This window comes from Corallococcus sp. CA049B (assembly GCF_003611685.1).
Classification (GTDB): Bacteria; Myxococcota; Myxococcia; order Myxococcales; family Myxococcaceae; genus Corallococcus; species Corallococcus coralloides.
Genome location: NZ_RAWC01000013.1, coordinates 1 through 82,697 on the forward strand (window position 1 = coordinate 1; position 82,697 = coordinate 82,697).

The window sequence follows — 82,697 nt, forward strand, 5'->3', positions numbered from 1 at the left end:
GGCCAGGGCCCGGGGGCCGCTCGCGACGGCGGCGGGGCGGTACCCTCCCGGTGAAGGGGGAGGTGCGTAGCTTAGGGATGTGAAAACGTCCAACCGCGCCAACTTCTTCGTCGCTCCGTTCACGGCCGTGGTGCTGGCGCTGGGGGGAGCGTTGTTCCTTCCCGCGTTCGGGATCCCCGGCGCCATCGCCGCCTCCGACAAGGCGGAAGGGAACAAAGAGAAGCCCTGCGTCACCGAGAAGGGCAGCGACCCCAAGGCCTGCTCGGAGCTGGTGGAGCTGGAAGTGAAGGACGTGGTGCCCCTGATGGAGGCGCAGACGCACGCCGTCGTGCTGACCACCAAGGACGGGGAGACGGTGCTGCCCCTCTTCGTGGACGAGGGCGCGGCGGTCTCCATCGCCTTCCGGCTCGCGGAGCGTCCGCCCCCGCAGCCGCTGTCCCAGGACCTGCTGGACGACGTGGTGAACAAGCTGGGCGGCAAGGTCACCGAGGTCCGCATCGACGACCTGCGCGACAACGTCTACTCCGGCCGCGTCTTCCTCCAGCAGGGCAAGAAGGAGCTGGCGCTGGACGCGCGGCCTTCGGACTCCATCGCCATGGCCATGCACAGCCAGGCCCGCATCCGCGTGACGCGCAAGGTGCTGACCCTGGCGGGCATCAGCCGCGCGGAGATTGAGGCCCTCCAGAAGCAGCAGGACCTGGGCGTGGGCGGCAGCGGCGGCCTGGGTGAGGAGGACATGGGTCCCCTGCCCCCGCCGCCTCCCATGGGCCCCAGCGCCGGCCACCCGAAGCCTCCCTCGGAGGACATCGGCATGGACCACGCCATGCAGCCGCTGAGGGAGCCCCTGGGCAAGGGCCAGGAGATCGACCTCTAGCCGTCCGCGAAGAAGCCGCCCTGGAACGATGAAAGCCCGGCCCCCCCTCCCAGGGTAGCCGGGCTTTCTTCGTCTCAAGCGCCTGAGAGAGCCACGAATGGCGTGCGCCGGCTCGCGGTAACTTTCCGCCCAGCGCGTGAGGCGAAGAGTTAGTCCTTCGGGCGCAAGCCTGTCAAGACGCCCACCCCGTTGGCGCTAGGATGGGCGGTTCTATGCGCAAGGCGAAGATCATCTGCACGCTGGGTCCGGCTTCGGACTCCAAGGAAGTCATCGAGGGCCTGGTGAAGGCGGGCATGAACGTGGCCCGGCTCAACTTCTCCCACGGGACGCATGACGAGCACCGCCAGCGCGTCCAGCGCATCCGCGCGGTGTCGAAGAAGCTGGGCGTGCCGGTGGCCATCCTCCAGGACGTGCAGGGCCCCAAGGTGCGCCTGGGGCGCTTCGAAGGCGGCCAGTTGATGGTGATGGCCGGCGACACGGTGACGGTGACGACGCGCGCGGTGCAGGGCCAGGGGAAGATCATCCCCACCCCGGTGCGCACGCTGCCCCGGGACGTGGAGAAGGGCCACGAGGTGCTCCTGGACGACGGCCGCGTCCGCCTGCGAGTGCTGAAGGTGAGCGGCCAGGACGTGTCCTGCCGCGTGGAGGTGGGCGGGCTGCTCAAGGATCACAAGGGGCTCAACCTGCCCGGCACGGCCATGTCGGTGCCCACGCTGACGGACAAGGACAAGGTGGACCTGGCGTTCGGCCAGGAGGTGGGCGTGGACTACGTGGCGCTGTCCTTCGTGCGCTCCGCCCAGGACGTGCGCCAGGCGCGCGCGCTGGTGGCGCAGCGCAAGACGCCCATCATCTCCAAGATTGAGAAGCCCCAGGCGGTGGAGAACCTGGACGCCATCGCCAGGGAGTCGGACGGGGTGATGGTGGCCCGCGGCGATCTGGGCGTGGAGATGCCGCTGGAGCAGCTGCCCGCCATCCAGAAGCGCGCCGTGCGGGAGGTCAACCGCATGGGCGGCATCGTCATCGTCGCCACGGAGATGCTGGAGAGCATGGTGCTCAACGCCCGGCCCACCCGCGCGGAGGTGTCGGACGTGGCCAACGCCATCCTCGACGGCGCAGACGCGGTGATGCTCTCCGGCGAGACGGCCGCGGGCCGCTACCCCGTGGACGCGGTGGCCACCATGGCGCGCATCGTGGAGGAGACGGAGCGCACCGGCCTCATCACCCTGCCCCACTCCCCCTTCGAGCGCTCCGAGGACCTGGGCACCGGCGTCGCCGCGGCGGCCGTGGCCGCGTCCCGGCAGCTCAACATCAAGACCATCATCGCGTACACGGAGAGCGGCCACTCCGCGCGGCTCATCTCCGAGTTCCGGCCCGGCGGACGCATCCTCGGCCTGACGCCCAACGCGGACACGGTGAACCGGATGGCGCTCTACTGGGGCGTGTCGGGCCACCGGGTGAAGCGCGTCAGCAGCACGGAGGCCATGCTCAAGCAGGTGCGCCGGCTCTGTCAGGAGCTGCGCTTCTGCGAACCCGGCGAGCCCTTCATCCTGGTGGCCGGCGTGCCGCTCAACGTGCCGGGCAACACCAACATGATGAGCATCCACCGCATCTGAGAGCAGCCCGCGGTGGAGGCTCGGGGGGCAGAAGGCCTACAGGACCTTCTGCTCGAAGTCGTAGAGCTTCTCCACGGACAGCTGGCGGTAGCGCTCCACGTTGAGGGCCCGGCGGGCGCACTCCCACACCAGGTCCTTGGCGGGGCGCTCCGGCTCCTTCTTCTTGCGGCGCTTCACCTCGGCCTTGATGGCCTTGAGCGCCATGGCCGGGTGGTAGCAGAAGGCGGAGGAGAACAGCAGGTGGCCGCCGAAGGGCACCAGCCGCGCCTCCAGCACGTCCCCCGTCTCCAGGCCCGCGATGTGGCGGCGCTCCGTCACGTCGAAGTCCTTGCCGGAGAAGAGCTCGCGCAGGCGCACCATGCCCTTGCCCAGCTTGCGCACCTCGAAGAGGCCGTGGACCGTCTCCGTGAAGCTGCGGAAGGCGTTGGCCTCCTCCGGCGGCGCGGACTGCAGGCGCTGCTCGTACAGCTCCGCGGCCGGCGTCTTGCCGGTGAGCGGCGAGACGCGGTCGTAGAGGTAGTAGTCCAGGAACGACGCCATCCGCAGCTCGAAGTTCTTGTCGTCCTCGAAGACTTCGCCGGTGAGGCGGAAGTACTCCGCCTTCGCCTCCAGCAAGTCCGGCTTGCGCGCCTCCGAGCTGCCGAAGGCGATGAGCTGGTCCAGGTACGGCTGGTACGACAACGGGGTCAGCGCGGTGTCCATGGCCGTTGCGAGCTTTCTTCCTACGAACCCGCCATCAGCGTCGCGAAGCGGCTGAACAGGTAGCGCGCGTCGTGAGGGCCGGGCGAAGCCTCGGGGTGGTACTGCACGCTGAAGGCCCGCGCGTCCGGAACGGCCAGGCCCTCCACCGTGCCGTCATTCAGGTTGATGTGCGTGACGACGGCCTTGCCCTTGAGGCTGGCGTCGTCCACCGCGAAGCCGTGGTTCTGCGCGGTGATCTCCACCTTGCCCGTGGTGAGGTCCTTCACGGGCTGGTTGCCGCCGCGGTGGCCGAACTTCATCTTGTACGTCCGGCCGCCCAGGGCCAGCGCCATGATTTGATGCCCCAGGCAGATGCCGAACACCGGCACCTTGCCCAACAGCGCCGCCACCGTGCGGTCCGCGCCCTTCACCGCGGCCGGGTCGCCCGGGCCGTTGGCCAGGAAGACGCCGTGGGGCTTCTTCGCCAGCACCTGCTCCGCCGTGAAGTGGGACGGCACCACCGTCACGCGGCAGCCCACGTCCACCAGGTACTGGAGCATGGAGCGCTTGAGGCCGTAGTCGTACGCGACGACGTCGTACTTCAGCTCCGGCTCCGGGCGCTTGTCACCAGGGGCCAGGAACACGTCCGGCGACGGCGTGGTGAAGACGTAGGGCTCCTTGCAGGACACGCCCGTGGCCAGGTCCAGGCCCTCCATGCCCACGGCGGTGCGCGCGCGCTCGGAGAGGGCCGCGGCGGACACGTTCTCCGTGGAGATGATGCCCGTCTGCGCGCCGTGCGTGCGCAGGTGGCGCACCAGCCGGCGGGTGTCCACGCCTTCGATGCCCACGCGGCCGTGGCGCGCGAGGTACGCGTCCAGCGTCTCCTGCGAGCGCCAGTTGGAGGGCGTCTTCGTCAGCGAGCGCACCACCATGCCCACCGCGTGCGGCAGCCCCGCCTCCTCGTCCGCCGCGTTCGCCCCGATGTTGCCCATCTCCGGGTACGCCATGGTGACGATCTGCCCCACGTACGAGGGATCCGTGAGGATCTCCTGGTAGCCGTACATGGACGTGTTGAAGACCACCTCGCCCACCGTCTCGCCGGAAGCGCCAAAGGCGCGTCCCTCGAACGTGGTGCCATCCGCCAGCGCGAGTACCGCCCGCTTCGTCATCACCGCGACTCCTTGAGCTGACCGTCCTCGAACACACACCGGCCGCCCACCCACGTCTGCGTCACGCGGCCCTTCAGCGTGCGCCCGTGGAAGGGCGTGTTGCGACTGCGGGAATAGAACCGGTGGGCATCCACCGTCCACTCCTCCGAAGGGGACACCAGCGTGATGTCCGCCGGGGCACCAGGCGCCAGGTGACCGCCCGGCAGGCCGAATACCCTCGCCGGCCCGTCCGACAGGAGCTCCACCGCCCGGCGCGGGGTGAGCACGCCCTCGTGCACCAGCGCCAGCGTGAGCCCCAGGGCCGTCTCCAGCCCGACGATGCCGTTGATGCCCTTCTCGAACTCCACCAGCTTGTCGGACACGCCGTGCGGCGCGTGGTCCGTGGCAATGGCGTCCACCGTGCCGTCCACCAGCGCCTCGCGCAGCGCCTTCACGTCCACGTCACTCCGGAGCGGCGGCGCCATCTTCGCGTGGGTGTCGTAGTCCCCCACCGCCCGGTCATCCAGGGTGAAGTGGTGCGGCGCCACCTCGCAGGTGACGCGCAGGCCGCGCTGCTTCGCCTCGCGGATGAGCCGCACGCTGCCCTCGCAGGACACGTGCGCCACGTGCAGCCGCCCCTTCGTCTCCTCCAGGAGCACCAGGTCGCGCGCCACCATGGCCACCTCCGCGGAGGACGGAATGCCGCGCAGGCCCAGCCGCGTGGACGTGGCGCCCTCGTGCATGGCGCCGCCGGCGGAGAGCGTCAGGTCCTCCTCGTGCACCATCACCGGCACGTCGAACTGGGTGGCGTACTGGAGCACCCGGCGCATCAGGCCCGCGTTCATCACCGGGCGGCCGTCGTCCGTGAGGGCTACGCAGCCGGCGCCAATCAGCTCGCCTGCCTCCGACAGCTCCTCGCCCTTGAGCCCCTTGGTGATGGCGCCGGCCGGGTACACGTGGCACAGGGCCGCGTCCCGAGCGCGCGACAGCACCAGCTCCGTGACGAGCGCGCTGTCGTTCACCACCTTGGTGTTGGGCATGGCGACCACGCCGGTGAAGCCGCCCGCCACCGCCGCGCGGCAGCCGGTGAGGACCGTCTCCTTGCCCTCTTCCCCTGGCTCGCGCAGGTGCACGTGCAGGTCGATGAAGCCCGGCACCAGCCACGTGTCGGTGGCGTCCACCACCCGCGCGTCCCTGGGCGCGGGCAGCGGGGCGTCCGACACCTGGGCCACCCGGCCGTCCATCACGAGGACGTCACGAACGCCGTCCACGCCATTGCGCGGGTCGATGACGCGCGCCCGCTGGAAGAGCACTGGGGTCATGATGCGCAAGCCTCCAGGATGGCCCGGCGCACCGCGACGCCGTTGGCCACCTGCTCCAGGATGACGCTGCGAGGCCCGTCCGCCACCACCGGCGACAACTCCACGCCGCGGTTGATGGGGCCCGGGTGCAGCACGACGGCCTCCGGCTTCATCCGCTCCGCGCGGGCGGGCGTGATACCGAACAGCCGCGAGTACTCCCGCTGGGACGGCAGGAAGGCTTCCGACATGCGCTCCGTCTGCAGCCTCAGGCACATCACCGCGTCCGCCTGGGGCAGCACGGCGTCCAGCTGGTGCGTCACCTCTCCGCCCATCTCCTCCAGCCCTGGCGGCAGGAGGGTGGGCGGTCCGCAGAGCACGACCCGGGCCCCCAGCGCCTTCAGGCACAGGAGATTGGAGCGCGCCACGCGGCTGTGCAGCACGTCGCCGACGATCAGCACCGTGCGCCCGTCCAGGCGGCCCCAGCGCTGGCGCAGGGTGAAGGCGTCCAGCAGGGCCTGGGACGGGTGCTCATGCGCGCCGTCGCCCGCGTTCACCACCGCGCACCTCACATGCCGGGCCACGAGCCCCGGCGCGCCGGAGGAGCGGTGGCGGATGACGATGACCGCCGGCCCCATGGCTTCGATGTTGCGCGCGGTGTCCAGGAGCGTCTCGCCCTTGGACACGGAGGAGCCCGCGTAGCTCCAGTTGAGGACGTCCGCGCCCAGCTTCCGCGCGGCCACCTCGAAGGAGGAGCGCGTCCGGGTGGAGTCCTCGAAGAAGAGGTTCGCCACGACGCGGCCCCGCAGCACGTGCGAGGCATCCGGTCCGCCGGGCAGGTGTGCCTGGGCGCGGTCGAGCAGTGCTTCCAGCTCGTCCCGCCGCCAGCCTGCGATTCCGAGAAGATGTCTCATGGGCCGGGGCCGCCGCGTACCGCGCGCCGCACGTTGCGTCAAGCACGGCGCGTGGTGGCCGCCCGGTCAGCGTCCGTCAGCGCACCGGCTCGAAGAAACGGTCGACCCTCAGGCCCGTGCCGCCAAACAGGTTGCCCAGCAGGCCGCCCCAGCCGAGCGATAGCCAGACGACCATGGCCTTGCCCTTGATGTGGCCGTACGGCACGTAGGCGACCTCGGCGCCGCCCGGGCCGCCCAGGTTGTAGCGGCTGTCCGCGCTGTTATCCCGGTTGTCGCCCATCACGAAGACGCTGTTGGCGGGCACCGTGTAGGGGCCCTCGTGCTCGCGGCCCGGCAGGCGCATGGGGTGCTGGAGCGACGCGTGCACCACGTCGCCCAGGCTCTCCCGGTAGAGCACCTCTTCCTGGTCGAACCAGCGGCCCGTCAGGTCGTCCTGGTTGTGCACCACGTAGTCCGGCGTCACCAGCGTGCGCGGCTGCGGCTCGCCGTTGATGCGCACCACCCCGTCGACGATCTCCACCGTGTCGCCGGGGATGCCGATGACGCGCTTGATGAAGTCCTTGGACTCGTCCACCGGGTTGTTGAAGACGATGACGTCCCCGCGCTTGGGCTCCCGCACGATGCGGAACGGGACGAAGTTCGTGTACGGGATGCGCACCCCGTAGATGAACTTGTTCACGAAGACCTGATCGCCAATCTGCAGCGTGGGCAGCATGGAGCCGGACGGGATGCGGTACGGCTCGATGAGCACCGTGCGGATGACCACCGCGATGAGCAGCGCCTTGCCGAAGCCGCCCAGGAAGTCCCACACGGACTGCTTGCGGTACGCGCCCAGGTGCTCCTGGGTGAGCTTCTCCAGCGCCTGGGTCTCCGCGCGCAGCGCTTCCGCGTTGCCCGCCACGGACGCGGACTCCACCCGCAGGGCCTGCTCGGTGATGCGCTCGCCCACGGCCGGGGGAACCTTCGTCCCCAGGCGCGCGAGGATGCGCTCGTCCTCGGAGATGAGCTCGTGCGCCTCATGGCGCAGCGTGCGCAAGAGCGACTCCTTCCGGGAGGCGTTGCGCCACACCAGCAGCCCGAAGAACGCCACCACCATCAGCAGGCCGAAGCCCTTCATCAGGGGCTGGGCCCAGGACGCGGTGCCGGGCGCCATCTCAATCAGCGTCACGTACGGGATGAACGCCAGGCCCACGCCGCACAGCGGGGCCCAGAGGCTGGTGAGCAGCTCGCGCCACATCAGCTGGCGGCGGGCCTTGAGCTGCTCGGGGGTGCGGCGCGCGGCCATGGCCGCTCCCAGCTTCATGGAAGGACTGGCCGTGCTCATGGGGCTTACTGCTCCGTCTTGAGGACCGCGAGGAAGGCTTCCTGCGGAATCTCCACCGTGCCCACCTGCTTCATGCGCTTCTTGCCCTCCTTCTGCTTCTCCAGGAGCTTGCGCTTGCGGCTGATGTCGCCGCCGTAGCACTTGGCAAGGACGTTCTTGCGCATGGCGGAGATCGTCTCGCGGGAGATGATCTTCGCGCCGATGGCGGCCTGGATGGCCACCTCGTACATCTGCTTGGGAATCACTTCCTTGAGCTTCTCGCAGACCTCGCGGCCGCGCAGGTACGCGCGCTCGCGGTGGACGATGACGGAGAGCGCGTCCACCGGCTCCCCGTTGATGAGGATGTCCAGCTTGGCCAGGTCCGCCTCCGCGTAGGCGGACAGCTCGTAGTCCAGGCTCGCGTAGCCGCGCGACACGCTCTTCAGCCGGTCGAAGAAGTCGAACACGACCTCCGCCATGGGCATCTCGTACGTCACCTGCACGCGGGTGCCGCTGGAGCCCAGGTACTTCATGTCCTTCTGCACGCCACGCCGGTCCTGGCACAGCTTCAGGATGGCGCCCAGGTGCTCGTTGGGCACGTGGATGTGACAGGTGAGGATGGGCTCCTCGAACTTCTCGATGTTCTGCGTGGGCGGCAGCTTCGCCGGGTTGTCCACCAGCAGCGTCTCACCCTTGCTGGTGGTGATCCGGTAGACCACCGACGGCGCCGTGGTGATCAGGTTGAGGTTGTACTCGCGCTCCAGGCGCTCCTGGACGATCTCCATGTGGAGCAGGCCCAGGTAGCCGCAGCGGAAGCCGAACCCCAGCGCCGTGGACGACTCCGGCTCGTAGGTGAAGGCGGAGTCGTTGAGCGTGAGCTTCGCCAGCGCGTCGCGCAGGTTCTCGTAGTCCGCGGAGTCCACCGGGAAGATGCCGGAGAACACCATCGGCTTCACTTCCTTGAAGCCCGGGAAGGGCGCCTCCGTGGGGCGCGCCTCCTCCGTCACGGTGTCGCCGACCTTCGCGTCCTGCAGCTCCTTCACGTTGGCGACGAGCACGCCCACCTCGCCCGCCATCAGCTGCTGCACCGGGCGCGAGAACGGGCTGAACACGCCCAGCTCCTGCACCTCGAAGACCTTGTTGTTGCTGAACATCTTGATCTTCTGCTTCAGCTTCAGCGTGCCTTCCAGCACGCGCACCAGCGTCACCACGCCCCGGTAGTTGTCGTACCAGGAGTCGAAGACGAGCGCCTTGAGCGGCGCGGACGGCGAACCCGTGGGCGGCGGCACGCGCTTCACCACCGACTCCAGGATGTCGTGGATGCCCAAGCCCTCCTTCGCGGAGGCCGGCACCGCGACGGACGCGTCGATGCCGATGACGTCCTCAATCTCCCCGCGCGTGCGGTCCACGTCCGCGGAGGGCAGGTCGATCTTGTTGATGACCGGGATGATCTCCAGGTTGTGGTCCAACGCCATGTAGACGTTGGCCAGCGTCTGGGCCTCCACGCCCTGCGTCGCGTCCACGACGAGCAGCGCGCCCTCGCACGCGGCGAGGCTGCGGCTCACCTCGTAGGCGAAGTCCACGTGTCCCGGCGTGTCGATGAGGTTGAGGACGTAGTTCTGGCCGTCCTTGGCGGTGTACGTCATCCGCACGGACTGGGCCTTGATGGTGATGCCCCGCTCTCGCTCGATGTCCATGTTGTCGAGGAACTGGGCCTGCGCCTCACGCTTGGTCAGCGTGCCTGTCTTCTCCAGGAGGCGGTCGGCCAGCGTCGACTTTCCATGGTCGATGTGGGCGATGATGCAGAAGTTGCGGATGTGCGCGTTTTCAGCCGGCATGGTCAGGGCGCTCGTCGGTCGCGAAGCGGGCGTAGGTAACACCGAACCGCCTGAAAATCCACGACCGGCGCACACCTGCCCGCCGGGCACTCCACCCGCCTGACGCACCGTGTTCCCCCCGGCATCCAGGCCGGAGGGACACGGCGGTGCAACGGTCCGGACCTAGCCCCGGGCGCGGACGGGCCCGGCTGCCTGGTCCCGGAAGAACTGGATCGTGTGGCGCAGGCCTTCCGCCAGTTGCACGGACGGCTCCCAGCCCAGCACCTTCTTCGCGTGCGCCGCGTCGATGCACGAGCGCAGCTGCTCGCCCGGCTTGCCCGGCGCGTGCGCGGCCTTCAGCGAGCTGCCGCCGGCCTGCGCGATGAGCTCGTAGAGCCGGTTGATGTCCGTCTCCACGCCGGTGCCGATGTTCGCGGCGCCCACGTAGTCGCTCTGGAAGGCCAGGTAGTTGGCGCGGGCCACGTCCGGACCGAAGACGAAGTCACGCGTCTGCTTGCCCTCGCCGTAGATGGTGCAGCCCTGCCCCGCGATGACGCGCTGACTGAAGATGGCCACCACGCCCGCCTCGCCGTGCGGGTTCTGTCGCGGGCCGTACACGTTGGCGTACCGCAGGGCCACGTACGGCAGGCCGTACTGCGCCCGGTAGTAGCCCAGGTACAGCTCGCCCGCCGCCTTGGAGACGCCGTAGGGGGACACCGGCCGCTGGGGGTGGTCCTCCCGGGCGGGGAAGTAATCCTGCTCGCCGTAGATGGCGCCGCCGGTGGAGCTGAAGATGACCTTCTTCACGCCGGACTGGCGCGCGGCCTCCAGCAGGTTCGTCATGCCGCGGATGTTCACGTCCGCGTCGAAGCCGGGGTCCTCCACGCTCTTGCGCACGTCCATCTGGGCGGCCAGGTGACAGAGCACCTGGGGCTTCTCCGTGCGGATGAGCTCCGCGGCTTCCGGGCTCCGGATGTCGTGCACGGCCAGCCGCACGCGCGGATCCAGGTTCTCCTTCTTGCCGCTCGACAGGTTGTCCAGCGCGATGACCTCATGGCCATTGCGCAGGAACTCATCGCACACGTGCGAGCCGATGAAGCCCGCGCCGCCCGTTACCAGGACTTTCACGCCGTTCTCCCCAGGCCCGGCCGCCACGGGCCCGGGCCGTCTACCTCGCGTTCACTCGCGCGCGGCCAACCTAAGTCCCAGAGGGGCGAGCGGCAACTTCACGGAAGTAGGCGATGGTGTCCCGCAGACCATCCTCCAGCTTCACCTTGGGCTCCCACCCCAGCAGCGTGCGCGCGCGGGTGATGTCCGGCTGGCGCTGCTTCGGATCATCCTTGGGCAGCGGGTGGTAGACGATCTGCCTACCCCCACCGGCTGCCTCGCGCACGGCCTCCGCGAACTGCTTGATGGTCATCTCGCGCGGGTTGCCGATGTTCACCGGGCCCCGGACGTCCGACAGCACCAGCCGCACCAGGCCGTCCACCAGGTCCTTCACGTAGCAGAACGAGCGCGTCTGGCTGCCGTCCCCGAAGACGCTGAAGTCCTCGCCCTTGAGCGCCTGGCCCACGAAGGCGGGCACCACGCGGCCGTCGTTCAGGCGCATGCGCGGGCCGTAGGTGTTGAAGATGCGCACGATGCGGACGTTCACGCCCCGGCTGCGCTCGTACGCGGCGCTGATGGCCTCCGAGTAGCGCTTGGCCTCGTCGTACACCGAGCGCGGCCCGATGGGATTCACGTTGCCCCAGTAATCCTCCTTCTGGGGGTGCACCAGCGGGTCGCCGTACACTTCCGACGTGGAGGCCATGAGGAACACGGCCTTCTTCTTCTCCGCCAGCTTCAGCGCGTTCTCCGTGCCGATGGAGCCCACGCGCAGCGTCTCGATGGGGAGGTTCGCGTAGTCGATGGGCGACGCGGGCGAGGCCAGGTTGAGGACGAAGTCCACGGGGCCGTCCACCTCCAGCCCCTCCGTGATGTCCTGGTTCACGAACTGGAAGCCCGCGCGCGGCTTGAGCGTGCGCACGTTCGCTTCGTTCCCGGTGATGAGGTTGTCCACCGCGAGGACGGACTCCGCGCCGTCGTCCAGCAGCCGCTCACACAGGTGCGAGCCCACGAATCCGGCCCCACCCAGCACCACCGCCCGCTTGCCACGCATGCTCGTCACGTCACGCCTCGTTCGTCAGGAGAGTTCGTCGAAGGTCGCCTGGCCCGGCAGCTGCGCTTTGTATTTCTCCAGCACCAGGTCGATGCCCTGCCGGATGTATTCGGCCACGGGCACCTTCGTCTTCTGGTTCAGCGCCTTGAGCAGTTCGTTCTGCTCCGGAGTGATGTAGATGGTGGTGCTGACTTTCTTTCGGGCCATGGCGATACGTGAAAATATATGGAATGACGTGGCCTGCGAAAGCACGGAAGTGAAGCGGCGCGAACATGGCGCCCCACCTGCTCGGGAGGCACCTTGGCTTCTAGCAACCGTTTGATTTTCCTGGGCTTCCTGGCGGTGGGCGCGCTCGCGGGCTGCGCCTCCCAGAAGGCCGCGGAGACTCCCGACGCAGTGCGCAAGCGCCCCGAGGCGGAGGGGGTCCGGGGGAAGCAGGGCCCGGGGGAGACCGTCACGGAGCTGGACGCCAACGGCGATGGCCGCACGGACGTCTGGGAGTACCGGCTCAAGGAAGTGCTGGTGCGCAAGGAGCTGGACCTGAACTGGGACGGCCGCGTGGACGTCACCCAGTACCTGGATCCGCAGGGCGCGAAGGTCCGCGAGGTGATGGACCTGGACTACGACGGCAAGGTGGACGCCACGTACCACTACGCCGAGGGCAAGCGCACGAAGGGCGAGCGCGACCTGAACGGCGATGGCCGCACGGACTCGTGGCTGTACTACGAGAACGACACGCTCGTGCGGAAGGAGCGCGACGCGAACCACGACGGCCGGGTGGACTACTGGGAGTACTGGGAGAACGGCCAGGTGGATCGCATTGGCGAGGACCTGGATGGCGACGGCACCGTGGACCAGTGGACCCGCAATCCGAACGCGGCGGCGAAGTCCAAGGAGTGACGCCGGAGGCCCGGCGGGCGCACCGTGAAGGCGCGCCAGCGGGCTTCACCGCGGGGACTACGGGGCGCTGGTGCCCGTGCGCCCGTAGGAGTCCTCCAGGCGCACCACGTCATTCAGCTCGGGGGTGCTGACCTCGAGGATGTCGCAGTCGGTGATGGCGACCATGCGGTGCTTGGTCAGCGGCTTGATGTGGTAGCTCTCACCGGGGTTCATCTCCTTCTCGATGAGGCCCTGGCCCTCGTCCACGACGAAGAGGAGCTTGCCGCTCTGGACGTGGATGGTCTCGTCCTTCACGTTGTGGAACTGGAGGCTCAGCTTGTGGCCGGCCTTCACGTGCAGGAGCTTGCCCACGTAGCGCTCCGTGTGGGCCCAGATGAGCTCGTGGCCCCAGGGCTTCTCCACCCGCTTCGTCGTCGTCATTTGCTTCGTCTCTTCCTTGCCCAGCAGCGCTAGTTCGTGCCGGCCACGTACGCGTCGAGCTGGGTCTCGCGCTTGAAGTCCGTCAGGTACCGACCCGCGGCTTCCTTGCTGGCGAAGCTGCCCATCCGGACGCGGTACCAGGTGCCCTTTCCAGGCACCTCCGCCGCCAGGATATAGGGGGCATAGCCCTTGTCGCGCAACCGCGCGGCGAAACGGTCGGCGTCCTGGCGGCTCTGGAAGGCGGAGAGCTGGAGCGTGAACGCCCCACCCTTCACGGCCTCCGACGGACGCGGCGGCTCCGCGGGCAGCGCCTGGGCCCGGGCGATGGCCTCCTTCATGCCCCCGTCACGCGCGGCGGTGCGGGTGGCGACCGGCGTCTCCTCCACCTTTCCCTTCACCGGCTCCACGGCCTTGGCGGGCTCCGGCTTCGCGGCGGCGACCTTGGCCTCGGGCTTCACGAGCGGCTTGCCGTTGGCGATGGCGTCCTCCTCGGCGGCGTCCATCGCGGGCAGCTCGCCCGTGTCGGGGTCCGGCGTGGGGGCCAGGGCAGGCTTCGCGGCGACCTTGGCGGGCTCCGCGGGCTTGGGCTCCGGCCTGGCTTCCGGCTTCACCTCGGGCTTCGCGGCGACCTTGGGGGCCTCCGGCTTCGCGGCGGCCTTGGGCAGCGGCGGCAGGGGCTCCGAGCCCGTCTTGCGGGTGAGCTCGTCCGGGAAGGTGAGCGGCGGATCCTGGCGCGCGTCGTTGAGGACCTGCGCGTTGGCGTCCAGCGCGGAGAGCAGGTCCGGGGCTTCGGCCGTCTGCGCGTCGCCCGCGAGCTTCTTGCCCACCACCACGCCCAGCACGAACACGGCGCCCATCACGACGATGCCGGCGATCAACAGGCTGACGATCTGCCGGTTGTCCAGCGAGACGTCGAACTTCTCCTTCATCCGGTGGGCGTCACGCATGGCGGGGCAGACCTCGATCGCGCGCTCACGGCCCGTGTAACGGCCTGTAGCGACAGCGTGCGCGCAAGCTACGCCCCACCCCCAGGCGGGTCAAATTCGCGGAGGCAGCGAAAGTCCCAGTGCGCGCGAGGCCGGAAGTCCGGCGCGGGACACGCCAGGACGGATCAGACGATCCACCCGCCGCCGAGCACGCGATCCCTGTCGTAGACGACCGCGGCCTGGCCCGGCGTGACGGCGCGCGCGGGCTCGTCGAGCTTCACGGACACCAGCCCGTGCTGCGAGATGTGGATCCGCCCCGGGGCGCCCGCGTGGCGGTGACGGATGCGGACCTCCACGGCCTGTTCGGGCGGGGGCGGCCCGTCCACCCAGTGCGGCTGGAGCAGGCCGAACTGCGCGCGGCCGGTGCCCTCCGCGGGGCCCACGACGACGCGGTTCGACTCCGGCTCCAGGCGCTGCACGTAGCGCACCTCACCACCGCCCAGGTTGAGCCCCTTGCGCTGCCCCACGGTGAAGCGGTGGATGCCGTTGTGCGTGCCCAGCACCTTGCCGTCCGGATCCACGACCTCGCCGGACGGCTGGGGACCGGCGACCTTCTCCACGAACCCGGCGTAGTCGCCGTCGGGCACGAAGCAGATCTCCATGCTCTCCGGCTTGTGGGTGGTGGGCAGGCGGTGGCGCTCGGCGACGGCGCGCACCTCCGGCTTGGTGAGGTGGCCCACGGGGAAGAGCACGTCCTTCAGCTCCTCCTGGCCCAGGGTGAAGAGGAAGTAGCTCTGGTCCTTGGCGGCGTCCACGGCGCGGCGCAGGTGGAAGCGGCCGTCCACCTCCTCCACCTGGGCGTAGTGGCCCGTGGCCAGCCGGGCGCCCAGGGCGCGCGCGCGCTTGAGGAGGAAGTTGAACTTCACGTCGCGGTTGCAGCTCACGCAGGGGATGGGCGTCTTGCCGCCCAGGTACGACTGGACGAACGGGTTGACGACCCGGTCCTGGAAGATCTCCTCGGCGTTGGCCACGTAGAACGGGATGCCCAGGGTCTGGGCCACCGCGCGGGCGTCGTCGATGTCGTCCGGACTGCAGCAGCTGCCGCACTTCGCGGCGCCCTCGTAGGACCAGACGCGCAGGGTGATGCCGATGACCTCGTGGCCCTGCTCCTTGAGCAGGGCGGCGGCGGCCGAGGAATCCACTCCGCCACTCATCGCAACGACGACTCGCATGGGGCTCCTTCCTACACGCCCCCAGGCCGCGACGCACGGCCGGAGGCGCTCAGGCCCCCTCCCCTGCCCTCCGGCCGGGAAGAGGCCCCCGTGTCATGAACCGCGCGCCGCCCAGGCCGTGAGCAGGGAGCGGAGCGCGTCCGCGGTATTCAGCGACGGGTCGTCGAGCACGGATTCGACAAGGTACCGGGTCGCCTCGCCCACCTTCGGCGAGGGGCCGATGCCCAGCGTCTTCATGATGTCGCCCCCGGTGAGCGCCAGCTCCTTCGCGGACAGGGGGGGCTTCGCGGCGGCCAGCGCCTCCAGCCTTCCGGCCAGCGCCTCCACCGCGGGCAGCCGCTCCGGGGCCCGGACCTGGATGCGGGCCTTCGCCACGGAGAGGAGCGCGGGCAGGTTCGAAAGGCCCACGCGGGCGAGCAGCCGGCGCAGCGCGGGGTCCGCGTCGTCCACGCGCGTCTCCAGCTTCGCGTGCTCGACGAGCAGGCCGATGAGGTCCGCCGACTTGTTGGGGAACTTCAACCGCAGACACAGCTCGCGGGCCTGCGTCGCGGTGTCGATGTCCGCGAGCAGCGTGGCCACGCGCAGGTCCGCGTCCAGCGGCGCGGCCTGCACGGCGGCGCGGGCGAGCCGGACGGTCTCCGCATCCGCGTGGGCCACCTCCGGCAGGAACACCGCCATCAACCCCGTGTCCGCCAGCAGGTGCAGCCCCATCTCCGCGCGCGGGGACAGGAGCAGCTTGAGCAGCTCCTCGCGCACGCGCTCCAGCGCGACCTTGCGGAAGACGGCCAGGGTCGCGGGGATGGCGTCGCGGGTGTCGGGGTCCAGCGTGAAGCCCAGCACGGCGGCGAAGCGCACGGCGCGCAGGGGGCGCAGGCCGTCCTCGGAGAAGCGCTCCTGCGCGGAGCCCACGCAGCGGATCAGCTGCGCGGGCAGGTCCACCTGGCCTCCGAACGGATCCACCAGCTCGCGGTCCAGCGGGTTGTACGCCATGGCGTTGATGGTGAAGTCGCGCCGCGACAGGTCCTTCACGATGTCGCGCTCGAAGGACACGGAGCTGGGGCGCCGGCCGTCCAGATAGTCCCCCTCCGAACGGAACGTCGTCACCTCCACGTGGTTGCCACCGGTGACGACGGTGACGGTGCCGTGCTGGATGCCGGTGGGGATGACCTTGCGGAAGGCGCGCTGGACCTCTTCCGGCAGCGCGCTGGTGGCCACGTCGAAGTCCTTCGGGTGGACCTTGCGGACCATGTCCCGCACGCAGCCGCCCACCAGGTAGGTGGGGTGGCCCAGCTCGCGCAGGCGGGTGATGACTTCGAGCACGGGCTTCGGAATGTCGGCGTCGTGGAGGTTGGCGATCATGTCCGCGGGGGTGGGAGGAGGCGGGCGCGTACGTTGCCGTCTTCCGGCGGGCCTTGCCACTGCGATGGCCCCCGCGAAGGCCGGTATACGACAAATGACGTATACGTGGGCAAATGAAAGTCCACAGGAAACTCCAGCCCACATACCCCGACAATCATTTCAAACGCATCACCTACCGCGGGCGGGGCCAACGGGCCGCCAACCCGAGCGAGGCAAACCATGTTCAAGGTCACCAGCAACCACACGTTCAAGAACCCCTCCCGCCTCCAGATTGATCAGACGACGCAGGGCAAGAAGAGCGACTACAGCCACGCGGTCAGCGGCGTGAACCAGATGCTCGACAAGGGCAACTTCGGCATCTCCGACCGTTCCAGGAACAGCGTCATCGACAACGTCAAGAAGGTGGAGACGGGCGCGCGCAGCGAGGTCAACGCGCACCAGCGCGAGGCGCTGAACTTCGGTCGCGACGCCTTCGTGAGCATCAGCAAGGGCCAGTTCAAGCAGGGCGCGGTGGAGGCCCTCGGCTCCGGGCTCAACGCCGCGGCTTCGGGGTTCAAGTCCACGTACACGCCGACCCCGCACGAGAAGCAGGGCATCGCCCCCTGGTGACCCCTGCCTGCTGACAGGCCAGGCGTCACGCGCGGCGACTGGCGGGTGCATCTGTTAACGATGCACCCGCCATGTCCGAACCCCGAACCACCGCGGTGCACGTCCACGACAACTGCGAGGTGTACGTAGGCCGTGCCTTCCGTGTCTGGGCAAAGCCCGGGCCGCTCAACCCGGTGCCGGGCCGCTTCGGCAACCCGTTCAAGCCCGGGGGCGTGAAGACCTGGAAGGCGATGATCCGCACGTACTTCGAGCCGTGGCTGGCGAAGCTGCCCGCGGACGAAGCCGAGCGGATCCGCGACGAGGCCCAGCGGCGCATGGCGCCCGGCCCGGACGCGTTCGAATCCTTCCGCTGGTACCTGGAGCTGCGGACGAAGCACGACCCGGACTTCCTGCGCGACGTAAGGACATTGCGCGGCAAGCGATTGGGCTGCTGGTGCAAGCCAGGCCCGTGCCACGCGGACGTGCTGGCCGCGTGGCTGGACGCCAGTCCTGGTCAGTGACGCGCGCTCTCCCGCTCGCGGACCTGCGCGGGTTGGGACGTGAGCCCCGCCTCCGCCTGCCTCCGCATGCCCAGGGCTTCCGACAGCGTCAGGCAGGCCTGGGTGATGGCATTGCGCGCGGCGAGTGAGTCCGCCAGCGGATCCAGCATCACGAAGTCGTGGATCATCCCCTCGTACTGGAGGGCCAGCGCGGGGACTCCCGCGTCCACGAGCCTGCGCGCGTAGGCCTGGCCTTCGTCGCGGAGCACGTCGCATTCTCCGTTGAGGATCAGCGCGGGCGGCAGGCCTCGCAGCTGCACGTCGGTCGCGCGCAGGGGGCTGACGGTGGGCTCCGCGCGGACGGTGGAGTCCGGGGCGTAGTTGTCCCAGAACCACTGCATGCCGCTGCGGGTGAGGAAGTAGCCGTCCGCGTAGCGCGCGTAGGACCCCGTGTCGAAGCGGGCATCCGTGACGGGATAGGGCCCCATGTTCGGCCGGGGCCAGGCCTTCTCGCTCCAGCTTCAGGCTGACTGATTCGATGGTGGCGGAGCTGCTAGGACGGGCCCCATGGGACTTGATGCGAGCTACCAGGCCCTTCCCGGCGGTTCCCCGCTGTTGGAGCTGGCGCGACGGAACACCGGCGTGGGCGGATGGCTGATGTCCGTCACCCGGTTGCTCCGGGACCCGCGCGAGGAGACCCTGGCACCGGGCGGTCCGGACTCCGATGAACTCCTGCTCCTGGACGCCGTGCGAGACATGCTGCGCACCCGCCCCGACCTGGCGACGCAACAGGTGGACCTTGGCCGGAGGTGGGACCACCTGCTCTTCGTTCTTTCCGACCGCCGCCGGAACGCGCCGGGAACGGAGGACGACTCGCTGGCCAGCATCGCGATCCACGGCGAGTCGGAGATCGCCCCGCACGTGGTGGCGCCTCAGGGCGTGCCCCTGCGCTACACGCGGCCGGAGACAGTGGAGCGGATCGCCCGGATGCTGGAGGCCGTGCGGTTCGACTCCCTTCGCGAGCACTTCACCTTCAAGAGCCTGAGCGACGCAGCCGTCTACAAGTGCCCGCTCGAGGAGGGCATCGAAGAGGCCTGGCAGTGGCTCAGCGAGCGCTTCGACCGCTTCCGCGCCTTCTACGTCACAGCCGCGAAACACGGAGACGGCGTCCTCGTCTGCGTGGACTGACTGACTCCAGCTCAGGACCCGTTTTTCCCGCCTCCTGAGACAGGTCCGGGTGTCTTGAGACACCATATTTGTGTTCATGTTTCATGAAAGGAATCCAGACACCGCGTGCCATGGTCGCGGGCCCTTTTCCCGGGAGCCCACATGCGTACCTCTTCTTGGATGTCCTTGGCCGTCATTCCCCTGCTGTTGTGTCTCGCGTGCAGTCCCGAGAGCGAGTTACCCGGGGAGGACCTCGTGTCCGCCCAGTCGTCCGAGCTCGTCGTGTCCGGTGGTTCGATGCTGTCCGCGCGCTACCAGCACACCGCCACGCTGCTCGCCAACGGCAAGGTGCTGGTCGCGGGCGGAGGGACGCCGTCTGGCTCGTACGCCACCACGGAGCTGTATGACCCGGCGACGGCCACCTCCGTCAGCGGTCCATCGATGATCACCGCGCGCCGCTATCACACCGCCACGCGGTTGCAGGACGGCACCGTGCTGGTCGTGGGCGGCATCAACTCGAGCGTGCTCTCGTCCGCCGAGCGCTACGACCCCGTCACGAACACCTGGAGCGCCGCCGCTCCCCTGCCCCGCATCAGCTACGACCACAGCGCCACGCTGCTCGCGGACGGGCGCGTCCTGGTGGTGGGCGGCGTGAGCTACGTCACCTCCACGTATGTCTATACGCCGTCCACGAACACCTGGGCGGCCACGGGCTCGCTCAACGCCGGGATGATGGGCCAGGCCGCGGTGCGGCTCGCGGACGGTCGCGTGCTCGTGGCGGGCGGTGGAAACTTCACGACGTCCTCCAGCAACCACGCGGAGATCTGGGACCCCACCACGGGGACGTGGACCACCGTCGCGTCGATGAACACGGGCCGCAATGGCCACACCCTGCAGCTGCTCTCCAGCGGCAAGGCGCTGGTGACCGGCTACTCCACGGCGGCGGAGTTGTATGACCCGGCCACCAACACCTGGACGAACACCGGCGCCACGGCCGTCCAGCACTTCTCCGCGCCTTCGGTGACGCGGCCGGATGGCACCATCCTGATGGCCGGTGGCTCCTACAACACGATGCAGGTGGAGCTGTTCTCTCCCACCACCAGCACCTGGAGCACGGTGGGAACGCTGACGCAGTCCCGCGTGGCCCACCCCACGGTCGCGCTGCCGAACGGCCGCGTCCTGTTCCTCGGAGGGACGACCTACAACGCCCAGGGCAACATGCAGGCGCTGGCGAGCATTGAGGTCTTCGACACCTCCGCCACCTGCACCCCGACGACGTGCGCGGCCCAGGGCAAGACCTGCGGAACCCTCTCCGACGGCTGTGGTGGCACCCTCACCTGCGGCACCTGTGGCGCCGGACAGGTCTGCTCCAGCAACAACGTCTGCACCGCCGCTGCCTGCACCCACAACGTCTGTACGGCGGGCTCGTCGCTGAACAAGGACTGCAACTCCTGCACGTATTCGGTGTGCAACCGCGACCCGTACTGCTGCACCACGGCCTGGGACAGCATCTGCGTCAGCGAGGCCAACTCCTGGTGTGTCATCGCGCAGCCGGGCTGCGTCGTGAGTCAGTAGCAGTCACTTCCGGGTTGGCCTTCGCCACGTGGAGGCCAACCCGGGTTTCCCGACAGGGAAGCGGCTACGCTGCGCCGCGCATGAAGTACACGTTCGTCTTCACCACCGCGGCGACGCTCCTCACCTTCCTGGCGCAGCGGCTCCAGGGCTTCGGCTGGTTGCTGCTGTGGCCCGCGATGAGCTTCGCGGTCGTGGCGCTCGCCTACGCCGGAGCGGGCGCGGCGGCCTTCGGGAAGCAGCCGGATGGGCGCATGCGGCCATGGGCCGTGTTCGCGCTCCTGCCCTACCTGCTGCTCACGTGGGGCACCTGGCATCTGGCGCGGCGCTTCTCGCGGGAGCGCGCCTTTGACGAAGTGGTGCCGGGGGTCCTGGTGGGACGCCGGCTGCTTCCCGGCGAGCTGCCTGCGGGTGTCACGGCCGTACTGGACCTGACCTCCGAGTTCATCGAGCCGGAAGGCATCCGCGCCGCGGGCCGGTATGTGTCCCTGCCCATCCTGGACGCGTTGACGTTGCCCGTGGAGCACGTGGTCCCGGTCCTTCGTGAGCTGGCCGCCCTCCCCGGGTCTATCTACGTTCACTGCGCGCAGGGACATGGGCGCACCGGGATGATCGCCGCGGCGCTCCTCGTGGCGCGAGGGGATGCTCCGGACGCGAAGGCCGCACTCGCTCGGGTGCGTCAGGCGCGGCCCGGGGTGCGGCTCTCCGCCTTGCAGGAGCGTGCGCTCGACACATTGTCGGCGGCGCTCCGCTCCGCAGGCGTCTGAACCGCGAGGCCTGGACACGACAGGCCCCGCGGGTGATCAGGACCGCTCAGCTCTCGACGGCCGGCCCCTGCTCCGTCTCCGGATGGGCGGCGTCGCAGACCGGCGCGGCGTCCTGGGACTGCTCCGTGGAGACGGCAACGGTCTGCGCGGAAGGCGCGGACGCGGAGCACCATCCCGCCGCCTCACAGCTGGTGCGGTAGGTCCCCTCGTAACAAGTGTCGAGGCAGTATTCGAAGCAGACCTCATCGCACTGCGGCGGATAGGCAAACGCGGCGGCGGGGGCCACGGTGAGGACGGCGGACACGGCCATCAGGGACTTCCTCAGCGCGTTCATCGGCATTCCTGTTGTGAGGGAAATGTGCCCGCGCGAAAGGCAGGCACGCCCGTCAGCAGATGCCAGCCACGGAAGCCCCTGACAGACATCCACGCCAGCGCTGTCTCTGACTGAACATCCACGTCATCCCCAAGGGCGTGCCTGGAAGAGTCAATCGTGGCAAGCCCCGATTCGGCGCCTCCATTTTCAAGCTGCGTTTAACAGCCTGTTGGTCTCCCCGGGTCTAGTTCCGAGCGGCGCCGGGCCGTATCTCTCCGCACGACGAAAGCACACGGGAGAGAACACGATGCAGAAGCGCAGACTCGGAAACAGCAACCTGGAGGTCTCGACCATCGGGCTCGGTTGCATGGGCATGAGCCATGGCTACGGCCCGCCCGCGGACAAGACGGAGATGATGGCCCTCATCCGGTCGGCCGTGGACCAGGGCGTCACCTTCTTCGACACCGCCGAGGTCTACGGCCCCTGGACGAACGAGGCGCTCGTCGGTGAAGCGCTCGCTCCGGTTCGCGGGCAGGTGGTCATCGCCACGAAGTTCGGCTTCAAGCTGAGCGCCGACGGCAAGCAGGAGGGCCTCGACAGCCGGCCCGAACACATCAAGCAGGTCGCCGAGGCCTCCCTCAAGCGGCTCAAGACCGACGTGATCGACCTGTTCTACCAGCACCGCGTGGACCCGGACGTGCCCATCGAGGACGTCGCGGGAGCGGTGAAGGAGCTCATCCAGGCAGGCAAGGTCCGGCACTTCGGCCTGTCCGAAGCGGGCGCGAAGACGATCCGCCGCGCGCACGCGGTCCAGCCCGTCACCGCCCTGCAGAGCGAATACTCCCTGTGGTGGCGTGAACCGGAGAAGGAGATCCTCCCGACCCTCGAAGAGCTGGGCATCGGGTTCGTTCCGTTCAGCCCCCTGGGAAAGGGCTTCCTGACGGGCAAGCTGCCCGACGCCTCCCAGCTCGACAAGAACGACTTCCGCAACATCCTCCCGCGCTTCACGCCGGAGGCGCGCACGGCGAATCAGGTCTTCGTCGAGCTGCTGGGCAGCGTCGCGGCCCGGAAGAAGGTGACGCCGGCGCAGCTCGCGCTCGCCTGGGTGCTGGCACGCAAGCCGTGGATGGTCCCCATCCCGGGAACCACGAAGCCGCACCGGCTGGAGGAGAACCTGGGCGCGGCCCGGGTAGAGCTGACGGCGGACGAGGTCCGCGACCTCACGGATGCCGCCGCGAAGCTCACGGCGCAGGGCGCCCGCTACCCCGAGGCCTTGGAGAAGCTGACCGGCCGCTGATTTGCTTTCACAAGGCCTTCAGCGCCAGCTCGCGCGCCGCCTCGACGAAGAGTCGCAGCGGCGCGGAGCGCTGCGCACGGCTGGGATAGTAGAGGAAGAAGCCGGGCACGGTGGGCGCGTAGGCCTCCAGCACCCGCACTAGCTTCCCGGTGCGCAGCCGCTCCTCCACGGCCGGCTCGAAGGCGTACGCCAGCCCCACGCCGTGCTCCGCCAGGGTCGCGGGCAGATGTATGTCATTGGTGACGACGCCGCCGCGCACCGGCACCCGCCAGTTCTTGCGTCCGCGCTCCAACTCCCACGGGTAGAGCGTTCCGGTCGTCTGCGAACGGAAGGTGATGCACTCGTGCTTCAGCAGGTCCTCGGGGCGCTGGGGCGTACCGTGGCGCGCTAGGTAGCCGGGCGCCCCCACCACCACGAAGCGGAAGGCCTCCGTGAGGCGCACCTGCACCATGTCGCGCTGGATGGCTTCGCTCAGCCGCACGCCCGCGTCGTAGCCCTCCTCGACGATGTCCACGAGGCGGTCCTCGATGACGACCTCCACCTCCACGCGCGGGTGCCGTGCACGGAAGGTGGGGACCACCGGGGTGATGACGTAGGGCACCGCCGCCGTCAACACCGTCAGCCGGACCCGGCCCACGGCCTCTCCCGGTTGCGCGGACACCTCGCGGAGCGTGGCCAGCGTCTGCCCCACCGCCGGGCCTGCTCCCTCCACGAGCCGCCGGCCTACGTCCGTCAGCGCCACGCTGCGCGTGGTCCGCGTGAGCAGCACCACCCGCAGCTGCTCCTCCAGCTGCCGCACCGCCTGGCTCACCGCGGCCGTGGAGACGCCCAGCTCGCGCGCCGCGCCGCTGAAGCTGCGAAGCCGGGCCACGGCGAGGAAGACCTGTAGCTGCGTGAAGGGCGCCGTATTCATTCGCGAGGACCGTACCCGAAGGCACTGTTAAGCACCCGTTAAGAGCCTATTGGCTCCTCGCGCGTAGTCATCCACGGGGCTGGCGCGTATCTCTCTTCCCACGTGAACGGGGCTCACCGGCCCCACTGCTCCTGGAAAGAAGACACATGCCTACCGCCAACGCCTACGCTGCCACCTCCGCGAAGTCACCGCTCGGTCCCCTGGCCATCCAGCGCCGGGAGCTGGGCCCGCGCGACGTGCTCATCGAGATCAAGTACTGCGGCATCTGCCACTCCGACATCCACACCGTCCGCGGCGAATGGGGCGAGACGACCTACCCCATCGTTCCCGGCCATGAGATCGCCGGCATCGTCACCGGCGTCGGCGCCCAGGTGAAGAAGCACGCCGTCGGCGACCGCGTCGGCGTGGGCTGCATGGTGGACTCCTGCGGCGACTGCGCGTCCTGCCGCAAGGGCGAGGAGCAGCACTGCCTCAAGGGGATGGTCGGGACGTACGGCGCCACCGGGCGGGACGGCCAGCTCACGCAGGGCGGCTACTCCACCCACATCGTCGTGACCGAGGACTTCGTCCTCAAGATTCCGGAAGGCATCTCGCTCGACGCCGCCGCGCCGCTCCTGTGCGCGGGCATCACGACGTACTCACCGCTGCGCCGCTGGGGCGCGGGCCCCGGCAAGAAGGTGGCCATCGTGGGCCTGGGCGGCCTGGGCCACATGGGCGTGAAGTTCGCTCGCGCGATGGGCGCGGAGGTGACCGTCCTGTCGCAGTCGCTGAGCAAGAAGGAGGACGGCCTGCGGCTGGGCGCTCACCACTACTTCGCCACGAAGGACCCGGAGACGTTCAAGAAGCTCGCGGGCACCTTCGACCTCATCGTGAACACGGTGAGCGCGAAGATCGACGTGGACGCCTACCTGTCCCTGCTGGCCCTGGACGGCGCCCTGGTCAACGTGGGCGCCCCCGCGGAGCCGCTCTCCCTCAACGTGTTCTCGCTGATCATGCCCCGCCGGGTGTTCACCGGGTCGCTCATCGGCGGCATCCCGCAGACGCAGGAGATGTTGGACTTCTGCGCGAAGCACCACATCGGCGCGGACATCGAGGTCATCCCCGCCAGCAAGATCAACGACGCCTACGAGCGGGTGCTCGCCTCCGACGTCCGGTACCGCTTCGTCATCGACACGTCGACACTGAAGTAGCCCTTCGGCAAAGGCCCCACGTCATGCCGCGCTCCCGTCGGTTCGTCCTGGGGCCCACGCCGCCCTGGGCTCGCTCCCGGCCCTGGGGCAGGTGAAGGGAAAGAAGAAGGCCATGCGAATCGGCGTCATCGGCGCGGGATCGCTGGGCGGCACCACGGGCCAGATCTGGGTCCGGGATGGGCAAGGCCTGGGCACCTCTGCCCACGAGCGCGGGCACCAAGGGCCCACGCCTCAATGCCTGGGCGCGCATGCGTCTCAACCGGCACCTGGGCCTGTCGCAGTGCTACTATTTCGCAGAGGCCTCGCGGACGGCAAGGTGGCCTTCTACGTTGCTCATGCTTGGCGCGAGTTCTCGCTGGCATCGATGGTGCGCGCAGCGGGCTGACGGTGGGCCGTGGAGAAGGACTCCGAATCCGCCAAGAACGAGGTGGACCTCGCCGACTATGAGGTGCGCACCTGGACGGCCTTGCATCGGCACATGACGTTGTGCTTGGTGGGCCGCGTCTTTCCCGCCGCCGCGCGTGCCGTGGCCAATCTGCAACGCCGGGACGGCCTGCCCCCAAAGCGCTCGGCCTGCCGAGGCGCAGAAACCCCATGCGCGCGCTTCTCGCCCGGCGCGGCCTTAACTGGCGGCCTTCGTCCGCCGCTCCTCCAGGAAGTGCGAGCGCTTCAGGTAGCGCATCTGCGGCGCGTGGCGGCTCCGATTGCACATGCCGTGGCGAGGAGTCGCTGGCGACGCCACCATCAAGCCGTGGCTATGCAGTGCCACGACCGGGCCCGAAAGGCGCGGTTCAAACCGCAACTGCAGGACCAAGTGATCTCCCTTATTTAGAGAGATCACCACTCCACCGCTCAGTCTTGCCCTCTCAGCACAGCTACGCCCGCTACTTCACTGGATGGTGCAGCAACGCGCCTGTGCAGTCACCAAACCAGAGCTTGCAGCCGATAGATAGCAACCATACGCGTACTCTTGCAGCGTTGACTGTATTAGACCAGTACTCCCTGTCTTCTGACGGCATGCCCCACCCATAGCAATCGCGCCCCCCGTACAGCGCGCAAGACTCCACTCTGCAGCTAAGGGCGGGCCCTCAACAATTGTGCACTGGACGATTGAGTTGGAACCAGTCGGTCCAATGGGGCCTTGAGGACCAATCGGTCCAATGGGGCCTTGGGGACCAACGGCGCCCGTGAGGCCAGTGTCGCCCTTGAGGCCCTTGTCGCCCGTCAGGCCCTTATCGCCCGTCAGGCCCTTGTCGCCCTTCTCTCCCCTGGCACCCGTCAATCCAGTTTCGCCCTGGGGCCCCTGCGCCCCTGTCGAGCCGGTATCGCCCTTCTCGCCCTGGGGGCCCGTCAAGCCAGTGTCGCCCTTGTCGCCCTTCGGCCCCTGGGGGCCCACCGTGATGTCCATGACCCCATTCTGTTCCGGAGCTAGCCCTGTTGAGACGCTGAGCAGGTAGGTCCCGGGCGTCAGCAGGAGGTTGTAGGGAACGGTGATGATGATCGCCGTATCTCCGTAGGCCTGGATTTTGTTGGGCTGGACGGCGATGCCTCCGAACTCAATCGTCCCCTTCACGTACCCGAAGTTCTCGCCGTAAATGTAAAGCGTGTTTGGCAGCTCAGCTTCCGTCGAAGTGATGAGCAATTGGCCAGCTGCATGGGCTGAAGTTGTTGAGCCCAGGAGCGCCATCACACCCAGCACGTACGTCCAGCCACGAATCCGTTCCACGACCGTCATTTCGGCTCCTCTAAAGGCAGAAAGAGCCGCAAGTTGAACTCCATAATTAATCTGAAGTCCATGCCTTATACGTAAATCGAGATCGTCATGAATTACCCGCCTGAGTCATCTCTGTCCTGCCGCCGTCCGCTGCCGCGCGCTCAGGACTTCACGACGCCGTCGAAGACGCCGTAGCCGCCGGGGATGAAGAAGTCCTTCCCCGGCTCCAGGCCGAAGGCGCTCATCACCGTCGCCGCGATGTCCTGCGAACGTGGCGCGCGCGACACGTGGCTCCCGTCCTCCTCCACCAGCGACACCGGCGCGCCCATGGGCGATCCGTTCATCGTCTCGTCGTAGCCGCCGAGCATCTGGTTGCCCTGGATGCCTCCGCCCACGAGCAGCGCGCAGGTCGCCGGGTGGTGGTCGCTCCCCTGCTTCGGGAACGTCCGCCCGAAGTCGCTGTAGACGTACACGAGCGTCTCATCCAGCAACGACCGGGACGGGTCTGACTTGCTGGGGGTAAGGCTCATCTCGATGCACAGCCGCCCCACCATCTCCAGCGCGATGCGCAGGTGGTTGGTGTGCATCTGCACGCCGTTCGCGCTGTGGGTGTCGAACGAGTTGTTGGAGAAGCTGGTGGCCCGCAGGTTCACCGACGTCACCAGGTCGGACTTCAACAGCCGCAAGGCGAGGTCATAGGACCCCATCGACGGACCCGTGCCGCAGGCGTCCGCGTAGCCGATGCACGCCGTCCAATCCACCGGGTAGCTCGGGTCCGCCTTGAGCTTCTCCCACGCCAGGGTGTTGCCCAGCACGGAGAGGATGTCGCGGCGGATCGTCCGGCTCGCGCCCTTGTAGGTGTCATAGAGCTGCTCGAACATCGCGTCCGTGCCGCTCGTGGACACGCCCCGCTCCGCGCGCAGCGCCTTCATGAGCGCCGCATCCACAGGCGTGACAGGCACCGTCCCCGGAAGCGCCGAGCCGTCAAAGGCCATGTCCGGCACGTCGCTGCGGGCGCGCAGCCCCTTCCAGGCGCTGTCGCGCTTGTCGGACAGCGTCGGCTCCACCGACACCGCGGAGCGCAGCACCGTCGGGTTCGCCAATGCGGGCAGTCCCAACGCGCTCGGGAGTTGACCGCCCAGGCTGACGTTGGGGATGGGCCGGTCCGGGAAGCGCTGGGCCATGGCGTTCGCGATGACGGCTTGCACCGCCGGGGCTCGGAAGCTCGCGCCCGCCACGCCGCACATGCTGGCGACAATGCCGCTCGTGTGCGCGGCCGTGTTCTGATCCGCGCCCACGAGCAGCGCGGCCTTCTCATAGAGCTTGTACGTGGGGTCCGCCCACGCATAGCCCCACGGCCGGTAGATCTGCTGGTTGTTCACGACAGGGTTCGTGCCCCGCGCGTCGGCGGGGTTCGCCCAGTTCCAGTAGATGGGCCCGCGCAGCCTGCGCACCGGCCCGGGCGCATCCAGGTCCACCGGCGAACGGTCGAAGTTCTCCACCTGCTCCGGCAGGTAGCCCACGGGAATGACGCCGCCCTGCGCGGGGGGAATGAACTTGTTGATGCCGGCGCGGGTCAGCGGGGAGAAGAAGCTCTCCCAGTGCAGACCTCCGTCCAGCCAGATGCCCAGCAGCTTGGTGGGGCGTCCCGGCACTGGCGCGGCCGAGGCCGTGGACAGCCCGAAGCGCGCCATGAGTCCCAGTTGCGTGGCCCCGAGGGCCAGCTCGAACAGCTTGCGGCGAGAGAGCTTCATGGGGTGCCCCTTCAGTAGAAGATCCAGTGCGGGTGACGGATGAAGTACGAGCACACGCCCACCCAGGCGGGCTCGGTGTCCGTCGGTGTCGACAGCGGCACGAAGACATCCGCGTAGAGCGCGTCCACCTGCGCGTCGGAGAAGCGCTCGCCCAGGAAGTGCAGGGACCAGCGGCGCAGCGTGGCCTTCACCTCCACGGGGTCCGCGGTGCGCTGCGTGCCCGCGGGGAAGAGCGCCACGTTGCCCGTCTTGGCCAACGCCAGACGGCACCACCGCTGGGACACCTGCGTCAGCGTGAGCGCGAACGTGGGGGATGCGCTCCGGTCCGGCGAGGTCTGGTTCATCACCGAGCCTCCGCCCAGCCCATGGAAGCGCTCGGCGGGGGGCTGCTGCCGCGGAGCCGGCACGGCGTCCGGCGGCTGCAACGGGTAGAGGTCGTCACTGCGCTGCTCCGCCATCGGGATGCCGAACTCCGTCGCGGAGGTGAAGAAGTCGTCGTGGCCGAGCCCCAGCTGCTGGTACAGCGCCCGCTGCACCTGGGTCGCGTTCATGCGGGTGATGCGCGACGCATCGGGGTCGGGGCGCTCATCGCGCTGCTGCGCACCGAGCCCCTGCACCCACGCGCGGACCTCCGCCACGGTCAGCGTCGCCGTGCCCTCCGAGACGAGCTGGGCGTAGGACTTCTCCCCAATGGGCATCTGCTTGAAGGCGGCATTGCCCCGGCCTTCCAGCAGGCGGATCAGCTCGCTGTCATCCGGGCTGCCCGCCTTCACGAGCCGGGCGTCGGAGACCAGGAGGCTCTGGAACGCGTCCGTGGAAGCGAAGTACCCGCGCGCGCCCTGCGCGTGGCAGCCCTCACAGTGCGGCTTGAGGCCCTGCATGATGCGCACGGTTTCGGAGCTGGCCGGGGTGCCGCAGGCGCTCTGGGCCTGGGTGGTGGGATTGGACGCGGTGCCGTCCTTGCCGCACGCGAGCGCCACGGGAAGCACGAGCAGGAGGAGTGCGAAGCGGTTCATGTCAGCGCCCCCGCTGGAAGAGGTTGGACTGCGTGAGGGATTTGACGAACGGGCGGACCTTGCGGCCTTGCGCGACGAAGCGCGCCACCTGCGCGTCCAGGTAGCCCGCCTCCCGTGCCGGGTCGATGTCCCGCCCCAGCACCTGCGCATGGAGGTGCCGCACCACGCAGCGATCGAACGCCCCCGCCGCGACAATGAGCTTGGCGAAGCCGAGCGGGCCCACCGTCCCGTCCCCCACCTGCCCCAGCAGCGTCTGCTCCGGAGGGAGGAAGTCGAGGAAGACGGCCTCGGGGTTCACCTGCTCCTGGGCCTCGGTGATGGGCGTGAGCAGCGTGTCGGCCGTGTACCACCGGTTCCAGTGGCTGAACGGATCCCCGCCGTAGGGGTACACGCCCCGGCGCCACTGGATGGGCCAATGCCATGCTGCCCCCACGCCCGGCATCAGGTACTTCGCGCCATAGCCCTCTGACGCCGAGCCCTGCTTCGCGAAGCGCTTGAAGTGGATGGCTGCGGGGTCGAGCCGGCGGTGGCAGTGCTGGCAGGGCCCTTCCGTGCCCGGATCGCGGCGGTACTCGTTGAACTTCTGCCCCAGGGGCGGCGAGAGGACCTCGCACGCCAGCGTCTCCAGGGCCCGCGCACCGCGCACGCGCTCACGCGGATAGCCCGCGAGGAACCCCATGCTGGTGAGCATGCCCGCGGCCGGAATGCCCCGCGAGGGATCCACCTGGATGCGCGGGTCGTAGCGGTAGTCGCGCTCGGCGAGGAGGAAGGGATTGCGCGCGGGGACCTGATACTCGCGCCAGGCGAGCGGATCCCCCGGCGCGTGCTCCGGATCCACCGGCGCCCCCAGGAAGCGCGACGGCCGCCACCAGGAGTCGTCGTCGAGCAGCCCGGTCGCGCCGCCCTCCAGGCCCTGCATCACGTACGCGGCCTGGAGCCGGGTGGGCGCGACGGAGTACGTGCCGAGGATGAGGTCCGTCACCGGCCGGTCGTGCCACGCGAGGTGGGCGAAGAGGCGCGCGGGCTCCTCGGACACGAGCCGCCGCTGGCCCTGCTCGGCGTAGTGCAGGTAGTCCTCCCAGCCGGCGTACTGCTGGAAGTCGGCGTGGCAGCGCACGGCGTTGGGGCCGCAGCCGCAGGTGCCCACCGGACCGGCGGTGGCGCAGGTGAGGGGCACGGGGGTGCCGTTGACGGATCCGGTGCCCGTGGCGGAGGTGTTGGCCGCGGCCCCCACCAGCGTCACCGTGGTGCCCGGCGCCCACCACGGCTCCACGGTGAGCTCCTCCACGGGTGTGCCATCCGCCTTCACCCCGTTGCAGGCGGTGTCTTCGCCCCGGAAGTACTTCCAGGCACCGGCCTTCGCGGTGCCCGCGGGGCAGCGCTGGATGGACCGCTGCTGTTGCACGCCGTACTCCGGCGCGTCGGCGGTGCGCGGTACGAGCGGGATGTTGAACCAGTCGCGCGCCTGCTCGAACATCGTCCGGTAGAACGCGGGCTGCCCGAGCGTCGTGTCGACGAAGTGATCCACGAAGGCCCGCTGCGCGGCGTCGTCTCCCGCGGCTTCGAGCGCGGTGAACTCCTCGTCCGTCGGGGGCGTCCCGCGCAGCGCGAGCGAGGCCCGCCGCAGCAGCCGGCTGGGGGCGAGCATGTCGTTCTTCTCGCCCGCGTCGGGGTCACCGGAAGGCGTGGGCTCCTCACACCCTGCGTCCGTCGAGCCTGACGGATCCACGTCATGCTCAGCCGGCCCGCCCACAACGCCGGTGCAGGCTGTCAACACGAGGAGAATCAGGGCCCACCCGACGGAGCGTCGCCAGGTGCCAGGAGCCATCGCGTCGCGCGAAATCATGCGCCGCCGCAAAGGCAATGCTTGTGCCAGATACCCGACAGCGGAGAGGGCCTCGCTCCTTCGGGAAGAGCGCACGCCGCCGCGGTCACAGTCAGGGATGGGTGACGGCTCCCCCCCACACAGTGAGGGCCGCTCCCCTCATCCGGGCGTGGCGCTCCACGTCACCCTTGGGCGCCTCATGCTGTCGCACTCCGGGCTGCGCGCTGACACCCCTGGGCGGGAAGCCCGTAGCGGCACCGTGAATAGCCTCTCCGCCGGTGGCCGGACGTCTCCGGCCCGGGGAGGCAGCATGAAGCAGACGCGTGGATTCGCCGTGGCCATGGTTGTGACCACCATCCTCACGGGAGCGCCGGACGTCCAGGCCCGTGACACGACTCCTTCCGATGGGGACGCCGAGGTGACGTTCACCCCCACCGGCCACGGCGTCCGGTGCGGTGACACCCTCACCACGAACACGCTCCTCACGCATGACCTCCAGTGCCCCAGCTCGGCGCCCTTCGCGCTTCAGGTCGATGGCGACGGCATCGTCCTGGACCTGGGCGGCCACACCATCCGCCGCACCGGCCCGGAGAACTACGAGTCACAAGGCGTCGTGATCGCGAATGGCCGGATGGTGCGAAACGGCACCGTCCAGGGATTCGGCAAGGGCATCACCACCACCTACAACGCGGAGCATCTGAACGTGCGGCTGCATCAGCTCGCGATCCTCGACAACGAGGAAGGCGTCCACAACCTGGCGCTTGGTGCGAATTTCCTCGTCACGAACTCACGCCTGAGCGGGAACGGCACCGGACTGAGCGGCGAATTCGATGCGTCCACCGGGAGCTTCGACGTGAGGTCGTCGGTGTTCTCCAACAATGGGACCGCGATGTTCGCGGACGCGCATGGCATCGACGTGCTCGACTCCACGTTCACGTCCAACGGGAGAGCCTTCTTCTGCTGGGATGGGCTCATCCGTTTCAGGTCCAGCACGATCGCGTGGAATGACACCGTGGGCACGATCCCCAACGACGGAGACGGCTACCGCATCTGCTCCGAGATCCGCTTCGAGAACACGCTCATCGCGAACAACGCCGCGTTCGCGCAAACCACGATCCCGGTGTGGCAGCCGCACAAGCTGTCGATGATCGATTCGCTGGTCGTCCACAACGGCACCGGGCTTCAGGCCTACACCCTGACCGTCTACATCGACGGCAACATCTTCCATGACAACGCGAGCGGCCTGACACTGTCCGATCGCGAAGGGTTCTCCACCGTCCCGCTCACGGGCATCGTCCGCGGCAACCAGTTCCTGGCCAACGACGGGGATGGACTCCGGGTGCAGCCGCCCAGCACCCCCACGGTGATCGACAACCTGGCCCTGAACAACACGGGCTTCGGCATCTACGCGCCCACCGCCTTTGACGGCGGCGGAAACGTCGCGCGCAACAACACCGCGGGCAACTGCGTGGGCATCGTCTGTTCGCCCTTCTGATCCCCCCCGTGTCACCGTCCAGGCGGAGGGCTGCCACCCCTGGACGGGATGATGCGGGGAGCGCTTCCTCTAGGCTCTGCGCTGCTGACCGGACGTCTCCGGTCCAGGGGGAGGCAGCATGAAGCAGACACGCGGATTCGCCATGGTGATGGCCGTGGGCACCTTGCTCACGGGAGCGCCCGACGTCCTGGCCCGTGACACGGCTCCATCCGATGTGGCACCCAAGGTGAGCTTGAAGTCCGGTCACGCCGTCCGGTGCGGTGACACCCTCACCGAAAGCACGATCCTCACGCATGACCTCAACTGTCCGGGTTCGGCGCCCTATGCACTCCAGCTCGATGGCGCGGACGTCCTCCTGGACCTGGGCGGATACACCATCCGCCGCACCGGCCCGGAGGTCCCGGGCACATTCGGCATCGTGGTCACCCACGCCAGGATGATCCGCAATGGCACCGTGCAGGGCTTTGGGTACGGCATCGACGTCAGCTTCAGCTCAACCACGGCGAACCTGCGACTGCACGAACTCTCGCTCCTCGACAATGGTTACGGCGTCTACAGCGAGTCCCAGACGAACTTCCTCATCACCCACTGTCGTCTGAGCGGGAATGGCCGGGGACTGGGCAGCACATTCGATGCGTCCACGGGAGTGTTCGACGTGCGCTCATCGATCTTCACCCACAACGGGATCGCGATGGTGGCGGACTACCATCACATCGACTTGTTCGACTCCACCTTCACGTCCAATGGGTTGGTCAGCGACTGCTTCGGTGGTTCCCTCCGCTTCAGGGCAAGCACGATCGCGTGGAACGACGCAGTGGGGAGGATGCTGGTCGACCAGGGCCCCCACACCTGCGGAGAGATGCGGTTCGAGAACTCGCTCATCGCGAACAACGCCGCGTTCGCGCCCGCCGACCGGCCGGTCTGGGTCACGAACAGGCTCGCGATGATCAACACGATGGCTGTCAGCAATGGCCTGGGTCTCCAGGCCTCCGCCCTGACGGTCTACGTGGATGGCAACACCTTCCACGACAACGGCGGCGGGCTGACCCTGTCCGACCTCCCGGCGCCGGTCCCCGTCCCGCTCACGGGCATCGTCCGCGGCAACCAGTTCCTGGCCAACGACGGGGATGGACTCCGGGTGCAGCCGCCCAGCACCCCCACGGTGATCGACAACCTGGCCCTGAACAACACGGGCTTCGGCATCTACGCACCGACGGCTTTCGACGGCGGCGGAAACGTCGCGCGCAACAACACCGCGGGCAACTGCGTGGGCATCGTCTGCGCCATGGACTGACGTCCCAGCCAGCGGCGGAGCGCTTCGGCTGCCCTGGCTGAAACAATCCACCTCCAGATACCTGCACACACCCGGGTCGCCTTGAGGCGCACCCGGGGCATTTCACTAGCGTGGCCTCCGTCCATTCCACCCTGGAGGTCGCGACATGGAAGAGGAACGCGGAAGGGCCTGGGTGCCCTGGCTGGTGACGGCGCTGGTGGCGGTGCTCGCGGGTCTGGTGCTCTATCTGTCGCATCGCAGCACGACCCGCGCGGACGCGGAGGCCGCGGCGGCCACTGCCCGGGCCAGCGAAGCGGAGGCCGCGAAGGAGCAGCTGGCGGCGAAGCTGGCCGCGCTGGAGGCGGAGCACGCGAAGCTGACCACGGAGAAGGATCAGCTCAACACGGAGAAGGAACAGCTCAGTCAGACGGTGCAGGAGCAGGAGGCGGAGCTCACCCGCCTCAAGGCCACCTACGAGGACCTCCAGGACAAGCTGAAGAAGGAGATCGCCGAGGGCGCCATCCGCCTGTCTCAGGACGGCGGCCGCCTCCAGGTGGACCTGGTCGACAAGGTCCTCTTCGATTCAGGCGACGCCAGCATCAGCACGCGCGGCCAGGAGGTCCTCACCCGCCTGGGCGGCGTGCTGTCCAAGGTGGAGGACAAGCTCATCCAGGTGTCGGGCCACACGGACGACTCGCCGCCCACGCAGAAGCTCCAGGCCACCTTCCCCACCAACTGGGAGCTGTCCGTCGCGCGCGCCGTCAACGTGGTGCGCTTCCTCCAGGAGAAGGGCGGCGTGCCCGCGAAGCGCATGCTCGCGGCCGGCTACGGCGACACGCGGCCCCTGGGAGCCAATGCCTCGCCGCAGGGCCGTGCGCGCAACCGCCGCATCGAGCTGCTGTTGATCCCGGAGCTGGCCGCGAAGCGGAACCCCGCCATCGCGAAGGCTGCCCCCGCGAAGGCGACCCCTGTGAAGGGGGCTCCCGCGAAGGCCGCCGCCGTGAAGCCCGCCGTCGGGAAGAAGGCGGGCCGGTAGTCAAACTCAGTCTTGCGTCAGCGTCCGGAACACGGCGGGCAACTCCTGCTCACCCAGCCCCGCGCCGAGGGCTCGCCGGTAGTTCTCCAGCAGCTCCCGCGGGAAGCGGGCGCTGATGCGGGCGTCCGTGCTCAGCCGGACGATGTGCTCGATGGCCGCGACGTGGGTGTTGAGGCTGCACTGCTGGCCGGTGAAGTCGTTGCGCGCGATCATGTCCTGCGCGGCGTCCGCGGTGACGGAGATCAAGCCCAGGAAGGAGTTCTTCTGGGCGAAGAAGGCCTTCGGGTCCAGCCCCTCGGCCTGGCACATCGCCGCGGCGTGGAGGACCGCCAGGGAGCCTCCGTAGTAGGCCTCGAGGATCGCGCAGTCGAGCGTGGCGGCGGAGCCGATCTTCTCGTCGACGTAGACGGAGTTCCTGGCGATGGCCTGGAGGGTCTCCTGGTGCCGGTCGAACACCGCTCGCGACCCGGCGTAGTAGACCGTCGCGTAGTCGGTGGCCACGAACGCGGGATAGGCGAGGATCGCCGCGTCCAGGTAGTCCACGCCGTGCGCCCTCGCCCACTCCAGGCCTCCGCGCGCGTCCGCCGGTGAGCCGCTGGTGAGCTGGACCAGCGTCGTTCCGGACAGCGCCGACGCGACGGCCTGCGAGGCGACGAGCTCCGACCACGCCGCGTAGTTGGACAGCGAGACGACCACGAGCGCCCGCCCGGTGACGGCCTCCACCAGGTTCTCGAACGCGACGGTGCCGCCGCCCACGGCCCTGGCCTTGCCCGGCGTCCGGTTCCACACCGCGACGTCATGCCCCGCCGCCGCGAAGGCTCGCGCCAGCGCGCTGCCCATGAGACCACTGCCAATCACCGCGAGCTTCGTCGAACGGCTGGAAGTCATCGTCACGCTCCTGTTGTGAGGCATCCAGCCTCGGAGCGCGCGCACTCCACGTCAACCCGGACGCTTGTTGAGCGACCCGGAGGACGGGGCCTGTCCTCCCTGCCCGCTCACCGGCCTGGCGTCCTCCTACACTCCAGGTGCGCCCACACCGCGTCATCCCCATCCCTCCCCCCGAGGAGACGCCATGGCCAGGAAGATGAAAGCGGCGCAGGTGCAGAAGGCGGGCGGCACGCTCGAAGTGGTCGAGCGCGAGGTCCCCGAGCCCGGTCCCGGGCAGGTCCGGATCGCGGTGGAGGCGTGTGGCGTCTGCCACAGCGACGCCATCACCAAGGAAGGCTGGATGCCCATCCAGTACCCACGGGTGCCGGGTCACGAAGTCGTGGGCCGCATCGAACAGGTGGGCCCCGGCGTGACGGCCTGGAAGGAAGGACAGCACGTCGGGGTGGGCTGGCACGGAGGCCATTGCGGCCAGTGTGTCGCGTGCCGCAGCGGCGACTTCGTCACCTGTGAGAAGCAGCAGATCTGCGGCATCAGCTATGACGGCGGCTATGCGGAGTACCTGGTCGCGCCCCAGGAGGCGCTGGCCCGGGTGCCGGAGGGGATGAGCTCCGAGGACGCCGCGCCGCTGCTCTGCGCGGGCGTCACCACGTACAACTCCCTGCGCAACATGGGCGCGCGGCCGGGGGACCTGGTCGCGGTGCAAGGCATTGGCGGCCTGGGACACCTGGCCATCCAGTACGCCAGCAAGTTCGGCTACCGCACCGCCGCCATCTCGCGTGGCGCGGACAAGAAGGCCCTGGCGATGGAGCTGGGCGCGCACGAGTACATCGACACGGAGCAGGGCAAACCGGCGGAGGCCCTCCAGAAGCTCGGGGGCGCGCGCGTCATCATGATGACCGCGTCGAGCAGCAGCCTCGCGGGCGAGCTCATCGGAGGCCTGGGACGCAACGGCACCCTGCTGCTGCTGGGCGCGGGCTCGGAGCCCATCCCCGTGAGCAGCATGTCCATGATTGGAAAGCGCACGCGCATCCAGGGCTGGCCCAGCGGCGTGCCCCAGGACTCGCAGGAGGCCATGGCCTTCAGCGCGCTCGCGGGCGTGCGCTCGCGCAACGAGGTGTTCCCCCTGGACCGCGCGGCGGAGGCCTACGAGCGGATGATGAGCAACAAGGCCCGCTTCCGGGTGGTGCTCAAGATGCGCTGACTTGCCGGGGAGTGGCCGGGGTGGGGATGCTTGCGCCATGTCCCCCTCCCGTCCGCTCCTCCGCCTCGCGGCGCTGTCCCTCACGCTGGCCCTCCCGGCTCCCTCCAGGGCCGAGGAGGCCCCGCCGCCCGTGCGTGAGCGCGAAGCCGCGCTGCTCATGGGGAGCGTGCTGGGCGCAACGCCCATGATTGAAGACCTGCGCTCGCTGGTGGACGAAGTGGGCGGGAGGGCCACGGGCTCCGAAGCCAACCAGCGCTCCGTGTCCTGGGCGCTGGAGCGCTTCCGCGCCGCGGGCGTGACGGCGCGCGCGGAGCCCTTCCCCATGCCGGCGCTGTGGCTGGAGCGCGCCGCCACCGCGTCCGTGAAGGGCCTGGACGTGAGCTTCGCCCCGCGAGTGGCCGCGATGCCCTTCTCCACCGCCACGCCCAAGGGAGGCCTCACCGCGCCAATGCGGGACGCGGGCCGGGGCACCGAGGCGGACTTCCAGCGCCTGGGCACGAAGGCGCGCGGCGCGTACCTGCTGGTGGAGACGGACGAACTCAAGGACGTCGACGGGCTCTTCCGCGAGTACGACGAGGCGGCGACCATCGAGTCCCGTGCGTTCGCCGCGGGCGTGGCCGGCGTCGTCTACATGGGCAGCCGGCCCGGCAATCAGCTCTACCGGCACAGCGTCTCCGTGGGCCCCAGGAACACCCGCCCCATGCTGGTGATGGAGCGCGACGGCGCGAAGCGCGCGCTGCGGCTCTTGCGCTCCGGCAAGGCGCTGAACCTCACCGCGGCGTTGGAGCTGCGAACGGGCGGCCCCTACGAGTCACGCAACGTCATTGGCGAGATTCGCGGCACCACCCACCCCGACGAGGTCGTCGTGCTGGGGGCGCACCTGGACAGCTGGGACCTGGGCGGCGGCGCGCTGGACAATGGCGCCAACGTCGCGATGCTGCTCGACCTCGCACGGCAGATGCAGCGCCTGGGCCTGAAGCCCGCGCGCACCCTGCGCTTCGCGCTGTGGAACGGCGAGGAGCAGGGCATGTACGGCTCGGCCGGCTATGCGCGCACGCACGCGGCGGAGCTGGACCGGCACACCCTGGCGCTGTCGGTGGACATCGGCTGCGGGCGCATCACCGGCTTCTATACGAACGGCCGGCCCGCGCTGGTGCCGCTGGTGGACAAGGCCCTGAAGCCGGTGACGGGCCTGGGCCCCTTCACGCAGGTGGACGTGCCGGTGGTGGGCACCGACAACTTCGACTTCATGATGCACGGCGTGGCCAACCTCATCGCCAACCAGGAGCCGGCCACGTACGGGCCCAACTACCACGCGCGCTCGGATGAATTCGAACAGTGCGACGCGCGCACGCTGCGCGCCAACGCGGCCGTGGTGGGCGCGCTCGCGTGGGGCTTCGCGACGATGGAAGAGAAGCTGCCCCGGCAGAGCCGCGCGGAGGTGGAAGCACTCGTGCGCGACACCGACCTGGGCCAGCAGATGAAGTCGTTCAACGTCTGGGAGGAGTGGACCGCGGGCACCCGGGGGCACCCGCTCGAAGGGAAGCCCGTCCAGGCACCGCGATGAAGCGAGCGGCCCTCCAGGCCCCAGGTCTCTTGACTGGGGTCCGTGACCGGCGGCATCAGAGCGCCGCTGGCTGCTCCGGGTGCATCCGGGCCTCCACCTGGCGCTGGATGACCCCCAGCTGGTCGAGCCTGCGCTTCAGCTCCTCACGCAGCTCGAGCTTGTCGGTGCGGACGATCTCGTCCCGCAGCGCATCGGCGCTTTCGGCCAGCACGGCGTGGAGCAGGTGGATCTGCTGCTGGGAGAACTCCAGGACCATGTGACACCTCATCGTCAGGAGAACAGCGAGCGGCACACACCATGAAGTGTAAGCACGCGCTCGCCCACTGCCCCTGACGCGGCCGGCGTTGCCTGGCCGGGTGTCTGGTCTCCTACACCCAGGGTGCGGCGCCCCGAAGCCGGGTGGCCGCACCCCAGGGACGGCTCAGCGCAGCGCGATGAGCGAGGCCACGAGCAGCGACACGACGCTCATGACCTTGATGAGGATGGCCACGCCCGGACCGGACGTGTCCTTGAAGGGGTCGCCCACCATGTCGCCCACGACGGCGGCCTTGTGGACGGCCGAGCCCTTGGCGTGACCCGGCAGCTTGCCCTTCTCAATGAACTTCTTGGCGTTGTCCCACGCGCCACCCGCGTTGGCCATGTAGAGGGCCATGGTGGCGCCGACGACGAGCGAGCCGGCCAGGAGGCCCGCCAGGGCGAGGGGCCCGAGCACCCAGCCCACCAGCGGCGGGGCGACGATGGCGATGAGGCCCGGGAAGATCATCTCGCGCAGCGCGCTCTTGGTGGAGATGTCGACGATCTTCTTCGGGTCCGGCTCGGCCTTGAGCTCCATCAGGCCGGGGATCTCACGGAACTGACGGCCAATCTCCTCCACGATGGCGCCGGCGGCGCGGCCCACCGCGAGCATGGTGGAGGCGCCCACCAGGAACGGGAGGATGGAGCCCAGGAGCAGGCCCACGATGACGTTCGGGTTGGTCAGCTCCAGGCTCATCTCCGCCAGGCCGTTGGCGACGCGAGTGTGGTTGACCTCCAGGTTGAACGCGGAGAACAGCGCGATGACCGTGAGGGTCGCGGAGCCGATGGCGAAGCCCTTGCCGATGGCGGCCGTGGTGTTGCCCACCGCGTCCAGCTCGTCGGTGATGGCGCGCACTTCCGGGCCCAGGCCGGACATCTCGGAGATGCCGCCCGCGTTGTCGGAGATGGGGCCGTACGCGTCCACCGTCATGACGACGGCCGTACCGCCCAGCATGCCCACCGCCGACAGCGCGATGCCGTACAGGCCGAGCGCGCGGTCCGCGATGTAGGCCACCAGGGCGATGGTGGCCATGGAGATGCCCACGCTCTCCATGCCGACGGCGAGGCCGCGGATGAGGTTGGTGCCCGCACCCGTGATGGAGGACTCCGCGATGCGCTGCACCGGCGTGGACGACGTGTAGTAGTCCGTGACGAGACCGATGATGGCGCCGCCGAAGGCGCCCGCCGCCAGCGCGATGGTGATGTTCTGGGACAGGCCGAACACGTTCATCAGCACGAACGACAGGCCCACCAGGATGACGGGGGGCATGATGAGCGCGCTGCGCAGCACCTGCGCGGGGTTCATGTGCTTGAGCGCGCGGGCGATGAAGATGCTCAGCAGGCTGACCACCAGGCCGATGGCGGACAGCACCAGCGGGAGGATGACGCCGGCCAGCTTCGCGTTGCCGGTCGCGTTCGTGTCCACCACGAGGCGGGAGAGCTCCGTCGCGTTGGCGGTCAGCGCGATGGCCATGGCGGCGACGATGGCGGCCACCATGGACTCGTAGATGTCCGCGCCCATGCCGGCCACGTCGCCCACGTTGTCACCCACGTTGTCGGCGATGACGCCGGGGTTGCGCGGGTCGTCCTCGGGGATGTTCTCGATGACCTTGCCGGCGATGTCGGAGCCCACGTCCGCGGCCTTGGTGTAGATGCCGCCGCCCACGCGCGCGAAGAGCGCGATGGAGCTGGCGCCCACGGCGAACGAGTGGAGGATGGGGGACAGCTCCGGGCTGGAGCGGAACACGTAGTAGACGACGCCCATGCCGATGAGGCCCAGGCCGGCGACGGCGAGGCCCATCACGGCGCCGCCATCCAGGGCGACGAGCAGCGCGTTCGGCTTGGAGCCGGTGCGCGCGGCCTGCGCGGTGCGCACGTTCGCGAACGTCGCGGCCTTCATGCCGATGTAGCCCGCGAGCAGCGACAGGAACGCGCCCGCCACGAAGCTCCCGCTCGCGACCGGGCCCAGCGCCAGGCCGATGATGATGGCGACGACCACGCAGTAGACCGCGAGCACCTTGTACTCGCGGACGAGGAACGCCATCGCGCCTTCGCGGATGTAGCCCGCGATGCGGTTCATCGTCGCGTCACCGTCCGGGAGACTCTTGACGCGGAAGTAGAAGAACGCAGCGAAGAGCAGACCGACGGCGCCGATGACGCTCGGTGCGATCGCCCAGAATTCAGATTCGAGACTCGACAACTCCATCCGTTCCTCCAGAGCAGTCCCGGGGGCCCCTGACCGCTCACCCTGCGGATCGCTCGCGTGCCGCGCGAAATGTGCGGAGGGCCTATACGTGATTTCAGGGCAAGCGGGGAGCCTCCTCGGAGCGGTCGGCCCCACCGGGGTCCTTGACGCAGTAGGAGTTCAAAGGGATCCGGCGGGGCCTGAAGAGGCCATTGAGTGGATTGAAGTGCCCGGATTCACTGGTAATTCAGCGCGGAACAGGGGGAGGTTTCACCGCCACCCCGGGGTTGGAGCGCCACCGCAAGTTCCAGCCACAGCGGCATGCCGGTTCGCGGGAGGGCGTACCCCCGGCACCTGGACATGCCAGCATGACGCCCCAAGGAGATGGAATGCCCGCTTCTCTCTTCCTCGAGCAACTCACGTTCAGCGGCGGCGAGCGCATCCCGCTCGAACCCGACTCCATCGTCGTCATCGTCGGGCCCAACAACGCCGGCAAGAGCGTGGCCCTCCGGGAGCTCCTCGGCCAATCCGGTGCTCATCGGTCCGAGACGAGTTATCAGGTCGTCCACGGAGACGTGGGCCGCATTGGGACAGCCGATGAGTTCCTGGAGCGGCTGGCTCCGTATCGTCTGCCCGAAAGCGGGTACTACCAACTCCAGTCACTGCAAGGCACGAGCTATTCGAAGATCGTCAACAGACTCATGGGCTTCACGCCTGAAAACGCTCATGAGGATTGGCTCCGGAATGCGTGGGGAGGAAAAGGCCTGGGCATTCTCACCAGGCTCTTCTTCGACCTGATGGACCACTCTACCCGCATCACGGCCACCGACCCCGCGGACGTCTTCAACCTTACGAGCGACATCCCATACCACCCCATCCAGAAGATGTGCGTCGATCCGGCCCTGGCGGAGCGGCTCAGCCGCTACTTCCGACGAGCCTTCGGACAAGCGCTCATCGTCAACCGTACCGCGGGCACCAGGATGCCCCTCCACTGTGGCACGGCGCCACTCCTGGATCCCGGCGAAGATCGGGTCTCCCCCAGCTACGCCAGGAAGCTCCAGGCGCTTCCCCTGCTCCAAGCCCAGGGTGACGGAATGCGCAGCTTCGCGGGCTGCCTCCTTGAGGTCACGGCCGCCGACAAGCATGTCGTCATGATTGACGAACCCGAGGCGTTCCTGCACCCGCCCCAGGCGCGCTTCCTCGGGACGCTATTGGCGAAGGAGAAGCCCGCCGGGCGCCAGCTCGTCATCGCGACCCACAGCGGAGATCTGCTCCGGGGCCTGCTGGATGCCAGCCCGGCCTCACTCCAGATCATCCGCCTCACGCGCGAGGGAAACCTCAACCACGCGCGGACACTGGACAAAGACCGGATCCGCACGCTCTGGAATGAGCCCATCCTCCGTTTCTCCAACACCCTGGACAGCCTCTTCCACGAGCAGGTCGTGCTCTGCGAGGCGGACGGAGATTGCCGCTTCTATGCCTCACTCCTGGAAGCGACCCGGTCCGAGGACACGGACGCCCGGATGCCCGACGTCATGTTCACGAGCACGGGAGGCAAACACAAAATCCCGACCATCGCCAAGGCCCTCGCCAGCATCGGCATCCCCACGCGCGCAGTCGTGGACTTCGACATCCTGAACAGCGAATCCCCTCTCAAGGAGGCCGTCGAGGCCCTCGGAGGCAACTGGGACGACTTCCAACCTCGATGGAAGCAGGTCAAGGCAGGCATCGAGCAACGCAAGCCGGAGCTAGAGACCGCCCACGTCCAGAAGGAGATCCAGAAGCTCCTGAACCAGGTCACCACCGCGACCTTCCCCATGGACGTGGCCACGAGCATCCGGGACGTGCTCAGGCGCGCCTCGCCCTGGGATGAAGCGAAGCTGCTCGGCGTGAACGCGGTCCCCAAGGGAGAGCTTCGCCAGGTGGCCGAGACGCTCCTCGCGGACCTGAAGCACCTGGGGCTCTTCGTCGTGGAATGTGGAGAGATGGAGAGCTTCGTCCCCACCGTCGGAGGACATGGAAACGCCTGGCTCGCGGAGGTGCTGCGCATGAACCTCCGGCAGGATCCCCACCTCGAACACGCCAGAAGGTTCGTCCAGGGGCTCTTCTCACCCCAGCCCAACGCCAAAGCCTGACTCGCGGCATCTGTCGCGCGTCCGCAAGGTATGGCAGAAGCCCCGGCCATGAGATTGCGTTTGGGGCTCCTGGGATTGGCGTTGGCGTTGTTTTCGGGCTGCACGGCGAGCCGGGCCCTGTGTCCGGCCGAGGGTGGGCGGCCCTGGCGCGAGGTGCGCAGCTCGCACTTCCGCGTGCGCACGAACCTGGAGGAACAGGCGGCGGCGAGGAGCGCGCTGGAGCTGGAGGAGTTCCGGCGGGCGCTGCTGCTGGCCTGGGGCCCGGGCTTCGACCCGCCGGGCACGGTGGACGTCATCGTGCTCAGCAACCCCCGCGACCTGGAGGAGTTCACCGACGCGCGCTACGCGGGCTTCGCCGGACAGACGCCCGACGGCCCGCGGATGGTGATGACGGGGGGCGGCGGCTACCTGCTGGCGGACACGACGGGTGACAAGGAGACCCAGGCCCACGAGCTGGCGCACTACCTGAGCGCCTTCGCCCTGCCCCGCCAGCCGCGCTGGATCTCGGAAGGCCTGGCGTCCTACCTGCAGACCGTCACCATCCGCCCCAGCGACCGCAACGTGGTGCTGGGCCGGGCCAGCCCGGCGCTGCTCCAGTACGTGCGCGCGCACGGCTGGCTCACGCTGGACGAGCTGTGGCAGTGGGACGGCAAGACGAACCAGAGCACCGCGGAGCTCCAGCGCCACTACGCCTCGTCGTGGCTGTGGGTGCACTACCTCATCAACGAGCACGGCAGGCGCTTCGACGCCTTCCAGAACCAGCTGGCCCGGGGAGAGGAGCCCCGGCGCGCCTTCGCGGTGGCCTTCCAGGGAGACGGCTCCTACCAGGCCGCCCTCGCGAACTACGTGCAGCTCGGGCGCTACGCCATCTCCACCCAGCCCCTGCCTCCGGTGCCCACGCAAACCCAGACACGCGTCCTGGAGCCCGCGGACGTGCACGTCATCCGCTCCATCCTCTTCACGCAGGCGCCGGGCGACGTGCCGCCGGCCGAACGCCAGCGAAAGGCGGACCTGGAGCTGAGCCAGGCGCTGAAGGAGGACCCGACCCACGTGGAGACCCTCCGGCTGCGGGCCGAGACGCTGGACAAGGCCGAGCGGCTGAAGCTCGCGCGGGAGCTGGTGGAGAAGCATCCGGACGATGGGCGCGCGTGGGACCTGCTCGCCAACGCGCTGGAGGCCAACGCGGACACGTCCGCCCCCCAGGAGCAGGCCCGCCAGCGCGCCGCGGAGCTGCTGCCGGACAGCCCCTCCGCCCAGAACAGCCTGGCCTGGTACTACGTGACCACGGACCAGCCCCAGAAGGGGCTCGCCCCGGCCCAGCGCGCGGTGCGGTTGATGCCGGGCAACTCGGCCATCCTCAACACGCAGGCAGCGCTGTACTTCCAGACCGGACGGTGCCGGGAGGCCGTGTCCATGGGACGCCGTGCGCTCGACATGCTCCACGAAGGGGTCCCGGATGCGGCGCGCCAGGAGTTCAAGCGGATCGTCACCGTCTTCGAGACGAAGTGCGTCCCCTCCCCGACCGCGTCCCCGGTGATGGCGCAATAGCCTCCCGCCTCAACGCGCGAGCAGGAGGTTCCGCAGCCGTTCCGTCTGGTCCGCGCTCCAGCCTTCCGGCCGCAGGAGCGCGGCCCAGCCGTCCACGTGCTCGGCGGTGTAGACGTGGCCGTGGCCCGCGGGCACCTCCATGCCCAGGGGCAGGTCCGCCGTCACCTGCCAGAACGTGACGAAGGGGATCCACACCATCTGGCCCAGGACGTCATCGCCGCGCGGCTCGCGCAGCCAGTCCGGCCGCTGCACCAGGAGCCGGGGGCTCCACCAGATGATGGGGTCGGAGGGATGCAGCAGGTACAGCACGCGCGAGTCTCCCCACGGCGCGGACGCGGGCGGGATGTCCGTCCCCGGCCTGCGGCTGAAGCGGACGATGCGGCCCTGCCGGTAGATGGGCTCCACCTCGGGGCTGCCCGCGTCCCGGTGGTCGGTGAAGGCGCGATACAGGGTGTTGAAGTTCGGCGGCCCCACGAAGAGCACTCCGTCGGTGCGTTGGGCCATGTCCCGCTCGCCGCTGAACGCGGTCTCTCCGCCGTAGGAGCCCAGGCTCTCACCGAACACCAGCAGCTTCGGTCGCTGGCCGGGAGGAAGCCGCGACCAGCGTTCGTAGACTTCATCGAAGAGCGCCCGGCCGGACTCCCGGGCCCGCTTCTGATCCACCAGGACGGAGAGCCACGACCACAGATGCGAGTACTGCATGGCGACGATCGCGGAGTCGCCGCCGGTCATGTACTCGAAGGCGTCCACGGCCTCCGGCACCACCCAGCCACTGCCCGTGGTCGTCACCACCAGCAGGTACGCGCGGTCGAAGCCGCCGGCCCGCTCCAGGTCGTCGACCGCGAGCGCGGCGCGGGCCTCCGCATCCGGCGCGGAGGCATAGCCCGCATACGCGCGAATGGGCTCCTTCACCGCCGTGCCATGGAAGCGCGAGAGCTCCTCGACCGAAGGCCCGCGTCCAATGAAGTTGCGCCCTTCCCGCCCCAGGGACTCCCACGGGATGCGTGAGCCCGCGCCGCCGGAGCGCAACGCCGTGCGCGGTGGGACCACGCCCTCGTCGGTCAGCGCGTCCTGCACCTCCAGGGTGCGGTCCGCCGCGGCGATGAGCCCGTCCCATAGCAGGCCGCTGGCCACCAGCGCGGTGAGCACCACGACGGCCAGTCCGCTCGTCGCCCGGGCCGCGCGAGGACCAATGTGCCTTGAGAGCAGCGTGGCCAACGCGCGGGACACGGCACGCAGGCCACGGCCCACGGCGATGATCACGAAGAAGAACACCGCCGCGACGAAGGGAGCGAGCAGGTAGCCCGCGCGGCCCGGCGAGGGCATGCCCATGAGCTCCCTCAGGCGCTGTTGCCAATGCCAGCCGAGCAGCAGCGCGCCCGTCAGCGCCACGGCGGCCGTGATGAAGAAGCCCTGCCATGCGCGACGACGGGGCGTCCTCGCGGGGCGGTCCGCGAACTCCCGCCAGAGCCAGGCACCCAGGCACCCGAGCCCATAGCCGATGGCCGCGCTGAGGCCGCTGACGAAGCCCTGGAACGGACCGCTGCGCGGCAGCAGGGACGGCGTGAAAGCCAGACAGGCGAAGAGGAGCGCCACCCAGGCCCCCGGCAAGGTGTAGCGGAGCCAGCGAGGCCAGGTCCGGCTGGCACGCCGGGTGTGGCGCACCTCGGCGGGTTGCTCGGCGTGGGTAAGGAAGTGCTCCATGCGAACTCCCCGCGAGTGCGCAAGCTCTCCGGAGCGCACTCCAGAGGGTAGGCCCCAAGGCCACTCCCCAGCAGCGTGCGCCCGCCGTGTCTGGCTCCGCGACTGCCAATGGGGCCGGCCGCCAGGTGGGCCACTCGCACTCACAGCGAAGTGCCTGATAGCCTTGCCGGATGCTTCGCCGCGCCCTTGCTCCCATCCTGTTCGGTGCCCCGGTCCTCTGGCCGCTGCGTGCGCTCGCCTGCATCAACTCGATGGACTACGCCCCCAAGGACTTCAGCCAGTCCTACTGGGCGGACCTGGTCTTCTGGTCCGTGGGCGCGGTGTTCATGAACCGCGTCATCCTGCGCAACGTCTGGGGCCCGGCCGTGAAGGGGCAGCCGGCGGCAGCGCGCCGGGGCTTCTTCCTGATCGTCGGCGTCGCGCTCCTCCTGCTGCTGGAAGCGGTCTCGGTGGGAGGGCCGCTGCTCAACTTCAGCGCGAGCGACTTCTCCACGTGCGTGATGAGCATCCCCAACCTGGTGGTGCTGGTGGCCAGTCCCGTGGTGCTCTTCCTCATGCAGGCGGCGTTCTTCCACGGGCCGGGCAAACGGAGGTTCGGCGACACGGGAACCCGGCCGCTCGTGGCCCTGGTCGTCACCTCCGTGGTGCTGGTGTTGGGATTGGGAGTGATCCGGGAGAACATCATCCTCCCGTATCTCTGCGACAACCCGTCGCTCGGGTTCGTGGACCTCCACGGCTACTGATTCATCCCCCGTGGCCGTGCGCTCGTTTCCCTTTGCCTCGCTCGCGGGCCTCGCCCTCGTGGGGGCCGTGGCCGGTGGTGGCTACGTGTTCATCCGTGACGCGGACGTGCTGGCGCTGCGCCTGCCGACGCGGGTGCTCGCCCCCACGAAGCCCTCACCGGCGACGCCACGGGAGGCCGTGGAGCATTTCCAGTGCAATCGCTGTCACGTCGTCCCCGGGCTCGAACCGGTGTCCGCGCGCCTGAGCGAGAACTGCGTCACGTGCCATCAGGCCATCGCCGCGGGGAGGTTGGACCTCTGGTACAAGCAGGCGGAGGTCGCGCGGTGGAAGAGACACATCACCCACCTGGTGAGGACTCCGGACCTCGGCTCGCTGAACCAGCGGGTCAAGCGCGAGTGGCTCGTCTCCTGGCTCCAGGCGCCGCATGTGGTGAGGCCGCTCTACGGCGCCACCATGCCCCGGATGAAGGTGGGCCCGAAGGACGCGGAGCTCCTCGCGGACTACTTCGCGGTGACCGAACAGGAGTCGGCGGAACCCACGCGAGGAGATGTGGAGGCGGGCCGGGCGCTCTACGCGGAGCACGCCTGCGCGAGCTGTCACTACCGGGGGGACTTCCCGCTCGAGTCCCTGCGCTATGGCGCGCCGGAGTTCAACAGCCCCTCGGCCCGGAGGCGGGCCCCGGACCTGCGCCACGTGCGTGACCGCATGTCCCTGGCGCAGCTGCGGAGCTGGCTGACGGATCCGCACCGCATCCTCCTCGACACGGAGATGCCCACCTTCGCGTTCACCCCGAAGCAGGTCGAGGATCTGACGGCCTTCCTGCGCGCCCCCCTGCCCCAGGTGGCGGCAGCGCCACGCCCCCGCTACCAACCCAAGAGGCTGGAGCGCGAGGTCCACTATCCGGAGGTGGCGCAAAAGCTCTCACGGCACCTCTGCTTCCACTGTCACTCCGACCTGCGGCGGCCCGGAGATCAGGGGCCGGGGAACACGGGCGGGTTCGGCTACGACGGCGCCTCGCTCGACCTGGCCACGCGGGCCGGCTTCCTCCGAGGCGTCAGGCGTGACGGCCAGTTCCGCGGGCTCCCGGACCAGATGGAGGATGGGACGCCCCGGCTGGTGGCCGCGCTGCTCGCACGGCAAGGAGAGCTGGACGGGCACTTCCAACCGGGAGTGCTGGGCATGCCCCTGGGCCTGCCCCCCATTCCCGAAGAGGAGATCGATCTCGTCTTCACGTGGATCGAACAGGGCGCGCCCGAATAGCTCGAAAGCGGATTCGCACCCCACCCCTGAGTATTCCCCCTTGGCGCGCTTTCCATGGTCTACCCTGGCCATGGGGATGAACCCGGGGGAGAGACACGGCGCGTGAGCATTCGGAATGTCATCGTCATCGGAGGCACGGGCGACATCGGGCGCGCCGTCGTCCACAAGCTGCGCGCGGAAGGGCTGCGCGTGGTGTGCGCCGCGAGTGACGTGACGACGGAGACAGCGGACTGCCTGCACGTGGATGTCACGCGCGAGGACTCCGTGAGGGCGCTGTTCCAGCGGGCGGAGGCGGAGACGGGACCTGTCGAGGTCCTGGTCAACTGCGCGGGCGTCGGAGTCTTCACGCCGCTCCACGAGACATCCCTCGAGGACTGGAACCGGACCCTGGACGTGAACCTCACGGGCACGTTCCTGTGCGCGCGCGAGGCCTTCCGGTGGATGAAGCCCCGAGGCGGCGGGCGGATCATCCACATCGGGTCCGTGAGCGACCACCTCACGCTGCCCCTGAACGGGGCCTACGCGGCGACGAAGCATGGCGTCCGGGGACTGACCGGCGTCCTGAACGAGGAGGGCAAGGCGTTCGGCATCCGCGCCACCCTGCTGTCGCTCGGTGCCGTCTACACCGCCTTCTGGAAGTCGCGGCCGGAGTTCAGCCCGGCCGACATGCTCGCCGTGGAGGACGTGGCCCAGTGCATCTGGGAGATCGCCATCAAGCCCCCGAACGTGCGGATCGACGAGCTGCGCCTCGTCCCGCCGCAGGGGGTGCTCTGATGAAGACGCAGCCGAAGGCACCTGTCGCCGTCGTCACCGGGGCCAGCCGGGGCATTGGAGCGGCCATCGCCACCCAGCTGTCCCGCAACGGGTTCGAGGTGGTCCTGGTGTCCCGCGATGTCGCCGCGCTGGAGCAACTCCAGAAACAGTTGTTCGACGTCGGGGGCCGCGCCTGGCCGCTGGCCTGTGACGTCGCGAACAGGGACGAGGTGGAGTCAGCGCTCGGCCGGCTCGAAGCGAAGGTGGGCGTGCCCCAGGTGCTCGTGAACAACGCGGGCCTGGGTGGGCCGTTTCATCGCGCGGACGAGGTGAGCGTCGCCGAGTGGGATCTGCTGTTCGGCGTGAACGTGGAGGGCGTGCGCAACCTGTGTCAGTGGGCGCTGCCGCGAATGAAGACGGAAGGCCATGGGCGCATCGTGAACGTCGCGTCCATCATGGGCCTCTTCGGCGGCGCCCAGTCGTCCACCTACGCGGCCACCAAGCACGCGCTCGTGGGCTACTCGAAGGCCATCGCCGCGGAGTGGGGAGCCTACGGCATCACCTGCAACGCGGTCTGTCCCGGCTACATCGAGACGGACATGCTGGCGAAGGCCCCCTCCGCCTCACGCCTGCGCTTGCAGGAGCGAATCCCCGTGAAGCGCTTCGGAACACCAGAAGAGGTGGCGGGCCTGGTGGCGTTCCTCGTGGGACCCGCTGGCGGCTACGTCAACGGGAGCGCCCTGGTGATGGACGGTGGGCTGTCCTCCCATCTGGCGTCAGACCTGCCGTCGTTCTGAGTCGGAAAGCAGCACCTGCTCCAGCAGCACGCGCAGCTCCTGCTCCAGCCCCGGCACCGAGGCGCCGCGCAGGTTCCCACCGCCCCGGAAGAGGGACAGGCCTTCGAAGAGGGCGACCAGCAGGGCCGCTCTCCGCTCCCTGTGTGCCGGGGTGAGGCCGGGGGACAGCTCCCGCAGCAGCTCCACGACGCCCGCGCGATAGCCGGCGTAGAAGACCGCGAGCGCGTCGGCGACCATGGCGTCCCTCGCGGCCATCGCCCACAGCTCCGCGAAGAACTGGCAGGCGCGCGGTGAGTCCTGGTCCTCCAGGATGGCGTCCACGGCCAGCCGGAGCCGCTGCGCCGGTTCGCTTCCGCCACCCGCCATCCGCTCGCGGACCCGCTGGAGGGCCTGCTCCAGGTAGCGCGACAGCAGTGCCCGCACCACGTCCTGCTTGGTGGGGAAGTAGTACTGGAGGTTCCCCAGGCTCACCCCCGCGCGCTGGGCCACGACGCGCAGGCTGAGGCCCGCGTAGCCGTCACCGGCCAGGACCTCCAGGGTCGCGTCGAGGATGCGCTCCACGCGCTCGGTGCCCTTGGCATGCACCGCGGTCCCCTTCCGGGGGCTCGCCGAGGGAAGTGTCCCGGGGTCCTTCTTGCTCGTGCGGCGGACCCTCACGCCGCCTCGCGCGCCAGACGCTCGTCGATCCGGACCGTGACGCCGCAGGCACGCAGCGTGGCCAGCGTCTGCTCGGGCCGGGACTCATGCTCCGGGAACCACACGCCCGGGGGCGGCGGCGGCGCGCCATCCAGTCCCAGGAGCCGCTCGGCGCCCAGCAACGCTCCGACGGCGGTGAGGTGGGCCTGTCCCAGGGGATCCACGACTTCGATGCGGACCTGCCCCCGCTCGCCCTCGACGTCCGCCACCCACGCGGCTTCGCCCCCGGTGTTGCTGCCTGTGAGCAATGTCCGGCGCAGGGGCGTCCAGCGGGGATGCTGGAGCACCCGGAGGATCCCCAGCCGCTGGAGCGCGACGAGCGTCCAGGTCGCGAAGCCCGAGTCGAAGCCAAGCCGCGTCGTCACCGTCCGCGCGCCCAGCACGCGGGGCAGCGTCGCCTGTTCGGGCGTGTCGAGCCGGAAGACCCGGGTGTGGCGTCCGTCGGAGAACCTCACCCGCCGGCCGTCCGTCAGCGGCAGCACCTGCCGCTCCTGCCCGTCCTCCATCACCTCGAAGGACAGGCCCAGCCGGTCCATGTACTCCAACGAGTCCGGCCCGGCCTGATCCGCGAGCGCGAAGCGGATGGCCACCTCCACCCGCTCCAGGCGCCCCACCTGCCCCGCGGCCATCGCCACGAGGCGAGGCACCAGCCCCGCCATCCACGCGGATCCGAGCAACACCGGCGCGCCCGGCGTCGCCCCGGAGAGCCGCAGCACCGTGGCCTTCAACCGGGACGTCCACCGGGTGATGTCCAGCACGGGCACCCCGGCGCGCGACGCCGCCAGCAGCAGCGTGTCCTCCGGATCATTGACCAGGGACAGCACGGCCCGGGGCTTGCCACCCAGCGCCGCCAACGCCTGGGGCGAGCGGACATCCAGCGCGACGCCCTCCGCCCGCCCCAGACGCGCGGCCAGCTCCCGAGCGGGCGCGTCCCGGCGCCCCGCGATGAGCAGCGGCAGGTCCGGGTGACGCTCCCGCAGCAAAGAGGCGAGCTGCGCCCCCACCACCCCATAGCCCCCTACAAGCACGACGCAACCCTCGGACTCCATGGCGACTCCCGTTCAAGACCCACCGTGGATATAGGTCGTTCGACCTATTTTTTCACGACATTCGACCGGGGCGCTCTTTCTGGGCACTGAATAAAAAATTCGCGCCCACGTCAGGCGGCCCATTCCCCACCGAAAGGCCGCTCCATGCGCAGGAAGCTCGCCGCCCTCCTCCCGCTGTGCCTGTTGGCTTTCGGCTGTGAGAACTCACAGCACGCGCGACGGCTGGAGCGGCGCGAAGCCATCCGTGAGGCCCATCTGCGGAATCTCCGCGGCGCCGCGACCGGCTTCGAGGACACCCGCTGGAGCATGAGCCCCGACGAGGTTCGGGCACGCTACCCCGCGGCGGTCGCCGTGGATGGCGGCGGGCTCGAACTCCAATCGGAGCGCTGGGACATGCCCGCGACGATCCGCTTCTCCTTCGACCAGGAGAAGCTCGCTGCGGTGACCCTCTTCCTCGGCGCCCCTGGAGATCTCCGCGAGGCCCACCGCGGCGTCGCGAGCGTCATCCAAACGAAGTACGGCGAGCCGGATGAAACCCAGGACTCAGCGGAGGAGGCCGCCCGTCAGCGAGCCGTGTTGAATGCGCTCGCCGGTCTCGCGTTCGCCGCCGAAACCATCCAGGCGGTGCAGGAGCGGCGGCCCGTGGATGCCGCATCCCTGGAGGAGATGAACGAGCGGGCACGGATGGATTCCGAGGACGCGTACTGGGATACCCAGGAGTACACCCTGCGCAGCAAGTGGAACACCTCCGCGACGGAGGTCCATCTCCTCGGGACGCGCGTGGGTGGCCAGCAGGGCCTGGCACTCTCTTACGTGAGCACGGTGCTGCGGCTCGAGGCTCCGCGGAATCCAGGATCGCGGTCAACGCTTCGCGGTCGGCCGCATGCCTTCGAAGAGCAGGGTGAGCGCGCGCTGGCGGAATGATGCGCTCCACTCATCCGTGAGCGCTTCCTGGCAGATGGCCGCGAGCAGGGCGATCAGCTCGGTGGGGCGCAGGTCTTCGCGGACGGTGCCCGCCTTCTGGGCGCGTTCGAGCAGCAGATCGATGCCGGGCCGGAGGCGGGCCAACGCGTCGCCGACGCGGACCCGGACCCCGGTTTCGGCGAGTCGGGCGAACACGGCCCTGTTTCGGGCGCTGATCGCCATGACGCGGGCGCAGAACTCGAACAGGGCGGTGACTGCGTCCTGATTGTCGACCATCGCGTCGACTTCCGTGATGAGTCGCTCCATCAGGTGCATCACCACGGCCTGGAGCAGCTCGGGTTTGGTTGGGAAGTGCCGGAACACGGTGCCAATCGCGACGCCGGCATGCGCGGCCACGGCCTCGGTCGAGGCCGATGCACCCTGCTCGGCGAACACGGCCTCGGCCGCATCCAGGATGCGCGCGCGGTTTCGGCGGGCATCCGCACGAACGGGTCGCTCACCCGCACCGCCGCCCGCGGGCGGCCTACCCTCTCGCGCCATCCGTCGGCCCTCCTTGCAAAAGTGAGTGCGACTCACTATTAATCCTGAGTCGCACTCATCTTATCTCGGGAGGCACGACCATGTCACAGTCGGCGACGGGAGCCGCGGGTCCGCTCACCATCTACCGGTGCATGCAGGAAGCACTCCTCGGAGAAGGCGCGACGCTCCTGCCAGCGGAGCTGTTGGCCGAGGATGTCGTGGTCGAGACCCCGTTCTCTCCTCCAGGCATGCGACGTCATGAGGGCCGCGAGGCGTGGCTGGCGTTCTACCGAGCCAGAAGCGCGGTCCTGCCGATACGTTTCGAGCAGTTCCGCGAGCTGGCGACGCATCAGACCCGCGACCCCGAGGTCATCGTCGTCGAATACGAGCTGGCTGGGACGGTCACCACCACCGGCCTGCGCGCCTCGGCGACCCTCATTGGCGTGCTGCGGGTCCGCGACGGCCTGATCCAGCACTGGCGCGAGTACCAAGATGTCCTGGCGATCAGCGAGGCGCTGAAGCTCACGCCCGAGGTCCTCGGCGGAGCTGGCACGCCCTCTCTGTAGCGCCCGGCTGTGCTCAGTCGCCGCGTCCTACAGCGCCCGGGGGCCCCAGTAGAACCCGGTCCCATCCTGGGTGGCGCTCCACAGCTCGTCCGACGACAGCCCTTCGAGGGTCGTGAAGCCCTGGGTGCCGAAGCGGAAGTCCTGCCACGCCACTCCGTCGAAGCGGACGAGGTCGTCCGTGTCCAGGTGCGCGAAGACAGCGCCCTGGCCGAAGGCCACCACGCCCAGCAGATCAGGCGCGACGCCGCCATCCACGTAGATGGGCTACGGCGGCTTCGTGCTCCAGGTGCCCGCTGAACGCTCCAGGAGCAGCCCCTGAGCTCCACCCGGCGCTGTCCCCGGAGTGCCACGCGGCGCCATTTTGACACCACAACATGTTTGCCATTGCCACTGGAATCAATGCCACCCGCCGGCCCTCTCGTGTCAATCAGGCGCCAGACTGGAAACAAGAATTCAAAGTCAAAACAGCTTAACCAGCAAGCGTGATAGAGTGGCCAGGCCGGCTTGATGCCGGACCTTGAACTCCAAAGGAAGAGTATGTCCAAGCTCCAGAAGACCTTGCTGACGGCGTCCGTGGCCCTGCTGGGATTGAACGGGTGTGGTGGCGATGAAGGCGTGGACGGGCCGGCGGAGGCGGTCGTGGCCCAGGGCGTCGTCGCGCAGGCGGCGCCCGGGTGTCTGGCCTCTGATGTGGACACCGACGGCGACGGCGTCTGCGACAAGGTGGAGGCGCAGTACGGCACCAACCCGCAGAGCACCGACACGGACGGCGACCGCCTGAGCGACTATGCGGAGTTGTTCGGTTCCGGTGGCGTGAACCTGCCGGCGCTGGGCGCCAACGCGCGCCGCAAGGACATCTTCATCGAGGCGGACTACTACGCCAACCGCAAGCCCACGCAGGGGGCGCTCAACCGGATCATCACCGCGTTCGCCAACGCGCCGGTGTCCAACCCGGACGGCAGCACGGGCATCAACCTGCACATCCTGCTGGACCAGCAGATCGCCACGGCGGACGCGGATCCGGATCTGAACCCGGTGTGGACGGACTTCGACATCATCAAGGCGAAGTACTTCGCCGCCGCCCGCGCCCCGTTCTTCCACTACATGCTGTTCGCCAACACCTACAGCGGGGGCACCTCCAGCGGCATCTCGCGCGGCATCCCCGCCCATGACTTCATCGTGACGCTGGGCGGCTGGTCCACCCCAGGCGGCACGGAGGCGCAGCAGGCAGGGACGCTCATGCACGAGTTGGGGCACAACATCGGCCTGCGCCACGGTGGAACCGACAATGCCAACTACAAGCCCAACTACCTGAGCATCATGAACTACGAGTATCAGGTGTATGGCTTCACCATCGGCGGCGCGGCGAACGTGTTCGACTATTCGCGCGTACGCGTCGCGTCCTTCAGCGAAGCGGCCATCAACGAGGTCGCGGCCTTCACGCCCGTGGCCCCCACCACGGAGGCGGACCTGGCGAAGATTGGCGGGCTGCGCTTCGTCAACGTCCAGGTCGCCGGCAACGCGAGCGCCAACCTGGACATGAACGCCAACGGCAGTATCCAGACGGCCTCGTACGCCCGGGACCTCAACCGCGACGGCAGCAGCGCCACGGTGTTCCCCGCGTCGCAGAACGACTGGGCGGTCATGGTGTTCGACGGAGGCGGCTCCATTGGCGACAGCGCGCTGGGCGCCTCCCGCACGCTGGACCGGGCAGAGCCCTTCCTCGTCACGCCGGAGAAGCTTGAGCCCTGCCTCACCGAGGACCAGTTCCTCGCCCGGTAGTCCCGTCGTCCCCAGCGCCGGGCCCCCATTACGGGGGCCCGGATCAAGGCTGCGGGACGTTTCAGATGCGAAGGAGCCGGTTCAGGCTCTTCAGCGTGCCTCCACATTCCTCAAGCACCTTCTGGACAAAGGAGTCTTCGGACGGCGCGTCCTCGTCGAGGCTCACCGGAGGCACGCCACCGAGCAGCAGGTCGAAGCGCTGGAGACGCATGTCCATGATTTCCACGGCGCGAGCGTCCCGGGTGCCATTGAAGCTCGGGTACGCATATTCGATGGGCTGACTCGTCAGCCCCGCCCAGCCACCAACGCGCCTCACGCGTCCATTGCGCTGAAGCGTGCGGATGGGGCTGGGGTCCAGCTCATAATGCACCAGCAACCTGCAGCATCGGTGCAGGTCGACACCTTCGGAGAGCCGGTCCGTGGCCACGAGGACGTCTGGCCCGAAAGGGCTGTTGAAGAGGCTCAGCACCACATCCGGTTCGCCCTGGAAGAGGATGCGCGGCACATCTTCCCCCTCCGCGGAATGCTGCCAGGCGCCCAGCACGCGGTGCCCCTCCGCCAGGTTCCCGGGCAGCTCGGAATCTCCCCAGTACGCGGCTCGCAGCAAGCCGAGCGTCGAGCGCGAGCGCGCATCCGTGAGGTTGCGAAAGAGCGCGTCCGCCGCGTCCAGCACCCTGGGCACCCCCCGCTCTTTCCGACCGCGCACGCGCGTTGTCGAGAGCAGCTCTCGCAAGCGTCCACCGCTGAGGGGCTGCTCCGGGAGCCAGGAGAGCACTTGGCGGCACAGCCCCGGCCCACAGAGCCAGTCGAGGAAGGCCTCGAACAACGCCTCCTGGTCCTTGTGCTCATCCGTCAGCGGTTTCTCCTCCAGCCGCTTCAACAGGAGGCCATTCCATTCCGCCCTCCACACCTCCAGCGGCGGTTGTATCGACGCGTCTTCTGGAAGGCGGAGCTCTGCGTCCAACACCTGAAGCAGTTCCAGCGCGGTCGCCCGGTGATGGCAGAAGACGAGCACCTTCTCCTGTCCTTCCACCCGCCTGGCGACGGCTCTCGCGACTGCGGCCATCTTCGGGTGTGGAAATTGGTGCGCGCACTCGTGCAGTAAATGGCACGTCTTCTTGAGTTGGTGCCTGACCACGAGCGGAACTTCGCCCTGGGCCAGGCCGGTCACCCTGTCGACCTCCTTGCGAAGATGCCCCCACCCCACGTGGAAGCGCGGATCATTCGTGCGCTCCCGGCCCTTCTCGCGTGTCAGCCGCAGGAGCCGATCCGCGCGAAGCAGCAACTCCAGGGAGGCCTCATCCGCCGCTGGAACCTCGACGGACCACGTCTCGCCCACGTCGCCGAAATGCTGGCGCTCGGACCCCGAGAGGTCATTGATTCCATGTCGGATGACATACGGAGCAATGGCGTTGATGGCGGCCCTGCCCGCAGCCTCCAGCTTCCGGGCCGTCTTCACCGGGTCCCGCCCCTGGGCAGGCCCGTGCAGTTGCGCGAGGCTCAGGGCATAGCGCGACACAGGCTCTTCGACATCCTCCGCGCCACAGAACCGCAGCAACTGGATGAGCTCCTTCACGTCGATGCTGAAGGGCGTCGCGGTGAGGATGAGCCTGGCTGCGGCGTGTTCCCCCTGCACCTCCAGCGACTGGCGAAAGGCGCTCTCATCTCCCTTCGCCCGGTGCGCTTCGTCGACGATGAGCAGGCTGCAACGGGTGATCCGGCCCTCCCTCCGGGCCTCGATCAACTGGTGATGCGTGCCCACCTGGATGCGGTTCTCATGCAGCCGGGCGGTCTCCCATCCCTTGATGTTGCTGGCGGCTACCGCCAGGCTCCGCGCACACGCCTGAAGCAAGGGCACGTGGGCCTTGAGTTCCTCCTCCCAGCGCCGCCGCAGCACCGCGTTGGGCGCGAGAATGCGAACCGTCCCGCCCTGCCCCGCGACCACCCAGGCCACCAGCGCGGCCACGGTGGTCTTGCCAAGCCCCACGTCGTCCGCGAGGAGCACGCCACCGACCTGCCGCCCATCGCTACCGGAAAGCCTGGAGAGGATCGCCGCCGCAGTGGCGAACTGCCGGCGCGTGGGTTCAATCGCCAGGGGACGCGTCGAACGCGCCGATGCTTCGCAATAGCTCTCAGGGTACTGAAGGAACTTCCAACAACGCCCGTCCACGTCCAAGCCCTTGCCGTTCATGTCTTGGCCTCCTCCAGCCTCCAGCGAAGTTCCTCGGCGACCAGGAGCGCGGGCAGCCGGGCCCCGGCCTTCGTCTGCTTCTGCGCCCTGCGGTGGAACAACTCCGCCAGCCGCGTACCGTCGGCCAGCAGCCGTTGCTTCCCTTCGGAGTCTCCGCACGCCTCCGCGATCTGAAGCCGCTGGGCCCAGGCCTCCACGACGAGAAAGAGGCTTCGGGCATCCGTGAAGGCTTCCACTGAGTAGTTCTCAGCCAGTCCGCCCCCAGAGGACAACAGGACGGAGGCATCACCGTGCGACAACGTCGGGAGGTCCTCCGGTTCGAGCGTCAGCGCCCCATAGGATTCCAACAACAGCGCGTCCTGAAGGGCCTGGGCGGACTCAGGGTCGATCTCGGGCAAGGGGGTTTGGGCAAAGGCCTCCGCGGACCGCATGTCCAGGACAGGCACTTCGAGCATCGCCTCATCGCAAGCGATGATGACGGTGTGCGGAGGGTGCTTCCCGTCCTCCCAGGGGACCGTTCCAGTCCACTGACGAGAGTCCTTCGGGTCAGCCGTGAGTTGGATCTCAGCACCGGTCAAAGGCCCCGCCCCCGACACCCGGGCATGCGGCGTTTCCGCGTCGGCTCGCCCCCGGCATGCAACCGTCACGGTTCCGCCATCCCAGAGCGCCTGGCCCCAGCTCAATATCGCCTCAGCGGCTTGCACCACGGTGTCCGTGGTGTGCACCTCATGCCCCTCGCCGAAGGCTTCTTCGTCGGGTTGGATGGGCCAAGCGCTGTCCAGCAGCACCCCGAGTTCGAAGTTGCGCGGACCCGCGTCACCCGTGCCCCACGCGGAGGCGCTGAAGTTCGCGGACGTCACCAGCAGGCGGCGAACCCTTCCACGCCTCAACAGGTACAACTTCGCGTGGCTCCAGCGACGGTCCGCGAGGCCATGGCTGTCATGGAAGGCGCTGGCGGGCCCCTCCGCTTCGTAACCCAATCGCCGCAGCACCAGGCCTTCGGAGCGGAAGACGTCAAGTGTGCGACGCGACATGCACCAGCCCCCTCCGGCGCCAGGCTCCGCCCAGGGATGCAGGGAAACAATCCAGGACAGGGCGATGTCCGCCAGGTCCGCGCCCAGGCATTCACTCCATTGCCGCAACGCCGTGCCCTGCCATTCGCCTACAAATGGGGTACATATATGGACCCGCAGGGGGCCCCTTCCCTCCGGCGCCATCTTCCCGAGGGCGAGCACCCCCCAGCGGGACTTCTCGTCTGAACGCTGAAAGGCCTTCGGGATGCTCGCGACAAACTGAACCTCTTCCGGACAAGCGCACCGGCCCAAGAGGCTCACGAAGGCTTGCGTGCGCGCTGCGGCGTCTTCCCCCGCGGACTCCCCGAGCGCCTCAAGAAAACGCGGTAGCGGCCCCCAGGTGGAAAGATTCGCGCGCGTGCCGCGAGGGCCCAAGGTCAGCAAACTTCGCCAGCCTGCCTGCAGTTGCTGCTTCAGCGAAGCCAGCGTGAGGTTGGCGGAGGAGACGACGATTTCCAGCAACGCGTCGTCTCCATCCTCTGAGCCGTCCACCGAAACCCAATGCAGCATCCACAGCTTGGCGTGCTGGATGGCCGCGCCCCGGGCGCCGGTGAAGAACGGAGCGACGTAGCGCCACAACCACGGGTACGCGGCGCCCGTGGCAGCATCCGGGTCCCGCTCCCGCGCGACGGAGGCAGGTGAGGAGATGACCGTGAGCCGCCCCCGGAGCCGCTGGAGGGCGAGCCCCAGCTCTCCGAAGTACAGCGACCGCGCGGCAGGCTCTGACTCGAACCCTCGGTGGAGGGAGAGAATCGAAGGCAGCAGATGTTCGACGAGCAGCTCGGGCTGTGCCGGCTCGAACGTAGTGAAGAGCGCCGCTTCCAGCCGGTAGCCCTGGGGAATCGTGGGAAGCGCTTCCCGCCAGTCAGGTTCCAGGCTCACGCCTCACCTCCTTCGTCCGGTGCGTCGTCGTCACGGCTCAACGCCGCTTCCAATGCCATCCGGGTGTCCGCGGCTCCGCACTGTCTGGCCAGTCGCGCCAGGGGCCAGAGCCGAAACCGGTAGGGGCTCGCGGCCGCGCCGTTCTGGGGCAACAGCGGTTCGACACGGCCTCGTCGCAAGCGGAACCAACGCAGCCCTCCGCCATGGAGCTCGTGGTGCCGGGAAAGGGCACGAAGTTGCTCGCCGACTGTACGTGCACCAGCCATCGCGCCCGCCAGGAGCACCGCGGTTTCGCCAGCCCGCAGGGTCGCGGTGTCTTGCCGCGCGTTCCATGCCCGGGAGGACTCGACGAGCCTGCTCAACGGCTGCTGGATGGCGGGAACGCTGGCCAGGTCCGCGACCTCGGGGCCTCCTGCCTGGTTCGCGGCACCAATCGCCCCCCACAGTGCGCGCATTGCATCCATGCCCGCATCTGCGAGCCGCGTGAATGCAGGCAGCGTGGCGAGAAGCGGACCTGAGCCAGAGGCTTGCAGCACCGGATCCCGCGCGAGGAGATCGCACAGGTCCACATGCCGTGAGCCTGGCTCAACACCCCTGAGCGCTCGCGCCACCACCAGCCTGCGGTGGTTCTTGGGGAACAGGCAGCTCCTGAGCAGTTCGCGTTCCTCTTCCGGCAGAGGCTTTGAAATCCCTGCTTCGGTGGGGAGCAGTTCCTCCAGCCCCCCGACCTCCAGGTCCCAGCCCGCCCTCATCCACCAGCGCTCCTCGCGCTCCCGCCAGCGCCCCCAATACGTGCCACCTTCCAGGTCCTCGTCGCGGAAGCGGACGTGCTTTGGGAGCCGCCTGTTGACGTAGTCAAAGAGGTCGTTGACGACGGTGGAGGGGGTCCAGCCGTCGGGGCCTCGCTCCCCCAACGTCAGGCCGGGAACCCGTCGCATGAGGGTACGGTACGCCCCGTACATGCCCGTCTGGCGGTAGCGACGGAACTGTTCTGGAGGCATGCCAAAGCGCTCGCCGCGCGCCCCGCCCGCCAGCCATCTGCGCACCGTGCGCTGGCCGCGAAGCTGCCGGCCATTGGGCTCACCCGCCTGGAGGGTCCAGGTTACCCACAGCAGTTCGAGCGGGCGCAGCCAGGCGTAGCGACGCTGCTGGGCCGCCCGGGAGCCAAGTCCGGACTCCCCTTCCGCCTTCGCCCAGACGTCATGCGAAGCCTTGAGGCACCACGACAGGAGCGTGATCCACCGGGCATCCACCGTTCCATTGCTGAGGTCCGGTGCGAGCGCATCCGCGTATTGGTCCGCGATCCCCCGCAGGCCCAATGCATCCCCGCGCCGCCGAACGAGTGGCTCCCATGGCGACGTGAAGAACCATCCGTGCCCGTACTCCACCGCTGTCTTTTGAGCCAATGCGCTACCTGTCCCTGACCGCACAGCGCGCAATGGGTTGGCGACGCGCGCGGCCTGCTGGAGTTCTCGTGGTTCACGACCGACTGGAGTGGAGACGAAGTCTAGCGCACGTCTTTCACGACAGACCAAGGGTCATGGACAACCACGCCCGGGTCCAGCACAACATGCGCGTTCATGTGATTGCGGAGACGCTTTGGGGCGTCGCCGTGAAGCCGCATGAACGCGGGGAGCGACGGACACATGGTGAAGACCTGGAGGCGCGGGTTGTTGGGCGCGATGCTGCTGACGGCTGCGGGCGCAAGCGCGGAACCGCCGCCCAGCAACAGCGCGCAGGGCACGCAACTGCACGGCACTGGGCGCTTCGAATCCATCAACATCCCGCTGGCGACCGTGGAGGAGCCATCACCGCCCACGGCGGGGTGCAGGCCGGACAACCTCTATGCGGGCAAGGCGCCCTGGGAGTACCGCGTGACGGCGTCACTGGCGGGCGTCTTCGCCACGTCCACCCAGGCCCCGGCCGGGTTCGTCCACGTCCGGGACCTGGGCTACCTGCCCGCGGTGGGACAGCTGCCGGGCCGCGACCTCTGAGCCGGGGCTCCTGACTGGCGAGGGACCCCTTCACGGGCTCCGTGGCCAGGACGGTGTCGGCCGCGAAGCCCAGTGGGGCAGCCAGCGCAGTGAACTCGGGCGGGATGGCTGAGGAGGGAGCCCGGTGTCGCAGCGGGCAGGACGCGAGCGCGCCCTCCTCAACGGCCCCTTCGCCCATCCCCGCCTGCGCGAGGCTCCAGCGGAAGGAGGAAAGGGAATGCGCGCGCGATGCGTGACAGGAAACCGTCGAATCAGGGGCATGGACGCTCCGGGAGCAGGTGCGCAGGGAATTAGTCCCGGAGGCGTGACCGGAGCGTGACGGCCCTTCAACGCCTCCCCGTACCCGAGAGGCGCTCAAGGACCTGCGCAACCCGCGCGGCTCCGGACCCGTGGACGGAGAGGATCTCCACTCCGAGTTCATGGGGGTCGTCGAGCAACAGCCAGGCGAGCTTCTCGTCCACCTCCCTGCGCTGCTGGGAATCTTCGTGCGCGGGGAGGCGGATGCGATCGCGCTCCTCGATGGGGACGAAGACGACGAGGTCCAGGGTCTTCAGGGCGGAACGGAGCCGGGGCAGCCACTCCTCGACGTCGAACGCATCGGAGTCCTCGTGCGTCAGGAGGTACCCGAGAAAGTCGAGGGGGCAGCGATCAAACAGGACGTTTCGCGCGTCCTCTTCGTCGAGCAGCTCCAGGGAGCGGCGGAGCTGTTCGAGGAAATCCTCCAGGCTCGGTGGAGACGCGAACTCGTACCCCTCCTCTTCGAGCAGGTGGTACGGCTCGTCGACGACCCGATACTCCGGGAGCGCTTCCCCCAGGTCTTCAATAAGCGTCGATTTGCCCACGCGGTGCGTGCCACTCATTGCGATGCGCATGCGTGCCGCACTCCTTGTCCTCCGTTGACGGGGAGGAGGCGCTCGGCCCCCTCCCCTTCACGGCCCCGCGCTGCTACCGGCTCAGACCGCGCTGGCGGTTGAGGAAGGCGTCGCCGCGGGCGGCATCATAGTCGGTGCGCAGGTCCGGGTTGGCGATCTGCTCACCGAAGGTGCGGTGGAACGGGATGGCCTGCGAGGGCTGCTGGGCCCGCTCCTGGAGGCTGGACGTCACCCAGCGCTGGATCTGATCGAGGGTCAGATCCTTGAGCTTGCCCGCGCCGGGGATGGGCAGGTTGGGCAGCAGCGACCTGGCGGAGAAGAGTAGATCCACCATGCCCTTCACGGCCTCGTTGCGCTTGCCCAGCTCGTCCAGGGACACCTGGAAGCCGCCCTCCAGCGCGCCCACCACGCTGCCCATGAGTCGCGCGCCGCGCTTCGCCTCCTGCGAGGGCGGGTTCTCGTTGGCGTGCCGCGCGAGCCCGGCGTTCATCGTCTCCAGGCGCTGCATCACGTTCTGGCGGAACGCGTCGCTGCCCGCGAAGTCCTGCGGCGGAGAGAAGAGCGTCCGGGCGAAGAACTCGGACATCTTCTTCTGGCCATCCAGCCCCAGCGAACCCGAGCTGTCCTGCAGCGACGACAGCACCGCGTCACCATGCTGGGTGAAGAAGCGGGCCGCGGCGGCGCGCGACTCGCGGTTCTCCCCCAGCCTGTCGATGGAGTTCGTGAACACCTGCACCGACTCCGCCGTGGGCGGGTTGATCCGGCCGGCGGCGTCCAGCAGCTGCCCCAGCGCCGGGGAGTAGGTCGCGTCCGGGCCGGAGGCGTTGATGTTCTTGATGACATCCGCCATGCCCTCCCGGTTCGCCGCCAGGAACGACTGGAGCCGGTCCGGCGGCATGCCCGCCAGCGCCGTGGCGACCGCCGCGCTGCGCTGCGGATCATTCCCGCCGCTCGCGCGGGCGATGCCCATCTCGGCCGTCGCATACGTCGCGATGAGGTCCGGGTTGCCCGTGCCGGCGATGATGCCCGCCATCCCCTCGTGCGTCGCTCCGGGCTGCGCACCGCGGCCGGACGAGGCCACCGCCGCCGACAGCTCCTGGGGAGACACCGCGCCGGAGCGATAGGCATTGTCCAGCGCCTGGGACAGCCGCGTGCGGTCCGCCTCCGGCAGCCGCTGCACGCTGTCCAGGATGCCGCCCGCCACGGGGCCGTAGTGGAACATCATGTCCATGAACGCCGCCTGCTTGGCCGGGTCCGGGTTGTTCCTCAGCCAATCCGACACGGCGGTGGCGTCCCGGCCGTCGCTGGCGTTCGCGATGGCCTGCTGCGCCGAGCGCAGCTCCGTGGGCGACAGCGCCGCGGGCGCCACCGGGGTCGCGCTCGTCGTCCGCACCTCCTCCGCTCCCGCGGGCGTCGCACCCAGGCGGTTCGCCGTCTGCGTCTCCGCGGTCCCCGCCACCGTCTGGAACCCGTCCGCCCCCGTTCCGGGACGCACCGCTTCATTCCGGGCGGGGGGCTGCGCCACGGGGCGCTCCGCGGGCTTCGTCTCGATGGGTCGGGGTGCGTTGCGCTGGATGGGCGTCGTCATGGAGGTTCCCCCTCGTCCCCGGCTCGGGGCGGCTGGTTGGCGAGGCAAGATCCGCCTCGTTTTCCGCGATTATCGCCTGCATGGCGCCCCAGTTGCGGCGCCTGTGGCAGGGGCCCCCCGGCCGGACATCCACCCACAAGAACCTACGGCTTTCGCGCTGCTTCACCCAACCAGCGCCGGACCTCGTCCAGGTACTCGCGCGGCAGCGCGTGCCCGCTGTCGAAGGCCCGGCGCGTCTTGCGCTTGGAGGGCGCGGCGTCGAACAGCTGCTGGGTGTCCTCCTCGGTGGAGAAGACATCGCGGTTCGCGGTCAACAGCAGCCAGGCCTGATGAACCTGGCCCATCCGGTTCACCGGTGCGGCGTCGCCCAGCACGGGGTCGACATGGGGAGGCACCATCGTCACCAGATGGGTGATCCGAGGCTCGCGCGAGGCCAGCAGGAGGCCCACCTGCGCGCCCATGCTGTAGCCAGCGACGAGCACCCTCGGCGGCTTCTTGCCGTTGGCGAGCACCTGGGTGAGGAGCGCCTGCGCATCACTCACGGTGTCGACAATCATCGCTTGATAGGGACCGGGCTCGCCCGCGTGCGCTCGCTTCGCGAGGGCTCCGGGCCGCGCGTCAGGGGTCGCTCGCGCGCCGTGCCGTCTCGCGTCCATGAGGTAGACGCGATAGCCAGCACTCCGCAGCTGCTCCGTCAGCGCGCCCCCGAAGGTCGGCTCCGCATCCGACAGCCAGTCGTCCTTGCTCCGGGTGAGGCCGTGCAGCAGGACGGCCACGGGCGGATTCGTCCCCTTCCCTTCCGGCTCCAGCACCCACGCGGGAATCCGCTCCCCATCCGCCGCGCGGACCTCCAGGGGGACAGCAGGGCTCGCGGCATGGGCCACGGAGGTGGCCAGGAACATCAGAGCCAGGAACAGCGAACGCATCATCACGGGACTCCTCGAGTGAGAGAGGCCGTGAAGGGTGCGGGAGCGGCGGTCAGCCAGGCGTCACTCACGCGCTGACATTCGTTTGACGCGGACGCGGGTAGCATCCGGGTCACTTCCATGCGCGTGCTCGTCATCGAGGACAACCGCGACCTCCAGGCCAACATCGCGCGGTTCCTGGAGCCGGACTTCCAGTTGGACTTCGCGAGCACCGGGCCCGAGGGGCTCGCGCTCGCGCTGGGCCACCCGTACGACGTCATCGTGCTGGACGTGATGCTGCCCGGCATGAGCGGCCTGGAGGTCTGCGAGCGATACCGGCAGGTCGCGCCCCGGCTCGTGCCCATCCTGATGCTGACCGCCAGGGACACGCTCGATGACAAGGAAGCGGGCTTCCAGGCGGGCGCGGACGACTACCTCGTCAAGCCGTTCTCGCTCCGCGAGCTGCGCTGGCGCCTGGAAGCGCTGGCGCGCCGGCCCGTGCCTCCGAGCGGGCGGAAGCTGTCACGGGGAGGGCTCACGCTGGAACCGGACAGCGGGCACACGCAATGGGGTGGGCGTTCCGTCCGGCTCAACCGCACCGAGGCACTGTTGCTGAGGTGGTTGATGGAGGCCGCGCCCGAAGCCGTCCCCGCGACCACGCTGGCGCAGCGGCTCTGGGGGGACGAAGCCCCCGAGTCCAGCGCGCTGCGCACGCACGTCTATGCCCTGCGCAAGGCGTTGGCCGGGCTGGGGCTCGACGATGCCATCACCACCCTGCGCAACGAGGGGTACCGCCTGGATGCGCGCTAGGTCCAGCAGGCCGGTGCGCGCCGTACTCCAGAGCGCCATGGCACTGTCCGCCGCGTTCGCGCTGGTGCTGATGGGAGGGATCTTCACGCTCTTCAGCTACGACCTCGAGGACGTCATCTTCAGCCGCATCGTGGCCGAGGAGGCGGACCGGAGCGAGCCAGGTCACGTCCCCGGAATCACGCGGTATGACGGCCACGGCGCGCTGCCGCCCTGGCTCGCGGAGCGCCTGGGTCCGGACGCGCCTCCGAGAGAGTACGAGGTGGCCGCCGGGAGCCACGGACACTTCCACGTCGCGGTGCGCCCAGGTGATGGAGGAGGCCGCCGGTACTTCGCGTTCGACGTGACGCGCCTGACGAGCACGACAGCTCAATTGAAGCGAACTGCTGGACTGCTCCTCAGCAGTGCGCTGCTGGCGTTGCTGGCCGCCGCGCTCCTCGCCCGCCTCGTGGCCCGCCGGCTCGGTCGGCCGCTGGAGCGGATGGTGGAGTGGCTCCGGGCCGAAGGGGCACCGCCACCCGAGGATGACGGCGCAGTGGCCGAGGTCCGGACGCTTCGGGACGCGCTGCTCGCACGGGACGCGCGCATCCAGGAGCAGTTGGAGCGTGAGCAGCGGTTCAACCGCGACGCCAGTCACGAGCTGCGCACCCCCCTGGCCGTGGCCCAGGGCGCGGTGGAGATATTGGAGCTCGCTCCGCCCAAGGACATGGAGACGTTCGACCGGCTGCGCCGGGCCGTGAGCCAGATGGGCCTGCTGACGGAGGGCATCCTCTGGCTGGCCCGCGAGCGCCGCGCCGAGGAGCGCTGCGACCTGCACCGAGTCTCGCGAGAGCTGCTCGCGCTGTACGGGCACCTGCGGCGCAGTGACGGCGTCGAGCTCACGATTGAATCCGCGGGCGAAGTCCACGCGCCCGTCCCTGCATCCGTCGCCAGGGTGATGATGGGCAACCTCCTCAAGAACGCTCTCGCCTACACGAACGAAGGGCGCATCGTGATCACCATCGAGCCTTCGGCATGGACCCTGACCGACACAGGGGTTGGCTTTGGCCGCGCCGAGCCTGGGAGCGAGAGCCACGGCATCGGCCTGTCACTGGTGGAACGGTTGGCCCAGCGCTTCGGGTGGGCGTTGTCCATCCACGCACTGGAACCCCGAGGCACGCGCGTGCGGTTGAGCTGGCGCGGAGAGGGCGACACGCCAGCCATGAGTTGAAGCGAGCGTTTGGCCTGGCAGCCGTGGCTGTGCTGTCATCGACTGCCATGACAGCTGCCTTCGCCATCCGCGGCATCATGAGCGCAGCCGCTCTCCTCGCCCTTGGCGGGTGCGGCTCGGCCACCGTCGGCGGTGGAGGAAGCCCTGCGCGCGCGAAGTGGGTCGGGTCAGTCGTCAGGACTCCGGATGGCGGCCAGCTCCGGACGACCATCTATTACGGCCCCTGGCAGTGCAGCGCCGCGTTATTGTCCCGCTGCGAGTCAAAGTGCGCGGCGCTGCATGTGGCTGGCCGACATCAAGGCCGACTGGCAGGGGCGCTACCTCTTCATGCCCGCGGAGGCCGGTGGTCGCATGGCCATCACCCACTGCTGCTGCGACTACCCGTCCGTGCCCGACGGGGAGGCACAGCGGAAAATCTGGGAGCGCGGTCGCACAGCCTTCCGGCGTGACTGGAGTACAGAGTTCGGCGACTGGCCGAAGACGGGCAAGACGAGTTGGCCCGGCCACCACATCTACGACCTGCTGCATGGAGGTCCTCCGCTAGCTCCTGGCAACATTCTTCCTGTCCCGCCCGACGTACACCTCGAGTTCAACAGCGCCTACCCCGCCTGCTATGCACCCGGGGGAAAGTGGCTGGCACCAGGCCCCGAGCGGCCCTACGTGGACTGAGGGCACCACCATGTCCATGGACAGACTGCTGAAGGAGTTCTCCCGCCTCCACTTCCCCCGTCCACCAGCGACTCCGTCGGAGGTCGCAGCCTTCGAGGCTCGCATCGGATGGAAGCTGGATGCGGACCTGCGCGCCTTCTACCTGCATTCCGATGGCGGAACGCTTTTCGAGGAAGAGCCCGACGCGAGCTACCGCATTCTCTCGCTCGCGGAGATCCGCCGGGCCCGCGTTGCCATCATGGGGCGAGACACCAACGAGTATGGGGCGCCCTCCCAGTACACGTTGGTAGACATGCAGGACACCAACTACGTCATCCTGGACGTGGCCCAGCAGGCCGGCGGCTCGTATCCGCTCTTCGATGCGTGGCATGAGACGTATCCAGTAGCGAAGCGCATCGCCTCCTCGTTCGCGGAGTTCCTGGATCGTGCGATGCGTAGCGACGGCTTCTCGTACTGGCTCGACGGGTGAACACCGTTCCCAGCATCAGCACGGAAGGGTGGCGGCGCAGGCGCCCTTGCCGAGGACGCTCACGCCTCGCCAGCGCCCTCCATCAGAAAGTCGATGACGGCGCGCACGGCGGGAAGCTGGCCCCTGCGGTGTGGCGTCAGGATCGTCGTCGTCACCGTGCCCGCGGTCCAGGCGGGAAGCACACGCACCAGCCGCCCGGCCTCCACGTCCACGCGGGTGAACGTCTCCGGTAGACAGACGACGCCCAGTCCGGCCGTGGCAGCCTTCAATAGCACCAGCGACTCATCGGCGGTCATGCGCGCCCGCGGCATCACGGTGACCGTCTCCCCCGCCCTCCCGCGCAACCGCCATTGCGCGGCCGTGGCACTGGTCAGGAGGCCGTCGTGTTCACTCAAATCCTCGGGCCTGCGAATCCTGCCGCGGCTGGACAGGTAGCCGGGCGACGCCACCAGGATGGTGGACTCCACCGCGAGCCGGCGCTGCACCAGGCCTGATGCGGGCAAGGGCGAAAAGTGACTGCGCACCGCGATGTCGAACCCCTCCTGCACCAGGTCCACGAAGCGGTCCGTCGCGTGGAGCTCGACGCGCACCTTGGGATGCGCCAGCGCCAGCAGTGGCAGACGGTCCGCGAGCCGGAACTGCGCCGTGGGGACCGACGTGGTGATCCGCACCACGCCACTCGGCTCCGCCTGCCTGCGGCGCACCACGTTCTCCGCGGCCTCCGCCTCCATCACGGCGGCGCGGGCATGGTCGAGGAAGTCCCGCCCCACCTCCGTCAGCGTGAAGCTCCGCGACGTGCGCTGGATGAGCCGGGCGCCCAGCGCGTCCTCCAATTCGGCCACGCGCTTGCTCACCGTGGACTTGGGAATGCCCAGCCGCCGCGCCGCCGCGGCGAAGCCACCGCTCTCCACAGCCTGGACGAAGAGCTGGAGGTCATTGAGATTCAAGGGCCGCGCCTCATCGTCCACGGGTGTGGACCTTGCGTTCGCGTTCCGCTGTCTACACGGCGCGCATCGTCACGGCCATCTTGTCCGCATCGAAGGCATCACGCCTTCGCCTTCGGACAGGAGCTTCACCATGGCACTGCCTACCCTCTTCTACGGTGTCCCCTCTGGCTGCTCGTTCGGCTCCATCGTCGCGCTGGAGTGGCTGGGCCGGCCCTACCAGCTGTGCCGCATCGCCATGCCGGAGGACGTCACCAGCGCGGACTACCGCCGGATCAACCCCATCGCGGAGACGCCCACCCTGATGACGGAGACGGGCGCGCGCATCAGCGAAAGCATGGCCATCCTCAATCACCTGGGCGCGCGCGGAGTGGACACCGGCCTGTCGTTCGCCCAGGGCACCGAGGACTTCGACCGGTTGAACCAGATGCTCGCGTACCTGAACACCACCTTCTTCAGCGCCTTCTCGCCGCTCTGGTACGCGATCGAGCACGCCGAACTGCCGGAGTCCGAAAAGCAGGCGCTGCGCAACCTGGGGGCCCGCAAGGTGATCTCCGCGCACGCGAACCTGTAGGCACTGATGGGCGACACGCCGTGGCTTCTGGGCGACCACCGCACGCTGGCGGACGCCTACTTCATCGGCATCGCCCGGTGGACCCGGTACCACGAGGTGCTGGACCGCCGCGACTACCCGAAGCTCCAGGGCCTCTTCGAGCGGCTGGAGGCGGACGCTGGCGTGCGCTTCGCCCATGCCATTGAAAAGGGCGAGACGCCTCAGAGCAGCGGAGCATTCCAGGGGCACATCCGCCTCGCGGAGGCCCTGCGACGGCTGCCCGCGTGAACTGGGGAGCCCCGTCCGCCCGCTCTCCCAGGAACGGGCGGCGAAGCCATCGACGTCAAGGGTTCAGGGCGCGGAACACCGCGTCCACCACCTCCTGCTCGGTGGGGAACGCCAGGCCAGTCTTCTTGATGACGACCTTCCCATCCACCGCCACTTCAAAAACCCCCGACCCGCCCTTCTTCAGTTCCGCATCCAACTCCAGTTCGTCCTTCAGTGCGGCCGCCGCACGGGCGGCCCGGGGCAGGTATCCTCAAGCGGTACAGTAGGTGATGGAAACCTTCGCGTCGGCCATGGTGCGCCTCCTGACGGAATGGGACACCGCGCGAGGATGCGCGGCACCTGCACCATCGTGGCGCCCAGCCCCGCCCCGCGCCAGCCCTCCGGAGGCGCAGCGGACGGCCCTGTGTCTCGCGCAGAGCGTTGGACGTCATACAGGCCGTACAAGCTCCAGCCAGCGGGCCAGCGTCAGGTCGGTATAGGGGCCTTGTCCCAAGCCATAGGCGCCCAGCGAAAAACCATCGTTCCACTCGACGATGGCGGTTTGACCGGACTCGAGCACGCCGAAGTCGACCGCATATCCTGCTGTACCCTCTCCAGATTCCTCCAGCAGTTGGACGGCCCGCCTGACCTGCTCTTCATCAATTCGATGTGCAGGGTCGCCTCCATAGTGGCGAATCCCCACAACGGTCCCCTGCACGACGAAGACCCGGAACTCGCTCTGCCATCGGACCACTTCCGAGCAGAGGATCTCCGTGCTCGCCGATGCGCGCTCCAGATAGAGCAGATCTTCCACTGACGCGAAGACGTGTCCCGTGAATCGTTTACGGCGCCCATGGGGTTTGGCGAAAACCGGAGGGCCTGCTTCTTGGAGTATGGCCGCCTTCAGGTCTCTCACGGTGCTCCGCTAGACACGCCGGTGGAGAAAGGAACTCAGGCTCGGCGGATAATCGTGGGTCTCGGGTGCAGGGATTCCGAGTTGTTTCAGCGCTCCCAGCACAGTTGGTACGTCACCCGCCACCAGGACGTCCCGAGCAAACGATACCTGGGGCCCTGGAGAGCTGCTTCGCGGTAAATGTCTCGACGGCAATCTGGAGAGCGTGAGCAGGGAGTCCCCCACGTGTTCTACGACCCGCTCACGTTGGCGCCTCCGAACGTGAACGGGATGAGCGCCTCGAGTTGGATGGAGCGACGAAGGTCGACGCGAGCCGCGATGTCGCCGCGCTCAATTACGAGCAACTCCGCGCTGACACCGATGAGTTCCGCGGGTTCGTAGAACCCATCAGCGATGCGCGCCGAGAGTTCTTCAAGTCGCGTGCAGGGAAGACGCGCGGCGCCAATCGCAATGGCATACCAGCTGACGTCGATGTGGCGAGTCCAGCCCTTCTTCGCGCCGAAGAAGCGGACGACCTCCTTGATGCACTGACCCACCCCATCGAGCACGTCGTGGCTCCAGGGGGCACCGGCGAAGCGCGAACGCGCGGCGCGATACGATGCGAGGATCCGATCTGTGCTTCACGCTGCGGCACGATTGCGACGCACTCCGCGCCGCGCAGGGAGATGCCGATCCACTTCAAGAAGCCAGGCTTCACACGGTTCAGGGCGCCGAGGCAGGCTGTGCGTATCGGTGCTGTTGCCCGGAAACATGAAACGCGCGATGCAGGGCAAGATTCGCCCGGATCGCCTGCCGCGCGGGCTCGGGGAGATGATCCCAACGCAGGCGGAGTCCGGGCTTGACACCAAAATGGAGCGCTGTCTCGCGCTGCAACTGGTCCGATTCCAGAAGGTTGCCGTCGGCTGCGAATGAGATCAGGCCCTGGTCGAAAAGAGCATCCAGCGGGCTCGAGAGCAACAAACCGTTGTTCACATCGCCTCGCAAGGACTCATCCAGCCGCCACGCCACGATATGGGACGCGCGAAGCTGTCCATTGCAGGGAACGCCGTGCACTGAGCACGAACCAGACCAGCGGCGCAGAAGTTCACGCCGAAACGCAGCATGCTGCGGACCGCGAACCCAGATTTCACGCAGGATTTCGGACGCGGGAAGGTTCGGACTTTCTTCCGGAGACGAGGGCGGCAGAGCGGTCGCCGCAGAAACAAGAGAATTCCACGCTTCGGACGCGATGAACTGTCCGCGCAGGGCATCGAGGATGCGCACCACGCCCTTTGAAGGGTTGCCCCATTGAGCTACCGCATAGGCCACATACCCCTGGAGGGAGGTCATCAGTCCCGGAATGGACTCCGCGCCGAAGCGATCCACGATGCTATCCACGAAATACTGCGTCGCCTCCGCACTCATTGGGGAACTGAACCCCTGCCCCAGTCGCAAACACCGATAGTTATTAAGCAGCACTTCAGCACTGCCGGCATTCATCGCCTGCTCTTCAACCAACGCAGCGATCGCCTCCGCACGTGTCTTATGTCCGTCAACCACTTGCTCCGCCCATTCACAAGCGGCCGCGAACTGTTCCGGCTTGTGCTTCGCGGACCTCGTCCTGCCCGTTACCGACTCCGCAAGGGCTTCGTCCGTCACCTCTTCACCTCCATCATGAGGCGTCGCCGAATCCACCACCTCATTCTCAACCTGGTATTCCGTGGACGCGGCTGCCTCACCCAAAAATTCCCGGTAGCGACGAACTGCAACTGCCACATCGTCTACGACCTTGAGCGGAATACGCTGGCGCAGCTCCGCATCCGTGCTCAACAAGTTTAGAAAGCTGTCGAGCTCGTCACCGGATGCGTTCTCGACATCTCGGCCCGTAAGGAGGGACAGCTTCCGCAGACGAGAGACATAATCTCCCGCAGCGGCGCGACTCAGCGGCCGCCCCGTCGTTTCCGAGGTATATCTCGTCTGGAGCCAAGCACGGAAGTCATCAAAAGGCATGCGACTATCTTGGCTGAGTTTCAGCCATCTGTCTCCTGGGTCTTGGGCTCGCCGGAGGCACTCGCGCGATGCGATTGACGCCACGAGGACCGAGGCTCGAACCAGCGTCGACATCCTGGTGAACGTGGACGTCAGTCGATATTCGGCCAGGTCAGGATGCCCTGCGAAGCGGGGATGCGCTCAAGACTGGCGAACCCGTTCTCAGGCTGCGGCGGAACCTCTACGTACACCCGCCCATCCAGTACGCCCATCTGAAGCGACATGGCTCAAGCGCCGTACCCAAGATCCTTCCAGACGCAGCAACTCAGGAGAGCGGCTGGAGCCCCGAGCCTCAGCCACATCCATCCCCATGCGCTCGTCCAGGGCAGGAGCCCAGTTCCTCACGAATTCGCGGATTCGCCGCATCTGTGCTCCAGTGGGCTCCCCTCCCCCTTTCATCCATGACCACCGGAACCCCTTCGTCTCCTCATGAGCCGGGCATGCGGCGCGCGGTATCGCGCTGGGAAATCGTCGGCTTCTCCATCAACGACGTCATCGGCAGCGGTGTCTACCTGCTGCCGGCGGCGGCCGCCGCGAACCTGGGCTCGGCCAGCACTGGCGCCGTCGTGCTCGCGGGGCTGGCGGTGCTGCTGCTCGTGCTCTGCTTCGCGGAGGCGGCCAGCTACTTCGACAAGCCCGGCAGCGCCTATCTCTACACGCGTGAGGCCTTTGGAGAACGGGTGGGGTTCCAGGTCGGCTGGATGACGTGGCTGGCGCGCGTCTCGTCCGTGGCCTCGTTGTCCGTCGGCTTCTCCCGCGCGCTGGGCTTCCTTTGGCCCGCTGCGAACTCAGGCGTGGGCCAGGGACTGGCCATCGCCGTGCCCCTGCTCGCGCTCACCGCCATCAACGTCGTGGGCGTGAAGGGCGGCGCTCGCACCGCGGTGTTCCTCGCCGTCACCAAGACGGTGCCCCTGCTGGTGTTCATCGCCGTGGGGCTCTTCTCCGTGTCCGTGCCGCTGGCGACGTCGGTGGCTCCCAGGGAGGGAGGCAACCTGGGGGCCGCGGTGCTGCTGCTGCTGTTCGCCTATGCCGGCTTCGAGAACACGGCGGCTCCGGCCGGTGAGTTCAAGAACCCACGCCGCGATGTGCCCTTCGCGCTCATCGTGCAGATTGGCGTGGTCACGCTCATCTACACGGCGGTGCAGTGGGTGGCCCTGGGCACGTTGCCCGGAGTCGCGGACGCGCAGACGCCGCTCGCCAACGCCGCCGCGCGGTTCCTCGGGGGGTGGGGTGGGCTCCTCATGACGGTGGGCGGGGTGCTGTCCATCCTGGGGACCAACAGCAACACCGTGCTCGCCGGGCCGCGCTACCTGTACGCGCTGGCGCAGGACGGCTTTGGCCCCGCCGCGCTCGCCACGCTGCACCCGCGCTACCGCACGCCGACGGTCGCCATCCTCACGCAGACGGCCATCGCGCTGCCCCTGGCGTTCTCCGGCTCGTTCGAGGTGCTCGCCACGCTCTCCGTAGTGGCCCGGCTCGCCACGTACTTCGGCACGGCCCTGGCGGTGCCCGTGCTGCGCCGCAAGCTCCAGGCGCCCCCGAACGCGTTCCGCATCCCCGGTGGGCCCGTGATTCCCCTCGCCGCCGCCGCGCTGTGCGTCGTCTTCGCGCTGAGCGCGGAGAAAGAGAACCTCGTCGCCGGGGCCATCGCACTCGCGGTGGGCTTCGTGCTCTACAGGTTCCAGCGCAAGCCGGACGGGAAGGCGGCGCTCGGATAGCGCCCCGCCCCCCGCGGCCCCTTCGCCGCGTTCGCGGAAATGAACGGCGCTACGGCTTGCGCTTCGGGGGAGGGACGGCGGCAGCGGCGGCTTCGCGCAGCTTGTCCTTCTTGCTCTTGCGCCGGCCCTTCACGCCGCCGTTCGCATCCAGCGGCGGTGCGGCGGACACGGCGGTCTGCGTCGGTTCGAAGCCCGCCACCTGCTCTCGCGCGACGGACAGGTGGTTGCGCTTCTCGATGAGACGGAAGTGGGCTTCGGTGTCCGCGCTGACGAAGCTGATCGCCACGCCCTGGTCGCCCGCCCGCCCCGTGCGGCCAATGCGGTGCACGTAGTCCACGGTCGAACGCGGCAGGTCGTAGTTCACGACCGCGGGCAGGCCCGCGATGTCCAGCCCGCGCGCGGCGACGTCGGTGGCGACGAGGACTCGCACGCGCTTCGCCTTGAAGTCCGCGAGCGCCCGCGTGCGGGCCCCCTGGCTGAGGTCTCCGTGCAGCGACGTCGCGGGGATGCCGGCGCGGTTGAGCTTCAGCGCGACATGGTCCGCCGCGTAGCGGCTGGCGACGAACGTGAGGACGTGGGACCACGCGTGGGTTTCCAGCAACTGCCGCAGGAGCATCGTGCGCCGGGGCGCATCCACCTGGATGGCCCGCTGGCGGATGAGGTCCGCGGAGGGCAACTCGCCGTCATCGACGTCGATGCGCGTGGGCTCGTGCAGCAGTCGCTCCGCGAACGTACGCACGGCGGGCGGGAACGTGGCGGAGAACAGCAGGTTCTGGCGGCGCGCGGGCAGGAGCGTGAGCAGGCGGTTGAGTTCGTCAGCGAAGCCCAGGGAGAACAGCCGGTCGGCTTCGTCGAGCACCAGCGTCTCCACCTCTCCCAGCCGGAGCGCGTTCTGATCCACCAGGTCCAGCGCGCGGCCCGGTGTGGCCACGACGATGTCCGCGCCGCCCCGGAGCGCCAGCATCTGCGGGTTCGCGGAGACGCCGCCGACCGCGAGGCACGTCTTCAGCGGCTTCTTCAAGTGACGGCCATACCGCTGGAGGGAGTCGGCGATCTGGGCGGCGAGCTCTCGCGTGGGGACCAGGATGAAGGCCCGCACCGGCCGGACCGCCCCACCCGGCCGGGCGCGCAAGGCCTCCAGGAGGGGCAGCAGGAACGCCGCGGTCTTCCCCGAGCCCGTCTTCGCCGAAGCCTGGACGTCGCCGCCGCGCAGCACCACGGGGATGGCCGCGCGCTGCACCGGCGTGGGTTCGTCGTATCCAAGTTCGGCCACGGCGCGGGCGAGCGCGTCCGACAGGCCAAGTGAAGCGAAGGTCATGGGAGGGGAGCCCTGGGTGGCTGGCACGGCACGGACAACCCTACCCTACCTGGGGTGTCCGGGCAGGTAGATGGAAGCGGTGGAAGCGGCTCCGGGTGACCCGCTCGAGGCCTCCGGGACACCCTCCAGCCGCGCCAGGAACTCCGGGGCGCGCTGGCGGACGAACTCCATCAGAAGCGGCCAGTCCCTCCGCGGCTTCTCTCAGAGGTTGCTTTCCTCGGTGTCCGGATCCAGGCGCACGAGGTACGGCGGGACGGTCCACTTCAGGGCCTGGTCCAGGTTGCCCACCCTTGCGCTTCCGAGGAGCAGGATGGGGGCGAGCGCCATTCCCGTGATGAAGTCCCCGGTGCCGTCGATGCGCCGCCGGTACTCGGCGATGGCATCATTGAGGTGGGTGGTGCCACCGCGCGAGCCGATCAACGCGTTCAACATGCCCGCGGCGTTCACGCCCTTGGTCACCGCCGCCCGCAGCGCCTCCCTGTACTCGTCGTACTCCTCTTGCGTGAGCAGACGCCGCTGACGGATCCGCTTGAGGTAGCGGAGCTTCGGAATCAACGCGTCGCTCTGGTCACGCAGCAGGCTGCCCATGAGCGGGACCTGTCCCGCCGGGTCGTTGTGGAAATACTGCTGCGTCAGGTCCATGTCGCCCAGCGAGATGTCGACATCCATGTGGATGCCCCCGACGAAATAGAGATAGAGCAGTCGCGCCAGGTCCGAGAAGTATTTGACGTCATCCCAGATGCCAGCCAGCGCGGAGCGGCCGGCCCGGCTCGCCAGCTTCGTCAACCAGCCACCGCTGTCGAGCCGCTCGATGGCGAGGACCCGGAAGCCCGCCTGCTCCAGCCTGTGCCGTTGGGTGGCGCGCAGGGGCCGCTTGTCCTCGGGCGCTTGAGGGCGCTTGGAGAAGATGAAGATGCCCTTCGTCTTCGCGATCGCCTCTTCGAGGTGCGAGTCCAGCACCCGCTCGACCTCCTCGGAATACCAGAGGTGACTCGTCCAGCCAGCCTGCTTCGCCCGGAGCCCATCGGCGATCAACTCGTCGACCACCGCGGGACGCATGGGTCCGCCGGTCCAGAAGCGATGGATGTTCTTCGGGATGGCGTGCGTCGTCCCCATCGGAGAGCCGAGGATCCCCGAGATGATCCGCGCCTCCTCGGCTTGACTGGGATGCCGGTGCATCTGCCCGGTGATCAAAGCGCGGGGCATGGCGAAGAGGCCTCGAGGGACCTCCAACAAGGGCGCGGGCGTGAGGCTCACGGACGGGCGGGACCTCCGGATATCGAACAGCCGAACGGGCGTCTCCCCCACGCGCGGCCCCTGGGGACCGTGCTCCGTGCAGATGCCGATCGAGCAGAAACGACACGTGTCGCGAACCCACTCACCGATAAGCGCTCCACTTCGATGCGCCGGGTCATGGCAGATTCCCAGATCACAGAATGTACACATGGCCTGCGTCCTCGAAGGGTGAACGAGCGTCGAAAGCAGGCAGTCTGTCCGCAGGCACGTGGAACGGGAATGGGTGCGCCGGGACCTCCGCCCCCTGCCTCGGTGGAGCATTCTTGAATTTCCGGCAGGGGTGAGGGGTGGAGGAAGCCTGAAGAATCCCTCCGAGAGCACCCTTGCCCGAGCGCTCGGACTGCTGCCGGAGGGGGCCTTCGAGACGCACGATGACGTCGCCGTGGTAGGCGCGGGGCCCGCGGGGCTCGCCACCGCCGTCCCGCGCTCGCGAACCTCGCTCCGGAGGTGCCTGACCTGTGGGCCCGTGGGCTGCTGCGACGACTCGCCATCACGCCACGCGACCCAGCACTTCCACGCCAGCGCCCATCCGGTCATCAAATCGTTCGAGATGAGCGCGCCCTAGGCACCTGCGTCATCGCGCCACAGGTTGGGCCGGCTCGCGAACAGCTCCGTCAACCATTCGATGAAGACCCGCGCCCCGGCGCCCAGCTGACGTGTGGGTGGGTAGACCAGGAACAGGGGCCGGGGTTCGGGCCGCCAGCCGTCCAGCACCCGCACCAGCTCCCCGGACGCGAGGTAGGGCTCCAACACGAAGCGCGGCGCGAACATGACGCCCAGGCCGGCGAGCCCCGCGGCCAGGTATGCGTTGGTTTCGTTGAGCGTGAGCAGGCTTCGCCCCTGGACCTCCAGCCGCTCGCCCTCGCGAACGAAGACGATGGGGAGCTCCTTGCCGCTCAGCGACGAGAAGTAGCTGACCACCGCGTGCGCCGGACCCGCCAGCTCCAACGGGTGGAGGGGCGCGCCGTGGCGCTCCAGGTAGCGGGGGGATGCGCACAGCCAATAACAGAGGTCGCCCAGGTGCCGTGCCACCAGGGACTCGTCCTTCACCGGGCCTCCGCGAATGGCGCAGTCGACGTTGTCCGCGAGGAGGTCCACGACACGGTCACTCACGCCCAGCTCGATGTGCATCTGGGGGTAGCGTGCGTAGAACGACGGCAGCGCGGGGATGAGCAGCAGCCGGGAGATCGTCCCACTCGACTCCACCCGCAGGCGCCCCCGGGGACCGCGCCGTGACTGGGACAACGTGGCTTCGAGCTCCCGCACCTCGCCCAACAGCCGCAGGGCCTGCTGGTAGTAGGTCATGCCCTCCGGGGTGACCGTCACGCGGCGCGTGGTGCGGTGCAGCAGCTTCACGCGCAGATGAGCCTCCAGCTGTTGGATCAGCCGGGTCACCGCCGCCTTCGGGCGGCCCAGCGCATCCGCTGCCTTGGTGAAGGTGCCGGTCTCCACCACGCGGACGAAGGCTTCCATCGCCGTGAACGTGTCCATCTTCGACCTTCCGATTGTTTCAGCGGTGAAACGCAGTGTGCGAAGGGCTCCCGTTTATCCCAGCGGAGGCGGGGCGTATCTCCTCACGCATGAAAACGACCCCTGCTCGCGGTGCCTTCTTCGCTGTGTCTCGCGCCCTCACCCTGCTGATGCTGAGTGGTGCTCCCCTGCTTTCGTCCTCCGTCCACGCCGCCCCGCCCCAGGTCCGGACCCAGGCCCCCGGGTTCCATCGGATGATGCTCGGCGACTTCGAGGTCACCGTGCTGTCCGACGGAACTGTTCCCCAGACCGTGAGCCAGGTGGCGACGGGCACGACGCCAGGGCGGGTGAAGGAGCTGCTCTCGCGCGACCACCTGGAGGATCCGGTCGAGCTGTCCATCAACGCCTTCCTCATCAACACCGGCACCGCGTTGGTGCTCGTGGACACAGGCGTGGGGAGCTTCTTCGGCCCTGGCGTGGGAGGCCAGCTCCAGCAGAGCCTCCAGGCGGCGGGCTACCGTCCCGAGCAGATCGACGTGGTGTTGCTGACGCACATCCACTCCGACCATTCGGGTGGGCTCATGTCCAAGGTGAGCCGGGCGTTCCCCAACGCCATCCTCCGGGTGCACGCGCGAGAGGCAGGCTTCTGGCTGGGGCGCGATGACCGGGCGAAGGGACCGGTGGACCCGAAGTACTTCGAGGAGGCTCGGGCGATGGTGGGGCCGTACCAGGACGCGGGGAAGCTGAAGGCGTTCGGAGATGGAGACGCCATCGTTCCAGGCATCCGGGCCATGCCGACCCCGGGACATACGCCGGGGCACAGCGCCTACGTCGTGGAGAGCCGTGGAGCGCGGCTGGTCCTGTGGGGCGACCTGATGCACTTCGGCTCGGTGCAGTTGCGCGAGCCTTCGGTGACGGTCGCCTACGACGTCGATGAGCGCGCGGCCGCGGCGCAGCGGGCGCGTGCGTTCACGGAAGCGGCGAAGCGCGGTGACCTGATCGGCCTCGCGCACATGCCCTTCCCGGGTCTGGGCCGGCTGAGCGCCGAGGGCAAGGGCTACCGGTGGATCCCGCTCAACTACAGCTCCGGCCAGCGCTGGGAGGGCACGAAGGCCAGGGCGGAGTGAGAGGGTTCCGTGCCGGCCCATCGGGGCCGGCACGGCGATCTTCGAGCGTGACCTGCCACCCGGATTGCTCCCTTCCCCACCGCTTACGTAGGATTTCGGCTTCGCGTCCTCCCCTCCTCTCAAGGACCCAAGCCATGCGATACACGCGCAAGAACATCGCCGAGTTGCTCGATACGGTGCAGGGCAGCCCCGACGTCATGGGCTTCTGGACGTCAAACTTCGCTGGCTCCGCCTTCACCCTGGTCCCATCCCCTGGAGGCATGATCTGGCAGGACGTCTACGCGCCCAGCCGCCAGATCTGCGAGGACGGCATCCCGTACGGCACCGAGGACGGCATGAACAATCACTGCGGCGGCACCGGCTACTGAGCTTCTCGCGGCGAGCCTCCATCGCATAGCCTCGTCCAGATGCGATGCGGATCCCATCGGTGGGCTGCCTTCGGCCCTCACCTGACCATTGAGCGTGACGTCCCCCGCTTCGTGAGAGGGGCGTGCAGGGTTGCGCTGATCGCGGCCCTCTCCTTCCCCGGCGTTGCGCTCTTCGTACCTTCCCTCTGGAGCGCATGGCCGGCATGGGCCATGGCGCTCCTCGCCTGCATGTGGGCCGCCGACCAACTGACGTCCGACTGGAAAGCGCTGCTCAACAAGGAAACACAGCTCTTGAAGCTGCGGTCCGGTGTCGGCGTGTTCTTCTCCGCGAACACGCACCCGCTCGGGTCTTTTACGTCCGTGGCCCTCTCCCCCCGCGGAAAGGCTGGGGGAGGCTCCATCGACTGGGGATTCTACTCAGTGGAGTTGAAGTCCCCGACACGCACCGTGGCGGTGTCGGGGAGTAACGACCGGGACGAGGCGCTGGAGCTCGCCCAAGCCCTCTCTCGTTTCCTCGGCGTTGATTTGAGTGTGGACGGCGGACACGCGCGCCCCGCGGATGCCCGCCTCGAAGCAGCGCCACTTGACGGCGAGCGGGCGCCACCGTCACTCCCCCCAGGCAGTCGTATCCGGGCCCGGCAGGGTGCGCAGGGTCTGGTGTTGCAGCTGCCAGGCTGCGGCTGGAGGCCCCTGTTCGTAATGAAGGCGGGCATCGCGCTTGTCATCGCGGTAGGTGGACCCACCGTCTTCGGGCTGGCCTGGGTGCGCACGTACGGCCTCCGACAACTCACCTCCGCGGAGCCGCTGATGGCCCTCGCCATCTTCCTTGGCCTGGGCGGACTCCTTCTGTGGAGTGTCATCCGGGAGGTCAATATGGGTTGGTCTCTCGTCGCGTCCTCACGGGGCATTGAGCATTCGCGCACCGGGGGCGGGAAGCCGGGAGAAGCCACACGACTCCCAGCGTCGCAGATCGAGGACATCGACCTGCGTGAGCCGGAGGAGAAGCTCTTCGGTAGCTTGACCGTCGTCATCGAGCACAAGAAGGGCTTCGTGCGGATGGGGGCGGGGCTGTCCCGGGAAGAACTCGAATGGACGGAGACCATGCTGCGCCGAGCGCTGGCAACCCACCGGGGGCCGAGATAGGCCTGCCCCAGGGGCCGCATGGGCCAGAGCCCATCCGGCCCCGTTGAGGCTCAGGGCGATCGGAACCAGCTCGCCGTGAAGCTCCCGGAGACTTCCGTGAATGAATCGGGCCCCGTCATCGTGATGGTCGTAGAAGTCGGCAGAGGATACGGCGCAGGACTTGCGCAGGTTCCTGATCCACGGTGGTTGCGCGTCCCAGTGTAGGTCCCGGCAGTGGAGCCCGGGGTCAGTCCCGAGAACTTCACATCACCCGTCCGCCAACAGCCATCTCCGTTGTTCGACATGATTCCGGAGCCGCTGCTGTCGATGGTGAAGCAGCCAGGCCAGCTCGCGTGGCACCACTTCCCCACCAACGGATCCGTCGAGGAGAGGACGGCCGCCTTCTGGGCCGACAGGTCCGTCTGCTCATCCATGGCGCCGCCACAGGCCGTGAGACAGAGGACTGCGAGGGCCGCGAACATTGCTTGTCTATTCATCGGGTGTCTTTCCTTGGAAGATCGGCTTGAGGCGATTGCCACTCTTCAAGACCCCACAATAAATGGCAAGCAATATGGGTGACCCTGCGAGCCTGACCTCTGGTGCAAGGGCATGCCGGCATGGGGTGTGGGCATACCCAGGGATTGGCGAAGCTGCCGCGGAACCTCAAGGAGGGGCTCCCACGGGCTTTTGTGGAGGGCGTCACATACACAACAGCAATCCAAACACCGCCAACAAACGTTTCCGCCTCCAATAAAACCCATCCACGCTTTTCCGCCTTTCCCCAATGGCTTACTCAAAATTCGGAATTATCATCCGCCCACCCATTCCACACACGGAGGTAGCGCCATGATGAGCCGTATGAAGTGGTTGGTCGCGATTGGCAGTCTGATGTTCGCGGCGGGCTGCGGGCCCTTGGAATCCGAGCAACCCCTCGACACAGCACCGTCCAGTGAGGTTAACCGTCCGGCCAATGACGTGCCGGCAGGCTTGATGACAGACGCGGACCGTGCTCGGCGAGCGCCGCGAGGAGTCAGCTGTTCAGGGACTGGGCTGGAGGGGTGACTCGGGCGGGTCAGCAGCGCGTCGCCGCTTCCACTCGTGAGGTAGCAGTTCACCGATGCGCGAGTGCGGGTGCGTCTGCACGCGCAGCAGCATGTCGGCCAGGTACGTCTCGGGATTGACGCCGTTGGCCTCGCAGGTGGCGACGAGGGCATAGAGGCCGGCGAGATTCGCCCCCG

80 protein-coding genes are annotated in these 82,697 nt (G+C 68.6%); 37 read left to right on the forward strand and 43 right to left on the reverse strand.

The features are described 5' to 3' along the window. Positions 1-79 precede the first annotated feature (79 nt). A complete protein-coding gene (locus tag D7W82_RS04750) occupies positions 80-874 on the forward strand; it encodes a bifunctional nuclease family protein (RefSeq protein WP_233587296.1) in 795 nt (264 codons plus the stop codon). Positions 875-1,086: 212 nt separating this feature from the next. Beyond that, positions 1,087-2,487 carry a pyruvate kinase gene (gene pyk / locus D7W82_RS04755; RefSeq protein WP_120617192.1) on the forward strand — a complete coding sequence of 467 codons (1,401 nt, stop codon included), beginning with the start codon at positions 1,087-1,089 and terminating at the stop codon, positions 2,485-2,487. 36 nt (positions 2,488-2,523) lie between these two features. Here pyk and D7W82_RS04760 read toward each other — a convergent pair whose 3' ends face one another. The 9 genes from D7W82_RS04760 to D7W82_RS04800 all read right to left on the reverse strand — a co-directional run bounded on the left by D7W82_RS04760 (position 2,524) and on the right by D7W82_RS04800 (position 12,013). Next, complete coding sequence (locus D7W82_RS04760; protein WP_120617193.1) at positions 2,524-3,189, reverse strand: hypothetical protein; 666 nt, start codon at positions 3,187-3,189, stop codon at positions 2,524-2,526. A 20-nt stretch (positions 3,190-3,209) separates the two neighbouring features. After that, positions 3,210-4,337 (reverse strand): glutamine-hydrolyzing carbamoyl-phosphate synthase small subunit, encoded by a 1,128-nt coding sequence (gene carA, locus D7W82_RS04765; RefSeq protein ID WP_120617194.1) that lies wholly within the window; start codon positions 4,335-4,337, stop codon positions 3,210-3,212. Further along, positions 4,337-5,638, reverse strand: a complete 1,302-nt coding sequence (locus tag D7W82_RS04770; protein WP_199727680.1) for a dihydroorotase — start codon at positions 5,636-5,638, stop codon at positions 4,337-4,339. Before D7W82_RS04770 ends, carA begins: the two co-directional genes overlap by 1 nt. After that, a complete protein-coding gene (locus D7W82_RS04775; RefSeq protein ID WP_120617195.1) occupies positions 5,635-6,528 on the reverse strand; it encodes an aspartate carbamoyltransferase catalytic subunit in 894 nt (297 codons plus the stop codon). Before D7W82_RS04775 ends, D7W82_RS04770 begins: the two co-directional genes overlap by 4 nt. A 76-nt stretch (positions 6,529-6,604) precedes the next feature. Then, the gene (gene lepB / locus D7W82_RS04780; protein ID WP_120617196.1) at positions 6,605-7,852 is read right to left on the reverse strand and encodes a signal peptidase I; all 1,248 of its coding nucleotides are present in this window, start codon (positions 7,850-7,852) and stop codon (positions 6,605-6,607) included. A gap of 5 nt (positions 7,853-7,857) precedes the next feature. Next, on the reverse strand, positions 7,858-9,669 hold the full coding sequence (gene lepA / locus D7W82_RS04785) for a translation elongation factor 4 (RefSeq protein WP_120617197.1): 1,812 nt from the start codon (positions 9,667-9,669) through the stop codon (positions 7,858-7,860). Between the two features lie 162 nt (positions 9,670-9,831). Next, positions 9,832-10,776, reverse strand: coding sequence for an NAD-dependent epimerase/dehydratase family protein (locus D7W82_RS04790; protein WP_120617253.1), 945 nt, complete (start codon positions 10,774-10,776; stop codon positions 9,832-9,834). A 70-nt stretch (positions 10,777-10,846) separates the two neighbouring features. Beyond that, positions 10,847-11,806, reverse strand: coding sequence for a UDP-glucuronic acid decarboxylase family protein (locus D7W82_RS04795; protein WP_014397341.1), 960 nt, complete (start codon positions 11,804-11,806; stop codon positions 10,847-10,849). Positions 11,807-11,830: 24 nt separating this feature from the next. Continuing rightward, positions 11,831-12,013, reverse strand: a complete 183-nt coding sequence (locus D7W82_RS04800; RefSeq protein WP_014397342.1) for a ribbon-helix-helix domain-containing protein — start codon at positions 12,011-12,013, stop codon at positions 11,831-11,833. Between the two features lie 93 nt (positions 12,014-12,106). On the opposite strand from D7W82_RS04800, the gene D7W82_RS04805 reads away from it, so the two are divergent. Then, positions 12,107-12,706 carry a hypothetical protein gene (locus tag D7W82_RS04805; RefSeq protein ID WP_120617198.1) on the forward strand — a complete coding sequence of 200 codons (600 nt, stop codon included), beginning with the start codon at positions 12,107-12,109 and terminating at the stop codon, positions 12,704-12,706. Positions 12,707-12,763: 57 nt separating this feature from the next. On the opposite strand, the gene D7W82_RS04810 is transcribed toward D7W82_RS04805, so the two are convergent. The 4 genes from D7W82_RS04810 to D7W82_RS04825 form a co-directional block, all read right to left on the reverse strand. After that, positions 12,764-13,126, reverse strand: a complete 363-nt coding sequence (locus tag D7W82_RS04810) for a cupin domain-containing protein (RefSeq protein WP_014397344.1) — start codon at positions 13,124-13,126, stop codon at positions 12,764-12,766. A 29-nt stretch (positions 13,127-13,155) separates the two neighbouring features. Next, complete coding sequence (locus D7W82_RS04815) at positions 13,156-14,073, reverse strand: SPOR domain-containing protein (RefSeq protein WP_120617199.1); 918 nt, start codon at positions 14,071-14,073, stop codon at positions 13,156-13,158. 164 nt (positions 14,074-14,237) lie between these two features. Next, entirely contained in the window at positions 14,238-15,284 is a 1,047-nt protein-coding gene (mnmA, locus tag D7W82_RS04820; protein ID WP_120617200.1) for a tRNA 2-thiouridine(34) synthase MnmA, read from the reverse strand. Between the two features lie 93 nt (positions 15,285-15,377). Beyond that, positions 15,378-16,643: a CCA tRNA nucleotidyltransferase gene (locus tag D7W82_RS04825; protein WP_120617201.1), complete on the reverse strand. Its 1,266-nt coding sequence runs from the start codon at positions 16,641-16,643 to the stop codon at positions 15,378-15,380. A 219-nt stretch (positions 16,644-16,862) separates the two neighbouring features. Between D7W82_RS04825 and D7W82_RS04830 the strand changes: the two genes are divergently transcribed. Together D7W82_RS04830 and D7W82_RS04835 are read left to right on the forward strand one after the other, a co-directional pair. Beyond that, the gene (locus D7W82_RS04830; RefSeq protein WP_120617202.1) at positions 16,863-17,252 is read left to right on the forward strand and encodes a hypothetical protein; all 390 of its coding nucleotides are present in this window, start codon (positions 16,863-16,865) and stop codon (positions 17,250-17,252) included. 71 nt (positions 17,253-17,323) lie between these two features. Continuing rightward, positions 17,324-17,752 carry a DUF4326 domain-containing protein gene (locus tag D7W82_RS04835; RefSeq protein WP_120617203.1) on the forward strand — a complete coding sequence of 143 codons (429 nt, stop codon included), beginning with the start codon at positions 17,324-17,326 and terminating at the stop codon, positions 17,750-17,752. On the opposite strand, the gene D7W82_RS04840 is transcribed toward D7W82_RS04835, so the two are convergent. Beyond that, positions 17,746-18,219 (reverse strand): alpha/beta hydrolase fold domain-containing protein, encoded by a 474-nt coding sequence (locus tag D7W82_RS04840; protein ID WP_233587297.1) that lies wholly within the window; start codon positions 18,217-18,219, stop codon positions 17,746-17,748. The genes D7W82_RS04835 and D7W82_RS04840 overlap by 7 nt on opposite strands. Positions 18,220-18,298: 79 nt before the next feature. Here D7W82_RS04840 and D7W82_RS04845 point away from each other — a divergent pair, with 79 nt between their 5' ends. The 3 genes from D7W82_RS04845 (at position 18,299) to D7W82_RS04855 (ending at position 21,237) form a co-directional block, all read left to right on the forward strand. Continuing rightward, positions 18,299-18,919, forward strand: a complete 621-nt coding sequence (locus D7W82_RS04845) for a DUF1877 family protein (protein ID WP_120617204.1) — start codon at positions 18,299-18,301, stop codon at positions 18,917-18,919. Between the two features lie 234 nt (positions 18,920-19,153). Further along, a complete protein-coding gene (locus tag D7W82_RS04850) occupies positions 19,154-20,473 on the forward strand; it encodes a kelch repeat-containing protein (RefSeq protein ID WP_158617590.1) in 1,320 nt (439 codons plus the stop codon). 80 nt (positions 20,474-20,553) lie between these two features. Further along, positions 20,554-21,237 carry a tyrosine-protein phosphatase gene (locus tag D7W82_RS04855; protein WP_120617206.1) on the forward strand — a complete coding sequence of 228 codons (684 nt, stop codon included), beginning with the start codon at positions 20,554-20,556 and terminating at the stop codon, positions 21,235-21,237. Positions 21,238-21,283: 46 nt separating this feature from the next. Here the strand turns inward: D7W82_RS04855 and D7W82_RS04860 are convergent, their stop codons facing one another. Continuing rightward, positions 21,284-21,571 carry a hypothetical protein gene (locus tag D7W82_RS04860; protein WP_120617207.1) on the reverse strand — a complete coding sequence of 96 codons (288 nt, stop codon included), beginning with the start codon at positions 21,569-21,571 and terminating at the stop codon, positions 21,284-21,286. A 286-nt stretch (positions 21,572-21,857) separates the two neighbouring features. Here D7W82_RS04860 and D7W82_RS04865 point away from each other — a divergent pair, with 286 nt between their 5' ends. Then, positions 21,858-22,847: an aldo/keto reductase gene (locus D7W82_RS04865; RefSeq protein ID WP_120617208.1), complete on the forward strand. Its 990-nt coding sequence runs from the start codon at positions 21,858-21,860 to the stop codon at positions 22,845-22,847. Between the two features lie 7 nt (positions 22,848-22,854). Here D7W82_RS04865 and D7W82_RS04870 read toward each other — a convergent pair whose 3' ends face one another. Further along, the gene (locus D7W82_RS04870; RefSeq protein ID WP_120617209.1) at positions 22,855-23,760 is read right to left on the reverse strand and encodes a LysR family transcriptional regulator; all 906 of its coding nucleotides are present in this window, start codon (positions 23,758-23,760) and stop codon (positions 22,855-22,857) included. Between the two features lie 146 nt (positions 23,761-23,906). On the opposite strand from D7W82_RS04870, the gene D7W82_RS04875 reads away from it, so the two are divergent. Beyond that, on the forward strand, positions 23,907-24,950 hold the full coding sequence (locus tag D7W82_RS04875) for an NAD(P)-dependent alcohol dehydrogenase (protein WP_120617210.1): 1,044 nt from the start codon (positions 23,907-23,909) through the stop codon (positions 24,948-24,950). A 394-nt stretch (positions 24,951-25,344) separates the two neighbouring features. Next, positions 25,345-25,782: a hypothetical protein gene (locus D7W82_RS39965; protein ID WP_147439225.1), complete on the forward strand. Its 438-nt coding sequence runs from the start codon at positions 25,345-25,347 to the stop codon at positions 25,780-25,782. Between the two features lie 57 nt (positions 25,783-25,839). On the opposite strand, the gene D7W82_RS41315 is transcribed toward D7W82_RS39965, so the two are convergent. The 4 genes from D7W82_RS41315 to D7W82_RS04895 form a co-directional block, all read right to left on the reverse strand. Beyond that, positions 25,840-26,685, reverse strand: coding sequence for a collagen-like protein (locus D7W82_RS41315; RefSeq protein ID WP_233587298.1), 846 nt, complete (start codon positions 26,683-26,685; stop codon positions 25,840-25,842). 140 nt (positions 26,686-26,825) lie between these two features. Continuing rightward, positions 26,826-28,418, reverse strand: coding sequence for a DUF1501 domain-containing protein (locus D7W82_RS04885; protein WP_120617211.1), 1,593 nt, complete (start codon positions 28,416-28,418; stop codon positions 26,826-26,828). A gap of 11 nt (positions 28,419-28,429) precedes the next feature. Beyond that, complete coding sequence (locus D7W82_RS04890; protein ID WP_120617212.1) at positions 28,430-29,434, reverse strand: hypothetical protein; 1,005 nt, start codon at positions 29,432-29,434, stop codon at positions 28,430-28,432. 1 nt (position 29,435) lies between these two features. Beyond that, positions 29,436-31,082 (reverse strand): hypothetical protein, encoded by a 1,647-nt coding sequence (locus tag D7W82_RS04895; protein ID WP_233587299.1) that lies wholly within the window; start codon positions 31,080-31,082, stop codon positions 29,436-29,438. Between the two features lie 517 nt (positions 31,083-31,599). Between D7W82_RS04895 and D7W82_RS04900 the strand changes: the two genes are divergently transcribed. The 3 genes from D7W82_RS04900 to D7W82_RS04910 all read left to right on the forward strand — a co-directional run bounded on the left by D7W82_RS04900 (position 31,600) and on the right by D7W82_RS04910 (position 35,063). Continuing rightward, positions 31,600-32,754, forward strand: coding sequence for a NosD domain-containing protein (locus tag D7W82_RS04900; protein WP_370450935.1), 1,155 nt, complete (start codon positions 31,600-31,602; stop codon positions 32,752-32,754). 118 nt (positions 32,755-32,872) lie between these two features. After that, positions 32,873-34,048, forward strand: a complete 1,176-nt coding sequence (locus tag D7W82_RS04905; RefSeq protein ID WP_120617214.1) for a right-handed parallel beta-helix repeat-containing protein — start codon at positions 32,873-32,875, stop codon at positions 34,046-34,048. 145 nt (positions 34,049-34,193) lie between these two features. After that, complete coding sequence (locus D7W82_RS04910) at positions 34,194-35,063, forward strand: flagellar motor protein MotB (RefSeq protein WP_120617215.1); 870 nt, start codon at positions 34,194-34,196, stop codon at positions 35,061-35,063. 6 nt (positions 35,064-35,069) lie between these two features. Here the strand turns inward: D7W82_RS04910 and D7W82_RS04915 are convergent, their stop codons facing one another. Continuing rightward, the gene (locus tag D7W82_RS04915; RefSeq protein ID WP_120617216.1) at positions 35,070-35,951 is read right to left on the reverse strand and encodes an NAD(P)-dependent oxidoreductase; all 882 of its coding nucleotides are present in this window, start codon (positions 35,949-35,951) and stop codon (positions 35,070-35,072) included. Between the two features lie 184 nt (positions 35,952-36,135). On the opposite strand from D7W82_RS04915, the gene D7W82_RS04920 reads away from it, so the two are divergent. Together D7W82_RS04920 and D7W82_RS04925 are read left to right on the forward strand one after the other, a co-directional pair. Continuing rightward, positions 36,136-37,152 (forward strand): alcohol dehydrogenase, encoded by a 1,017-nt coding sequence (locus tag D7W82_RS04920; protein ID WP_120617217.1) that lies wholly within the window; start codon positions 36,136-36,138, stop codon positions 37,150-37,152. 37 nt (positions 37,153-37,189) lie between these two features. Beyond that, entirely contained in the window at positions 37,190-38,719 is a 1,530-nt protein-coding gene (locus D7W82_RS04925; protein ID WP_120617218.1) for a M28 family metallopeptidase, read from the forward strand. 55 nt (positions 38,720-38,774) lie between these two features. Here the strand turns inward: D7W82_RS04925 and D7W82_RS04930 are convergent, their stop codons facing one another. Further along, positions 38,775-38,975, reverse strand: coding sequence for a hypothetical protein (locus D7W82_RS04930; protein WP_120617219.1), 201 nt, complete (start codon positions 38,973-38,975; stop codon positions 38,775-38,777). A 165-nt stretch (positions 38,976-39,140) separates the two neighbouring features. Then, positions 39,141-41,219 (reverse strand): sodium-translocating pyrophosphatase, encoded by a 2,079-nt coding sequence (locus tag D7W82_RS04935; protein WP_120617220.1) that lies wholly within the window; start codon positions 41,217-41,219, stop codon positions 39,141-39,143. Between the two features lie 368 nt (positions 41,220-41,587). Between D7W82_RS04935 and D7W82_RS04940 the strand changes: the two genes are divergently transcribed. Further along, the gene (locus D7W82_RS04940) at positions 41,588-43,333 is read left to right on the forward strand and encodes an AAA family ATPase (protein WP_158617591.1); all 1,746 of its coding nucleotides are present in this window, start codon (positions 41,588-41,590) and stop codon (positions 43,331-43,333) included. Between the two features lie 48 nt (positions 43,334-43,381). Beyond that, on the forward strand, positions 43,382-44,881 hold the full coding sequence (locus D7W82_RS04945; RefSeq protein ID WP_120617222.1) for a hypothetical protein: 1,500 nt from the start codon (positions 43,382-43,384) through the stop codon (positions 44,879-44,881). A gap of 9 nt (positions 44,882-44,890) precedes the next feature. On the opposite strand, the gene D7W82_RS04950 is transcribed toward D7W82_RS04945, so the two are convergent. Further along, positions 44,891-46,585 (reverse strand): alpha/beta-hydrolase family protein, encoded by a 1,695-nt coding sequence (locus tag D7W82_RS04950; RefSeq protein WP_120617223.1) that lies wholly within the window; start codon positions 46,583-46,585, stop codon positions 44,891-44,893. Positions 46,586-46,755: 170 nt separating this feature from the next. Here D7W82_RS04950 and D7W82_RS04955 point away from each other — a divergent pair, with 170 nt between their 5' ends. The 4 genes from D7W82_RS04955 (at position 46,756) to D7W82_RS04970 (ending at position 50,139) form a co-directional block, all read left to right on the forward strand. Then, the gene (locus D7W82_RS04955; RefSeq protein ID WP_120617224.1) at positions 46,756-47,328 is read left to right on the forward strand and encodes a hypothetical protein; all 573 of its coding nucleotides are present in this window, start codon (positions 46,756-46,758) and stop codon (positions 47,326-47,328) included. A gap of 10 nt (positions 47,329-47,338) precedes the next feature. Then, positions 47,339-48,589 carry a cytochrome c gene (locus tag D7W82_RS04960; RefSeq protein ID WP_120617225.1) on the forward strand — a complete coding sequence of 417 codons (1,251 nt, stop codon included), beginning with the start codon at positions 47,339-47,341 and terminating at the stop codon, positions 48,587-48,589. A 102-nt stretch (positions 48,590-48,691) separates the two neighbouring features. Continuing rightward, a complete protein-coding gene (locus D7W82_RS04965; RefSeq protein WP_120617226.1) occupies positions 48,692-49,363 on the forward strand; it encodes an SDR family oxidoreductase in 672 nt (223 codons plus the stop codon). Continuing rightward, entirely contained in the window at positions 49,363-50,139 is a 777-nt protein-coding gene (locus D7W82_RS04970; RefSeq protein WP_120617227.1) for an SDR family NAD(P)-dependent oxidoreductase, read from the forward strand. The genes D7W82_RS04965 and D7W82_RS04970 overlap by 1 nt, the downstream gene beginning before the upstream one ends. On the opposite strand, the gene D7W82_RS04975 is transcribed toward D7W82_RS04970, so the two are convergent. Both D7W82_RS04975 and D7W82_RS04980 read right to left on the reverse strand, forming a co-directional pair. Further along, a complete protein-coding gene (locus D7W82_RS04975; protein WP_233587300.1) occupies positions 50,119-50,724 on the reverse strand; it encodes a TetR/AcrR family transcriptional regulator in 606 nt (201 codons plus the stop codon). The two genes, D7W82_RS04970 and D7W82_RS04975, sit on opposite strands and share 21 nt — an antisense overlap. A 68-nt stretch (positions 50,725-50,792) precedes the next feature. After that, positions 50,793-51,884, reverse strand: coding sequence for a saccharopine dehydrogenase family protein (locus D7W82_RS04980; RefSeq protein ID WP_120617229.1), 1,092 nt, complete (start codon positions 51,882-51,884; stop codon positions 50,793-50,795). A gap of 144 nt (positions 51,885-52,028) precedes the next feature. On the opposite strand from D7W82_RS04980, the gene D7W82_RS04985 reads away from it, so the two are divergent. Further along, positions 52,029-52,808: a hypothetical protein gene (locus tag D7W82_RS04985; protein ID WP_120617230.1), complete on the forward strand. Its 780-nt coding sequence runs from the start codon at positions 52,029-52,031 to the stop codon at positions 52,806-52,808. On the opposite strand, the gene D7W82_RS04990 is transcribed toward D7W82_RS04985, so the two are convergent. Continuing rightward, positions 52,746-53,348, reverse strand: coding sequence for a TetR/AcrR family transcriptional regulator (locus D7W82_RS04990; RefSeq protein ID WP_120617231.1), 603 nt, complete (start codon positions 53,346-53,348; stop codon positions 52,746-52,748). The two genes, D7W82_RS04985 and D7W82_RS04990, sit on opposite strands and share 63 nt — an antisense overlap. 80 nt (positions 53,349-53,428) lie before the next feature. Here D7W82_RS04990 and D7W82_RS04995 point away from each other — a divergent pair, with 80 nt between their 5' ends. Beyond that, positions 53,429-53,893 carry a nuclear transport factor 2 family protein gene (locus tag D7W82_RS04995; protein ID WP_199727681.1) on the forward strand — a complete coding sequence of 155 codons (465 nt, stop codon included), beginning with the start codon at positions 53,429-53,431 and terminating at the stop codon, positions 53,891-53,893. Between the two features lie 27 nt (positions 53,894-53,920). Here the strand turns inward: D7W82_RS04995 and D7W82_RS05000 are convergent, their stop codons facing one another. After that, on the reverse strand, positions 53,921-54,148 hold the full coding sequence (locus D7W82_RS05000; protein WP_233587301.1) for a hypothetical protein: 228 nt from the start codon (positions 54,146-54,148) through the stop codon (positions 53,921-53,923). Between the two features lie 282 nt (positions 54,149-54,430). Here D7W82_RS05000 and D7W82_RS05005 point away from each other — a divergent pair, with 282 nt between their 5' ends. Continuing rightward, positions 54,431-55,675 carry a hypothetical protein gene (locus D7W82_RS05005; protein ID WP_120617232.1) on the forward strand — a complete coding sequence of 415 codons (1,245 nt, stop codon included), beginning with the start codon at positions 54,431-54,433 and terminating at the stop codon, positions 55,673-55,675. Between the two features lie 61 nt (positions 55,676-55,736). On the opposite strand, the gene D7W82_RS05010 is transcribed toward D7W82_RS05005, so the two are convergent. From D7W82_RS05010 to D7W82_RS05020, 3 genes are read right to left on the reverse strand one after another with little or no spacing between them, the layout of a single operon-like run. Beyond that, complete coding sequence (locus D7W82_RS05010; protein WP_120617233.1) at positions 55,737-57,866, reverse strand: DEAD/DEAH box helicase; 2,130 nt, start codon at positions 57,864-57,866, stop codon at positions 55,737-55,739. Further along, positions 57,863-59,821: a hypothetical protein gene (locus tag D7W82_RS05015; protein WP_120617234.1), complete on the reverse strand. Its 1,959-nt coding sequence runs from the start codon at positions 59,819-59,821 to the stop codon at positions 57,863-57,865. The genes D7W82_RS05010 and D7W82_RS05015 overlap by 4 nt, the downstream gene beginning before the upstream one ends. Further along, the gene (locus D7W82_RS05020) at positions 59,818-61,209 is read right to left on the reverse strand and encodes a hypothetical protein (RefSeq protein ID WP_147439226.1); all 1,392 of its coding nucleotides are present in this window, start codon (positions 61,207-61,209) and stop codon (positions 59,818-59,820) included. Before D7W82_RS05020 ends, D7W82_RS05015 begins: the two co-directional genes overlap by 4 nt. Positions 61,210-61,467: 258 nt before the next feature. On the opposite strand from D7W82_RS05020, the gene D7W82_RS05025 reads away from it, so the two are divergent. Further along, positions 61,468-61,815: a hypothetical protein gene (locus tag D7W82_RS05025; RefSeq protein WP_120617236.1), complete on the forward strand. Its 348-nt coding sequence runs from the start codon at positions 61,468-61,470 to the stop codon at positions 61,813-61,815. A 326-nt stretch (positions 61,816-62,141) separates the two neighbouring features. Here D7W82_RS05025 and D7W82_RS05030 read toward each other — a convergent pair whose 3' ends face one another. The 3 genes from D7W82_RS05030 to D7W82_RS05040 all read right to left on the reverse strand — a co-directional run bounded on the left by D7W82_RS05030 (position 62,142) and on the right by D7W82_RS05040 (position 65,204). Continuing rightward, positions 62,142-62,687 carry an AAA family ATPase gene (locus D7W82_RS05030; protein WP_120617237.1) on the reverse strand — a complete coding sequence of 182 codons (546 nt, stop codon included), beginning with the start codon at positions 62,685-62,687 and terminating at the stop codon, positions 62,142-62,144. A gap of 73 nt (positions 62,688-62,760) precedes the next feature. Further along, complete coding sequence (locus D7W82_RS05035) at positions 62,761-64,275, reverse strand: hypothetical protein (protein ID WP_120617238.1); 1,515 nt, start codon at positions 64,273-64,275, stop codon at positions 62,761-62,763. Positions 64,276-64,418: 143 nt separating this feature from the next. Then, positions 64,419-65,204, reverse strand: coding sequence for an alpha/beta hydrolase (locus D7W82_RS05040; RefSeq protein ID WP_120617239.1), 786 nt, complete (start codon positions 65,202-65,204; stop codon positions 64,419-64,421). A gap of 117 nt (positions 65,205-65,321) precedes the next feature. Between D7W82_RS05040 and D7W82_RS05045 the strand changes: the two genes are divergently transcribed. The 4 genes from D7W82_RS05045 (at position 65,322) to D7W82_RS05060 (ending at position 68,335) form a co-directional block, all read left to right on the forward strand. Continuing rightward, positions 65,322-65,990, forward strand: a complete 669-nt coding sequence (locus D7W82_RS05045; protein WP_120617240.1) for a response regulator transcription factor — start codon at positions 65,322-65,324, stop codon at positions 65,988-65,990. After that, positions 65,980-67,197 (forward strand): HAMP domain-containing sensor histidine kinase, encoded by a 1,218-nt coding sequence (locus tag D7W82_RS05050; protein WP_199727682.1) that lies wholly within the window; start codon positions 65,980-65,982, stop codon positions 67,195-67,197. Before D7W82_RS05045 ends, D7W82_RS05050 begins: the two co-directional genes overlap by 11 nt. 279 nt (positions 67,198-67,476) lie before the next feature. Then, positions 67,477-67,866 carry a hypothetical protein gene (locus tag D7W82_RS41320; RefSeq protein WP_233587302.1) on the forward strand — a complete coding sequence of 130 codons (390 nt, stop codon included), beginning with the start codon at positions 67,477-67,479 and terminating at the stop codon, positions 67,864-67,866. Between the two features lie 10 nt (positions 67,867-67,876). Beyond that, positions 67,877-68,335, forward strand: coding sequence for an SMI1/KNR4 family protein (locus tag D7W82_RS05060; protein ID WP_120617241.1), 459 nt, complete (start codon positions 67,877-67,879; stop codon positions 68,333-68,335). Positions 68,336-68,394: 59 nt separating this feature from the next. On the opposite strand, the gene D7W82_RS05065 is transcribed toward D7W82_RS05060, so the two are convergent. Beyond that, positions 68,395-69,282 (reverse strand): LysR family transcriptional regulator, encoded by an 888-nt coding sequence (locus D7W82_RS05065; protein ID WP_120617257.1) that lies wholly within the window; start codon positions 69,280-69,282, stop codon positions 68,395-68,397. 130 nt (positions 69,283-69,412) lie between these two features. On the opposite strand from D7W82_RS05065, the gene D7W82_RS41325 reads away from it, so the two are divergent. Both D7W82_RS41325 and D7W82_RS41330 read left to right on the forward strand, forming a co-directional pair. Next, complete coding sequence (locus D7W82_RS41325; protein ID WP_233587303.1) at positions 69,413-69,853, forward strand: glutathione S-transferase N-terminal domain-containing protein; 441 nt, start codon at positions 69,413-69,415, stop codon at positions 69,851-69,853. 6 nt (positions 69,854-69,859) lie between these two features. Further along, positions 69,860-70,120: a glutathione binding-like protein gene (locus D7W82_RS41330; RefSeq protein ID WP_233587304.1), complete on the forward strand. Its 261-nt coding sequence runs from the start codon at positions 69,860-69,862 to the stop codon at positions 70,118-70,120. 55 nt (positions 70,121-70,175) lie between these two features. Here the strand turns inward: D7W82_RS41330 and D7W82_RS41335 are convergent, their stop codons facing one another. The 4 genes from D7W82_RS41335 to D7W82_RS05085 form a co-directional block, all read right to left on the reverse strand. Then, a complete protein-coding gene (locus tag D7W82_RS41335) occupies positions 70,176-70,412 on the reverse strand; it encodes a SelT/SelW/SelH family protein (protein ID WP_233587305.1) in 237 nt (78 codons plus the stop codon). A gap of 135 nt (positions 70,413-70,547) precedes the next feature. Continuing rightward, positions 70,548-71,015, reverse strand: a complete 468-nt coding sequence (locus tag D7W82_RS05075) for an ATP-grasp domain-containing protein (RefSeq protein ID WP_233587306.1) — start codon at positions 71,013-71,015, stop codon at positions 70,548-70,550. Between the two features lie 227 nt (positions 71,016-71,242). Continuing rightward, on the reverse strand, positions 71,243-71,560 hold the full coding sequence (locus tag D7W82_RS05080; protein WP_120617242.1) for a hypothetical protein: 318 nt from the start codon (positions 71,558-71,560) through the stop codon (positions 71,243-71,245). Positions 71,561-71,714: 154 nt separating this feature from the next. After that, complete coding sequence (locus D7W82_RS05085; RefSeq protein ID WP_158617593.1) at positions 71,715-73,001, reverse strand: HNH endonuclease; 1,287 nt, start codon at positions 72,999-73,001, stop codon at positions 71,715-71,717. Positions 73,002-73,480: 479 nt separating this feature from the next. Between D7W82_RS05085 and D7W82_RS05090 the strand changes: the two genes are divergently transcribed. Further along, complete coding sequence (locus D7W82_RS05090; protein WP_120617244.1) at positions 73,481-74,758, forward strand: APC family permease; 1,278 nt, start codon at positions 73,481-73,483, stop codon at positions 74,756-74,758. 49 nt (positions 74,759-74,807) lie between these two features. On the opposite strand, the gene D7W82_RS05095 is transcribed toward D7W82_RS05090, so the two are convergent. Then, the gene (locus D7W82_RS05095; RefSeq protein ID WP_120617245.1) at positions 74,808-76,076 is read right to left on the reverse strand and encodes a DEAD/DEAH box helicase; all 1,269 of its coding nucleotides are present in this window, start codon (positions 76,074-76,076) and stop codon (positions 74,808-74,810) included. A 201-nt stretch (positions 76,077-76,277) separates the two neighbouring features. Next, on the reverse strand, positions 76,278-77,282 hold the full coding sequence (locus tag D7W82_RS05100; RefSeq protein ID WP_147439227.1) for a hypothetical protein: 1,005 nt from the start codon (positions 77,280-77,282) through the stop codon (positions 76,278-76,280). A gap of 472 nt (positions 77,283-77,754) precedes the next feature. Here D7W82_RS05100 and D7W82_RS42515 point away from each other — a divergent pair, with 472 nt between their 5' ends. Then, complete coding sequence (locus D7W82_RS42515; protein ID WP_370450936.1) at positions 77,755-77,937, forward strand: UBP-type zinc finger domain-containing protein; 183 nt, start codon at positions 77,755-77,757, stop codon at positions 77,935-77,937. Here the strand turns inward: D7W82_RS42515 and D7W82_RS05110 are convergent. Further along, positions 77,934-78,863, reverse strand: coding sequence for a LysR family transcriptional regulator (locus tag D7W82_RS05110; protein WP_120617247.1), 930 nt, complete (start codon positions 78,861-78,863; stop codon positions 77,934-77,936). The two genes, D7W82_RS42515 and D7W82_RS05110, sit on opposite strands and share 4 nt — an antisense overlap. A gap of 89 nt (positions 78,864-78,952) precedes the next feature. On the opposite strand from D7W82_RS05110, the gene D7W82_RS05115 reads away from it, so the two are divergent. From D7W82_RS05115 to D7W82_RS05125, 3 genes are all read left to right on the forward strand, one after another. Next, positions 78,953-79,969 carry an MBL fold metallo-hydrolase gene (locus tag D7W82_RS05115; RefSeq protein WP_233587307.1) on the forward strand — a complete coding sequence of 339 codons (1,017 nt, stop codon included), beginning with the start codon at positions 78,953-78,955 and terminating at the stop codon, positions 79,967-79,969. Positions 79,970-80,103: 134 nt separating this feature from the next. Then, on the forward strand, positions 80,104-80,337 hold the full coding sequence (locus D7W82_RS05120; RefSeq protein WP_120617248.1) for a hypothetical protein: 234 nt from the start codon (positions 80,104-80,106) through the stop codon (positions 80,335-80,337). Positions 80,338-80,547: 210 nt separating this feature from the next. Beyond that, positions 80,548-81,480, forward strand: a complete 933-nt coding sequence (locus D7W82_RS05125) for a hypothetical protein (protein ID WP_120617249.1) — start codon at positions 80,548-80,550, stop codon at positions 81,478-81,480. 1,017 nt (positions 81,481-82,497) lie between these two features. Here D7W82_RS05125 and D7W82_RS05135 read toward each other — a convergent pair. Then, the coding region (locus D7W82_RS05135; RefSeq protein WP_147439228.1) for a transposase domain-containing protein at positions 82,498-82,697 on the reverse strand (200 nt) is incomplete at its 5' end.

What these genes read in the sequence shown, in the direction of transcription:
- pyk (WP_120617192.1), top strand. Translation starts at nt 1,087, where the DNA reads ATGCGCAAGGCGAAGATCATCTGCACGCTGGGTCCGGCTTCGGACTCC.
- D7W82_RS04760 (WP_120617193.1), bottom strand. Translation starts at nt 3,189, where the DNA reads ATGGACACCGCGCTGACCCCGTTGTCGTACCAGCCGTACCTGGACCAG.
- carA (WP_120617194.1), bottom strand. Translation starts at nt 4,337, where the DNA reads ATGACGAAGCGGGCGGTACTCGCGCTGGCGGATGGCACCACGTTCGAG.
- D7W82_RS04770 (WP_199727680.1), bottom strand. Translation starts at nt 5,638, where the DNA reads ATGACCCCAGTGCTCTTCCAGCGGGCGCGCGTCATCGACCCGCGCAAT.
- D7W82_RS04775 (WP_120617195.1), bottom strand. Translation starts at nt 6,528, where the DNA reads ATGAGACATCTTCTCGGAATCGCAGGCTGGCGGCGGGACGAGCTGGAA.
- lepB (WP_120617196.1), bottom strand. Translation starts at nt 7,852, where the DNA reads ATGAGCACGGCCAGTCCTTCCATGAAGCTGGGAGCGGCCATGGCCGCG.
- lepA (WP_120617197.1), bottom strand. Translation starts at nt 9,669, where the DNA reads ATGCCGGCTGAAAACGCGCACATCCGCAACTTCTGCATCATCGCCCAC.
- D7W82_RS04795 (WP_014397341.1), bottom strand. Translation starts at nt 11,806, where the DNA reads ATGCGTGGCAAGCGGGCGGTGGTGCTGGGTGGGGCCGGATTCGTGGGC.
- D7W82_RS04800 (WP_014397342.1), bottom strand. Translation starts at nt 12,013, where the DNA reads ATGGCCCGAAAGAAAGTCAGCACCACCATCTACATCACTCCGGAGCAG.
- D7W82_RS04810 (WP_014397344.1), bottom strand. Translation starts at nt 13,126, where the DNA reads ATGACGACGACGAAGCGGGTGGAGAAGCCCTGGGGCCACGAGCTCATC.
- D7W82_RS04815 (WP_120617199.1), bottom strand. Translation starts at nt 14,073, where the DNA reads ATGCGTGACGCCCACCGGATGAAGGAGAAGTTCGACGTCTCGCTGGAC.
- mnmA (WP_120617200.1), bottom strand. Translation starts at nt 15,284, where the DNA reads ATGCGAGTCGTCGTTGCGATGAGTGGCGGAGTGGATTCCTCGGCCGCC.
- D7W82_RS04825 (WP_120617201.1), bottom strand. Translation starts at nt 16,643, where the DNA reads ATGATCGCCAACCTCCACGACGCCGACATTCCGAAGCCCGTGCTCGAA.
- D7W82_RS04830 (WP_120617202.1), top strand. Translation starts at nt 16,863, where the DNA reads ATGTTCAAGGTCACCAGCAACCACACGTTCAAGAACCCCTCCCGCCTC.
- D7W82_RS04835 (WP_120617203.1), top strand. Translation starts at nt 17,324, where the DNA reads ATGTCCGAACCCCGAACCACCGCGGTGCACGTCCACGACAACTGCGAG.
- D7W82_RS04840 (WP_233587297.1), bottom strand. Translation starts at nt 18,219, where the DNA reads ATGGGGCCCTATCCCGTCACGGATGCCCGCTTCGACACGGGGTCCTAC.
- D7W82_RS04845 (WP_120617204.1), top strand. Translation starts at nt 18,299, where the DNA reads ATGGGACTTGATGCGAGCTACCAGGCCCTTCCCGGCGGTTCCCCGCTG.
- D7W82_RS04855 (WP_120617206.1), top strand. Translation starts at nt 20,554, where the DNA reads ATGAAGTACACGTTCGTCTTCACCACCGCGGCGACGCTCCTCACCTTC.
- D7W82_RS04860 (WP_120617207.1), bottom strand. Translation starts at nt 21,571, where the DNA reads ATGAACGCGCTGAGGAAGTCCCTGATGGCCGTGTCCGCCGTCCTCACC.
- D7W82_RS04865 (WP_120617208.1), top strand. Translation starts at nt 21,858, where the DNA reads ATGCAGAAGCGCAGACTCGGAAACAGCAACCTGGAGGTCTCGACCATC.
- D7W82_RS04870 (WP_120617209.1), bottom strand. Translation starts at nt 23,760, where the DNA reads ATGAATACGGCGCCCTTCACGCAGCTACAGGTCTTCCTCGCCGTGGCC.
- D7W82_RS04875 (WP_120617210.1), top strand. Translation starts at nt 23,907, where the DNA reads ATGCCTACCGCCAACGCCTACGCTGCCACCTCCGCGAAGTCACCGCTC.
- D7W82_RS41315 (WP_233587298.1), bottom strand. Translation starts at nt 26,685, where the DNA reads ATGACGGTCGTGGAACGGATTCGTGGCTGGACGTACGTGCTGGGTGTG.
- D7W82_RS04885 (WP_120617211.1), bottom strand. Translation starts at nt 28,418, where the DNA reads ATGAAGCTCTCTCGCCGCAAGCTGTTCGAGCTGGCCCTCGGGGCCACG.
- D7W82_RS04890 (WP_120617212.1), bottom strand. Translation starts at nt 29,434, where the DNA reads ATGAACCGCTTCGCACTCCTCCTGCTCGTGCTTCCCGTGGCGCTCGCG.
- D7W82_RS04895 (WP_233587299.1), bottom strand. Translation starts at nt 31,082, where the DNA reads ATGCTCGCCCCCAGCCGGCTGCTGCGGCGGGCCTCGCTCGCGCTGCGC.
- D7W82_RS04900 (WP_370450935.1), top strand. Translation starts at nt 31,600, where the DNA reads ATGGTTGTGACCACCATCCTCACGGGAGCGCCGGACGTCCAGGCCCGT.
- D7W82_RS04905 (WP_120617214.1), top strand. Translation starts at nt 32,873, where the DNA reads ATGAAGCAGACACGCGGATTCGCCATGGTGATGGCCGTGGGCACCTTG.
- D7W82_RS04910 (WP_120617215.1), top strand. Translation starts at nt 34,194, where the DNA reads ATGGAAGAGGAACGCGGAAGGGCCTGGGTGCCCTGGCTGGTGACGGCG.
- D7W82_RS04915 (WP_120617216.1), bottom strand. Translation starts at nt 35,951, where the DNA reads ATGACTTCCAGCCGTTCGACGAAGCTCGCGGTGATTGGCAGTGGTCTC.
- D7W82_RS04920 (WP_120617217.1), top strand. Translation starts at nt 36,136, where the DNA reads ATGGCCAGGAAGATGAAAGCGGCGCAGGTGCAGAAGGCGGGCGGCACG.
- D7W82_RS04925 (WP_120617218.1), top strand. Translation starts at nt 37,190, where the DNA reads ATGTCCCCCTCCCGTCCGCTCCTCCGCCTCGCGGCGCTGTCCCTCACG.
- D7W82_RS04930 (WP_120617219.1), bottom strand. Translation starts at nt 38,975, where the DNA reads ATGGTCCTGGAGTTCTCCCAGCAGCAGATCCACCTGCTCCACGCCGTG.
- D7W82_RS04935 (WP_120617220.1), bottom strand. Translation starts at nt 41,219, where the DNA reads ATGGAGTTGTCGAGTCTCGAATCTGAATTCTGGGCGATCGCACCGAGC.
- D7W82_RS04940 (WP_158617591.1), top strand. Translation starts at nt 41,588, where the DNA reads ATGCCCGCTTCTCTCTTCCTCGAGCAACTCACGTTCAGCGGCGGCGAG.
- D7W82_RS04945 (WP_120617222.1), top strand. Translation starts at nt 43,382, where the DNA reads ATGAGATTGCGTTTGGGGCTCCTGGGATTGGCGTTGGCGTTGTTTTCG.
- D7W82_RS04950 (WP_120617223.1), bottom strand. Translation starts at nt 46,585, where the DNA reads ATGGAGCACTTCCTTACCCACGCCGAGCAACCCGCCGAGGTGCGCCAC.
- D7W82_RS04955 (WP_120617224.1), top strand. Translation starts at nt 46,756, where the DNA reads ATGCTTCGCCGCGCCCTTGCTCCCATCCTGTTCGGTGCCCCGGTCCTC.
- D7W82_RS04970 (WP_120617227.1), top strand. Translation starts at nt 49,363, where the DNA reads ATGAAGACGCAGCCGAAGGCACCTGTCGCCGTCGTCACCGGGGCCAGC.
- D7W82_RS04980 (WP_120617229.1), bottom strand. Translation starts at nt 51,884, where the DNA reads ATGGAGTCCGAGGGTTGCGTCGTGCTTGTAGGGGGCTATGGGGTGGTG.
- D7W82_RS04985 (WP_120617230.1), top strand. Translation starts at nt 52,029, where the DNA reads ATGCGCAGGAAGCTCGCCGCCCTCCTCCCGCTGTGCCTGTTGGCTTTC.
- D7W82_RS04990 (WP_120617231.1), bottom strand. Translation starts at nt 53,348, where the DNA reads ATGGCGCGAGAGGGTAGGCCGCCCGCGGGCGGCGGTGCGGGTGAGCGA.
- D7W82_RS04995 (WP_199727681.1), top strand. Translation starts at nt 53,429, where the DNA reads ATGTCACAGTCGGCGACGGGAGCCGCGGGTCCGCTCACCATCTACCGG.
- D7W82_RS05005 (WP_120617232.1), top strand. Translation starts at nt 54,431, where the DNA reads ATGTCCAAGCTCCAGAAGACCTTGCTGACGGCGTCCGTGGCCCTGCTG.
- D7W82_RS05010 (WP_120617233.1), bottom strand. Translation starts at nt 57,866, where the DNA reads ATGAACGGCAAGGGCTTGGACGTGGACGGGCGTTGTTGGAAGTTCCTT.
- D7W82_RS05025 (WP_120617236.1), top strand. Translation starts at nt 61,468, where the DNA reads ATGGTGAAGACCTGGAGGCGCGGGTTGTTGGGCGCGATGCTGCTGACG.
- D7W82_RS05030 (WP_120617237.1), bottom strand. Translation starts at nt 62,687, where the DNA reads ATGCGCATCGCAATGAGTGGCACGCACCGCGTGGGCAAATCGACGCTT.
- D7W82_RS05035 (WP_120617238.1), bottom strand. Translation starts at nt 64,275, where the DNA reads ATGACGACGCCCATCCAGCGCAACGCACCCCGACCCATCGAGACGAAG.
- D7W82_RS05040 (WP_120617239.1), bottom strand. Translation starts at nt 65,204, where the DNA reads ATGATGCGTTCGCTGTTCCTGGCTCTGATGTTCCTGGCCACCTCCGTG.
- D7W82_RS05045 (WP_120617240.1), top strand. Translation starts at nt 65,322, where the DNA reads ATGCGCGTGCTCGTCATCGAGGACAACCGCGACCTCCAGGCCAACATC.
- D7W82_RS05050 (WP_199727682.1), top strand. Translation starts at nt 65,980, where the DNA reads ATGCGCGCTAGGTCCAGCAGGCCGGTGCGCGCCGTACTCCAGAGCGCC.
- D7W82_RS41320 (WP_233587302.1), top strand. Translation starts at nt 67,477, where the DNA reads ATGTGGCTGGCCGACATCAAGGCCGACTGGCAGGGGCGCTACCTCTTC.
- D7W82_RS05060 (WP_120617241.1), top strand. Translation starts at nt 67,877, where the DNA reads ATGTCCATGGACAGACTGCTGAAGGAGTTCTCCCGCCTCCACTTCCCC.
- D7W82_RS41325 (WP_233587303.1), top strand. Translation starts at nt 69,413, where the DNA reads ATGGCACTGCCTACCCTCTTCTACGGTGTCCCCTCTGGCTGCTCGTTC.
- D7W82_RS41330 (WP_233587304.1), top strand. Translation starts at nt 69,860, where the DNA reads ATGGGCGACACGCCGTGGCTTCTGGGCGACCACCGCACGCTGGCGGAC.
- D7W82_RS05085 (WP_158617593.1), bottom strand. Translation starts at nt 73,001, where the DNA reads ATGCCTTTTGATGACTTCCGTGCTTGGCTCCAGACGAGATATACCTCG.
- D7W82_RS05090 (WP_120617244.1), top strand. Translation starts at nt 73,481, where the DNA reads ATGCGGCGCGCGGTATCGCGCTGGGAAATCGTCGGCTTCTCCATCAAC.
- D7W82_RS05095 (WP_120617245.1), bottom strand. Translation starts at nt 76,076, where the DNA reads ATGACCTTCGCTTCACTTGGCCTGTCGGACGCGCTCGCCCGCGCCGTG.
- D7W82_RS05100 (WP_147439227.1), bottom strand. Translation starts at nt 77,282, where the DNA reads ATGCCCCGCGCTTTGATCACCGGGCAGATGCACCGGCATCCCAGTCAA.
- D7W82_RS05110 (WP_120617247.1), bottom strand. Translation starts at nt 78,863, where the DNA reads ATGGACACGTTCACGGCGATGGAAGCCTTCGTCCGCGTGGTGGAGACC.
- D7W82_RS05115 (WP_233587307.1), top strand. Translation starts at nt 78,953, where the DNA reads ATGAAAACGACCCCTGCTCGCGGTGCCTTCTTCGCTGTGTCTCGCGCC.
- D7W82_RS05120 (WP_120617248.1), top strand. Translation starts at nt 80,104, where the DNA reads ATGCGATACACGCGCAAGAACATCGCCGAGTTGCTCGATACGGTGCAG.
- D7W82_RS05125 (WP_120617249.1), top strand. Translation starts at nt 80,548, where the DNA reads ATGGCGCTCCTCGCCTGCATGTGGGCCGCCGACCAACTGACGTCCGAC.